105 protein-coding genes (2 of these 105 running past the window's edge) are annotated in these 113857 nt (G+C 63.5%); 41 read left to right on the top strand and 64 right to left on the bottom strand.

Annotation, left to right across the window (positions count from 1 at the left end; all coding sequences use genetic code 11):
- The 11 genes from F8197_RS26670 to F8197_RS26720 all read right to left on the bottom strand — a co-directional run.
- Window positions 1-958: the 5' portion of a tetratricopeptide repeat protein gene (locus F8197_RS26670; RefSeq protein ID WP_152884944.1), read on the bottom strand. 671 nt of this gene lie to the left of the window's left edge; the window shows 958 of its 1629 coding nt (coding positions 1-958); its start codon is at window positions 956-958; the stop codon falls past the left edge of the window.
- A gap of 10 nt (window positions 959-968) precedes the next feature.
- A complete protein-coding gene (locus F8197_RS26675; RefSeq protein WP_152884946.1) occupies window positions 969-3209 on the bottom strand; it encodes an EAL domain-containing protein in 2241 nt (746 codons plus the stop codon).
- 4 nt (window positions 3210-3213) lie between these two features.
- Window positions 3214-5415 carry an HDOD domain-containing protein gene (locus tag F8197_RS26680; RefSeq protein WP_227012435.1) on the bottom strand — a complete coding sequence of 734 codons (2202 nt, stop codon included), beginning with the start codon at window positions 5413-5415 and terminating at the stop codon, window positions 3214-3216.
- A 138-nt stretch (window positions 5416-5553) separates the two neighbouring features.
- Window positions 5554-6834, bottom strand: a complete 1281-nt coding sequence (locus tag F8197_RS26685; protein WP_152884950.1) for a multidrug effflux MFS transporter — start codon at window positions 6832-6834, stop codon at window positions 5554-5556.
- Window positions 6835-6896: 62 nt separating this feature from the next.
- Complete coding sequence (locus F8197_RS26690; protein WP_373996993.1) at window positions 6897-8099, bottom strand: class I SAM-dependent RNA methyltransferase; 1203 nt, start codon at window positions 8097-8099, stop codon at window positions 6897-6899.
- A 40-nt stretch (window positions 8100-8139) separates the two neighbouring features.
- Window positions 8140-8556, bottom strand: coding sequence for a CopD family protein (locus F8197_RS26695; protein WP_056138157.1), 417 nt, complete (start codon window positions 8554-8556; stop codon window positions 8140-8142).
- An 18-nt stretch (window positions 8557-8574) separates the two neighbouring features.
- Window positions 8575-9840: a glutamate-5-semialdehyde dehydrogenase gene (locus F8197_RS26700; RefSeq protein WP_152885127.1), complete on the bottom strand. Its 1266-nt coding sequence runs from the start codon at window positions 9838-9840 to the stop codon at window positions 8575-8577.
- A 39-nt stretch (window positions 9841-9879) separates the two neighbouring features.
- Window positions 9880-10896: a DNA polymerase III subunit delta gene (holA, locus tag F8197_RS26705; RefSeq protein WP_019923676.1), complete on the bottom strand. Its 1017-nt coding sequence runs from the start codon at window positions 10894-10896 to the stop codon at window positions 9880-9882.
- A 9-nt stretch (window positions 10897-10905) separates the two neighbouring features.
- Window positions 10906-11508, bottom strand: coding sequence for an LPS assembly lipoprotein LptE (gene lptE / locus F8197_RS26710; protein WP_152884952.1), 603 nt, complete (start codon window positions 11506-11508; stop codon window positions 10906-10908).
- Window positions 11509-11517: 9 nt separating this feature from the next.
- Window positions 11518-14136, bottom strand: a complete 2619-nt coding sequence (gene leuS / locus F8197_RS26715) for a leucine--tRNA ligase (RefSeq protein WP_152884954.1) — start codon at window positions 14134-14136, stop codon at window positions 11518-11520.
- A gap of 95 nt (window positions 14137-14231) precedes the next feature.
- Window positions 14232-14645, bottom strand: a complete 414-nt coding sequence (locus F8197_RS26720) for a helix-turn-helix domain-containing protein (protein ID WP_152884956.1) — start codon at window positions 14643-14645, stop codon at window positions 14232-14234.
- 106 nt (window positions 14646-14751) lie between these two features.
- Between F8197_RS26720 and F8197_RS26725 the strand changes: the two genes are divergently transcribed.
- From F8197_RS26725 to map, 3 genes are all read left to right on the top strand, one after another.
- Entirely contained in the window at window positions 14752-15495 is a 744-nt protein-coding gene (locus tag F8197_RS26725; RefSeq protein WP_152884957.1) for an SDR family oxidoreductase, read from the top strand.
- Window positions 15496-15574: 79 nt separating this feature from the next.
- On the top strand, window positions 15575-15946 hold the full coding sequence (locus F8197_RS26730; RefSeq protein ID WP_152884959.1) for a VOC family protein: 372 nt from the start codon (window positions 15575-15577) through the stop codon (window positions 15944-15946).
- Window positions 15947-16004: 58 nt separating this feature from the next.
- Window positions 16005-16814: a type I methionyl aminopeptidase gene (gene map / locus F8197_RS26735; protein WP_019923670.1), complete on the top strand. Its 810-nt coding sequence runs from the start codon at window positions 16005-16007 to the stop codon at window positions 16812-16814.
- An 82-nt stretch (window positions 16815-16896) separates the two neighbouring features.
- Here map and F8197_RS26740 read toward each other — a convergent pair whose 3' ends face one another.
- From F8197_RS26740 to F8197_RS26760, 5 genes are read right to left on the bottom strand one after another with little or no spacing between them, the layout of a single operon-like run.
- On the bottom strand, window positions 16897-17223 hold the full coding sequence (locus F8197_RS26740; protein ID WP_152884961.1) for a barstar family protein: 327 nt from the start codon (window positions 17221-17223) through the stop codon (window positions 16897-16899).
- Window positions 17223-17654 carry a biopolymer transporter ExbD gene (locus tag F8197_RS26745; RefSeq protein WP_152884963.1) on the bottom strand — a complete coding sequence of 144 codons (432 nt, stop codon included), beginning with the start codon at window positions 17652-17654 and terminating at the stop codon, window positions 17223-17225. Before F8197_RS26745 ends, F8197_RS26740 begins: the two co-directional genes overlap by 1 nt.
- Entirely contained in the window at window positions 17651-18310 is a 660-nt protein-coding gene (locus tag F8197_RS26750; protein ID WP_373996994.1) for a MotA/TolQ/ExbB proton channel family protein, read from the bottom strand. The genes F8197_RS26745 and F8197_RS26750 overlap by 4 nt, the downstream gene beginning before the upstream one ends.
- Window positions 18311-18324: 14 nt before the next feature.
- Complete coding sequence (gene dapB / locus F8197_RS26755; RefSeq protein ID WP_056138176.1) at window positions 18325-19134, bottom strand: 4-hydroxy-tetrahydrodipicolinate reductase; 810 nt, start codon at window positions 19132-19134, stop codon at window positions 18325-18327.
- Window positions 19135-19147: 13 nt separating this feature from the next.
- A complete protein-coding gene (locus F8197_RS26760; protein WP_152884965.1) occupies window positions 19148-19789 on the bottom strand; it encodes an outer membrane protein assembly factor BamE in 642 nt (213 codons plus the stop codon).
- A gap of 216 nt (window positions 19790-20005) precedes the next feature.
- Between F8197_RS26760 and fur the strand changes: the two genes are divergently transcribed.
- The gene (fur, locus tag F8197_RS26765; protein WP_056138182.1) at window positions 20006-20437 is read left to right on the top strand and encodes a ferric iron uptake transcriptional regulator; all 432 of its coding nucleotides are present in this window, start codon (window positions 20006-20008) and stop codon (window positions 20435-20437) included.
- Here fur and hrcA read toward each other — a convergent pair whose 3' ends face one another.
- Window positions 20438-21454 (bottom strand): heat-inducible transcriptional repressor HrcA, encoded by a 1017-nt coding sequence (gene hrcA, locus F8197_RS26770; RefSeq protein WP_019923663.1) that lies wholly within the window; start codon window positions 21452-21454, stop codon window positions 20438-20440.
- A gap of 40 nt (window positions 21455-21494) precedes the next feature.
- Entirely contained in the window at window positions 21495-22214 is a 720-nt protein-coding gene (locus F8197_RS26775) for an HAD family hydrolase (RefSeq protein WP_193333581.1), read from the bottom strand.
- Between the two features lie 217 nt (window positions 22215-22431).
- Between F8197_RS26775 and F8197_RS26780 the strand changes: the two genes are divergently transcribed.
- Together F8197_RS26780 and F8197_RS26785 are read left to right on the top strand one after the other, a co-directional pair.
- Complete coding sequence (locus F8197_RS26780; RefSeq protein ID WP_152884967.1) at window positions 22432-23049, top strand: hypothetical protein; 618 nt, start codon at window positions 22432-22434, stop codon at window positions 23047-23049.
- A 52-nt stretch (window positions 23050-23101) separates the two neighbouring features.
- Window positions 23102-23743, top strand: a complete 642-nt coding sequence (locus F8197_RS26785; RefSeq protein ID WP_152884968.1) for a hypothetical protein — start codon at window positions 23102-23104, stop codon at window positions 23741-23743.
- Window positions 23744-23910: 167 nt separating this feature from the next.
- Here F8197_RS26785 and rsmA read toward each other — a convergent pair whose 3' ends face one another.
- The 4 genes from rsmA to F8197_RS26805 all read right to left on the bottom strand — a co-directional run bounded on the left by rsmA (window position 23911) and on the right by F8197_RS26805 (window position 29719).
- A complete protein-coding gene (rsmA, locus tag F8197_RS26790; protein WP_152884970.1) occupies window positions 23911-24687 on the bottom strand; it encodes a 16S rRNA (adenine(1518)-N(6)/adenine(1519)-N(6))-dimethyltransferase RsmA in 777 nt (258 codons plus the stop codon).
- Between the two features lie 12 nt (window positions 24688-24699).
- Window positions 24700-25794, bottom strand: a complete 1095-nt coding sequence (gene pdxA / locus F8197_RS26795; RefSeq protein WP_152885132.1) for a 4-hydroxythreonine-4-phosphate dehydrogenase PdxA — start codon at window positions 25792-25794, stop codon at window positions 24700-24702.
- Window positions 25795-25856: 62 nt separating this feature from the next.
- On the bottom strand, window positions 25857-27296 hold the full coding sequence (locus F8197_RS26800) for a peptidylprolyl isomerase (protein ID WP_152884972.1): 1440 nt from the start codon (window positions 27294-27296) through the stop codon (window positions 25857-25859).
- Between the two features lie 143 nt (window positions 27297-27439).
- Window positions 27440-29719, bottom strand: coding sequence for an LPS-assembly protein LptD (locus F8197_RS26805; protein WP_227012436.1), 2280 nt, complete (start codon window positions 29717-29719; stop codon window positions 27440-27442).
- Between the two features lie 99 nt (window positions 29720-29818).
- Between F8197_RS26805 and F8197_RS26810 the strand changes: the two genes are divergently transcribed.
- The 4 genes from F8197_RS26810 to F8197_RS26825 are packed head-to-tail and all read left to right on the top strand — an operon-like array spanning window position 29819 to window position 34140.
- Window positions 29819-30862, top strand: a complete 1044-nt coding sequence (locus F8197_RS26810; RefSeq protein ID WP_152884975.1) for an aminoglycoside phosphotransferase family protein — start codon at window positions 29819-29821, stop codon at window positions 30860-30862.
- Window positions 30863-30872: 10 nt separating this feature from the next.
- Complete coding sequence (gene murU, locus F8197_RS26815; protein ID WP_152884977.1) at window positions 30873-31607, top strand: N-acetylmuramate alpha-1-phosphate uridylyltransferase MurU; 735 nt, start codon at window positions 30873-30875, stop codon at window positions 31605-31607.
- The gene (locus F8197_RS26820) at window positions 31604-32893 is read left to right on the top strand and encodes an aminopeptidase P N-terminal domain-containing protein (protein WP_373996995.1); all 1290 of its coding nucleotides are present in this window, start codon (window positions 31604-31606) and stop codon (window positions 32891-32893) included. The genes murU and F8197_RS26820 overlap by 4 nt, the downstream gene beginning before the upstream one ends.
- A complete protein-coding gene (locus tag F8197_RS26825; RefSeq protein ID WP_152884979.1) occupies window positions 32890-34140 on the top strand; it encodes an FAD-dependent monooxygenase in 1251 nt (416 codons plus the stop codon). Before F8197_RS26820 ends, F8197_RS26825 begins: the two co-directional genes overlap by 4 nt.
- Before the next feature lie 3 nt (window positions 34141-34143).
- Here F8197_RS26825 and F8197_RS26830 read toward each other — a convergent pair whose 3' ends face one another.
- From F8197_RS26830 to F8197_RS26840, 3 genes are read right to left on the bottom strand one after another with little or no spacing between them, the layout of a single operon-like run.
- Complete coding sequence (locus F8197_RS26830; protein ID WP_152884980.1) at window positions 34144-35613, bottom strand: NAD(P)(+) transhydrogenase (Re/Si-specific) subunit beta; 1470 nt, start codon at window positions 35611-35613, stop codon at window positions 34144-34146.
- Window positions 35610-35924 carry an NAD(P) transhydrogenase subunit alpha gene (locus F8197_RS26835; protein ID WP_152884982.1) on the bottom strand — a complete coding sequence of 105 codons (315 nt, stop codon included), beginning with the start codon at window positions 35922-35924 and terminating at the stop codon, window positions 35610-35612. The genes F8197_RS26830 and F8197_RS26835 overlap by 4 nt, the downstream gene beginning before the upstream one ends.
- A 13-nt stretch (window positions 35925-35937) precedes the next feature.
- Window positions 35938-37050 carry a Re/Si-specific NAD(P)(+) transhydrogenase subunit alpha gene (locus F8197_RS26840; RefSeq protein WP_152884984.1) on the bottom strand — a complete coding sequence of 371 codons (1113 nt, stop codon included), beginning with the start codon at window positions 37048-37050 and terminating at the stop codon, window positions 35938-35940.
- Between the two features lie 312 nt (window positions 37051-37362).
- Here F8197_RS26840 and F8197_RS26845 point away from each other — a divergent pair, with 312 nt between their 5' ends.
- Complete coding sequence (locus tag F8197_RS26845; protein WP_019923648.1) at window positions 37363-37860, top strand: NUDIX hydrolase; 498 nt, start codon at window positions 37363-37365, stop codon at window positions 37858-37860.
- Between the two features lie 15 nt (window positions 37861-37875).
- On the top strand, window positions 37876-38976 hold the full coding sequence (gene mnmA / locus F8197_RS26850) for a tRNA 2-thiouridine(34) synthase MnmA (protein ID WP_152884986.1): 1101 nt from the start codon (window positions 37876-37878) through the stop codon (window positions 38974-38976).
- A gap of 11 nt (window positions 38977-38987) precedes the next feature.
- Here mnmA and F8197_RS26855 read toward each other — a convergent pair whose 3' ends face one another.
- The gene (locus F8197_RS26855) at window positions 38988-39428 is read right to left on the bottom strand and encodes a response regulator (RefSeq protein ID WP_152884988.1); all 441 of its coding nucleotides are present in this window, start codon (window positions 39426-39428) and stop codon (window positions 38988-38990) included.
- Between the two features lies 1 nt (window position 39429).
- Window positions 39430-40206, bottom strand: coding sequence for a 5'-3' exonuclease H3TH domain-containing protein (locus F8197_RS26860; RefSeq protein ID WP_152884990.1), 777 nt, complete (start codon window positions 40204-40206; stop codon window positions 39430-39432).
- Window positions 40207-40324: 118 nt separating this feature from the next.
- Between F8197_RS26860 and F8197_RS26865 the strand changes: the two genes are divergently transcribed.
- Both F8197_RS26865 and F8197_RS26870 read left to right on the top strand, forming a co-directional pair.
- Window positions 40325-40549 carry a hypothetical protein gene (locus F8197_RS26865; RefSeq protein WP_152884992.1) on the top strand — a complete coding sequence of 75 codons (225 nt, stop codon included), beginning with the start codon at window positions 40325-40327 and terminating at the stop codon, window positions 40547-40549.
- The gene (locus F8197_RS26870; RefSeq protein WP_152884994.1) at window positions 40546-40941 is read left to right on the top strand and encodes a type II toxin-antitoxin system VapC family toxin; all 396 of its coding nucleotides are present in this window, start codon (window positions 40546-40548) and stop codon (window positions 40939-40941) included. The genes F8197_RS26865 and F8197_RS26870 overlap by 4 nt, the downstream gene beginning before the upstream one ends.
- Window positions 40942-40952: 11 nt before the next feature.
- Here F8197_RS26870 and F8197_RS26875 read toward each other — a convergent pair whose 3' ends face one another.
- Window positions 40953-41624, bottom strand: coding sequence for a glutathione S-transferase family protein (locus F8197_RS26875; RefSeq protein WP_152884996.1), 672 nt, complete (start codon window positions 41622-41624; stop codon window positions 40953-40955).
- Window positions 41625-41802: 178 nt separating this feature from the next.
- On the opposite strand from F8197_RS26875, the gene F8197_RS26880 reads away from it, so the two are divergent.
- Genes F8197_RS26880 through F8197_RS26890 form a run of 3 tightly spaced genes read left to right on the top strand, consistent with a single transcriptional unit; the run spans window position 41803 to window position 45110 of the window.
- The gene (locus F8197_RS26880; protein WP_152884997.1) at window positions 41803-42750 is read left to right on the top strand and encodes a protein kinase family protein; all 948 of its coding nucleotides are present in this window, start codon (window positions 41803-41805) and stop codon (window positions 42748-42750) included.
- A 12-nt stretch (window positions 42751-42762) separates the two neighbouring features.
- Entirely contained in the window at window positions 42763-43731 is a 969-nt protein-coding gene (locus tag F8197_RS26885) for a VWA domain-containing protein (protein WP_152884999.1), read from the top strand.
- 5 nt (window positions 43732-43736) lie between these two features.
- Window positions 43737-45110 (top strand): adenylosuccinate synthetase, encoded by a 1374-nt coding sequence (locus tag F8197_RS26890; RefSeq protein ID WP_152885000.1) that lies wholly within the window; start codon window positions 43737-43739, stop codon window positions 45108-45110.
- Window positions 45111-45123: 13 nt separating this feature from the next.
- Here the strand turns inward: F8197_RS26890 and F8197_RS26895 are convergent, their stop codons facing one another.
- The 3 genes from F8197_RS26895 to F8197_RS26905 are packed head-to-tail and all read right to left on the bottom strand — an operon-like array spanning window position 45124 to window position 47596.
- Window positions 45124-45411 carry a DUF6587 family protein gene (locus tag F8197_RS26895; RefSeq protein WP_152885001.1) on the bottom strand — a complete coding sequence of 96 codons (288 nt, stop codon included), beginning with the start codon at window positions 45409-45411 and terminating at the stop codon, window positions 45124-45126.
- A gap of 1 nt (window position 45412) precedes the next feature.
- On the bottom strand, window positions 45413-47323 hold the full coding sequence (feoB, locus tag F8197_RS26900) for a ferrous iron transport protein B (RefSeq protein WP_227012437.1): 1911 nt from the start codon (window positions 47321-47323) through the stop codon (window positions 45413-45415).
- Window positions 47324-47329: 6 nt separating this feature from the next.
- Entirely contained in the window at window positions 47330-47596 is a 267-nt protein-coding gene (locus F8197_RS26905) for a FeoA family protein (RefSeq protein WP_056138224.1), read from the bottom strand.
- Between the two features lie 283 nt (window positions 47597-47879).
- Between F8197_RS26905 and F8197_RS26910 the strand changes: the two genes are divergently transcribed.
- Together F8197_RS26910 and F8197_RS29305 are read left to right on the top strand one after the other, a co-directional pair.
- Entirely contained in the window at window positions 47880-48101 is a 222-nt protein-coding gene (locus F8197_RS26910) for a bacterioferritin-associated ferredoxin (RefSeq protein ID WP_026637602.1), read from the top strand.
- 2 nt (window positions 48102-48103) lie between these two features.
- Window positions 48104-48829, top strand: coding sequence for an energy transducer TonB (locus F8197_RS29305; protein WP_227012438.1), 726 nt, complete (start codon window positions 48104-48106; stop codon window positions 48827-48829).
- A gap of 7 nt (window positions 48830-48836) precedes the next feature.
- Here the strand turns inward: F8197_RS29305 and F8197_RS26920 are convergent, their stop codons facing one another.
- Window positions 48837-49367: a pyridoxamine 5'-phosphate oxidase family protein gene (locus F8197_RS26920; protein ID WP_056138228.1), complete on the bottom strand. Its 531-nt coding sequence runs from the start codon at window positions 49365-49367 to the stop codon at window positions 48837-48839.
- A 255-nt stretch (window positions 49368-49622) separates the two neighbouring features.
- Between F8197_RS26920 and bfr the strand changes: the two genes are divergently transcribed.
- The gene (gene bfr / locus F8197_RS26925; protein ID WP_152885003.1) at window positions 49623-50096 is read left to right on the top strand and encodes a bacterioferritin; all 474 of its coding nucleotides are present in this window, start codon (window positions 49623-49625) and stop codon (window positions 50094-50096) included.
- Window positions 50097-50127: 31 nt separating this feature from the next.
- On the opposite strand, the gene F8197_RS26930 is transcribed toward bfr, so the two are convergent.
- From F8197_RS26930 to F8197_RS26955, 6 genes are all read right to left on the bottom strand, one after another.
- Window positions 50128-51450: an MFS transporter gene (locus tag F8197_RS26930; RefSeq protein WP_056138232.1), complete on the bottom strand. Its 1323-nt coding sequence runs from the start codon at window positions 51448-51450 to the stop codon at window positions 50128-50130.
- Window positions 51447-52418, bottom strand: coding sequence for a PfkB family carbohydrate kinase (locus F8197_RS26935; RefSeq protein ID WP_152885005.1), 972 nt, complete (start codon window positions 52416-52418; stop codon window positions 51447-51449). Before F8197_RS26935 ends, F8197_RS26930 begins: the two co-directional genes overlap by 4 nt.
- Before the next feature lie 57 nt (window positions 52419-52475).
- Window positions 52476-54338 carry an alpha-amylase family glycosyl hydrolase gene (locus F8197_RS26940; protein ID WP_056138236.1) on the bottom strand — a complete coding sequence of 621 codons (1863 nt, stop codon included), beginning with the start codon at window positions 54336-54338 and terminating at the stop codon, window positions 52476-52478.
- 20 nt (window positions 54339-54358) lie between these two features.
- A complete protein-coding gene (locus F8197_RS26945; RefSeq protein ID WP_152885007.1) occupies window positions 54359-56677 on the bottom strand; it encodes a TonB-dependent siderophore receptor in 2319 nt (772 codons plus the stop codon).
- Between the two features lie 219 nt (window positions 56678-56896).
- On the bottom strand, window positions 56897-57958 hold the full coding sequence (locus F8197_RS26950) for a LacI family DNA-binding transcriptional regulator (protein WP_152885009.1): 1062 nt from the start codon (window positions 57956-57958) through the stop codon (window positions 56897-56899).
- A 3-nt stretch (window positions 57959-57961) separates the two neighbouring features.
- Window positions 57962-58570: a glutathione S-transferase family protein gene (locus tag F8197_RS26955; protein WP_152885011.1), complete on the bottom strand. Its 609-nt coding sequence runs from the start codon at window positions 58568-58570 to the stop codon at window positions 57962-57964.
- 130 nt (window positions 58571-58700) lie between these two features.
- Here F8197_RS26955 and purB point away from each other — a divergent pair, with 130 nt between their 5' ends.
- From purB to F8197_RS26980, 5 genes are all read left to right on the top strand, one after another.
- Window positions 58701-60077: an adenylosuccinate lyase gene (gene purB, locus F8197_RS26960; RefSeq protein ID WP_056138242.1), complete on the top strand. Its 1377-nt coding sequence runs from the start codon at window positions 58701-58703 to the stop codon at window positions 60075-60077.
- Window positions 60078-60227: 150 nt separating this feature from the next.
- Entirely contained in the window at window positions 60228-60755 is a 528-nt protein-coding gene (locus F8197_RS26965; RefSeq protein WP_056138243.1) for a cytochrome b, read from the top strand.
- A 30-nt stretch (window positions 60756-60785) separates the two neighbouring features.
- Window positions 60786-61349, top strand: coding sequence for a YceI family protein (locus tag F8197_RS26970; RefSeq protein ID WP_056138244.1), 564 nt, complete (start codon window positions 60786-60788; stop codon window positions 61347-61349).
- A 33-nt stretch (window positions 61350-61382) separates the two neighbouring features.
- Window positions 61383-61955 carry a YceI family protein gene (locus F8197_RS26975; protein ID WP_056138246.1) on the top strand — a complete coding sequence of 191 codons (573 nt, stop codon included), beginning with the start codon at window positions 61383-61385 and terminating at the stop codon, window positions 61953-61955.
- A gap of 118 nt (window positions 61956-62073) precedes the next feature.
- The gene (locus F8197_RS26980; RefSeq protein WP_152885013.1) at window positions 62074-64233 is read left to right on the top strand and encodes a S46 family peptidase; all 2160 of its coding nucleotides are present in this window, start codon (window positions 62074-62076) and stop codon (window positions 64231-64233) included.
- A gap of 72 nt (window positions 64234-64305) precedes the next feature.
- On the opposite strand, the gene F8197_RS29225 is transcribed toward F8197_RS26980, so the two are convergent.
- Complete coding sequence (locus tag F8197_RS29225) at window positions 64306-65040, bottom strand: GAF domain-containing protein (protein WP_152885015.1); 735 nt, start codon at window positions 65038-65040, stop codon at window positions 64306-64308.
- Between the two features lie 147 nt (window positions 65041-65187).
- On the opposite strand from F8197_RS29225, the gene F8197_RS29310 reads away from it, so the two are divergent.
- Together F8197_RS29310 and F8197_RS26995 are read left to right on the top strand one after the other, a co-directional pair.
- Window positions 65188-66831, top strand: coding sequence for a methyl-accepting chemotaxis protein (locus tag F8197_RS29310; RefSeq protein ID WP_152885017.1), 1644 nt, complete (start codon window positions 65188-65190; stop codon window positions 66829-66831).
- 133 nt (window positions 66832-66964) lie between these two features.
- The gene (locus F8197_RS26995) at window positions 66965-67531 is read left to right on the top strand and encodes an NADPH-dependent FMN reductase (RefSeq protein ID WP_152885019.1); all 567 of its coding nucleotides are present in this window, start codon (window positions 66965-66967) and stop codon (window positions 67529-67531) included.
- A 108-nt stretch (window positions 67532-67639) separates the two neighbouring features.
- Here F8197_RS26995 and F8197_RS27000 read toward each other — a convergent pair whose 3' ends face one another.
- Window positions 67640-68341, bottom strand: coding sequence for a hypothetical protein (locus tag F8197_RS27000; RefSeq protein ID WP_152885021.1), 702 nt, complete (start codon window positions 68339-68341; stop codon window positions 67640-67642).
- On the opposite strand from F8197_RS27000, the gene F8197_RS28695 reads away from it, so the two are divergent.
- The 4 genes from F8197_RS28695 (at window position 68331) to F8197_RS27015 (ending at window position 72912) form a co-directional block, all read left to right on the top strand.
- Window positions 68331-68477: a hypothetical protein gene (locus F8197_RS28695; protein WP_193333582.1), complete on the top strand. Its 147-nt coding sequence runs from the start codon at window positions 68331-68333 to the stop codon at window positions 68475-68477. The two genes, F8197_RS27000 and F8197_RS28695, sit on opposite strands and share 11 nt — an antisense overlap.
- An 86-nt stretch (window positions 68478-68563) precedes the next feature.
- A complete protein-coding gene (locus F8197_RS27005) occupies window positions 68564-70252 on the top strand; it encodes a M14 family zinc carboxypeptidase (protein WP_152885022.1) in 1689 nt (562 codons plus the stop codon).
- Window positions 70253-70344: 92 nt separating this feature from the next.
- Window positions 70345-72492: an FUSC family membrane protein gene (locus F8197_RS27010; protein ID WP_152885024.1), complete on the top strand. Its 2148-nt coding sequence runs from the start codon at window positions 70345-70347 to the stop codon at window positions 72490-72492.
- Between the two features lie 177 nt (window positions 72493-72669).
- On the top strand, window positions 72670-72912 hold the full coding sequence (locus F8197_RS27015) for a hypothetical protein (RefSeq protein ID WP_019923614.1): 243 nt from the start codon (window positions 72670-72672) through the stop codon (window positions 72910-72912).
- 319 nt (window positions 72913-73231) lie between these two features.
- Here F8197_RS27015 and F8197_RS27020 read toward each other — a convergent pair whose 3' ends face one another.
- Window positions 73232-74710: an APC family permease gene (locus F8197_RS27020; protein ID WP_373996996.1), complete on the bottom strand. Its 1479-nt coding sequence runs from the start codon at window positions 74708-74710 to the stop codon at window positions 73232-73234.
- Between the two features lie 237 nt (window positions 74711-74947).
- Between F8197_RS27020 and F8197_RS28700 the strand changes: the two genes are divergently transcribed.
- From F8197_RS28700 to F8197_RS27045, 6 genes are all read left to right on the top strand, one after another.
- Window positions 74948-75088, top strand: coding sequence for a hypothetical protein (locus F8197_RS28700; RefSeq protein WP_019923611.1), 141 nt, complete (start codon window positions 74948-74950; stop codon window positions 75086-75088).
- A 144-nt stretch (window positions 75089-75232) separates the two neighbouring features.
- Window positions 75233-75742, top strand: coding sequence for a sigma-70 family RNA polymerase sigma factor (locus tag F8197_RS27025; protein WP_373996997.1), 510 nt, complete (start codon window positions 75233-75235; stop codon window positions 75740-75742).
- Between the two features lie 69 nt (window positions 75743-75811).
- On the top strand, window positions 75812-76867 hold the full coding sequence (locus F8197_RS27030; RefSeq protein WP_152885026.1) for a FecR family protein: 1056 nt from the start codon (window positions 75812-75814) through the stop codon (window positions 76865-76867).
- Between the two features lie 87 nt (window positions 76868-76954).
- Complete coding sequence (locus tag F8197_RS27035; protein ID WP_152885028.1) at window positions 76955-79390, top strand: TonB-dependent receptor; 2436 nt, start codon at window positions 76955-76957, stop codon at window positions 79388-79390.
- Between the two features lie 22 nt (window positions 79391-79412).
- Window positions 79413-80969: a PepSY domain-containing protein gene (locus tag F8197_RS27040; RefSeq protein WP_152885029.1), complete on the top strand. Its 1557-nt coding sequence runs from the start codon at window positions 79413-79415 to the stop codon at window positions 80967-80969.
- Window positions 80966-81268 (top strand): iron transporter, encoded by a 303-nt coding sequence (locus F8197_RS27045; protein ID WP_152885031.1) that lies wholly within the window; start codon window positions 80966-80968, stop codon window positions 81266-81268. Before F8197_RS27040 ends, F8197_RS27045 begins: the two co-directional genes overlap by 4 nt.
- Before the next feature lie 7 nt (window positions 81269-81275).
- Here the strand turns inward: F8197_RS27045 and F8197_RS27050 are convergent, their stop codons facing one another.
- The 8 genes from F8197_RS27050 to F8197_RS27085 all read right to left on the bottom strand — a co-directional run bounded on the left by F8197_RS27050 (window position 81276) and on the right by F8197_RS27085 (window position 94789).
- A complete protein-coding gene (locus F8197_RS27050; protein WP_152885143.1) occupies window positions 81276-82313 on the bottom strand; it encodes a succinylglutamate desuccinylase in 1038 nt (345 codons plus the stop codon).
- A 61-nt stretch (window positions 82314-82374) separates the two neighbouring features.
- Window positions 82375-87099 carry an NAD-glutamate dehydrogenase domain-containing protein gene (locus F8197_RS27055; protein ID WP_152885033.1) on the bottom strand — a complete coding sequence of 1575 codons (4725 nt, stop codon included), beginning with the start codon at window positions 87097-87099 and terminating at the stop codon, window positions 82375-82377.
- 160 nt (window positions 87100-87259) lie between these two features.
- Complete coding sequence (gene astB / locus F8197_RS27060; RefSeq protein WP_152885035.1) at window positions 87260-88600, bottom strand: N-succinylarginine dihydrolase; 1341 nt, start codon at window positions 88598-88600, stop codon at window positions 87260-87262.
- Between the two features lie 9 nt (window positions 88601-88609).
- Window positions 88610-90106, bottom strand: coding sequence for a succinylglutamate-semialdehyde dehydrogenase (astD, locus tag F8197_RS27065; protein WP_152885036.1), 1497 nt, complete (start codon window positions 90104-90106; stop codon window positions 88610-88612).
- Window positions 90099-91154, bottom strand: coding sequence for an arginine N-succinyltransferase (gene astA / locus F8197_RS27070; protein ID WP_152885038.1), 1056 nt, complete (start codon window positions 91152-91154; stop codon window positions 90099-90101). Before astA ends, astD begins: the two co-directional genes overlap by 8 nt.
- A gap of 13 nt (window positions 91155-91167) precedes the next feature.
- Complete coding sequence (locus tag F8197_RS27075; RefSeq protein ID WP_152885040.1) at window positions 91168-92205, bottom strand: arginine N-succinyltransferase; 1038 nt, start codon at window positions 92203-92205, stop codon at window positions 91168-91170.
- Window positions 92206-92373: 168 nt separating this feature from the next.
- The gene (gene astC, locus F8197_RS27080; protein WP_152885041.1) at window positions 92374-93612 is read right to left on the bottom strand and encodes an acetylornithine/succinylornithine family transaminase; all 1239 of its coding nucleotides are present in this window, start codon (window positions 93610-93612) and stop codon (window positions 92374-92376) included.
- 238 nt (window positions 93613-93850) lie between these two features.
- Entirely contained in the window at window positions 93851-94789 is a 939-nt protein-coding gene (locus F8197_RS27085; RefSeq protein WP_019923597.1) for a GlxA family transcriptional regulator, read from the bottom strand.
- A gap of 125 nt (window positions 94790-94914) precedes the next feature.
- Between F8197_RS27085 and F8197_RS27090 the strand changes: the two genes are divergently transcribed.
- From F8197_RS27090 to F8197_RS27100, 3 genes are all read left to right on the top strand, one after another.
- Window positions 94915-95343, top strand: coding sequence for a MarR family winged helix-turn-helix transcriptional regulator (locus tag F8197_RS27090; RefSeq protein ID WP_152885042.1), 429 nt, complete (start codon window positions 94915-94917; stop codon window positions 95341-95343).
- Window positions 95340-95618 (top strand): hypothetical protein, encoded by a 279-nt coding sequence (locus tag F8197_RS27095; RefSeq protein ID WP_019923595.1) that lies wholly within the window; start codon window positions 95340-95342, stop codon window positions 95616-95618. The genes F8197_RS27090 and F8197_RS27095 overlap by 4 nt, the downstream gene beginning before the upstream one ends.
- A 76-nt stretch (window positions 95619-95694) precedes the next feature.
- Window positions 95695-96531, top strand: coding sequence for an HDOD domain-containing protein (locus tag F8197_RS27100; RefSeq protein WP_152885044.1), 837 nt, complete (start codon window positions 95695-95697; stop codon window positions 96529-96531).
- A 107-nt stretch (window positions 96532-96638) separates the two neighbouring features.
- On the opposite strand, the gene F8197_RS27105 is transcribed toward F8197_RS27100, so the two are convergent.
- Genes F8197_RS27105 through eat form a run of 6 tightly spaced genes read right to left on the bottom strand, consistent with a single transcriptional unit; the run spans window position 96639 to window position 102723 of the window.
- The gene (locus F8197_RS27105; RefSeq protein WP_152885046.1) at window positions 96639-97286 is read right to left on the bottom strand and encodes a glutathione S-transferase family protein; all 648 of its coding nucleotides are present in this window, start codon (window positions 97284-97286) and stop codon (window positions 96639-96641) included.
- A 60-nt stretch (window positions 97287-97346) separates the two neighbouring features.
- Window positions 97347-98042, bottom strand: coding sequence for a YafY family protein (locus F8197_RS27110; RefSeq protein ID WP_056138287.1), 696 nt, complete (start codon window positions 98040-98042; stop codon window positions 97347-97349).
- A gap of 10 nt (window positions 98043-98052) precedes the next feature.
- Window positions 98053-99132 (bottom strand): ethanolamine ammonia-lyase subunit EutC, encoded by a 1080-nt coding sequence (locus F8197_RS27115; protein WP_152885048.1) that lies wholly within the window; start codon window positions 99130-99132, stop codon window positions 98053-98055.
- Window positions 99133-99139: 7 nt separating this feature from the next.
- Window positions 99140-100531: an ethanolamine ammonia-lyase subunit EutB gene (locus F8197_RS27120; RefSeq protein ID WP_152885049.1), complete on the bottom strand. Its 1392-nt coding sequence runs from the start codon at window positions 100529-100531 to the stop codon at window positions 99140-99142.
- Complete coding sequence (locus F8197_RS27125; RefSeq protein ID WP_227012439.1) at window positions 100477-101337, bottom strand: TorF family putative porin; 861 nt, start codon at window positions 101335-101337, stop codon at window positions 100477-100479. The genes F8197_RS27120 and F8197_RS27125 overlap by 55 nt, the downstream gene beginning before the upstream one ends.
- Complete coding sequence (eat, locus tag F8197_RS27130) at window positions 101338-102723, bottom strand: ethanolamine permease (protein ID WP_152885051.1); 1386 nt, start codon at window positions 102721-102723, stop codon at window positions 101338-101340.
- Between the two features lie 185 nt (window positions 102724-102908).
- On the opposite strand from eat, the gene F8197_RS27135 reads away from it, so the two are divergent.
- The gene (locus tag F8197_RS27135) at window positions 102909-103964 is read left to right on the top strand and encodes a helix-turn-helix domain-containing protein (protein ID WP_152885053.1); all 1056 of its coding nucleotides are present in this window, start codon (window positions 102909-102911) and stop codon (window positions 103962-103964) included.
- A gap of 60 nt (window positions 103965-104024) precedes the next feature.
- Here the strand turns inward: F8197_RS27135 and F8197_RS27140 are convergent, their stop codons facing one another.
- From F8197_RS27140 to F8197_RS27180, 9 genes are all read right to left on the bottom strand, one after another.
- Window positions 104025-105398, bottom strand: coding sequence for a cytochrome c (locus F8197_RS27140; RefSeq protein WP_152885055.1), 1374 nt, complete (start codon window positions 105396-105398; stop codon window positions 104025-104027).
- Between the two features lie 8 nt (window positions 105399-105406).
- Window positions 105407-107185, bottom strand: a complete 1779-nt coding sequence (locus F8197_RS27145) for a GMC family oxidoreductase (protein ID WP_152885057.1) — start codon at window positions 107183-107185, stop codon at window positions 105407-105409.
- 9 nt (window positions 107186-107194) lie between these two features.
- On the bottom strand, window positions 107195-107887 hold the full coding sequence (locus F8197_RS27150) for a gluconate 2-dehydrogenase subunit 3 family protein (RefSeq protein WP_152885059.1): 693 nt from the start codon (window positions 107885-107887) through the stop codon (window positions 107195-107197).
- Window positions 107888-108091: 204 nt separating this feature from the next.
- Window positions 108092-109114 carry a protein translocase subunit SecF gene (gene secF / locus F8197_RS27155; RefSeq protein ID WP_152885061.1) on the bottom strand — a complete coding sequence of 341 codons (1023 nt, stop codon included), beginning with the start codon at window positions 109112-109114 and terminating at the stop codon, window positions 108092-108094.
- A gap of 15 nt (window positions 109115-109129) precedes the next feature.
- Window positions 109130-110992 carry a protein translocase subunit SecD gene (gene secD, locus F8197_RS27160; RefSeq protein ID WP_152885063.1) on the bottom strand — a complete coding sequence of 621 codons (1863 nt, stop codon included), beginning with the start codon at window positions 110990-110992 and terminating at the stop codon, window positions 109130-109132.
- An 81-nt stretch (window positions 110993-111073) separates the two neighbouring features.
- Complete coding sequence (gene yajC, locus F8197_RS27165; protein WP_019923583.1) at window positions 111074-111409, bottom strand: preprotein translocase subunit YajC; 336 nt, start codon at window positions 111407-111409, stop codon at window positions 111074-111076.
- Between the two features lie 127 nt (window positions 111410-111536).
- Window positions 111537-112676 carry a tRNA guanosine(34) transglycosylase Tgt gene (gene tgt / locus F8197_RS27170; protein WP_019923582.1) on the bottom strand — a complete coding sequence of 380 codons (1140 nt, stop codon included), beginning with the start codon at window positions 112674-112676 and terminating at the stop codon, window positions 111537-111539.
- A 29-nt stretch (window positions 112677-112705) separates the two neighbouring features.
- Window positions 112706-113302: a DUF4276 family protein gene (locus F8197_RS27175; RefSeq protein ID WP_152885066.1), complete on the bottom strand. Its 597-nt coding sequence runs from the start codon at window positions 113300-113302 to the stop codon at window positions 112706-112708.
- Window positions 113299-113857: the 3' end of an AAA family ATPase gene (locus F8197_RS27180; RefSeq protein WP_152885145.1), read on the bottom strand. Its footprint extends 626 nt past the window's final position; 559 of the gene's 1185 nt are visible here — the last part of the coding sequence; its start codon lies beyond the right edge, outside the window; its stop codon occupies window positions 113299-113301. The genes F8197_RS27175 and F8197_RS27180 overlap by 4 nt, the downstream gene beginning before the upstream one ends.

Raw genomic sequence — 113857 nt, forward strand, 5'->3', positions numbered from 1 at the left:
CGGCTGCCTTGCCGTACCACGCATGCGCTTCCACGTAGTCCTGGGCCACGCCCTGGCCGTGGTGGTAGCGCAGCCCGAGGTTGTTCTGCGCCCCTGCGTGGCCCTTGGCGGCGGCCTTGCGATACCAGTCCAGCGCCTTCTGTTCGTCGCGCGGTACGCCCTGGCCGTTATCGTAGATCAGGCCCAGGTTGAACTGCGAACTGGCGTGGTCCTGTTCGGCGGCGCGGCGATACCAGAGGATGGCCTTCTGGCTGTCCTGCGCCACGCCGTCGCCCTTGTCGAAGCGCAGCGCCAGGTTGAACTGCGCCGGCGCGTAGCCCTGCTCGGCCGCCTTGCGGTACCACGACATGGCCTGCCCCACGTCGGCCATCTCCGGGGTCAGGCCCTGGCTGTTTTCGTAGCGCAGTCCCAGCTGGTACTGGGCGCGCGCATACCCCTGCTCGGCAGCCTTGCGGTACCAGTGCAGCGCCTGCGCCGGGTCTTGCGGCACGCCCTTGCCGGTGTCGTACATCATGGCCAGGTTGTTCTGGGCGCCGGCGTCGCCCTGGGTGGCGGCCTTGCTGAACCAGTGCATGGCCTGGCGCGTGTCGGCGACCACACCCTGGCCCCTGGCGTACAGCCAGCCGAGGTTGTACTGGGCGGCGGCATAGCCCTGGCTTGCCGCCAGCTGGTACCAGGCGGCGGCCTCCTGGAAGTCCTGCGCCACGCCCTGCCCTTTCTGGAACATCACGCCCAGGTTGTACTGCGCCTGCGGCATGCCCTGTAACGCGGCCTGGCGGTACCACACCACGGCCAGCTCGTAGCTGGGCGCCACGCCCTGGCCGTTGAAATACATGAAACCCAGGCTGTGCTGGGCGCCGGCCACACCGCGTTCAGCCTGGGCCTTGGTGCGCAGGAATTCGGCCGTCGGCGCCTGCTGCGCGGCCGTGGGTGGCTTGGTAGGAGTGGTCATGCGCATCGGTCGATTTTCACGCCTGCACCGCCATCAGAAACGGCTGCGCATGCAGCATCGGCGGCACACCGGGCAGCGGCGCGGGGCCCGCCTGGTTTTCCAGCACGGCCATGAACTGCGACAGCGGAATCGGCCGGTGGTACAGGTAGCCCTGCATGGTGGTGCAGCCGTTCGCTTGCAGGTAGCGGGCCTGCACGGCGGTTTCCACGCCCTCTGCCACCAGGTGCAGCCCCAGGCCGCGCGCGATGGAAATGATCGCCAGGATCACCGGGTAGTGGCCGTTTTCGTCGTGGATCTCCTTGACGAACGACTGGTCGATCTTGATGGTGTGGATCGGGAAGCGGTGCAGGTACGACAGCGACGAGTAGCCGGTGCCGAAATCGTCGATCGCCACCGACACCCCGAGCTCGCACAGTTTGTTGAGCTGTTCGATGGCGTCCTGCGGGTTGCGGATGCAGATGTTCTCGGTGATCTCCACCTCGATCTGCGCGGGCGCGATGCCGTAGCGGGTGAGCGCGCCGCGCATCTTGTCGAAGAAGTCGCCACGATCGAGATACTGCGGCGACAGGTTGAGCGACAGCCGTATCGGCTCGCCGCCGACCGCATTCCAGCGCACCAGGTCGCGGCACAGGGCGCCCAGCATCCAGTCGGAGATCGGCAGCATCAGGCCATTGTCCTCGGCGAACGGCAGGAATTCGCCAGCCGACAGCACGCCGCGCTGCGGATGGTTCCAGCGCATCAGCCCCTCGGCGCCGACGATGCGGCCGGTGACGATGTCGATCTGCGGCTGGAAGTACATTTCCAGCTGGTTCAGTTCCAGCGCCTGGCGCAGGCTGCGCTCGAGCACGATCTTCTGGTGCGACACTTCCTGCATCGACGGGTGATAGAAGGTGTGGCCGTTCTTGCCCAGCGCCTTCACCTGGTACATGGCGATGTCCGCGTGACGCAGCAGTTCGTCGATGCCGTCGCCATCGTGCGGGTAGATGGCGATGCCGATCGAGGCCGAGATGTGGACCTGGTGGCCATCGAGGTCGAACGGCGCTGACAGGCTCTCGATGAATTTCTCGGCCACGCCCCGGGCTTCCTGGCGGTCCTGCAATTCCGGCAGCACGATGGTGAATTCGTCGCCGCCCTGGCGCGCCAGCGTATCGCCGCGCCGCAGGCAGTCCTTGAGGCGGCGCGCCACCTGTTGCAGCAGCTCGTCGCCCTTGACGTGGCCAAGCGTGTCGTTCACCAGCTTGAAGCGATCGAGGTCGATGAACATCACCGCCAGCTCGGTTTGCTTGCGCCGGGCCTGGATCACGGCCAGGCCCAGGCGGTCCTTGAACAGCATGCGGTTGGGCAGGTCGGTGAGGATGTCGTGGTAGGCCTGGTACGAAATCATCTCCTCGGCGCGCTTGCGGTCGGTGATGTCGCGCGCCACGCCATAGGTGCCGTAAAAGTCGTGCGGGCCGATGGCGTTGGGCGCCATCGAGGTGAGCGTGATGCTGAAGGTGCGCTCGATGCCGCTCTTGCACTTGAGCCGCAGCTCGGCGGTGCGACCGCCCGCATCGCTCACCCGCGCCCTGCCCTGGCCATGTCCCTGGCGTTCGCCGAAGGCGTAACGAGCACGGTCCTGGTCCTCGTCGTGCACCAGCACCGAGTAGTGGCGCCCCACCACCTCGTCGCGGTCGAAACCGAGCAGGTGCTGCACGCGATCGTTCACAAACGTGATGCGGCCATCATGGGCCAGCGTATAGATGATGTCGGGCGAGCTGTCCACCAGGTAGCGGTACATCTTTTCCGACGTTTCCAGCTGCGCGGCGATGCGCTCGTTGTCGATCGCCAGCCGGCGCTTTTGCAGCACGTTGTCCACCGTCTTGAGCAGCTCCTCGCGGCCATACGGCTTGCGCAGGTAATCGTAGGCGCCGCGCTTCAAGGCGCCGATGGCGGCGTCGATGCCCACCTCGCCGCTCATCACCACCACGTCGCCATCGATGCCGCGCGCGTTCATGAAGTCCATGATGTCGTGGCCGCTCATGTCGGGCAGGCGCAGGTCGAGCAGCACCAGGTCGAACGGTTGCTGCGCCAGGTGGGCCAGCGCCTCGGCGCCGGTGGCGGCGGTGCACAGCAGGTAGTCGTGCCCTTCGTGACTGCGCAGTAGTTCGTACAGCGACGACAGCAGGCGCGGTTCGTCGTCCACCAGCAGCAGGCGCGGCCTCGAATCATGGAGATGGACGACAGGGGTTGAGTCGTCCTGGAAGTTCAGGTTCATCATGGCCTTAAACGGAATCCATCAACCGGGGGGTTTGGCCGGCGCTGGAACTTGCGAGGGGGCTTGCGGAGGTATTGCTGCCGGCAGCCGGCAGCAGGATTTCGAACGTGGTGCCGGCCTTGCCGGAACGGCAGGCGATCAGGCCGCCCATCTTGCTCACCAGGCTGTGGACGATCGACAGTCCCAGGCCGTGGTGGGGGCCTTCCTTGGTGCTTTTCACCGGTGCGAACAGGTTGGCCAGCAGCTCGGCCGACAGGCCCGGGCCGGTGTCGGCCACCACCAGTTCCAGGTACAGCTTGCGCTCGCGATTGACCAGGCCACGGTTGGCGATCTCGATGCGCCCGCCCTCCGGCATGGCTTCCACCGCGTTCTTGACCAGGTTGACCAGCACCTGCTTGAGCAGGTCGTCGTCGCCCTCGATGGCGCCCGGGCCTTCCTGCATGCGCACCACCATCTGCACCGAAGCCGGCACGAAACCGGTGGCGCGGAACAGGCGCAGCACGTCGTCCACCACGCCGGCTACCTCGGTCACGCGCGACGCTTCCGCCGGTTGCAGGTCGGCCAGGCCGTTGAGCAACTGGCCCACGCGGTCGATTTCTTCGTTGAGGATCGACAGTTCGCCCACCACCGGCTCGCGCCGCGCCAGCTTGCTGTCGAGGATGGACAGGTAGTTCTTGATGATCGACAGCGGGTTGTTCACCTCGTGCACCACGCGGCGCGACGCGTCGCGGTATTCCTCCGCCACCTGCGCCAGCTGGCGCCGGGCGTGACCGCGCTCACTGAGCGCGGTCTCCAGCGCGCCCGCCGCCTGGGTGGCGTACGATTGCAGGAAGCGCTCGCGCTGCTGGCAACCGGCCAGTTGCCAGCCTGGTACGCCGCCGATCAGCACGCCCAGGCAGCGTTGATTCGCCACCAGCGGCAGGCACACCAGCGCCTCGCTGCCGAGGATGCGGAACAGCTGCTCTTCGGCCACCGACAGCGGCGCGCCGGCCTGCGCGTTCATGCCGGCGCGGCTGGCATACACGGGCTTGCGCGTGCGCGCCGACAGCGCCACCTGGCCGCCCTGCTCCGGGTCCAGAGACAGCATGAATTCGGCCAGGCGCCCGGGCTGGTTGCCGGTGGCGGTGCCCAGCAGCGCCTGGCCGGTGGGATTTTCCAGCATCACCAGCACGTTCTCGAAATCGAACAGGATGCGCGCCGAGCGCGTCATGGCGTCGAGCAGGCCCGTTTCGCCATCCTGGCGCGCGAACGTTTGCGCCATCTCCGACACCAGCATCATGTTGCGCACTTCTTCCGACAGGCGCTGCTGCACCGGATCGACCGGCGGTGGCGGCACGTACGCCGATGGCGCCACGATATCGTCGGCGCCGGCCAGGTCGATGCCCAGGTACCCGGCCGATTTTTCCACCTGGCGGGCGGCGTTGGCGAGGATAGGCTCGAGCGCCGCGCCATCGAGACCACACAGTTGGGCCGCGTCTTCGATGGCGTCAGGCTCGTCGCCATGGCCGCACAGCAGGTGCGCCAGGCGCACCATGCGGATCAGAGGATGGGCGGAGGCCAGGCGCGCGATCGGCTCGTGGTGATACAGCACGCTGTCGGCCAGGAAGGAGTCGAGCTGCCAGCGTTCGATCAGCCAGGCGCCCGCCTCGGCATGGGTGATTTGCAGGGTGCGCTGCTCGACCGCGCACAGGTCTTCGTCGTCGCGCGCCATGAAGTTGACGGCGTATTCGCGCGGCGCGGTGGCCAGCAGCGCCAGCCGGCCCACGTTGTGCAGCAGACCCGCCAGGTAGGCTTCTTCCACGTGCGGGTAATCCATCTTGCGGGCCAGGTCGCGCGCGATGACAGCCGTGGTGAGCGAACTTTTCCAGAAAGCGCGCAGGTCGGTGCTGGCGGAATGGGGGAAGCTGCTGAAGGTCTGGAATACCGATTCGCTGATCACCAGGGTCTTGATCATGTCGGTGCCGAGTGCAACCAGCGACTGCTCCAGCCCCACGGCACGCGCACCGCTATTGCGGTGAAAAGCCGAGCTGCTGGCGACCGAGAAAATCTTGCTGGCCATGGCCGGATCCTTGGCGATCAGCGCGGCCAGTTCCGGCATGCCGGCGTCGTCGGCCTGCAGATGCTCGATCAGTTTGATCAGGATCTGCGGCATGGCAGGCAGGCGTGCAATCAGCAGCCGGTGGCGGATATCAAGGTCAGGTTGCAGCATCGTCATATACCAATAATCAAGTCAAACCGGAAACGAATAATGCCGAGAAAGAACTTATATTAGCATAAAGTATGATAGCAACTTAGCACGTGCGAGCCAATCGTGCAGGAGGTCGCGCGCATTTCCTGATGTAAAGATTTATTGTCCCGGATGGGGTAACAGAATGCGCCGGTAATGGCGCGCGGTCAACCATAAAACCAGCGCGGAGCCTGTAAGTACCAGTTGTCCGAGGGCTAAAGACAACACCGAGTGCGACAGCGCGGGCGCCAGCACGCCGGCCACGATGGCGCCCATCATGGTGGTGGCGAACGACTGGCACGACGCCACCGTGCCGCGGATGTGCGGGAACAGGTCGAGCGCGAGCAGCGTGGCGCCCGGCGCCACGATCGACATGCCGAAGGTGTAGAACAGCATCGGCAGCACGGTCCACGGCAGCGCCGGCGGCAGGAACACGTGGTACAGCGTATTGCACACGGCGGCGGCGATCAGGAAGCAGAAGCCGATGCCGATCTGGCGCGAAAACGAGATCTTGCCGGCGATGCGGTTGGCCACCAGCGCACCGAGGAAAATTCCGCTTACCGACGGAATGAACAGCCAGCCGAACTGGCTCGCACCCAGCCCCAGCGAATTGGGCAGGAACTCGGGCGCCGCCGCGATGAACAGGAACAGGCCGCCGAAGTTGAGCGCCACCACGCCCGACTTCAGGTGGAACAGCTTGGAGCGCATGATCTCGCCGTAGTTGCGCGCCAGGTGGCGCGGGTTGAACGGCTGGCGCTTGTGGACCGGCAGGGTCTCGGGCAGGTTGCGGTAGCAGTAAATGAACAGCAGCACGCTGTAGGCCAGCAGCGACAGGAAGATCGCGCGCCAGTCGAACAGCGTGACGATCCAGCCGCCGAGGATCGGCGCAATCGCCGGGGCGATCGAAAAGATCATGGTCACCAGCGACAGCAGGCGCGCGGCCGCCGCATCGGAATACAGGTCGCGGATGATGGCGCGTCCCACCACCACGCCGGCGCCGGCCGAAATGCCCTGCATCACGCGGAACGCCCACAGGTACGGCACCGAGTGCACCGACGCGCAGCCCAGGGTACCGATCGCGAACATCACCAGCGAGACCAGGATGACGTTGCGCCGGCCGAACGCATCGGACAGCGCGCCGTGCCACAGCACCATGCCGGCAAAGGCCAGCATGTAGAAGGTGAGGCTTTGCTGCACTTCGAGCGGGGTGGCGCCCAAGGTGGCCTGGATGTTGGGGAACGCCGGTAAATAGGCGTCGATCGAGAACGGCCCCAGCATCGACAGCAGGGCCAGGATCACCGCCAGCGCCGTGGCGCTGAGCACCTTGGGGGTCGATGGCGGCGGCGGGGGAACTTCCTTGACGGGATCGGGGAGAACGTTGTCGGGCGGGGTCGGGTACATAGGTTCCTTGACTGGGGTCCGTCCCCGCCCGGTGCTGCGGGGTCCGGCGGCGCAGCAGGTGGTTAAGCTTCTTTGGGCTTGGCAGCTTCGCGGCGGTTGAAACCGGCCACCATGTCGAAGCGGAACAGGCGGCATTCCAGCGCACCGTTGAAGAACGGCGTCTTGCGCGATTCTTTCAGGCGCAGCATCTTGGGCAGGCCCAGGTCAGCCGTGAACAGGTACACGGTCCAGCCGGCAAAGCGCTGCTTGAGGGTGCCGCTGAAGTCCGAGTAAAAACTCTTGGCCAGTTCGTCCTCGCCCAGCGAGCTGTCGCCGCGCACGCCGATCCGCTCGCCGTACGGCGGGTTGGTGAGCATGATGCCCGGCTGCTCGGTCGGCGCCTTGACTTCCTGCGCTTCGATCTGCTTGAGCGGCACGTCGAACATGATGCCGGCCGCGCGCAGGTTGTGGCGCGTCATGGCCACCATGTCGCCCGAGATGTCGGAACCGAAGATGGTCGGCTCGCTCGGCAGCGGGTTCGGCTTGATGGCGTTTTTCATTTCCTGCCACGGGGCCGGATCGAAGTCGTTGAAAGCTTCGAAAGCGAAGCGGCGACGGGCGCCCGGCGGCACGCCCTGCACCATCTGCGCCGCTTCGCACAGGATGGTGCCGGAGCCGCACATCGGGTCGAACAGCGGCATGCCCGGCTTCCAGCCGGCCACACGCAACAGGCCCGCCGCCAGGTTTTCGCGCAGCGGCGCGTCGCCGGTTTCTTCACGCCAGCCGCGCTTGAACAGCGCTTCGCCCGAGGTGTCGAGGTAGATGATGAACTGGTGCGCGTCGAGGAAACCGACGATGCGCATGTCGGGCTCGCGGGTATCGACCGACGGGCGCTTGCTGTACATGTCGCGGAAGCGGTCGCAGATCGCATCCTTGATTTTCAGCGTGGTGAATTCCAGGCTTTTCAATGGCGACTTGACGGCCGTAACATCGACACGGATGGTGTGGTCGTAAGTGAACCAGTCTTCCCACGATTGCGCCAGCACCAGGTCGTAGATATCGTTCTCGGTCTTGTAGCCGGTAACGGCCATGCGCATCAGCACGCGCGAGGCGATGCGCGAGTGCAGGTTGATGCGGTACGAGTCGAGCAGCTCACCCGAGCAGTGCACGCCGCCAGGAACCTGGTTGTGCACTTTCATGGTGGTGCTTTGCTGGGCGATTTCGCCCAGCTCTTCGGCCAGCGCCGCTTCCATGCCGCGCGGGCATGGGCAAAAATATGAAGCCATCTTAGGTGTACCTTTTATCCGTTAATAGTGTTGTGCATGGTCAGAAGGGTTTGACCACCACGAGTACGATAATTGCCAGCAGCAGGAACACCGGCACTTCGTTAAACACGCGGAACCATTTATGGCTGCGGGTGTTGACGCCCTTCTCGAATTTTTTCAGGATGCTGCCGCATGCATGATGGTAGCCAACGATCAGCACCACGAACAACAGCTTGGCATGCATGAAGCCCGGCATGCGCGGACCATACAGCATGTACACCAGGATCGCGCCGAACACGATCGCCAGCACCGAAATCCACATCGAAAAACGATACAGCTTGCGCGCCATGATCAGCAGGCGTTCGGTGACGGCGGTGTTGGTCTCCATGGCCAGGTTGACGAAAATACGCGGCAGGTAAAACACGCCCGCCATCCAGGCGATGACGAAGAAGATGTGCAGCGATTTAATCCAGAGCATGGCGATCCTTTAGTGGAATTACTGGCGAATTTCGCCGTGACCGAACACGACGTACTTGAGTGAGGTGAGGCCTTCGAGGCCCACCGGGCCGCGCGCGTGCAGCTTGTCGTTGGAGATGCCGATCTCGGCGCCAAGGCCGTACTCGAAGCCGTCCGCAAAGCGGGTGGACGCGTTGATCATCACTGACGCCGAATCGACTTCGCGCAGGAAGCGCATGCCGGCGCTGTAGTCTTCGGTGATGATCGATTCAGTGTGCTTGGACGAGTACTGGTTGATGTGGTCCATCGCCTCGTCGATGCCGTCGACGATTTTCACGGCCAGGATCGCGGCCAGGTATTCGGTGGACCAGTCTTCCTCGGTCGCTGCAGTCAAATGCGGGTAGCCGGTCAGGATGGCAGCAGCTTCGGCGTCGGCGCGCAGTTCCACCTCTTTCGTCGCGTACAGTTTGGCCAGTTCCGGCAGCACCTTGGCGGCGATCGGGCGCGAGACCAGCAAGGTTTCCATGGTGTTGCAGGTGCCGTAGCGGTGGCACTTGGCATTGAAGCCGATATCGACCGCCTTTTGCAGGTCGGCCTTGTCGTCGATGTACACGTGGCAGATGCCGTCGAGGTGCTTGATCATCGGCACCGTGGCTTCTTCCATCAGGCGCGCGATCAGGCCCTTGCCGCCGCGCGGCACAATCACGTCCACGTACTCCGGCATGGTGATCAGGGCGCCGACGGCGGCACGGTCGGTGGTATCGACCACTTGCACGGCGTTTTCCGGCAGGCCGGCGCCCAGCAGTCCTTCCTTGACCAGTTGCGCCAGCGCGCGGTTGCAGTGGATCGCTTCCGAGCCGCCGCGCAGGATGGTGGCGTTGCCGCTCTTGATGCACAGGCCCGCCGCGTCCACCGTCACATTCGGGCGCGACTCGTAGATGATGCCGATCACGCCGAGCGGTACGCGCATCTGGCCTACCTGGATGCCGCTCGGGCGGAATTTCAGGCCGGAGATTTCACCGATGGGATCAGGCAGCGCGACGATCTGGCGCAGGCCTTCGACCATGGTGGCAATCGCCTTGTCGGACAGCGCCAGGCGGTCGAGCATGGCCGGCGCCAGGCCGTTGGCAGCTGCCGCATCCATGTCGAGCCGGTTGGCGGCGCGCAGGGCGTCGGCCTCGCGCTCGATGCCGTCGGCGATCAGCGTGAGCGCGCGGTTGCGGGTGGCGCTGTCGGCACGGGCCATGGCACGCGACGCCTTGCGCGCCTGCTGGCCCAGTTGTTCCATGTACTGCTTGATATCCAACTTCGTGTCCATTATCGTCTCGATTCTTTACAGGGCTGCTTACCCGCGCGCCACTTTGAGCCCCAGCTGCAGCATGGCATCCCATGCATCGCCGCTGTAGGCTTTGGCGCGCAGGCCCTTGATCATCTTGTCCACTTGCGCGGCGTCTTTCATGGCCGCCTCCAGCGTGGCCAGTGAAATACGCCGCAGCGCCGGGTCCATCATGCGCTCTTTCGGCCCCCAGATGCGGTACTCCTTGAGCAGCGCACCGAGCGGCCGGCCCTGCGCCATGCCCGCCTTGAGCTTGAGCAGCGTGCGGATTTCTTCCGACACCGCCCACAGCACCAGCGGCAGCGCTTCGCCCTCGCCTTTCAGCCCTTCGAGCATGCGCACGAGACGCGCCGGGTCGCCCATCAGCATCGCTTCGCTGAGTTTGAACACGTCGTAGCGGGCCACATTGAGTACGGCGTCGTGCACCTGCTCGTAGGTGAGCTTGCCCGGTTCGTGCAGCAGGGCGAGTTTCTGTATTTCCTGGTGCGCCGCCAGCAGATTGCCTTCCACGCGATCGGCGATGAAGTCGATGCTCTGCCGGTCCGCGCTTTGCCCTTGTGCGGCAAGGCGCTGGCCTATCCAGTTGGGCAATTGCGCCCGTTCGATTTGCGGGATGTCGATATACACCGCCGCCTGTTGCAACGCCCCCACCCACGCCGCCTTCTGGGTTTGCCAGTCGAGCTTGGGCAGCGTAATCAATGTCAGATTGTCGGGGCTCAGGTCTTTCACGTACGCTTGCAGCGCGGCGCCGCCATCCTTGCCCGGCTTGCCGGTGGGGATGCGCAATTCAATAAGCTTTTTATCGCCGAACAGCGACAGCGCCTGGTTGGCCGCCAGCAGTTCGCCCCACTTGAAGCTGCGCTCCACCGTCAGCACGTCGCGCTCGGAATACCCTTGCGCGCGCGCGGTGCGGCGGATCTTGTCGGCCGCCTCCAGCGCCAGCAAATGCTCGTCGCTGGTGATCACATACAGCTGCGACAGCGACTTGTTCAGGTGGCCGTCGAGCGCGTCCAGGCGCAATTGCATGGTGCCGCCTTACAGGATCGGCACGGCCGGCGCGGCGGACGGATCCTGCGGCGCCGGGCCCGGGCCGGGCACCGACATGCGCGTGGTTTTCACGGCTGCCATGCGGCGCATCATCTGCTGCACCAGGTCGGTTTGCATGTCCTTGTACAGCAGCGCTTCTTCCTGTTCCTTGGCCAGCAACTGGGTTTCGTTGAAGTCGATCGGACGGCTCAGCGAAATCGTCGTGGGCCCCAGCAGCTCGTTACCTTGACGGTCAAGCACGCGGAACACGATCGTGTATTGCAGCAGGTACTGGCGCACGCGGCCATTGCTGTTCAGGGACAGGATGGTCTTGGTCTTGGTGGTTTCCGGGTTGGACAGCACTTCAACAACGCCGTCGGCATCCTTGGGGCTATTTACCACGGTGGTGTTGCCGTTGACGCGGATGTTGCGCTTGAGGTCAATCGCCAGTGGCGACGACTCCGGCAGTCCGATGTACATGGTCGGGAACGGCAGCGTGTAATGGCCGCCATCGCCGCGCAGGTGGAAGCCGCAGGCGGACAGCGTTGCGGTGAGCAGCAGCGCCATGCCGGCCGTGCGGCCGCGTCGGAACAATCCGGAAGTAGTCGTCATTGCGTCCTCTTACACTACGATGTTGATCAGTTTGCCCGGGACGACGATGATCTTCTTCGGCGTGCCTTCGATGAACTTTTGCACCGCTTCGTTGGCCAGCGCCAGCGCTTCGATGCTGGCCTTGTCGGCGCCCTTGGCCACGACCACGCTGCCGCGCAGCTTGCCGTTCACCTGGATCATCATTTCGATCTCGGACTGCTCGAGCGCGGCCGGATCGACCTGCGGCCATGGCGCGTTGAGGATGTCACCTTCATAGCCGAGTTCGCTCCACAGCACGTGGGTGATGTGCGGCGCGACCGGGTTCAGCAAACGCAGGAAGATCGCGTAGCCTTCGGCCAGCACGGCCGCTTCAACGTCCTTGGCGGCTTCGATCGTGTTGAGCATCTTCATGCAGGCCGACACCACGGTGTTGTACTGGATGCGCTTGATGTCGTAGTCGGCCTGCTGCAGCAGCTTGTGCAGCTCGCGGCGCAGGGTTTTGCCGGCGTCGGTGGTAGCCGTTGCGGTCAACGGCGAACCAGCGGCGACGATGGCAGCCTGCTGCGCGTAGCCGAATGCCCACACGCGGCGCAGGAAACGGTTGGCGCCTTCCACGCCGCTGCCCGACCATTCCAGCGTCTGTTCCGGCGGCGAGGCGAACATGGTAAACAGGCGCGCGGTGTCGGCGCCGTATTGTTCGATCTGCGCTTGCGGGTCGATGCCGTTGTTCTTCGACTTCGACATTTTTTCGGTGCCGCCGATGTGGACCGGCTGGCTGTCATCGCGCAAAATCGCCGCTTGCGGGCGGCCCTTGTCGTCCACCGTCAGGTCGACGTCGGCCGGGTTGAACCAGGTCTTCTTGCCGGCGGCGTCTTCGCGGTAATAGGTTTCGTTCAGCACCATGCCTTGCGTGAGCAGGTTGGTAAATGGCTCGTCGAACTTCACCAGGCCGAAGTCGCGCATGACCTTGGTCCAGAAGCGCGCGTACAGCAGGTGCAGCACGGCGTGTTCGATGCCGCCGATGTACTGGTCCATCGGCATCCAGTAGTCGTTGCGTTCATCGACCATGGCGTTGGCGCCTGGCGAGGTATAGCGCATGTAGTACCACGACGAATCGACGAACGTGTCCATGGTGTCGGTTTCGCGGCGCGCTGGCTTGCCGCACTGCGGGCAATCGCACTTGAGGAACGCTTCGTACTTGTTGAGCGGGTTGCCGCTGCCGTCCGGTACGCAGTCTTCCGGCAGCACGACCGGCAAGTCTTTTTCCGGCACCGGTACCGAACCGCAGTCCGGGCAGTTGATCATCGGGATCGGCGTGCCCCAGTAGCGCTGGCGCGAAATGCCCCAGTCGCGCAGGCGGAACGTGATTTTTTTCTCGCCCAGGCCTTGGGCGGCCATGTCGGCAGCCACGGCTTCGACGGCATCGGCGTAGTTCAGGCCGTCGTAGTTGCCCGAGTTGGTGACGATGGAAATGCTCTTGTCGCCGTACCATTCTTGCCAGGCAGCGTCGGAGAATTCCTGGCCTTCGGCGCGGATCACCTGCTTGATGGCCAGGTTGTATTTCTTGGCGAACGCGAAGTCGCGCTCGTCGTGCGCCGGCACGCCCATCACGGCGCCGTCGCCGTAGGTCATCAGGACATAGTTACCAACCCACACTTCGACTTGCTCGCCGGTCAGCGGATGGGTGACGAACAGGCCGGTCGGCATGCCCTTCTTTTCCATCGTGGCCATGTCGGCTTCGATCACGGAACCAAGCTTGCATTCGGCGTTGAAGGCGGCCAGTTCCGGGTTGTTCTGTGCGGCGTGGACGGCCAGCGGGTGCTCGGCCGCGACGGCGCAGAAGGTCACGCCCATCACGGTGTCGGGGCGGGTGGTGAACACGTACAGCTTGCCGTCGCCGATCAGGGCGCCGTCGGCGTCCTTGATCTGGTGCGGGAAGGCGAAGCGCACGCCGGTCGATTTGCCGATCCAGTTGGCCTGCATGATGCGTACGCGCTCGGGCCAGCCCGGCAGCTTGTCATCGACGTAGCCGAGCAGTTCGTCGGCGTAGTCGGTAATGCGCGCGTAGTACATCGGGATTTCGCGTTTTTCAATCGGCGCGCCCGAGCGCCAGCCCTTGCCGTCGATAACCTGTTCGTTGGCCAGCACGGTCTGGTCGATCGGGTCCCAGTTCACGGTACCGGTCTTCTTGTAGATGATGCCTTTTTCCAGCATCTTGAGGAACATCCACTGGTTCCACTTGTAGTACTCGGGCTTGCACGCGGTCATTTCGCGCGACCAGTCGATGGCCAGACCCATCAGCTCCATCTGCGAGCGCATGTGGGCGATGTTGGAATAGGTCCACTGTGCCGGCGGCACGTTGTTGGCCATCGCCGCGTTTTCCGCCGGCATGCCGAACGCATCCCAGCCCATCGGCATCAGCACGTTGTAGCCGTTCATGCGCAGGTAGCGGTACATCACGTCGTTGATCGTATAGTTGCGCACGTGCCCCATGTGCAGCTTGCCCGAAGGGTAAGGCAGCATCGAACAGGCGTAATACTTACCCTTGGGGAAACGCGGGTCGTGCTCGACCGCCTTGTAGGCGTCGATGGCTTTCCAGTGGGATTGCGCTGCGGTTTCTACGTCGGCGTGACTATATTTATCTTGCATGATGGTGTGCGGCCAGAGTTGACTATGAACCGGACATTATACCGTTTGAAACGCCCTGATTGCCCACAATGCCCGGATTGGCGGATGGATAGCGCTCATGCACGCTGCGCAAACGCCGCCCGCGCCCGCATGATCTCGCCATGGTGGGTTTCGGCCCACACCCAGACCCCGCAAAACGCCGCGCCCAGGCTGTGACCCAGCGGCGTGAGCACGTAGTCGACGTGGGGCGGGATTACCGGGTGCACGGTGCGGTGGACCAGGCCGTCACGCTCCATCTGGCGCACGGTCTGGGTCAGCATCTTTTGGCTGATGCCGGGCACGGCCTTGCGCAACTGGGTGTAGCGCAGGGTGCCGCCTGCTTCGAGCGCTTCGAGGATCAGCATGGTCCAGCGGTCGGCCACTTGGCCGATGATGTCCTGCACCAGCGCTTCGATCACGGGGTCGAGACTGTCGGGAATCGGCTCGTGCCGGCGCATTTCAATCAGCGCATCGGGTTCGGCTTTACGCATGGGCTACCTACACTCTCTTTTGGGTATGTATAAATCTTTTGGGTGCCTACTTTATCATCGCGCCTGTCCTTTGTACACTGGTCCCACATTCACAGGAGGACTGACCATGAAATCGACTGGAAACACCATCTTGATCACCGGCGGCGGCAGCGGCATCGGCGAGGCGCTGGCCCATCGCTTGCACGACCTGGGCAATACCGTCATCATCGCCGGCCGCCGGCAGGATGTGCTGCAACAAGCGGCCGCCGGCCGCGCCAACATCGTGCCGGTGCAATTCGACGCCGACAACGCCGATGCCATCGACGCGTTCGCCCGCCAGGTCGTGGCCGACCACCCTGCCCTCAATGTCCTGATCAACAACGCCGGCATCATGCGCTTTGAGGATGCCAGCAAGCGGCGCGATCTGACCGATGCCGAGGCGACAATTACCACCAACCTGCTGGGGCCGATCCGCCTGATCAACGCGCTGACCGATCACCTGCGCCAGCAGGCCGATGCCGCCATCATCAACACCACGTCGGGCCTGGCGTTCGTGCCGCTGCTGGTCACGCCCACCTACAACGCCACCAAGGCGGCGCTGCATTCGTACACGGTGGCGCTGCGCGAGGTGCTAAAAGGTGCGGTGGAAGTGATCGAACTGGCGCCGCCGGCCGTACAAACCGACCTGACCCCGGGCCAGGCCACGCGCGAGGGCTACCTGCCGCTGGCCGACTATATCGATGAGGTGATCACCCTGCTCACAGCCAGCCCCACGCCGGCCGAAGTACTGGTGCAGCGCGTGCTGTTCCTGCGCAACGCGGAAAAGGAAAACCGCTACGAGCAGACGCTCGCTACCCTGAACAGCCACTAAAAACACGCTTCCATTTTTACAATCGCCGGTCCCTGTTTTATGCCAAGATGGTGTTTTTCATATCATTGAGGAGACAAACATGATCAAGGGACTGCGCACGGTGGTGTACCCGGTGGCCGACTTGGCCGCCGCCCGCGACTGGTACGCCAAGGCATTCGAGACGGCAGCGTATTTCGACCAGCCGTTTTATGTCGGCTTCGCCATCGGCGGTTTCGAGCTGGGCCTGATTCCGGCCGAGAAATTCACCGCCGCCCACGCGGGCAGCATGGTGTACTGGGGCGTGGACGATATCGAGGCCGAAACCGACCGCCTGGTGGCGCTCGGCGCCACCGTGCACGGCGCCATCGAGGAAGTGGGAGAAGGCATCAAGACGGTGGAATTGGCCGACCCGTTCGGTAATTTGCTGTGCCTGATTTATAACCCGCACTTCGATCCGGCCGCCGTTCGCTGAGACTGATGACCTCTGTTTGTGGCAAACTACGCCCCTTTGCCCTAAGAAAGAGGTAGTCATGTCCCGCCGCAACGCCAATCTGATCAAGTCGCCCGAACAAATCGTCCTGGCGCGCGTCGCCGCCCAACTGGCGGCCGACGTGCTGACGATGATCGGGCCGCACATCAAACCCGGCGTGACCACGGCCTACCTCGACCAGCTGTGCAACGACTACATCGTCAATGTGCAGAAAGTTACGCCGGCCAATGTCGGCTACGGCGGTTTCCCGGCCACCGTGTGCAGCTCGGTCAACCAGGTGGTGTGCCACGGCATTCCGTCCGCGACCGAGATTTTGAAAGATGGCGACATCATCAACATCGACGTGGCCGTCATCAAGGATGGCTGGCACGGCGACACCAGCCGCATGTACTACGTGGGCGAACCGTCCAAGGCTGCGCGCAAGCTGGTGGAAACGACGTACGCGGCAATGTGGGCCGGCATCCGCGCCGTCAAACCGCGCGCTACGCTCGGCGACGTCGGCTTTGCGATCCAGACCGTGGCAGAAAAAGCGGGCTTCAGCGTGGTGCTTGATTATTGCGGCCACGGCATCGGCATGACCTACCACGAAGACCCGCAAGTGACGCATTACGGTCGTCCCGGCCAGGGACTGATCCTGAAACCGGGCATGCTGTTTACCATCGAGCCGATGATCAACGCCGGTCGCGCGGCCACCAAGGAGCTTGATGACGGCTGGACCGTGGAAACGCGCGACCAGTCGCTGTCGGCGCAGTGGGAACACATGGTAACGGTGACCGAGACCGGTTTCGAAGTACTGACGCTGGCGCCGGGCGAGACTGGCGCCAAGGCCGACATTCCCATCGTCGGTTGAGGGGACCTCGAAAAACCTGCTGCGCGACCCGCTACGGTTTTTCGAGGTCCCCCAAGGCAGCCGCCGGTACGGTCGGGCTGGTTTATTTCAAGGTCAGCTTCAAGGCCGGCTTCTCGCCGTAGTCGTCATAACGGTCGTTGATGCCGGCCACGCAGTAGCTGACTTCTTCCAGCAGATCGGGCGCGGCGGCCGTCAGGGCGGCCGAGTCGGTGATGACGATTTCCAGCACTTCGTTGGGCTTGAGCTTGAATTTGCTCATGTTGTCGTCGTCGCGCAGGTAGCTCAGGCAATCGATCCAGGCATCCATGGTGTTGCCGTAGCTGTCGGGAAAACCCAGTGCTGCCTTGCAGGCCGCATGGAAGCTTGCGGCATCAAGGATTGCTGCGCCGTTCAGTTGTGCGGTTGCCATTATTTACTCTCTGTTTTTCCGGGATCGGTAACGAAACCCAATTTGGTTAATCCGTGCGTTTGCGCGGCAGCCATCACCTGCGCCACCACCTCGTAACGGGTGTCCTTGTCGGCGCGCAGTTGCAGCTCGGGCTGCACGTCCAGCTTGGCCGCCTCCACCAGGCGCTGCTCGAGCACCTTGGGCGCCACCGCCTCGTTGTTCCAGTACACCTGCCCCTTGGCGTCGATCGCCACCGTCACGGTCGTGGCCGGCGCTGGCGGCGCGCTTTGCGCCTGCGCCTTGGGCAACTCCAGTTGGACCGAACTGGTCCACACCGGCGCACCGAGGATGAAAATCACCAGCAGCACCAGCATCACGTCCACCATCGGCGTGACGTTGATGTCGGCCATGGGGCCGGGCTGGCGGTGGTGGTTGAAAGCGCCGAAGCTCATTTTTTGACCAGGTACGCGTGCAGGTCGTGGGCGAACGCGTCGAGTTCGGCCAGGGTCAGGCGGTTGACGCGGTTGAAGGCGTTATACGCCAGCACGGCGGGAATCGCCACCGTCAGGCCCACGGCCGTCATCACCAGCGCCTCGCCCACCGGGCCGGCCACCTTGTCGAGCTGCATGGCGCCGCTGGTCGAGATATTAGCCAGCGCATGGTAAATCCCCCACACCGTCCCCAACAGTCCCACAAATGGCGCGGTCGCGCCGATCGACGCCAGCAGGGTCAGGCCGCCTTCGAGGCGGTTGGTGGAATGCTGGATCGCCGCGCGCAGCACGCGCGTGATCTGTGCCGAACGGTCCATCTCGCCACCGAGGGTGGGATGGTCGGGCACGACCAGTTGCGCCGCGCCCTGCCGGGCCAGCGGCACGAAGATGCTTTCGGGGTCGGCCAGCGCCAGGGTGGCGACGCCGTCGGCCATGGTGGGTGCGTCCCAGAACGCTTGCACGGCCGGCGCGCTGCGGCGGATGCGCACCGCGCCGTACAGCTTGGCCAGGATGAAGAACCAGCTCACCAGCGACATGGCCAGCAGCACCAGCGCGACCGCGTGGCTGACCGCATCGGCTTGCGCCCAGAAGTGCGACAGCGAGAAGTTGCCGGCCACGGGTGCTTGCCCGCTTAACCGTTAAGGGACAGCACGTCGTACATGTCGAACAGGCCGGTCGGCTTGTCGGCCAGGAAGCGGCAGGCACGCAGTGCGCCGTGGGCGTAGGTGACGCGGCTGCTCGATTTATGGCTGATCTCGATACGCTCGCCGATGCCGGCAAACAGCACGGTGTGGTCACCGACGATATCGCCGCCACGGATGGTGGCAAAGCCGATCGAGGACGGGTCGCGCTCGCCGGTCACGCCTTCGCGCGCGAACACGCCGCATTCTTTCAGGTCGCGGCCCAGTGCATCGGCAATCACTTCGCCCATTTTCAGCGCGGTGCCGGACGGTGCGTCCACTTTAAAACGGTGGTGGGCTTCGACCACTTCGATGTCGTAGCCGGTGGACAGCGCCTTGGCCGCCTGCTCGAGCAGCTTCATGGTGACATTGACGCCCACGCTGAAGTTGGGCGAGAACACGATCGCGGTTTTCTTGGCCGCCTCGGCAATCGCTGCCTTGCCGGCCTCATCGAAACCGGTGGTGCCGATCACCAGCTTGATGCCGTGTTCGGCGCAGTAGGCCAGGTGGTCGAGCGTGCCTTCGGGACGGGTGAAGTCGATCAGGTATTGGGCATCGGCCAGGCCGCGCGCCAGGTCCGATTCCACGATCACGCCGGCCGGCTGGCCGAGGAAGGCGGCGGCATCTTCGCCCACACCGGGTGCACCGGCGTGGTTGAGGGCGCCGGCCAGGCGGGCATCGTCGGCCTGCTGGACGGATTCGATCAGGATGCGGCCCATGCGGCCACCGGCGCCGGCAATGGCGATATTCATCTCGGTCATGCTGTTTCCTTGCTTATTTCGTTTCTGTGCTCACACCCACGCCAACCGGCGCGGCATTGGCCTTGTCGCTGCCCGCTGGCAGTGGTGCTGTGGACGGGGCCGGCTTGTTCTCGGGCGCGTCCTGGTTCTTCTTGATCTTCGGCGCCGGGCCGGCGATGCGGGCAATGTATTCTTTTTCGGTCGGCAGGTTGCCGCCTTCCCAGCGCTCGACCTTGCCGTCCTTGTCGAAGAACACGATCACGCGGCTGGTGGTGATTTCGCCGCTGCCCTTGGCCATGCGGAACGCGTAGTCCCAGCGGTTGGCGTGGAACGGGTCGGCCAGCAGCGCGGTACCGAAGATGAAGCGGACCTGGTCGCGCGTCATGCCCACCTTGAGCTGGTTCAGCATTTCTTCCGAGACGAAGTTACCTTGCTGGATGTCGGGACGGTACGGCGAGAAGAACCACATGAAGCGTTGCAGCTTGGTGATGGTGGTGGTCTGTGCGCCCTTGCTGGCGTCCAGCGTCGGCTCGGCGTCCTTGACCTCGTTCGATCTTTCGCCCAGCGTGGTTTTGGAAGCGCAGCCACCCAGCGCTGCGGCCAGCACGACACATGCGACCACCTTGGAAGTAGAACCGTGCAACAACGACTGCGATAAAGCCTGGGTGACGCGCATAAATGTCCTCAATCTGGTCAAGCGGAATGCCAAAAAACGCCATATCATAAAGCACAATCCCTGATATGTCCTTGTTTTGCAAGGCGCAAGTGTAAAAGTTTGCAAATGCCAAAAAACCGCCAGGGCTGCAAGATGGCGGCAGATTGTGTGCGGCGCGGCGCGGAGTGCGTTAAACTACGGGCTAGCTAATCGCCAACCAGAATAAGAGTGTCCACCATGGGAAATAATCCAACCGATCTGAAGGCCAGCGGCCTGAAAGCCACGCTGCCTCGCCTTAAAATCCTGGACATCTTCCAGACCAGCGACGTCCGCCACCTGACCGCCGAGGATGTTTATAAGATCCTGCTGGCCGACAATATGGACGTGGGCCTGGCCACCGTCTATCGCGTGCTGACCCAGTTCGAGCAAGCCGGCTTGCTCAACCGCAATCATTTCGAAACGGGCAAGGCCATCTTCGAACTCAACGCCGGTTCGCACCACGACCACCTGGTGTGCCTCGACTGCGGCCGCGTGGAAGAGTTTTACGACGAAGCCATCGAAGAGCGCCAGAACGCGATTGCCAAGGAGCGCGGTTTCAGCATCGCCGAGCACGCCCTGGCCATCTATGGTAACTGCACCAAGGTCGCCTGCCCGCACAAACCAAGCTAATCAATTATGGCTGAGCGCGTTCGATAGCAGCTTGGCCGTAATATCCACAATCGGTATCACCCGCTCGTACGCCATGCGAGTGGGGCCGATCACTCCCAGCGTGCCGACGATCTTGCCGTTGGCCGTATACGGCGCCGTCACCACGCTCATCTCGTCCATCGGCACCAGGCTCGATTCGCCGCCGATATAGATTTGCACGCCACTGGCCTTGCTCGACATGTCGAGCAGTTGCAGCAAGCCGGTCTTTTGCTCGAACATGTCGAACATTTGCCGCAGCGACGACATATTGCTCGACAGGTCGCTGACCGACAGCAGGTTGCGCTCGCCCGAGATCACCATGTCGTCCTTGTCGTCGGCCATCGCTTCGCTGCCCGCCTCCACCGCCACCTGCATCAACCGGCTCATATCGTCGCGCAACTGGCGCACTTCGCCTGCCAGGCGGCGGTGCACGTCGTCGAGCGACAGGCCGCCGTAGTTCTGGTTGATGTAATTGGCCGACTGCACCAGCTGCGACGGGCTGTAATCGACATCGGTGAGCAGCATGCGATTCTGGACGTCGCCAGTGGGGCCAACGATGACCAGCAAAATGCGCTTTTCGCCCAGGCGCAGGAACTCGATCTGCTGGAACACCGATTCGCGACGCGGGCTCAGCACCACGCCGGCAAACTGCGACAGCGACGACAGCATCTGCGCAGCATTGGAAATCATTTTTTGCGGCTGCGGCGCCTGCAGGCGCATGCGCGACTCCACCGACTGCTCGTCGAACGGTTGCACCGTGAGCAAGGTATCGACAAAAATCCGGTAGCCGCGCGGCGTGGGCACGCGCCCGGCCGACGTATGCGGACTGGCCACGTAGCCGAGGTCTTCCAGGTCGGCCATGATGTTGCGGATGGTGGCCGGCGACAGGTCGAGACCGGAGATCTTGGACAAGGCGCGCGAGCCCACCGGCTGGCCGTCCGCAATATAGCGTTCTACCAGGGCTTTGAGCAGGGTTTGGGCGCGTGTGTCGAGTTGCATGGTGATTATCTTCAGTGTCCCTGGGGTTGGTCCTGCTTAGTTAGTCCTGCTTATTATGCCGCATCTGGTCCTTCACCCACACCAGCAGTTCGTCGAAACTGGCGCAGATGGCGTCAGGCACAATGCCGGCGTCGAGATGGGCGGTGCTGCCGCTGCGGTTCATCCACACCGCGCGCATGCCGACCGCCTGCGCGCCCTGCACGTCGAGCCGCAAGTCGTCGCCTACGTAGATGGCGTGCTCGGGCGCCACGCCCATCGCCGTGCAGGCGGCCAGGAAAATTTCCGGTGCGGGCTTGGCGCGGCCGAAGCTGTGCGACGCCAGCGCCACTTCAAAATGGTGGTGCAGGCCGATGACTTCAAGGTCGGCGTTGCCGTTGGTGATCACGCCAAGGCGCAACATGGTGCGCAGCTGTTCAAGTGCGGGCAACACGTCGTCGAACACGGTGACGGCGTTGCGCAAGGTGTGGAAATGGGCCATGGCGCCGTCGATATGGGCAACATCGGCGCCAGTCTCGAGAAACACGGCTTCGAGTGCGGCGCGGCGCAATTGGTACAAGTCGGCCACCATCTCCGGCTGGCGCTCGAGCAGCGTCATGCGCAGCGCGCGCAATTGCTCCACTGTATACTTGTCGGTCACCAGCGGGGCACGTTCGGCCAGCCAGGCGTGCCAGCCCAGTTCGGCCGCTGCGATCACGGGGCCGATCGGCCACAGGGTGTCGTCGAGGTCGAACAGCAAGGCTTGCGGGGTACGAGTGGTCATGATGGCATCGTTATGAGTCGGCAGAAGCCACTATTGTCGCACCGATCGCCGCCGGCCTGCCTCTGGCGCCGCATGCGGCACTAACACGCTGTTACATCCATGGCGGCGACCGCTGTTACCAAATGCACTAAAATACCGCTCAAACCCGTGTAAGATGCTGCACCCGTGCTATCCACGTGCGTGCTGCCGGCCCCTATTCGTTTTGGAGAAAGATCTGATGAAAAATATGTATCTGCGCTCAAGCGTGGCCCTGCTGTGCGGCGCCATCCTGAGCGCCTGCGGCGGCAGCGACGGCAGCCTGCAAATATCTGGCAGCATCTCGGGGCTGGATGCCGACGGGCTGGAGCTGACCAACACTGGCAATGGCGAAGTGCTACCGATTACCCAGGGTTTGACCACGAACCCGACCACGTCGTACACGTCCTTTTCGTTTCCAAAACTGGTCGCGGTAGACGATTACTTCAATGTAACGGTCACCAAGAATCCCGACTACGCCGTCTGCACACCGACAGCCAACCAAGGCAAGGCCAACGTTTACAATGCTTACTACGTTGTGATCACCTGCGTTGCCAAACAGCGCAAACTGGGCGGCTCGGTGTCCGGACTTACTACGGACGGCCTGGTGCTGGCCAATGGATCGGAAACAGTGAACGTACCGAAATCGACCACCAATCCAACGACCTTTGTATTCCCCAAAACCATAGGCCAAAAATCTAACTTCGGCATCAATATACTGCAGCAACCTACTGGTCAGCAATGCACGGTCACCAAAGGTGCCATCGGCACCATTGGCAACGCAGACATGCTTGATGCCATCGAGGTCAAGTGTGTTTAACGTCACGACGCCGCAGTTATCCGCCGCTACAGCTTAATATCCGGAGAAATACATGAAATTTTCGTACGCAGGCGCGCTAGTCGCGCTGACCCTGGCCAGTTTACTGTCGGCATGTGGCGGCAAAGCCCAATACACGGTGCAAGGTTCGGTGTCGGGACTGACCGTGGATGGTCTGCAGCTCGTCAATGGTGGCCAGACGCTGGTCGTGCCCAAGGGCGCCACGTCGTTTGCCTTCCCACAGCAAATCGACTACGGCACCGAGTACGACATCACGATCGGTCAAAATCCGGAATTCTTTACCTGTGGCGTGGCCGGCGGCAAGGGTTCGGCCGGCTACACGGTCAGCATCGGCGCGGTGGTCAGATGCGATCCGAACTCTTATACCGTGGGCGGCACGTATTCGGGCCTGGTGTCGGTGGAGACTACTCCCCCAGTCCCACCGGCAACTGAACCTACCCCGACTCCCAACATCGTCACTCTGATCAACGGCAGTGGCAGCAGAGTCGATATCAGCAGTGCTACTGCTAGCAGCGGCACCTTCACCGCAGCCACCCTGACCAACGGCGAGGTCTACAGTATCAGCATCCTGACGCAGCCGAAGAACCTGATTTGCACCCTGACGAACCAGAATGGTGTGATCCGCGCCCCGAATTCGGTCACCAACTTGACCCTTACGTGCGTCAAGCCGACATAAGCTGGTCGGTAGTGGACGAGGCGACATTCACGTTGATGATGTTGGATATGTGAAAAATAAAGTGGCGTGATATGCCGCGACGCAGCATACTGCACTCGTCTCCTCCACTTCTTGCAAAGGAATTGGATTTAGCCCGCTCCCTGAGCGGGCTTTTTTTTGCCCGTCGTTCAGACCGACTTGAGGATATTCGCCAGCGCCACGTACTGCGCCAGCCCCACCACTTCCGGGCGGTGGGTGGGATCGATGCCGGCGGCAACGATTTGTTCTTCCGTGAACATGCCGGCCAGGCAGTTGCGGATCACCTTGCGGCGTTGCGAAAACGCTTTTTGCACGACCGCTTCCAGGGTCTCGCCGTCACACGGCAGCTGATTGGCGACCGGCACCATGCGCACGATGGCCGATTCCACTTTCGGCGGTGGGTCGAACGCTTCCGGCGGCACCACGAACAGCAGCTTCATGTCGTAGCGCCATTGCAGCATCACCGACAGGCGGCCGAAGGTCTTGCTGCCCGGTTCGGCCACCATGCGCTCCACCACCTCTTTTTGCAGCATGAAGTGCTGGTCCTCGACCTGGCTGGCAAACTCCGCCAGGTGGAACAGCAAGGGGCTGGAGATGTTGTACGGCAGATTGCCGACGATGCGCAGTTTTTTGCCGGCCGGCACCGGGATTGCGCCAAAATCGAATTTCAGGGCATCGCCAGCGTGGATCGTCAGTTGTTCGCGTGAAAAATCCTTCTCCAGGCGGGCGACCAGGTCGCGGTCCAGCTCCACCACGTGCATGTGCTTGAGCGTGCGCAGCAGTCCCTTGGTCATGGCGGCCAGGCCGGGGCCGATCTCGACCATCGTGTCGTCCGGTGCGGGACCGATCGCCGAGGTGATGTCTTCCAGTACATATTTATCGTGCAGGAAATTCTGGCCAAAGCGTTTGCGGGCTACGTGTTTCATATTTTTCTATCTTTAAGTCGAAGTGTGGGGGCGGGCATTGCGGACCGCGTCGGCCATGCCGAGCGCGGCCGTGATCGCCGCGTCCATGCTGCCGCAGTCGGCGTGGCCGAGGCCGCGTGCGGCCAGGTCGAGCGCGGTGCCGTGATCGACCGACGTGCGGATCAGCGGCAGGCCCAAGGTGATGTTGATGCCGTGGCCAAAGGTGGCGAACTTGAGCACCGGCAGGCCCTGGTCATGGTACATGCACAGCACGCAGTCGGCATCGCGCAGGTATTTGGGCTGGAACAGGGTATCGGCCGGGTACGGGCCCAGGGCGTCGATGCCGCGCGTGCGCGCCGCGTCCAACGCCGGGGTGATGGTGTCGATTTCCTCGCGGCCCAGGTAGCCGCCCTCGCCCGCGTGCGGGTTCAGGCCGCACACCAGGATGCGCGGTGCGGCAATGCCGAACTTGGTCTTCAGATCATGGTCGATGATGTCGAGGATGCGGGCGAGACCATCCTGATTTACTGCGGCCGGCACATCTTTCAAGGCCAGGTGGGTGGTGGCCAGCGCCACCCGGAACTGCCGGGCCGGTTCGTCGGCGGCGTTGAACGCAGCCGGCATCGGGCCGGCCAGCATCATCACCACCTGGTCGGTCCCGGTGTGCTCGGCAAAATACTCGGTATGGCCGGAAAACGCCACGCCGGCATCGTTGATGGTGCTTTTTTGCAGTGGCGCGGTGACGACGGCTTCGAACCAGCCGGCCTGGACGCCTTCGATGGCGGCGTCGAGCGTGGCCAGCACGGCGCGGCCGTTGTCCTTGTCCAGCGTGCCCGGCACCACGTGGGCGCCGAGCGGCACGTCGATCACGCTGATACGCTCGGGACCGAAATGCGGCAAGCCGCCATTACGCACCGCCATCAGGGACAGCGCCGAGACGCGGATGGCGGGATCGATGGCGGCGGCCGTCATGGACAGGAAAGCGGCATCGCCCAGCAGCACGCAATTGACTTCGTGCCGGCGCGCCCAGGCGGCGCGCAGCGAGATTTCGGGACCGATGCCGGCGGGTTCGCCCACCGTCACGGCAATCGCCGGACGGCTGCGCCGTGGCTGGGGAGTGGACGGCAGGCCGGTGTGCGCAGTATGCGCGGTGTTCGCATGTGCGCTCACGGATGCTCCAGGTCAGTAGGTTACTTCGGCGGGGTGGCGACGGTGCCGTCTTCGTTGCGGAACTCGACGAAGGCGCGGTCGCGTACTTCGCGCTGCCAGCTTTCGGTCGCTTCTTCCAGCTTCTGGTCGCGCAGGGCCTGGCGGGCCATATTGCGTTCGCGTTCCTTGGAAGCATCGTCCGATTTACGCTCGAGCACTTCGATCAGGTGGACACCGAAACTGGTTTCCACCGGGTCGCTGATCTCGCCGATTTTCAGGCCGTTCATGGCGGACTCGAATTCCGGCGTCAGGTCGCCCGGGTAGAGCCAGCCGATGTCGCCGCCCTTGGAGGCCGAGCTGTCGTTGGAGAACAGGCGCGCCAGTTCCTCGAAGGTGGCGCCCTTGTTGACCAGGCGCTCCTTGAGTTCGGCCAGCTTGCGCTTGGCGTCGGCCGCGCTCATGGTGGGCGTGACCTTGATCAGGATGTGGCGTGCATGGGTTTGCTGTACGACGGCGGCGGCTTGCGCTTCGGCCACGCTGCGGCGATCGACGGCCTTCAGGATGTGGAACGCGCCCACGCTCTTGATGATCGGCGTGACCTGGCCGGCGCTGAGCTTGGACAGCGCTTCGGCAAACACCGGCGGCAGGCGCTCGGGCTGGCGCCAGCCGACCGCGCCGCCTTGCAGCGCATCGCTGGCGTCGGAATACGTGGCGGCGGTCTTGGCGAAATCGGCGCCGGTGCGCAGCTGGCGCATGACGTCCTCGGCACGGGCGCGGCGCTGGGCGATGATTTCGGCGGTGGCGTTGTCCGGGATGCGGATCATGATTTGCGAGATGTTGATCTCGTACTGCTCGGCAGCGGCAGCTTTCTGGGCGGCCAGGTAGCTGTCCACCTCGGCGTCCGAGATCTGGATCTTGGCATCGACCTCGTGCTCGCGCAGGCGCTGCATGATGATTTCTTCGCGAATCTCTTCGCGGAACGCGGCGAACGGCGTGCCGTCCTTTTCCATCTGGTTGCGCAAGTCCTGCACCGTGGCTTTTTGCGCCTCGGCAATCCGGGCGATGGCGCGGTCGAGCTGGTTGTCATCGACGCGCACGCCCATTTCCCTGGCCAGTTGCATTTGCGCGCGTTCGACGATCATGCGCTCGAGCAGTTGGCGCTCGAGATCGACTGCCGGCGGCATCTGCACGTTCTGCTGCTTCATGCGGGCGGTTACGGTCTTGATGCGGTTGTTGAGCTCACGGCGGGTGATGACGTCGTCGTTGACCACCACCACGATCGAATCGATCGCCACATTGCTCGACGAACCAGGCGGCACGAAGCCGGAACCGTCGGCCTTGGCCACCGGTTTGGCGGCCGGCTTGGCGACGGGCGCGGCAGCGGCTGCCGGTGCGGCAGGCGCTGCGGGTTCAGGCTTTTTCGAGAACAGGCTGCAACCGCTCAGGGCTACGCTGCACAGCAAGACGGCGAGGACTTTCATTTGGTACGCATTACGCATGGTGGAACGCTCATGAGTCAGGTAGTAAAAATCACACGGCATGAACAACGCGCACCGTGTGCCTTGCTGGAAAATATCGCAAAGCGCCAGGTAGCGGGCGCTTTGTTACATCTGCTTAATGCCGCTTAACGGCCTTCGTTCAGGCGTTGGTAGCCGGGAATACTGTTCTTCATCGCATCGAGCGGACTACCCACGCCCAGGTGCGACAGGCCGTTGAGTTCGAGCTGGAAGAAGATCGGCGTGGACGCCTTGGTCGAGGTAGTCACGAAGCGCTGCGCGCCCATGCGGAACACCCAGCAATCATGGCTGTACTCGAGGCCGATCAGGCTTTCGAGGATCTTCTTGTCCTGGGCCGAGTAGCTGACCCGGCCCACGCCGTACCAGCGCTTGAACAGCGGCCACTGGCTCGACAACTCGATATTCTTGAAGCTGTTGCGCAGGTAGCGGTAACCGAGGTTGAGCACTTTCTTTTGCGCCGGCGTCCACTGGAACGTATAGCTTTGCGACGACACCTGGCTCAGGCTCGGATTGTATTGCACCGCGCTGTCGAAGGTCCAGTGCTCGGAAATGCGGCCGCTGGCGGCCAGCAAGATATCGGAGTGGGCATCGACCACCGGCGTGGAGGAATCGAGCTGTACGCGCTGGTCGTCGAAATAAAAGCGCTGGCCGAACGACAGGCGCAACTGCTCGGCGCCGGAGCTGTCGAGGAAGCGCGACACCAGCGCGGCGGTCAGCTGGTTGGCGTCGCCGATACGGTCGGAGCCGACGAAGCGGTTTTCGCTGAAGATCTGGCTGAAGTTGAACGTGGCCGCGTCGGTATCGAAAGTGGGGAACTGGGTCTGGTCGCGGTACGGCGTGCGCACGTAGAACAGGCGCGGCTCCAGGGTCTGGGTCATTTCCTTGCCAAGGTAGTTGGCGTCGCGCTCGAACACCAGGCCCGAATCGATCGATACCGTGGGAATCGCGCGCGACAGGTTTTTCGAACCGCCGCCGGTCTGGTTGTCGAGCTGGTAACTGGCCGCGTTGAGCATCACCTTGGGGGTGATGAAGTAACTCGGTCCGATGATCGGGTAGCTGACTTGCGGGATGCCTACCAGGCGGGTGCCGTTGAGCAGGGTCGGATGGTGGAAACGCGTGAGCTCGCTGTCGAACGCCCAGTCGAAGCCGCCCAGCACATCGTACTGCGCGGCATGGAAATTAATTGCCGGCAGGCGGTCGTACGGCCGCGAAACGAACAGCGAGCCATCGGTGGCCGCCTCTGGGTCTTGCAGCACCTGGTACTTCTGCACGCGCGCGGTCAGGGTCCAGAAGTCGCCGTGGTAGTCGGTGCGCAGTTCGCGCAACAGTTGCCGCTCGGTCGAGCTCGACACCGTCTTGGAGAAATCGTTGGGATAGTTGTTATCCGACGAGGCGCGCACATTCCAGCCATACGACCAGTCTTCCGACAGCGCCTGCTTGTGTACCGACTTGACGGTCCAGCGGTCAGTCGAATCGCCTGGCGACGCTGGCACGTATTTCTTGTCGTGCGGCAGGTATTCCAGATAGGTTTCACCCGCGTACAGGCCGCCATCGGTCTCGCCCATGTAGCGGCCCTTGGCGCCCATTTGCAGGCCACGGCGCAGGATCACTTTCGGATACAGGGTCAGGTCGCGGTTCGGCGCAATGTTGACGTAGTACGGCACCAGCAGCTCGGCCTCGCCCTTGGAGCCGAAGCCCGGCGTGGGCGACAGCCAGCCCGAGCGGCGCGCGCCCGACAGCGAGAACGACAGCGCCGGCGTGCCCAGGATCGGCACATCCTTGAAATAGATGACGGTCTGGCCGGCGGTGCCCACGTCGCGACCGGAATCGAGGTTGAGCGTGTTCGAGCGCAAGTACCAGTCGGGGTCGGAACCCTGGCAGGTGCTGTAGGTGCCATTGATGACCTGGGCCTCGTCCGCGTTGATGAAGTTGATGCGCTCGGCCTTGCCCTGCGCATTGTTCGCTTCCATCTTGTAGGTCGGGTTGAGCATATAGCCCTTGCCGCTGTCCATGTTCAGCTTGAGCTGGTCGCCGGTGAAATAGTCGCCGAAGCGCCAGATCTTGACGTTGCCATCGGCTTCGACTTCATTTTCCACCTGGCGGAAGCAGGCCGAGTCCGATTGCACCCTGGTCTGGTCCTTGACGATCTCGGCGTCGCGCACCAGGTTCAGTTCACGCTCGGGGCGGCCATTGATTTCCTCGGCCTTGACGACGGTGGGCGCGTTGACGTCCTCCACCCGGGGGGCGCGCTGCTTGCCCGGCACGGGAGCCTGGGCTGGTACCAGGACCTGGGTCTGGGCGTAACTGGGCACTGCCGAAGCAGTGACGATGGCAGTCAGGGCAGTGGCCCAGCGGTGCGAGGGTGTGGGGGGCAGAAGCCAGCGCATGCAACTCATGAAAAGAAGGGTGGAAACACCGGGCGATTTGAAAATAATCCCTTATTATATGGGAATCTATCCTCAACGCCGGTTTCAACCGCTCGCTTCATGTCTTTATTACAGAATTTAACGCCAGATGTTCGCCTGGAGGCGCTGACCGCCTGGCTGGCCACCCTCAACGTCGTCGATACCGCGTCGGCACGCCCCGCGTCGAGCGATGCCAGCTTCCGCCGTTATTTCCGCGTCAACGTTTTGCCGGAACACCAGGCCAGCCTGGGCGCCACCCTGATCGTGATGGACGCCCCGCCCGAGCGCGAAAACGTACTGGGCTTCGTCAAGGTTGACGAAATGCTCATCCATGCCGGCGTTTCCGTGCCGCGCATCGTCGCCACCGACTACGAACGCGGCTTCATGCTGATGTCCGACCTCGGCAACACCACGTACTTGCAGGTGCTCGACCACGACAACGCCTCGGCCATGTACGCCGACGCACTGGAAGCGCTGGTCAAGTTCCAGCTCACCAGCGAACCGGACGTGCTGCCCGAGTACGACCGCGCCTTCATGGAACGCGAACTGGGCATCTTTACCGAGTGGTACCTGGGCCGCCACCTGAAGGCCACGCTCAACGACAAGCAGCAGCTTGAACTGAAAGCCGTGTTCGACGCCATCCTGGCCAACGTCACGGCCCAGCAGCAGGTGTATGTGCACCGCGACTTCCATTCGCGCAACCTGATGCAGCTCGACGCCGGCAACCCCGGCGTGCTGGACTTCCAGGACGCGCTGTACGGCCCGATCACCTACGACGTCGTCTCGCTGCTGCGCGACGCCTACGTGCAATGGGACGAAGAACTGGTACTGGACTGGGCCATCCGCTACTGGCAGCACGCCAAGTCGCTGGGCCTGCCGGTCAACAAGGACATCGATAGTTTCTACCAGGACTTCGAGTACATGGGCTTGCAGCGCCACCTGAAAATCCTCGGCATCTTCTGCCGCCTGCACTACCGCGACGGCAAGGACCAGTACCTGGCCGACCTGCCCACGGTAATGGACTATGTGCGCAAGACCGCCGGCCGCTACCGCGACCTGAAACCGCTGGTGCGCCTGCTCGACCTGCTGGAAGACGTGCAGCCGCAAGTCGGCTACACGTTCTGAGGCCGGGATCATGAAGGCCATGATCTTTGCCGCCGGACGCGGCGAGCGCATGCGTCCGTTGACGGACACCTGCCCCAAGCCGCTGCTCAAGGTGCGCGGCCGTCCACTGATCGTCTGGCACATTCTCGGCCTGGTGCGCGCCGGCATCACGGAAATCGTGATCAACCACGCCCACCTGGGCGACCAGATCGAAACAACGCTCGGCGACGGCAGCAAGTACGGCGCCAGGCTGCTGTACTCGCGCGAAGACACCGCGCTGGAGACGGCCGGCGGCATCGCCCACGCCCGCCACCTGCTCGGTGACGAACCGTTCGTGGCAATCTCGGGCGACATTTATTGCCCGCATTTCGACTTCGAGCAGGTCAAGGACGTGCTGCACGACGAAGACATGTGGGGCAACCCGTACCCGGCCGACCAGCGCGACATCTGCTGGCTGTACCTGGTGCCGAATCCCGACTTCCATCCCGAGGGCGACTTCGGCCTGTCGATGTACACGCTGAACAACGACGGTACGCCGAAATTCACGTTCGGCAATATCGGCGTGTACCGTCCCGAAATGTTCGACGCCATCACGCCCGGCGACCACGCCAAGCTGGGCCCGCTGCTGCGCGCCTTCATCGACAAAAAGCTCGTCGGTGGCGAAGTGTACGAGGGCGAGTGGCACAACGTGGGCACGGTGCAGCAGCTCGAGCTGTTGAACGCACCAAGAGCCGCGCTGGCGCCGGGCCCCAGGGCTGCGCAGTGACAGGGGAGGCAGCTGCTCGTCGCAACGACTGCGGCGCTGATGACGGCGCGGGCGATCAAGCCCGCGCAGCTTGTGCCAGTAGGCGCACGCGCCTGCTGGCGCAACTGCCACCGGGCGCGGTGGCCGTGCTGCACACGGCGCCCGAGGTGGTACGCAACGGCGACAGCCACTATCCTTACCGCTACGACAGCGCGTTTTATTATTTGACCGGTTTTACGGAGCCGGAAAGCGCGCTGGTGCTCGTCGCCGCACGCGGTGCTGCGCCGGCCCGAAGCCTGCTGTTCTGCCGCGAGAAAAATCCTGACCGCGAGATCTGGGATGGCTTTCGTTATGGACCGGAAGCCGCGCGTGGCGCCTTCGGTTTCGCTGAGGCATACCCGATCGAGGACCTCGACGGCGCACTGGCACAGCTGCGCGCTGGTGCGGAGGCCGAGCCGGTTGACTTGCTGCCGCTGCTGGCCGACATGCGCCTGCTGAAAGACGACAGCGAACAAGCCACCATGCAGCGTGCCGCCACTATCTCGGCCCTGGCCCACGTGCGGGCCATGCAACACGCGCACGCCGGCATGCACGAGTATGAAATCGAAGCGGAACTGTTGTACGAATTCCGCCGTCATGGCGCCCAGGGCCAGGCGTATCCGCCTATCGTCGCGGCCGGCGCTAACGCCTGCGTGCTGCACTACAGCGCCAACAACGCCCTGGCCCGCGACGGCGACCTGGTACTGATCGACGCCGGCTGCGAGCTCGATGGCTATGCCTCGGACATTACTCGCACCTGGCCCGTCAACGGCCGCTTTACCGCGCCCCAGCGCCAGCTGTACGAGCTGGTGCTGGCTGCGCAAAGCGCCGCCCTGGGCGCCGTGGCGCCGGGCCGCCCGTATGCCGGCATCCATGCCGCAGCATTGAGCGTGCTGGCGCAGGGCATGCTGGACCTGGGCCTGCTCGATAAAAACACTTGCGGCAGCGCCGCCGACGTGATTGCCGACAAACGCCACCTGCAGTTCTACATGCATGGTACCGGCCACTGGCTGGGCCTGGACGTGCACGACGTGGGGACCTACCGCGACCTGAGCGTCGCGGACCACCCTTCGCGCGCGCTGCAGGCGGGCATGGTGCTGACGGTGGAACCGGGCATCTACGTGCGCCCTGCTGCCGGCGTGCCCGAACAATTCTGGAACACGGGGATCCGCATCGAAGACGATGTGCTGGTCACCGCCACCGGCCACACGGTATTGAGCGCAGCCGCGCCCAAATCCGTCGCCGACATCGAAAAGCTGATGCCATGACCGACCACGACACCCCGCCCGTTACCCTGTCCTGCGATGTGGCCATTTGCGGCGCCGGCCCGGCCGGCATGGCGCTGGCCGCCCTGCTGGCCAAACGCGGCATCCCTGCCCACCGCATCGCCCTGATCGACGCCAAGACCCTGGCCCAGTCGAGCGCCGACCCGCGCTCGCTGGCGCTGTCGTGGGGCAGCCGCCAGATCCTGGAGGACATAGGCGCCTGGCCCGTCGCCGGCACCGCGATCAACGAAATCCACGTCTCGCGGCGCGGCCAGTTTGGCCGCAGCATGATCACCAGCACCGAGCAAGGCGTACCGGCGCTTGGCTATGTCACCCGCTACGGCGACATCGTCAAGGCGCTGGGCGCCGTGGTGGATGCGGCCGGCATCGCCACCCAGCGCCCGGCGCGGGTCGATGCACTCGACGAACTCGATGACGAAGTGATACTCACCATTACCGACCTGGCGACGGGCGCGGCGCGCTCGCTGCACGCGGGCTTGGTGGTGCAGGCCGAGGGTGGCCTGTTCAACGAACAGCAGGACCGCGCCCAGCGCCGCGACTACGGCCAGACCGCGATCATCGCCCAGGTGCGCAGCAGCCGCGCCATCGCGCACCGCGCCTACGAACGCTTCACCGACGAAGGCCCGCTGGCGCTGCTGCCGCAGGGCGAGGCACAGTTGGGTGCGCATTTGAGTGCACAGATGGGCGCGCAGGTGAGTGCGCGTTCGGGTGCGCATTCGGGTACCCAGTCAGGTGAGTATTCGCTGGTATGGTGCGTGCGACCGGCGCGCGCGGAACAATTGCTGGCACTGGACGACCAGGCGTTCCTGGCGCAACTGGGCGAGGCGTTCGGCGACCGCGTGGGGCGTTTTACGTACGCCTCGCCACGCCTCGGTTTCCCGCTCGGCCTGAATGCCGATGCAAGGACCACGGCCCGCACGGTCGCCATCGGCAATGCCGCGCAGACGCTGCACCCGGTAGCCGGCCAGGGCCTGAACCTGGGCCTGCGCGACGTGACGGTGCTGGCGCGCCTGCTGGCGCAAGGCGCCACGCCGCAGATGCTGGCGCAGTTCACTGCGGCCCGGCAACAGGACCGCAGCACCACCGTGCGCCTGACCGACACCATGGCGCGCGTGTTTGCCAACAACTCGCCGGCGCAGGCGCTGCTGGGGTTGTCGCTGGCGGCGATCGACATGGTGGGACCGGCGCGCAGCGTGCTGGCCGAATTGATGATGTACGGCCGGCGCTAGGCTTTACTCGACCGCCTTCACCATATCCTCGATCACCTTCTTGGCGTCGCCAAACACCATCATGGTATTGGCCTGGTAAAACAGCTCGTTGTCGAGCCCCGCGTAGCCGGACGCCATCGACCGCTTGTTGACGATGATGCTCTTGGCTTTATAGGCTTCCAGGATCGGCATGCCGGCAATCGGCGAACCCGGGTCCTTGGCTGCCGGATTGACCACGTCGTTGGCGCCAAGGATCAGCGCCACATCGGCCTGGCCGAATTCGCCGTTGATGTCCTCCATCTCGAACACCTGGTCGTACGGCACTTCGGCTTCGGCCAGCAGCACGTTCATGTGGCCCGGCATGCGTCCGGCCACCGGGTGGATCGCATATTTCACGGTCACGCCCTTGTGCATCAGTTTTTCCACCAGCTCTTTCAACGAGTGCTGGGCGCGCGCCACGGCCAGGCCGTAGCCGGGCACGATGATCACGCTCTCGGCATTGGCCATGATGAAGGCCGCATCATCGGCCGAGCCGGATTTGACGGGGCGCTGCTCCTTGGCCCCGCCGGCGCCGGCATCGCTTGGTGCGCCGCCAAAGCCGCCCAGGATGACGTTGAAGAACGAGCGGTTCATGGCCTTGCACATGATATACGACAGGATCGCGCCGGACGAACCGACCAGCGAGCCGGCAATGATCAGCATGGCGTTGTTGAGCGAGAAGCCGATGCCGGCCGCCGCCCAGCCGGAGTACGAGTTCAGCATCGACACCACCACCGGCATATCGGCGCCGCCGATCGGGATGATGATCAACACCCCGAGCACAAAGGCGATCGCGGTCATGACCAGGAACGGCGTCCACGCGGGCGCCACGCCGTCGGCAAAGCAGAATGCCAGTCCCAATCCCACCATGATCAGCGCCAGCACCAGGTTCAATACGTGCTGGCCGGCGAAGCTGACCGGCGCGCCCTGGAACAGCCGGAACTTGTATTTACCCGACAGCTTGCCGAACGCGATCACCGAGCCCGAGAACGTGATCGCGCCAACAAAAGTGCCGATGAACAGCTCGATGCGGTTACCGAATGGCAGCGCCTCGCCCACGGCGGCGATCCCGAACGCGTGCGGCTCCGACACGGCAGCGACCGCGATGCACACGGCGGCTAGGCCAATCAGCGAGTGCATGGCGGCGACCAGTTCCGGCATCTTGGTCATCTCGACCTTCTTGGCCAGGATGGCGCCAATCGCGCCGCCCACCACCACGCCCACCGCCACCAGCGCCAGCCCCATGCCGCCATTGAGGCCCGCTTGCATGGCTTCCTCGCGCAGCTTGAGTATCAGGGCGACGGTGGTAACAAACGCGATGGCCATGCCGGCCATGCCGAAGGCATTACCGGAACGCGCCGTGGCCGGCGACGACAGCCCTTTGAGCGCCTGGATGAAGCACACCGAGGCGATCAAATACAGCATCGTCACCAGGTTCATGGTGATGAAGCTCATGGCTGATCTCCCTTCTTCGCCTTCGGCTCTTTTTTGCGGAACATCTCGAGCATGCGCTGTGTGACCAGGAAACCGCCGAACACATTGACGGCAGCCAGCGCCACGGCGACCGTGCCAGCCACCTGGCCCACGATGCCTTCGGTGAGCGCGGCGGCCAGCATGGCGCCGACGATGATGATCGCCGAGACGGCGTTGGTGACGGCCATGAGCGGCGTATGCAGCGCCGGGGTCACGGTCCAGACCACGTGGTAGCCTACATAGATGGCCAGCACGAAGATGATCAGGTTGATGATGGTGTGGCTCACTTCCATGGCGTGTCCCCTTTTATTGTCGTAGCAGTTGGCCGTCCGCGCACAGCAGCGTGGCCTTGATGATCTCGTCCTCGCGGTCGATGACCAGTTGATCGTCCTTGTCGATGATCAGCTTGAGGAAGTCGAGCACATTGCGCGCGTACAGCGCCGAGGCGTCGGCCGCCACCAGCGTGGCCAGGTCGGGTTCGCCGACGATATGCACGCCGTGTTTGATCACGGTTTTATTGAGCTCCGACAGCGGGCAGTTGCCGCCCTGGGATACTGCCAGATCGACGATCACGGAACCGGGCTTCATCGCCTTGACCGTGTCTTCGGAAATGAGTACCGGCGCCGGGCGGCCGGGGATCAGCGCGGTGGTGATGATGATGTCGGCCAGCTTGGCCCGTTCGTGGACAAGGGCAGACTGGCGCGCCATCCAGTCGGGCGGCATCGACCGCGCATAGCCGCCCACGCCCTTGGCGATTTCGCGCTCCTCGTCGGTGAGGAATGGTACGTCGATGAACTTGGCGCCCAGCGACTCCACCTGCTCTTTCACCGGCGGACGCACGTCGGACGCCTCGATCACGGCGCCCAGGCGCTTGGCCGTGGCAATCGACTGCAAGCCGGCCACGCCCACGCCCATGATCAACACGCGCGCCGCTTTGACCGTGCCGGCGGCCGTCATCAGCATCGGCATGAAGCGCTGGTAGGTATTGGCCGCGATCATCACCGCCTTGTAGCCGGCGATGTTCGCCTGCGACGACAGCACGTCCATCGACTGTGCGCGCGTGATGCGCGGCACGGCCTCCAGTGCCAGTGCGCGCAGGCCGGCGGACGCCATGGCGGCGTTGTTGGCCGCATCGAAGGGGTTGAGCATGCCGATGACGACCGTGCCGGGCTTGATCAGTGCCCGTTCGGCATCGTCGGGCGCGCGCACCTTGAGGACGACGTCGGCGCCGAAGGCCTCGGCCGCGCCAGTGATTTGCGCACCCGCTGCCGCGTAGGCGTCGTCGGTGATGGAGGCGGCCAGGCCGGCGCCCGCCTGCACGATCAGTTGATGTTTCGCAGATAACTTCTTGACGGTTTCAGGGGTTGCTGCCACCCGGGTCTCCCCCGGTTTTGTCTCAACCGGTACGCCTATTCTCATTGTGTCTCCCCAGCAGATATCGCAAACCTACTGCGCGCCCCGCTCTCGCTTTTCCGTTGCTCAGCGTACTTCCGTACGCTTGCGCTACTCGAAGCGACAGCAGGCCGCTCGCTACGGTTTTCGAAAATCTGCAAATGATTAATAAACTGACTAGCCAATCTAACACGGTTTTTTGCGCAAAAGTCGTTATCTGGCGTTGTTTATCCCATGAAACGTTGCGTAAGTTCAAAGCAAATGCTGTTTTTAACGACAGTGGTTTCAAACCAAATCGGCGGAACAGGCTAAAATGTCGGCTCTTTTCAAGGATGACTCATGCCGCGTATCTGGAAACCCTCTGTTACTGTTGCCGCCATCGTCGAAAAAGACGGCAAGTTCCTGCTGATCGAAGAAGAGACCAGCGACGGCATCCGCATCAACCAGCCTGCCGGCCATCTCGACCCCTATGAATCGCTGGAACAGGCCGTGATCCGCGAGACGCTGGAGGAAACCGCGTACGACTTCACCCCCACCGCGCTGGTGGGCATGTATATGTCGCGCTACACCTCCAACCGCACCGGCGAGGAAGTGACGTACCTGCGCTTTACCTTCTGCGGCGTGCCGGGCGCGCAGCACGACCGCCCGCTCGACGAGGGCATCCTGCGCACCATGTGGCTCACGCGCGACGAACTGGCCGCCTGCGCCGACCGTCACCGCAGCCCTACCGTGCTGCAATGCGTGGACGAATACCTGGCCGGCATCCGCGCCCCGCTTGAATTGATACAGACCCACGCTTCCGTGTACAAAGAAGCCGTGAGTACCGCTATTGGATAGACAAGGATTGATGTAATGAGCAAGAAAAAAGTCGTGATCGGTATGTCGGGCGGGGTCGATTCCTCGGTCGCGGCGTGGATGCTCAAGGAGCAGGGCTACGACGTGGTGGGCCTGTTCATGAAGAATTGGGAAGACGACGACGATTCCGAATACTGCTCCACGCGCCAGGACTGGATCGATGCGGCCAGCGTGGCCGACGTGATCGGCGTGGACATCGAGGCCGTCAACTTCGCCGCCGAATACAAGGACCGCGTGTTCGCCGACTTCCTGCGCGAGTACCAGGCCGGCCGCACGCCGAATCCCGATGTGCTGTGCAACGCCGAAATCAAGTTCAAGGCTTTTCTCGATCACGCCATGCACCTCGGCGCGGACCTGATCGCCACCGGCCACTATGCGCGCGTGCGCCAGAACGGCGAGAAGTTCGAGTTATTGAAAGCCGTCGATCACACCAAGGACCAGAGCTACTTCCTGCATCGGCTGAACCAGTCGCAGTTGTCGCGTACCCTGTTCCCGCTCGGCGAAATCCCGAAAACCGAAGTGCGCCAGATCGCCGAAAAACTGGCCTTGCCCAACGCCGCCAAAAAGGATTCGACCGGCATCTGCTTCATCGGCGAGCGCCCGTTCCGCGAATTCCTGAACCGCTACCTGTCGTACAAACCGGGCCCGATGAAAACCCCGGACGGCAAGGTCGTGGGCGAACACGTGGGCCTGTCGTTCTACACGCTGGGCCAGCGCAAGGGCATCGGCGTGGGCGGCATGAAAGCGTACAAAAATCCCGACGGCAGCAGCGACGCCTGGTACGTGGCGCGCAAGGACGTGGCCGAGAACACGCTGTACATCGTGCAGGGCCACGACCATCCGTGGCTGCTGTCGTCCACGCTGCGCGCCGACCAGGCCAGCTGGATTGCCGGCGAGGCGCCCTCCCCGCGCGCGCTGTCGGCCAAGACCCGCTACCGCCAGGCCGACGTGGCGTGCGAAGTCGCGCCCGAGGGCGACTCGGACTTTGCGTTGCGGTTCATAGAAGCCCAGTGGGCGGTCACGCCGGGACAGTCGGCCGTGCTGTATGACGGCGATGTATGCCTCGGGGGCGGCATCATCGACAGCTCCACCACTTAAAGCGCCCTCAGTTATTCGGCAGCGGCGCTGTCATCTTCCGGTTTCGGTGCCATCGCCGCCATCGCCGCCATCGCGGCACGCTGGCGCTTGACCATCGCGATCACCACGTTGCGTATGGTATTGAGGACCGTGTCGGCTTTAAAAGGCTTGACGATGAAGCCGTTGACGCCCATCGCGTGGGCGGACTGGATGGTGGCCGCGTCGAGCTGACTCGAGACCATGAAGATCAGCGCCTTGGGCCACTTGGCCTTGATCTCGCGCATGCCGTCGAGATCGTTTTCCACCTGTTCCAGCGCGATGCACACGATGTGCGGATTGTGCTTGATCATCAGGGCCACGCCGGCCGCGCACGTGTGGGCCTGGCCCGCCACGTCGTAACCGCCATCGAGCAACACCGTATTGAGCAGGCCGCGCGCGACCGCGCTTGAATCGATAATTATCGCTTTTAACATCTTAAAACTGCTCCCAGGCCAGCATATTCCAGGTGACGCCGACCGTTACGTCAGTTTTCAGCGCCACCAACTGTCGAGAAAGATACAGCATTTCACGTTCTTTTCGTAAAGTTTCACCCAGAGAATCTTTAAGAATGCCGGCGCCGGCCATGATGGCATCCAGGGTGCCGTAAGTACGCAACAGGCGGGCAGCGGTCTTCACGCCCACCTTCGACACGCCGGGTATCGAATCGGTGACATCGCCCATCAGCGCCAGCAGGTCGGGCAATTGCTCGGGCGGCACGCCCCACTTGCGCTCGACCCAGGCATGGTCGTGCCATTCGCCCTTGAAGTGGTCCCACACGCGGGCGCCGTGGGCGATCAGGCCATGCAAGTCCTTGTCGGTGCTGGCAACGGTGGCGTCACCGCGGCTGTCGGCCAGCCAGCGCAGCACCACGGTGCCGATCACGTCGTCGGCCTCCACTTCGGGCACGCACACCACGTGCATGCCGATGGCGCGCAGCCTGTCGTAAAACGCTGGCAGCGCCGCGCGCAGCGGCTCGGGCATCGGCGCCCGGCCTGCGCGGTAGCCGGCAAACAGGTCGTGGCGCCAGGTGCGTCCGCCAAAGTCGAACGCGGGCAGCACGTGGGTGGGCTGGTGGTCGTTGATCAGGTTGCGAAGGGAAGAAAACGCGTGGCGCAGCGCGATCTCGGCCTTTTCGGGGCTGTCAGGTTCGGGGCTGGCTTCATAGACACGGCGCACGATATTGAGGCCGTCGATGGCAAGGAGTCTACCCATGTTAAACGTGGTCCGGGCTACTTGGTGAAGTCGCCATTTTAACCGAGCGAGATGCGGTGGCGCTTGCTTGAAATCGGTGACAGATAGCGTAACATCAACCTATCCTACGGAGGCGATCATGTGGCCCACCATTGCTTTGGAAGAGTTTCTGGCAGACCCGCAGAAGGCGCTAAAAAAAATCGCGGCGTCCAGCGACATCTATTTCATTACCGAAAACGGCAAGCCGATACTCGATATCCGTCCCTTCCGCTCGGTGCCAAATGAAAAGATGCGCGGCAGCGTGCTGGCCGAAGGCGACATCGTATCGCCCATTGAGGCTGACGGCTATGCGTCCTTCCGATGATACTGCTCGATACTCACGCGTTGATTTGGTGGTTTGAAGGCAGTCCCAAGCTTTCTCTCGCCGCTAAGGCGGCGATTGAAAATGCGCAGCGGCTTAGCCGGGTCACGATTTCGTCGCTATCGTGCTGGGAAATTGCGCTACTGAACGCGCACGGAAGAATCCATTTATCGACCGAATTGCACAACTGGATTACGGCGATCCAAAAGCTTCGGCGTGTTCGTTTCATCCCCGTAGACAACCACATCGCCGTGGCCTCAGTTGAACTACCAGGCCAGTTTCACAAAGATCCCGCCGACCGCATCATCGTGGCCACGGCGATCACGATGAATATCCCGGTCGTCACCGTAGACCATAAAATCCACGCCTACCCTCACGTGCGGACCATCTGGTAGCGCCATCCACGCTACTTCAGCAACGCATACTCGCCACCACGCTCGATCGCCCGCTTATAGGCAGGACGCGCATGAATGCGCTCGAGAAAGCTCATCAACCGGGGACGTCTGCTGTCGAGGCCGGCCCGGGCGGCGGCCGCTTCCAGCGGAAAGCTCATCTGGATGTCGGCGGCGGTAAATTCGGCGCCGGCGAACCACGGCGACCTGGCCAGCTCGGCTTCGAGGTAGTCGAGGTGAGAAGCGATTTGCGGTTCGATGTAGGTGCCCTTGACCTTGCGGGCGATGCCGCGCGTGATCGGTTTCACAAAAAACGGCGCCGGGCTGGTTTCCACGCGATCAAACACCAGCTTCATCAACAGCGGCGCCATCGCCGAACCTTCGGCGTAGTGCAGGAAATAAGTCCAGCGGCGGCGCTCTTCAGTGCCGGCGGGCGGCACCAGGCGGCCATTGCCGTAGGTGTCGACCAGGTATTCGACGATGGCGCCCGATTCGGCCACCACCACGCCGTTGTCGACGATCACCGGCGACTTGCCCAGCGGGTGGATGGCACGCAGTTCGGGCGGCGCCAGCATGGTCTTGGCGTCGCGCTGGTAGCGGATGATCTCATAGTCCAGCCCCAGTTCTTCGAGCAGCCAGAGCACGCGCTGCGAGCGCGAATTATTGAGGTGGTGAACGACGATCATGTGGATTCCAAAAAAAGAACGGCCGTGCCGCGATATGCCTAGCTTAGCATTACTGGCACGATTGCACTGCTGGCCGATCGGGAGAATATGCAGCGCTTCGGCTGGCGATTGGCAAACGAGCAACCCTTTCCGATAAAGCAAGGTATGATCGACCAGTGATCAAGTACCGGGTTGTCGCATGATCTTTGTCTCCCTCAATTGCCCGCAGTGCGGCGCCTCGTTGCCGTCCTCGGCACGCTGGCGCACCGTGCAATGCCTGTACTGTTCGGCCATCGTCTCGCCCCAGGTCCGCACCATCCTGGCGGCCGATTTTCGCGCCGCTTACGAGCGTTCGCTGGCGGACGACAACGCTGCCAGCCACATCGTGTGCGCCGGCCAGCGCTACCGCATCATTACTCCCCTGACGTCCAGCGCCAGCGTGCTGCTGGCACAGCGTATCGGCGGCGGCCCGGAGCGGGTCGTGATCAAACTGTCGCAGTCACCGCACACCCTGCAACACGAAGCAGCGATCCTGCACCAGCTGCAAGCTGCGGCCATTCCCGGCGCCGCGTATTTCTCACAGCGCCTGCCGCAACTGGTCGCACAAGGCGCTGCCACCGGCAACGTGGCAGCGGGCGCGCAGGCGCTGGTGCTGCGCCACCCGGTCGGATACTGGGGCAGTCTGGCCGACGTGCGGCGCCATTACCCGAGCGGCATCGACCCGCGCCATGCGGTGTGGATGTGGCGCCGCATGCTCGAAGTGCTGGGTTATGTGCACGCCGCTGGCTGGGCGCATGGCCGCCTGGCCCCGGAACACCTGCTGGTCCATCCCGCCGATCACGGCATCCTGATCATCGGCTGGGCAGGCGCACAGCGGCTAAGCGTCAACGCCACGGCAGCGCGCGACCTGATGCAAGCTGCGTGGTCGATCCGCTGCCTGCTTGACGGTAGCGGCGACGATGGCAATGAGCCGCCGATTGCCGCTGCGGTACCGGCGCCGCTGGCCACGCTGCTGCGGCGCGCCAGCGAAGACGCCGACTGGTGCGCGCGGCACGGCGCCGCCGGCATCGACCAGGCCCTCAAGACCGCCGCCGCAGCCGCGTTCGGCCCGGCGCGGTTTATCCACTTTACCCCCAACCCTCGCTGACAAGGAGCTTCCATGGGACACGGAAATTATTCGCAGACGGCCCACGCCGCCATCATCGCCGACCGCGCCAACGACGCGCACCGCGAAGTATTCACCCAGCGCCAGTGCCACCCGCTGATGAATCCGCACGGCATAGGCGTGCGCGAGGCGCGCGACAGCGCCGACCACCCGCACTCGCTCGGCATCGTGTTCGCGCTGGACGTCACCGGGTCGATGGGTGCGATTCCCAACAGCCTGGCCACCCGCGAGCTGCCCACCTTCATGGCCTTGCTCACTGCGTGCGGCGTGCGCGACCCGCAACTGCTGTTCATGGCAATCGGCGACGCCACGTCCGACGACGCCGCGCTGCAAGTGGGCCAGTTCGAATCGACCGCGCAGCTGATGGACCAATGGCTGACCTGGAGCTATCTCGAAGGCGGCGGCGGTGGCACCGGCGAAGAAAGCTACGAGCTGGCGTTCTACGTGGCGGCGCAGCACATGGAAATGGATTGCTGGACCAAGCGCCGCAAGAAAGGCTATCTGTTCCTGACCGGCGACGAGCATCCGTATCCGGCCGTGTCGCGCCACCAGATCGATACGCTCATCGGCGACAAGCTCGATGAAGACATCCCGATTGCGGAAGTGATCGCGGCAGCGGCCGAAACCTTCCACATTTTCTTCCTGGTGCCGGACCTCCAGCGCCGCAAGAACTGCGAACGGCGCTGGCGCGATCTGCTGGGCGACCGCGTGATCTGCATGGAGGCGCCGGAAGACGCCTGCGCGGTGGCCGCCTCGCTGGTGGCGCTCACCGAAAAATCGGTCGCCGGCATCGATGCCCTGGCGCCCACGCTGGCCGCCAACGGCATTGCCGGCGACCGGATTTCCGCCATCATCCGCGCAGTCCGCCCTTACGCCGCGCTGAGCGATCCGGACGCCGCTGCTCACGGCATGGGCGGCGCGGCAGTTGGCGGCAGCAGCTGGTGGCGCCGACTGTTCGGTTGAGCGCGATGGCAACCCGGCTGGTGTCAGTCCAGGGGCTGGGTTTTGGCGACTGCGGCAAGGGCCTGTTTATCGATGCGCTGTGCCGCGCCATGCAGGCGCACACCGTGGTGCGCTTCAATGGCGGCGCCCAGGCGGCGCACAACGTGGTGCTGCCCGATGGCCGCCACCACACGTTTTCGCAGTTCGGCGCAGGCAGCTTCCATCCCGGCGTGCACACGCTGCTGGCCTTCCCGGTCATCGTCCATCCCACCGCGTTGCTGATCGAGAGCAGCTACCTGCAGCGCGCCGGCGTCACCGATGCCCTGCAACGGCTGGTCATCGATGGCCGCTGCCGCCTCACCACGCCGTTTCACCAGGCGGCAGGGCGCATGCGCGAGCTGGCGCGCGGCGCCGCAGCCCATGGCAGTTGCGGCGTGGGTGTGGGCGAAACCGTCCGCCACGACCTGGCGCATCCCGAACTGACGCTGCGCTATGCCGACCTGCTCACGCCCGTCCGCGCACTCGACAAACTGGAAGCGCTCCGCACCACCCTGCTTGCAGCGGTGTCCCACGACGGCGCCCCGGACGACATGCGCGCCGGCTGGCACGAGGAGCAGGCAGTGCTGCGCGATGGCGCGCTGGCGCGCCGCTGGCTGGAGCAGGCGCAGCAACTGGTCCGGCATGCGCCGCCCGCGCCGCAGGCGGACGTGGCAGCCCGGCTGCACCTGCCCGGCACCGTGCTGTTCGAAGGTGCGCAGGGCGTCTTGCTCGATGAGTGGCGCGGGTTCCACCCGTACACCACCTGGAGCACCATCCATACGTCGGCAGTTGAAGCGGTGGCCGTTGACGCGGGCCAGCACGGCCGCATTACCCACCTGGGCGCCATGCGCAGTTACCTGACGCGCCACGGCCACGGCCCGTTTCCCAGCCACGACCCGCGCCTGGACCTGCTGCCGGAGCCGCACAATGCGGCAGGAGGCTGGCAGGGGATTTTTCGGCGCGGCCATCCCGACCTGGTACTGCTGCGCTATGCGCTGGCAGCGATCGGCCGGCTCGATGGCTTGCTGGTCAGCCATCTCGATGCGTTCGACCGGGCGCCGGCACTGCGCTGGTGCGAGGGATACGAGGTGGCGCATGGGGAGTTCGAAGCGCAGCTGTGCCAGCGCAATGCACAGGGTGCAGTCATCGGCCTGCATCAGGGCGCCAGGGGCGACCTCGAACACCAGGCAGGTTTGACGGCGCTCTTGCAGCAGGCCGCGCCAAGGCTGGCGGCGCAGCCCATCGCCAGCGCGGCGCAGTTTATCGAACAACTGGAACAGGCGACCGGTCTGCCGGTGGCGCGGGGCGCCTTTGGCCCCACGTGGCAGACGGTACGAAGCTTGAAGACTGATCGGCTCTGAGAGAGCGCGCAGATCAGCGCTGCACGTGCAGCGGAATCACGCGCTTGAGCGGCTGCGAGGTTTCGCCGGCGGAACCGGCCATCGGTGCGGCCTTGTCATCGGTACCGCACGACCCGCACGAACCACAGCCGGTGCCGCAGTCGGGCGTGGTCTTGAAGAATTTGGCGGCCTTGTCCTGGTTGACGCCACGGCGCGCCAGGAAGTACACGATCTGCCGGCGCCAGGCGGCCGGCAAATACCTGGTACTGAAGTGTGCCAGGGCTGCCGCCACGATCACTGCCACGATAAGGTTCTGCCACATATCAGCCTCCGATGATTGCCGTCGAAATGCGGAACGTGAGGAATGCCGCCACGTACGCCAGCGCAAACAGATAACCGGCCATGAACCAGGCAGCTTTGACGCTGTTGGTTTCACGGCGGACCGTACTCAGGGTGGCCAGGCACTGCGGCGCAAACACGAACCAGGCCAACAGCGACAGCGCGGTCGGCAGACCCCAGCTGGCGGCCAGCACGGGCGCCAGCGAATTGGCCAATTCGTCGCCGGTCTGCGACATCGCATACACGGTGCCCAGCGCACCCACCGCCACTTCGCGCGCGGCCATGCCGGGCACCAGCGCGATGCAGATCTGCCAGTTGAAGCCAATTGGCGCGAAGATGTATTCGAGGCCGCGGCCGATGATGCCCGCCACGCTGTAATAGATGGCCGGCTGGGTGGCGCCTTCCGGCGCGTCCGGGAACGAGCTCAGTGCCCACAAGATGATGGTGAGACTGAGGATGATGGTGCCGACGCGGGTGACGAAAATCTTGGCGCGTTCCCACAGGCCCAGCGCCAGGTTGCGCAGGTGCGGCCAGTGGTAGGCCGGCAGTTCCATCATCAACGGATGCTTGCCCTTGCCGCCCATGGTGCGCTTCATGACGTACGCCACCAGCATGGCCGAGACGATGCCGGCCACGTACAGGATGAACAGCACCAGGCCTTGCAGGTTCATGATGCCGAGCACTTCGCGGCTCGGGATGAAGGCGGCGATCACCAGTGCGTACACCGGCAGGCGCGCGGAACACGTCATCAACGGCGCGATCATGATGGTGACAAACCGGTCGCGCCGGTTTTGTATCGTGCGCGCGGCCATCACGCCGGGAATGGCGCAGGCAAAGCTCGACAGCAGCGGGATGAAGGCGCGGCCCGACAGGCCCACGCCGCCCATCAGGCGGTCGAGCAGGAAGGCGGCGCGCGGCAGGTAGCCGCAGTCCTCGAGCATCAGGATGAAGAAGAACAGGATCAGAATCTGCGGCAGGAACACCAACACGCCGCCCACGCCGCCGATGATGCCATCGACCAGCAGGCTGCGCAGGTGGCCCTCCGGCACGTACTCGCCCAGCACCGCACCGAGGTGCTCGAAGGCGCCGGTGATCATGTCCATCGGCGTGGCGGCCCAGCTGAACACGGCCTGGAACACGAAGAACATCAGTACGGCCAGGATGATCGGGCCGACCACCGGGTGCAGCACCACGCTATCGATTTTTTCGGACGTGGACGATGTTTCGTCGTCGCCGCTGACAGCGGCAGCGATGATGCGGCGTACTTCGCGCTGGGTCTCTTCCACCGACACCGCGTCGATGGCCGACAGCGGCTTGGTAACGACCTGCGGCAGCGGCAGCATGGCGTCGAGCGCGGCGACCAGCGCCTTTTCGCCGCCCGGCTGCACGGCCACGGTTTCCACCACCGGCATGCCCAGCTCCTGCGACAGGCGCGCGGTGTCGATGACGACGCCGCGCTTCTTGGCCACGTCGACCATGTTCAGCGCCAGCAGCATGGGCAGGCCCAGGCGCTGCACTTCCAGCACCAGGCGCAGGTTCAGGCGCAGGTTGGTGGCGTTGACCACGCACACCAGCACGTCCGGCGCGGCGTCGCCCCGGCGCAGGCCCGCCACCACGTCGCGCGTGATCGCTTCGTCCGGGGTGTGGGCGGTGAGGCTGTAGGCGCCCGGCAGGTCGAGCACGCGGAAGGTGTGGCCGGCTTGCGAGTTAAAGGCGCCTTCCTTGCGTTCGATGGTGACGCCCGCGTAATTGGCCACTTTCTGGCGCGCGCCGGTCAGGCGGTTGAACAGCGCGGTCTTGCCGCAATTGGGATTTCCCAGCAGGGCCACGACGGGTGGCAGGGCATTGGCCGGTGCGTTATGAACACCCGGCACCGTTTTTTCTACGACAGCCATTATTAATTATTCCGGTTGGATCGAAATCAGCGCTGCTTCAAAGCGGCGCAAGGCAAAGGTGGAGTTGCCCACCTTGATGGCCAGCGGTTCGCCGCCGGGCATGCCGCGCTTGAGCAGGCGGACTTTTTCGCCGGGCACGAAACCGAGTTCCATCAGGCGGCGCGACAGCGACACGCCGTCTTCGGCGACATCGCCGGGGGCGACCTGGGTGACGATGGCCGAGGCGCCGACAGCGAGCGCATCGAGAGTGAGAAAGGGAACAGCTTGCGTCATATGCTAAATCCAGGCTGGTGAGTCGGCACTTGTCGGCTGCGCGCAACAAACTTTTAGTGCGGCAAAGAACAGGATACTAGCATTATATTCGTTAATGCGAATGACTACTATTTAGGCTTGCATCCGCAACGGAACTGAGGCAGTATACGGCTAATGATAATGATTCGCATTAAGTTGGTAGCAATCTTAATTAATAGCAAGCTTAGTTGATTGCAATCTTATTAAAGACCAACTTTTTGCAGTCTCCAACCCGCAGTAGCGAGCCTAGCCAGAAGGTGCATCAATGATTGTATGTGTCTGCAACAACATATCTGATCGTGAAATCCGTCAAGCCATGGAGTTTGGCATCACGTCGATGGAAGAACTGCGCCGCGATCTCGGCGTTGCCACCTGCTGCGGCCAATGTTTCAGCTGCGCTGAAGACATTTTGAACGAGCATCTGGCCACCGCCCAGGCTGCCGCCATCGAAGAAACTGTGCTCAAGCGCCCAGTGTTTACCAACTAATCATGAATACAATGCTCTATGAACGGACCGCGAGCGCGATGTCCGTGGATGGCTCCGGCCTGATGTGGCGCGCCCGGCGGTTATGGCGCGTACGCGGACGCAAGGCAGCCCCACTGGCGGCAATTGTCGCAGTACATGGAGTGCTGTTCTGGATGATGAGCACCGGCATGCTCAACAAGGTGGCGCAAGCCGTCATGCCCAAGGTCGTTACGGTCAGCTTCGTGGCGTCGCCCGAGCCGCCCAAGCCCCCACCGGAACCGAAGATCGTGCCGATGGTCGTGCAAGTGCCGAAGTTTATTCCGCCGATGCCGGTCCTGCCCACGCCGCAAACGCAGCCGACCATCACGGTCGCGCCGCCTTCGCCGCGTAACGCCGAGCCGACCCCGCCCGCTACACCGGTGGCTGTCACCACGCCCACGCCGACACCGCCCGCGCCTGCACCAGCTGCACCCAAGACCATCCACGGCGCCGACTATATCCGGGCGCCGCAACCGGTGTACCCCAATATCGCCCGCCGCATGGGCGAAAGCGGCACCGTGCTGCTGCGCGTGCTGATCAACGTCAAGGGCGAGGCCGAGCAAGTGCTGATTCAGAAATCGTCAGGCTCGACCAACCTCGACGAAGCCGGCCGCCAGGCCGTGCTGCGCGCGCTGTACAAGCCGTATATCGAGGATGGCAAGGCCATCCCCGTGTATGCGCTGGTGCCGATCAATTTCCAATTGGGTTAAGACAGCCTCAAACGTCCAGGCGGCCTTCGATGGAATCATCGAGGGTCTTGCCGGTAATAGCCCCCACCAGCATCTTCACTCCTGCCACAGCACGTCCGTGCTTGGTGTCCCAGTAGTAGCCGTAGGTTGGCGCGAACTTGATCAGCGTGATGCGCGGGTCGTCCTCGCCTTCGGTGAACCACGTCTTCAGCGTAAAGTTCCACAATTCCTTTTGCTTGACCGGATCGCGCAGCACGGTGGCGATGCCCTCCAAGTGCAGGAACTCGTGCGACGCTCCCTGAAAATACAGCGTGGCCGACGGATCGGCGGCCAGTTCGCGGTTTTTCAGGCTGTCGCTGGCACTGAAGAACCAGAGGTTGCCCAGGTCATCGACCTGCATCGTATGCATTGGACGGGTGTCGCCGGGGCCGCCGGCATCGCTGGTGCAGAAGAAGCATTCGGGGGTGCTGTCGACCAGGTCGCGGATCTTCTTGATGGCGTCCTGGCCCATCAGGTCTTCGTGGTTGTGTTCCGGCTGGTTGGCGTTGATCGAATCCATGGGGCGCTCCTGTTGGGTGAAAAGTTCGAACACCCATACTAGCCTCGAGCGCGTGCGCACTAGGTTGGCTGCTTCACACACAGCTAAACCCGCGCAAACGACGTCAGATGCGCATGCTAATTGTTCTCATTATTCTCACTGGTCTCGTTACGCGCAATTAAATACGTATTTACTGCATTTAAGCGAAATTAACTTCACATCGCGGCGAAGTTCGTGGCAGAATGCGGTCATTGTAACCATTTGAGAAAGCCGCATATGAAGGGCGACGCCGACGTTATCCGCTTGCTGAACGCACAGCTGACCAATGAACTGACTGCCATCAACCAGTACTTCCTGCACGCACGCATGTACCGCCACTGGGGCCTGGAAAAAATTGCGAAGAAGGAATACGAAGAGTCGATTGGTGAAATGAAGCACGCCGACAAACTGATCGACCGCATCCTGATGCTCGACGGCCTGCCGAACCTGCAGGCCATGCACAAGATCATGATCGGCGAGAACACCGAAGAAATGATAGCCTGCGACCTGAAGCTGGAAAAAGCTGCCCACATCACGGTCAAGGAAGGCATCGCCACTGCCGAGAAAGTCGGCGACTATGTCTCGCGCGACCTGCTGTTGATGATCCTGGAAGACACCGAAGAGCACATCGAGTGGCTGGAAACCCAGCAAGACCTGATCGCCAAGGTCGGCACCCAGAACTACCTGCAAAGCCAGATGCACAGCGAATAAAAAAACTGCCCGACGTAGCGGGCAGGTTTCATCAAGCCGCAGCCGGAAGCGATTCCGCCTGCGGCTTTTTAATTTTCACGAACAGCACCGCGACCGCGCCGCACAGCATCAGCACGCCGGCCAGGCGTATCACGTTTTCCGGGTTGCCACCCAACAGGCTGCGGTAGTACAGCGGCAGCGTGAAGATCTGGATGATCATCGGCAGCACGATGAACATGTTGAAGATGCCCATATAGACGCCGGTCCGCTCGGGTGGGATGCAGCCTGCCAGCATCACGTACGGATTGCCCATGATGCTGGCCCACGCCAGGCCGATGCCGATCATCGGCACGAACAGCAGCGCCTCTGAATGAATCGACGGGATGCTCATCATGGCAAAGCCGGCCAGGGTCAGGCATACGCTGTGAGTAATCTTCGGGCCATAACGGCGCGTAAAGGGCACCAGCGCCAGCGCACCGACAAACGCGATGAAGTTATAGAACGCCCCCACCTGCCCGGCCAGCAAACCGGCATCGCGGAAGCCCTGCGAGGCCTGGTCGGTGGTGCCATACAAGGTGGTGGACAGCGACAGCATGATGTACTGCCAATAGCAGAACATCGCATACCACTGGAACAGTTTTACCCAGGCCAGCTGGCGCATGGTCTCCGGCATTTCACGGATGGCGGTGACAATATCGCCCAGCGTGTGGCGCCAGCCCACCGGGCGCGAACGGATCTCGGCCAGCTCCACCGGCGAAAGCGGATGCTCGGGCGTGGTTTTGAGGGTCCACAGCACCGACGTGATCGAGAATACGGCGCCGATCATGAAGGCGGCAATCACGATGTGCGGAATATGGCTGCCGTTGACGGCGTCCTTGTTCATGCCCATCCACACCAAGAGCGACGGTGTCAGGTAAGCGAGCGTTTGCCCCAGCCCCGTAAACGCGCTTTGGGTGAGGAAGCCCAGCGAGTGCTGCTTGGGCGCGAGCTTGTCGGAAACGAAGGCGCGGTACGGCTCCATGGTGACGTTGTTGGCGGCGTCCAGGATCCACAGCAGGCTGGCGGCCATCCACAAGGTGGGACTGAACGGCATGGCCAAGAGGCCCAGGCTGCACAGGATGGCGCCGATCAGGAAGTACGGCGTGCGCCGGCCCCAGCGCGTGACGGTGCGGTCGCTCATGGCGCCGATCAGCGGTTGCACCAGCAGGCCGGTCATCGGGCCGGCCAGCCACAGGTAAGGCAGGCTCGCCTCGTCCGCGCCCAGGTACTTGTAGATCGGGCTCATGCTGCTCTGCTGCAGGCCAAAGCTGAACTGGATCCCGAAGAACCCGATGTTCATGTTGACGATCTGCCAGAACGACAGGTGCGGCTTCATGCGGCCACTCCCAGGTCCGCTGCCGGTGGCAGCACCTGCCCCGCGTGCCAGGCAGCCAGCCACGGCGCGTAGAAACCGATATCGGTTGGCACCGCGCCGGCCACGCCGCAAATGGCGCCGGCAAACGCGTTGGCGCGCGCCAGGGTCAATGGCAGCGGCCAGCCTTGTGCCTGGCCATACAGGAACACGGCGGAAAACGCATCGCCCGCCCCCACGGTATCGACGATGTGGGCTGGCGCGTGGCACTCCTGGTTGATGGTGACGGCGCCGTCGGCCTCGAACACCATCGCGCCGCGCTCACCGAGCGTGACGATCAGGGTTTGCAGGTTAAAGGTGCGCATCAGCGCCTGGCAGGCGTCGGCCATCTCGCGGCTATCGACCGATTTGGTGCCGGGCTGCGTGTGGGTGTACCACTTGAACAGGTCCTTCAGTTCTTCCTCGTTGACCTTGACGATATCGGCCAGGTGCAGCGACTCGAACGCGCAGCGTTCGGTGACCTGGCCGTCGCGCACGTTCAGGTCCAGGTAGCGTTGCGCCTTCGAGGCCTCGAGCATGGCGCGCACGGTGGCGCGCGAGGTTTCGTGGCGCTGGGCCATGGTGCCGAAGTACAGCACCGACGGCTTTGAGGCTGCCAGCGCGGCCAGTGCCGGTGCTGCAGCGACGTAGTCGTAGGCCTGGTCGGGCAGGATGATGAAGCGATGGCCGGCGTCATTGCGCTCGACCACCACGCGGCCGGTCGCTTCCAGGGCGTCGATTTGCAGGCCAGCCTCGGTCATGCCGAAACGCTCGAACTCGCGCCGCACCAGCGCGCCGTTTTTATCTTCACCGATGCGGGTGACCATCAGGGTCGCCACGCCGAAAGCGGCCAGGTTGCGCGCCACGTTGAACGGTGCGCCGCCCACCACCTGTTCGGTGATGAAGTCGTCCACCAGCGATTCGCCGAATACGGCGATGGTTTGTTGGTTCATGCTTGTCTCCGCGCCCTTGCGGACGAGTGTATCCCAGCCCTGGGGGCCGGTTTGGAATTATTCGCGCACCAGCCAGTGCAGCGCGTACGGCGCCAGCGTCAACGTTCCGGTCAGGAGACCAGGCGTAACAACGTCGCGCCACGCGCCATCGAGCGGGTACTGCTGCGGCGTTGCCGAGAAGTTGAACAGCGTGAGGAAGCGTTCGCCGCGCGCCAGCGCCAGCACGCCGGCCGGCGCATCGGCCAGCAAGGTGCGCGGGGCGCCGGCAGCCAGGGCGTCGTGGCCACGGCGGGCGCGCAGCAACTGCGCCAGCCCTTCGTACATCGCGCCTGCGGTGGTGCCGGCGTCGTGGCGGTGTTCCCAGCGCTGCTGGTCGAACACGGGGCGGTGCAGCCAGCGGCTGTCCATCGCGTGCTCGGGGCGGGCCAGGTAGCTCTCGTCGTTCAGCATCGCCAGCTCGTCGCCCATGTACAGCACCGGCAGCGCGCCAAAGCTCAGCGCCAGGCCGTGCAGCAGCAACATGCGGCGCAGCGCCAGCGCGCGTTCTTCTTCGGTGACGGCCGTCTGCAAACCGGTCAGCGACGCGGCCATGCCGTTGCTGCCGTGCGCCGCGTTGGGATCGGTGCTCTGGAAAATCGCGCCGCGCGCATAGCTGCCCGGCATGGCGCCGGCAAAGAAGCGCGAGGCGGCTGCCAGCCGTGCTGCGCTGTTCTCGCCCGCTTCGGCGCGCAGCACGTTCCAGCCGATGTCGTCGTGGCAGCGCACATAACTGAGCCAGGTCGCCGCGCGCGGCAGGTCCGGCGTGTTGTTCACCACGGCGCGCAGTACTTCGGTATCCTGCTCGGCCAGCGCCACCCAGCCGGCCGCCATCAGGCTGCTGTGGTAGGCGATATGGCATTCGGGCGCGTCGGCACTGCCCAGGTAGGCGGGCAGTTCGCGCGTGGGCACGATCGCCTCGGCTTTCAGCAGCACACCCGGCGCGACGATATCGACGATGGCGCGCAGCGCTTGCAGCAGCTGGTGCGCCTCGGGCTGGTTCATGCTGTTGGTGCCTTCGCGCTTCCACAGGAAGGCGGTGGAGTCGAGGCGGAACGCTTCGATGCCGCGGTTGGCCAGGCGCAGCATCACGGCCGCCATCTCGGCAAATACGTCCGGGTTCGACCAGTTCAGGTCCCACTGGTACGGGTAGAACGTGGTCCAGACCCAGCCGCCGGCCGCTTCCACGTACGTGAAATTACCGGGCGCCACCTGCGGGAACACCTGGCCCAGCGTGCGCTCGTGGCGATCCGGCAGGTCGCGGTCCGGGAACACGTGGAACCGGGCGCGGGCATCCGCATCGCCGGCCTTGGCGGCCAGCGCCCACGCGTGGTCGTCGGCCACGTGGTTGAGGATCAGGTCCGAGCACAGGCTCACGCCGGCGCCGCGCAGCTGTTCCGTGAGCGCTTCGAGGTCGGCATTGCTCCCGAGTGCCGGATCGACTTCGTCGAAACTGGTGACGGCAAAGCCGCCATCGTTTTCACCAGAGCGCGGGCGCAGGAACGGCAGCAGGTGCAGATACGTCACGCCCAGCTCTTCCAGGTACGGAATGCGCCGCGCCACGCCATTCAGGTCGCCACCGAACTTTTGCACATAGGTGCAGTAGCCGAGCATGCGCTGGTCGAGGAACCAGCCTGGATCGGCCGCGCGCTGTGCGTCCTGCGCGTGCAGTGCCGGCGCGCGCTCGGCGTGCAGCCGGCCCAGCGACTCCAGCAGGTTGCCGAACCAGGCATCGAAACCGGCGTGGCCGCAGCGGTCGCCGTACAGGCCGGCCAGCAACCGGTGCAGCACCGGGCCACTGGTGGCCAGGCGCTGCGCCGCCGGCGCGCGCAGTTCGTCGGGAAGGACCGCCAGCAGGCGGTCGGCAAAAACATCAGGGGCCATGGTCGGTGTGCTTGGGCTAATTAAAAGGCGTAGGAAACGGTCGCCTTGACGGCGCGGCCGGTGACCGAGCGTGCGGCATGGCCGTCGCCTTCGATCTCGGTGTAGCCGATCTTGTTGAACAGGTTGTTGGCGCTGAGGGCAATGGTCGCCTTTTCGGTCACGCGGTAGTTCACGAACGCGTTCACGATCGCATACGACGGCATGATGATGGTGTGCGCATCGTCGCCCCACGATTTGCCGGTACCGACCACGCTGGCGCCCACGGTAGCATCGCCGAAGGTGTAGCTTGGCGCCACCTGGTAAATCCACTTGGCCTGGCGGCGCGGGGTGTTGCCGATGTTGGCCACGTCCGCCGCTGCCGTGCCGACGATCTTGGCATGGGTGTAGGTGGCGCCGCCGGTGATGCGGAAGTCGCCGATGCTGTACGCGCCTTCCAGTTCCACGCCCTTGGCGTCGTAGCGATTCGAGGTGCTGCGCTGGGTGGTCGCTTCGTAGTTGCTCTCGTCGGTCTTGGCCTGGAACAGGGTCACGAACGTGCTCACGCCGCCGCTGCGCCACTTCACGCCGCCTTCGTACTGCTTGACGGTGTTGATGTTGATCGGCGCGCTGCCGTCGAGCGGGGTGCCGAACAGGATGCGGTCGGCATTGAAGGCCACGCCATCGCTCACGCGGGCGAACGCCGCCAGGTTGCTGGTGATGCGGTAGTTACCACCAACCGAGTACGAAGTATGGTCCACCTTGTAGTTGACCATCTGTTCGGTGGCCGGGTTGTACAGCAGGCCGTTGACGGCATTGGCCGAGGTGCTGGCCGAGGCCAGGTTGGCGGTGCCGGTGGCTTTCTGGTTATCGCGGCGCACGCTGGCGTCCAGGTTCAGCGCACCTACTTCGTAACCGACGTTCAGGTACGGCGACGTGGTCTTGTATTCCATGTCCACGGCGCGCGAGCAGCAGCCGCCGAAGGCCGGGCCGACCAGGCCCGGGGTGGCGCTGGCCGTGCGTAACAGGGCCGGCTTGTCGCCGGTGGCCTGCATCAGGTATTCATTGAAGTTCCAGGTCAGCGCCAGCTTCTGGTTCGACAGGTACAGGCCCGCCGTGGTGGTCAGCTTGGCGCCGCCGCCGAGGGCAAAGGTCTTCGACAGCTTGGTGTCGTTGAGGGTGTTACCGGCGTCGTCGATCGACGTGTTGAACACCACGGCCGAAAACGCGCGGCCGTTGTAGGCCTGGCCGCGGTTCGGACCGGTGGCGATGGTGTAGTTGCCGACCGTGCCGTTGTTGCCGGCGAAGATGCCGGTGAAGCGGCCGCTGTTGTCGGCGGTGCGGAAGTTGTTCGACAGGGTCCAGCCGTCGCCGAGCTTGAACGAGCCTTCGAGGCCGAAGGTGTTGCTCTTGACGTGCAGGCCGTCGTTGACATCGGTGGAGACCGGCGTGTTGTTCTTGCTCAGGACCACGTCGCGGGTCCAGTACGGCGAGTAGAAGCTGACCGTGCGCGGGTCGATGCCCGGGATTTCGCTGATGTGCTGGTTGTTCACGCTCACCGGCACCGGCAGCGCGGTCGGGGTCTTGTCGTCGAGGTGCTTGAACGACAGGCGGATGAAGCCGTTGTCGAGTTCGTGCGTGATATTGCCGCGCACCTGGCCGCCGCTGGCGGTGCTCATGCCGGTGTCGCGCACGCCTTCGCCGGTGCGGTAGTTACCGCCGATGAAGAAGCGGGTCTTGTCCGAGATCGGCGCGCCGTAGCTGAAGTCATAGCGGGTTTCGTCGTAGCCGAGGCCGCGGCTGATGGCAATCTTGCCGCCCTGCTCTTCGCCGGTCTTGGTGATGAAGTTGATGATGCCGCCCGGGGCGTTGGTGGCCAGGGTGGAGGCCGAGCCGCCGCGCACCACTTCCAGGTGGTCGAGCGTGCCGTCGATCTTGACGAAGCTGTCGGGCGTGGTGAAGTTGAAGTCGCCGAATTGCAGCACCGGCAGGCCGTCTTCCTGGATTTGCACGTAGCGCGCGCCACCGGCCGAGACCGGCACACCGCGCACGGTGATGTTGGCGTTGCCTTCGCCACCCGACGATTCGGCGCGCACGCCCGGCACCGAGCGCAGCACTTCAGCGGCGCTGAGCGGTGCGGCGTTCTGGATGGCGTCGCCCTCGATGGTACTGATCGACACGCTTGATTTCATCTTCGACGAGCCCAGCGTGGTGCCGGTGACGATCACGCGTTCCATGTTCAGGCCGTCTGGTTGGGCTGCTGGCGCAGCGGCGGTGGTGTCTTGTGCGTGGGCGCCCAGGTGCAACATGGCGATAGCGACAGCGGCGGCGATGCCGCCCAGTTTGGGGGTGCGTTGAATCATGGTGATCTCCGGTGTTGTTGTCGTTTTGCTCTGCTGCATTATTGAGCAGATGTGCCATTATTCACCGGAATGAAAATTAATGCAATCGATTGCATACCGTGCTGCACAAAGCTATCCATGCAGAATGATCACCTGAAATCTCATAGGGAATGAATGGATGTGGATTGCTGCGCTGCGGTATAAATAGTTATGCAATCGGTTGCATAAACCCCACAATCCTCAGACTGTGCGGCTGCTGCTGCGCACGACAAGGGTGGTCGGCAGTTGTTGCGACGGCGCTTCGCGGCCCTCGATCAGTTCCAGCAGCGACGTCACCAGCGCGCGGCCCGCTTCGCGGATCGGCTGGCGGATCGTGGTCAGCGGCGGGTGGAAATAGCTCGACAATTCGATATCGTCGTAGCCGACCACGGCCACCTGTCCCGGCACGTACAGGCCGTGCTCGCGCATGGCGTTAATCGACATCATGGCCAGCAGGTCGGAGCCGGCAAAGATGGCGTCGAACGCCACGCCCCGGCGCAGCAGTTCCTCGACCGCCTGCTGTCCGCCCGACGGCAGGAACGACACCGGCACCAGCAGTTCCGGATCAATGCCGACACCCGCGCGTTGCAGGGCGCGGCAGTAGCCGGTATAGCGCAGCCCGACCTCGGGCAGGTTGATGTCGCCAAAGAAGGCGATGCGGCGCCGGCCCTGTTCCAGCAGATGGTCGACGGCCAGCTCGCCGCCGGTGACGTTGTCGCCGCCCACGGTACAGTACAGCTGCTGCGGCAGTTGCGCGCCCCACACCACGATCGGCACATGGCGCGCGGCCAGCTGGTTCAACTGGTCGTGGTGGCGCCACTGGCCGATCAGCACGATGCCGATCACGCGGCCGGTGTCGAACGGCGCGGCAGCGGCGTCGAGTTCGTCGGCGTCCACGCGCGAGACCAGCATGTCGAAACCGAGTTCGGTCAGCGCATCGGCCAGGCTGCCGAGCATGCCGAGAAAGAACGGGTCGGACAGGTGCTGGCGCGTGTTGTGGTCGTACGGGATCACCACGCCGATGGTGCGGTTCTGCTTCATGCGCAGGTTTTGCGCGCCGATATTGATGGTGTACTTGAGCGAGCGCGCCAGTTCCATGATGCGCACCCGCGTCTCTTCACTAACCAGTTTACTGCCGGCCAGCGCGCGCGACACGGTGGACGTAGACACGCCGGCCAGGCGCGCAATGTCGGCCATTTGCAGGCGCCGCTGCTGGGCGGCGGACGGGTTGCTGTCGTCGGCGGACGGCTTGGAGTCGGCCATCAGTCAGGCGGACGGGAAAGTGTCCTTGAACGACTGGCGCTCGGACAGCTTGTCGAACAGGCGCGCCAGGTTGGCGTGGTCGTCGCGCCAGCCGATGTCGGGGAAACGGAATGCCAGCCAGCCCAGCGTGCAGCCGACCGCGACGTCGGCCAGCGAATAATTCTTGCCCATGCAGTAAGGCAGGTCGCCGAGCTTGTCGGACAGCGCGGCCAGGCCCAGCTTGACCTTGCCCTGCTGGCGCGCCACCCAGTCCTCGCTTTGCAGCTCGATCGGCCGCAGGCGTTCGAGGCGCACGATGACCGCCGCGTCGATGATGCCGTCGGCCAGCGCTTCCCAGCACTTGACGTCGGCGCGGTCGCGGCTGTTGGCTGGCAGCAGCTTGCACACGGGCGTGAGCGTATCAAGGTACTCGACCATCACGCGCGAATCGATCATCACCGAGCCGTCGTCCATGACCAGGCTCGGCACCTTGCCCAGCGGGTTGAGCTTGCTGATGGCGGTATCGGGCGCCCAGACATTTTCCAGTTCGAACTGGTAGTCGAGTTTTTTCTCGGCCAGCACAACGCGCACTTTGCGGACATAAGGACTGCCGAGGGAACCGATGAGTTTCATAGCACGCTAACGTAGATGACCGAAGCACAGGCCGGGGTTGAAGATCGGTGGTGAGTATAACATCGGCAGGCACCTGCTCTGCCAATGGTAAAATCTGCCTTTGCGCATTTTTCACCCTACCCCTGCCATCATGACCACTACTCCTTACTCCACGCTGTCGGCGCTGTCCCCGCTGGACGGCCGCTACGCCGGTAAAACCGATCTGCTGCGTCCCATCCTGTCCGAGTCCGGCTTTATGCACCACCGCGTCAAGGTGGAAATCTCGTGGCTGCAAGCGCTGTCGCTGGCGGGCTTCGACGAGATCAAGCCGTTCTCGGCCGAAGGCTCGGCCCTGCTGGACAAGATCGCCTCGAACTTCACCGAGCAGGACGCCGCTCGCATCAAGGAAATCGAAGCCGTCACCAACCACGACGTCAAGGCCGTGGAGTACTGGCTCAAGGAACAAGTGAAGGATGTGCCGGAACTCGTCGCCGCCTCCGAATTCATCCACTTCGCCTGCACCTCGGAAGACATCAACAACACCTCGCACGGCATGATGCTCAAGGCCGCGCGCGACACCGTGATGCTGCCGTCGCTGCGCAACGTGATTGCCAAGCTGACCGAAATCGCCCACGCCAACGCCGAACTGCCGATGCTCTCGCGCACTCACGGCCAGACCGCCAGCCCGACCACCCTGGGCAAGGAAATGGCCAACGTCGTGGCCCGCCTGCAGCGCGCGATCAAGCGTATCGAGCAAGTGGAAATCCTGGGCAAGATGAATGGCGCCGTGGGCAACTACAACGCCCACCTGTCGGCCTACCCGTCGTTCGACTGGGCAGCGTTCTCGAAAGACGTGATCGAAACCCGCCTGGGCCTGGAATTCAATCCGTACACGATCCAGATCGAGCCGCACGACTACATGGCCGAATTGTTCGACGCCTTTGCCCGCGCCAACACCATCTTGCTGGACCTGAACCGCGACATCTGGAGCTATGTATCGCTCGGCTACTTCAAGCAAAAGCTGAAGGCTGGCGAAATCGGTTCGTCGACCATGCCGCACAAGGTCAACCCGATCGACTTCGAAAACTCCGAAGGCAACTTGGGCCTGGCCAACGCCGTGCTGAAACACCTGTCGGAAAAACTGCCGGTCTCGCGCCTGCAACGCGACCTGACCGACTCGACCGTGCTGCGCAATATCGGCGTGGGCTTCGGCTACACGCTGCTGGCCTACGACAGCTGCCTGCGCGGCCTGAACAAGCTCGAAGTGAACCCGGCCCGCCTGGCAGCCGACCTCGACGCCAACTGGGAAGTGCTGGCCGAGCCGGTGCAAACCGTGATGCGCCGCTACGGCATCGAGAACCCGTACGAGCAGTTGAAGGAACTCACGCGCGGCAAGGGCATCTCGAAAGACGCACTGCGCGACTTCATCACCGGCCTGGCAATTCCGCAGGAAGCCAAGGATGGCCTGCTGGCGATGACGCCGGCCAATTACATCGGTATCGCCGCCACTCTGGCAAAAGCCATCTGATGTTGTAAAGCAAACTCGCTTACACTAGCCCCCGCAACTGAAAAGTTCCGGGGGCTTTTTTATTCTGGTTTAATGCAAAGTTAAGCAAAAGAATTATTTGTTTGCTATAGTCCGATTTAGTCCTAACACGTACTAATTTCTGGAGCGCCTATGCAACGCTATACCAAGACAGCCATGCTCCTGCACTGGCTGATCGCCCTGATGATCATCGCAGCCTTTTTCCTCGGGCTGACCATGGTTGCCATTCCCGGCTTCTCGCCCACCAAGCTCAAATACTTTTCCTGGCATAAATGGATCGGTGTGACGGTACTGGCCCTGGTGGCGATACGCCTGCTGTGGCGCCTGTCGCACAAGCCGCCTGCGGCGCTGGCCAGCATTCCTCCGCTCCAGCACAAGCTGGCCGAAGGCATGCACTACCTGCTGTACTTCCTGATGTTTGCCGCGCCTATTTCCGGCTACCTGTACGGCAGCGCGGCCGGCGTGCCGGTGGTGTACCTGAAGCTGGTGCAACTGCCGATGATCATCGCCCCCGACCCTGAACTCAAGGCGCTGTTGAAGACGGTGCACTACGTCCTGGTCATGACCATGGCGGGCGCAGTTGTCGCCCATGCCCTGGCCGCCCTCAAGCATCACTTTTTTGACCGCGACACCACGCTCAAACGCATGCTGCCGTTCTAATTCCACGACTTTACTTACCCGGAGCCCTACATGAAAACACTGAAGAAAACCCTGAACAAACTCGCCTTCGTCTCCCTGCTGGGCGTGAGCCTGATCGCCGGCGCCGCCGTGCTCAAGGCCGATCCCGCCAAATCCACGGTCAGCGCCACCTTCAAGCAGATGAACGTGCCGATCGAATCGAAATTCAAGAAATTCACCGCCACCATCGACTACGACGCGGCCAAGCCGGACGCGTCGAAAGCAACCGTGGAAGTGGAAACGGCCAGCCTCGACATGGGCGACCCCGACTACAACAAGGAAGTGGCCAAGAAAGAATGGTTCAACGCTGCCCAGTTCCCGAAAGCGACGTTCGTCTCGAGCTCGATCAAGGCCGCCGGCGCCGGTAAATTGACCGTCACCGGCAAGCTGACCGTCAAGGGCAAGACCACCGACGTCACCTTCCCGCTGACCGTGAAAACCGAAGGCGGCAAGCAGGTATTCGACGGCGCCCTGCCGATCAAGCGCCTGGCCTACAATATCGGCGAAGGCGAATGGAAAGACACCAGCATGGTTGCCGATGAAGTGGTCCTGAAGTTCCACGTTGTCGCCGGCTAATCAATCACAACCACCACCAGGGAGATACCTCGCATGAAGCTGAAGTTACTGATCGCCACGCTGTTGACCGCCGCCACCGCTTCGTCGATGGCAGCGAGCACGACCTACAATCTCGACCCGACCCACACGTTCCCGAGCTTCGAGGCCGACCACATGGGCCTGTCCGTCTGGCGCGGCAAGTTCAACAAGAGCAGCGGCACGGTAACGCTCGATCCGGCAGCCAAGACCGGCGCGCTGAACGTCAAGATCGAGGCCGACTCGATCGACTTCGGCCTCGATGCGATGAACAAGCACGCCAAGGACGACACCATGTTCAACGTGGCCAAGTATCCCACCATGACCTACGTCGGCAAAACCTTCAAGTTCGACGGCGACAAGCTGGTGGGCGTGGACGGCGAGCTGACCATGATGGGCGTGACCAAGCCGGTGTCGCTGAAGATCGACAAGTTCAAATGCATCATGCATCCGCGCTACAAGAAGGAAGCGTGCGGCGCCGACGCCACCGCCGAGTTCAAGCGCAGCGACTTCGGCCTCAATATCGGTCTGCCCGCGTTCTCGCCGGAAGTCAAGCTGGCGATCCAGATCGAAGCCATCAAAGCCGACTGATTCCCCGGCATTGCAACAAAGCCCTGCGATCCACCGCCGTGGATGCGCAGGGCTTTTTTTTGTTGATATACTCCACCCGCTGTTCCCAATCACCACTTTGGAAAACGATATATAACAAATGCATAAGACACTGATCGCGCTCGCCATCCTGAGCACAACCGCTGCCGCCCACGCCGACGAAGGCATGTGGATGCCACAACAGCTGCCACAAGTAGCCAAACAACTGAAAGCGGCCGGCCTGTCGCTCGACCCTGCCTCGCTGACCAAGCTGACCGAGTTCCCGATGGGCGCCATCGTCAGCCTGGGCGGCTGCTCGGCGTCGTTCGTCTCGCCGCAAGGCCTGGTCGCCACCAACCACCACTGCGTGTATGGCAGCGTGGCCCACAACTCCACGCCCGAGCGCGATTTGCTGGCCAACGGCTTCCTGGCCAAGACCCTGGGCGAAGAACTGCCGGCCGCCCCTGGCAGCCGCATCTTCGTGACCAAGGCGGTCACCGATGTCAGCAAGCAGGTGATCACTGCCGACGTGGCCAAGTTGAACGGCAAGGCCCGCCTCGACGCGATCGAGAAAAACACCAAGACCATCCAGGCCGAGTGCGAAAAAGACGCCGGCCACCGCTGCACCGTGTCGTCGTTCTACGGCGGCCTCGAGTTTTACCTGATCAAGCAACTGGAAATCCGCGACGTGCGCCTGGTGCACGCGCCGCCTGCCGGCGTCGGCAAATTCGGTGGCGACACCGACAACTGGATGTGGCCGCGCCACACCGGCGACTACGGTTTTTACCGTGCATATGTCAGCAAGGACGGCAAGGCTGCCGACTTCAGCAAGGATAACGTGCCGTACGTGCCGCAGCACTTCCTGAAACTGGCCAAGCAAGGCGTGAAGGAAGGCGACTTCGTCATGGTGCTGGGCTACCCGGGCCGCACCAACCGCCACCGCCTGCCATCGGAAGTGGCTTACACGTTCGACTGGAGCTACCCGGCCTTCGTGAAATCGTCGGGCGAGAACCTGGCGATCATTGCCGAGACCACCAAGGACAACAAGGACACCGCGCTCAAGTACGCATCGCAAGTGGCCAGCATCAACAACTACTACAAGAACCGCCAGGGCATGCTGGACTCGTACGCCGGCAGCGACATGCTGGCCCGCAAGACCGCCGAGCATGAAGCGCTGAAACAGTGGATCAACGCCAACGCCGCCCGCAAGCAGGAATTCGGCGCCGACATCGCGGCCGTGGAACAGCTGATTGCCGAGCGCGACGCCGACACCAAGCGCGACTACTTCCTGTCGTCGTCGAAACCGCGCCTGCTCAACACCGCGCGCATGTTGTACCGCCTGGCCAACGAAAACGCCAAGCCGGACACCGAGCGCAAGTCCGGCTACCAGGTCCGCGACGTGCCACGCATCAAGTCGAGCGTGGCCGCACTGGTGCGCAACTACGACGAAACCGTCGACAAGGCACTGGTGATGAACAGCCTGGTGAAGTACGCCGCCCAACCGGCCGCCCAGCGCAACGCCGCCTTCGACCAGGTTGTCGGCATCAAGGACGGCATGAGCCGCGCCGACCTGCAAGCGGCACTCGACAAGCTGTACGCCGGCAGCAAGCTCGGCGACGCGGCCGTGCGCACCGCCTGGATCGACAAGCAGCCGGCCGACTTCAAGGCCAGCGACGACAGCTTCATCAAGGCTGCCGTGGCACTGTACGGCCCGGACCTGAAAGAGGAAGAGCAGGAAGAAGACCTGGGCGGCAAGCTGCAGCAAGCCTATGCCAACTACATGAAGGCAAAAATCGCCTACATGAACAGCAAGGGCCAGGCCGTGTACCCGGACGCCAACAGCACCCTGCGCGTGACCTTCGGCAAGATCGCCGGTCGCAAGCCCGGTTCCGACGGCACCGACTGGAAAGCGTTCACCACCGTCGCCGGCGTGGTCGCCAAGGCCACCGGCACCGGCGAGTTCAACGCGCCGAAAGCGCAACTGGACGCAATCAAGGCCAAGGACTTTGGCAAGTACGTCGATCCGGCGCTGAAAACCGTGCCGGTCAACTACCTGGCCACGCTGGACATCACCGGCGGCAACTCCGGTTCGGCAGCGCTCAACAGCAAAGGTGAATTCATCGGCCTGGCCTTCGACGGCACGCTCGATTCGATCATCTCGGACTGGGACTTCAACAAGGCCATGACGCGCTCGATCCAGGTCGACCTGCGCTACATGCTTTGGAACATGAAACACGTGGACCACGCCGACAATCTGCTCAAGGAAATGAACGCCGAATAAGCGTTTATCCCGGCAAATCTAAACCACGCCCCGGCAACGCGGCGTGGTTTTTTTATGTGGGCTGATGTGGCCTTAACGCTGCTGGCGGACGCCGAGCTCACGGCGCGCGATGTCGCCAAGCTCGCGCAAGGCGCGCGCCTGCTGGCCGGTCAGGCGACGCGGCTCGGTATCGATCACGCACAGCGAACCGAGCTTGAAACCGTCGGCGTCAATCAGCGGCACACCAGCGTAAAAGCGAATATGCGGAGCGCCGGTCACCAGCGCGTTGTCGCGAAACCGCGCGTCGTCGAGCGTATCGGTGACAAAGAAAATGTCGTCCTGGGCAATCGTGTAGTTGCAGAAGGCCCAGTCACGCGGGGTGTCTTTCATCGTCACGCCCTGGCGCGATAAAAACAGTTGCTGCGATTGCGTCAGCAACGTCAGCAAGGCAATTGGCGCCGTGGTGACGGTGGCCGCCAGCCAGGTCAACGGGTCGAATATCGGTCCGGTCTCGCGTTCTCGTAATCCCGAGCGCTCCACCGCCGCCAGCCGCTGCACTTCGGCGGGGCTCAGCACATCGCCGTTCAGTGGTGCGACGTCGGCCAGGCCCGCATCATGTGCGAGGCGCTGTTGCAAGCGCTGCACCGACGACAGGTGCACGCGGCGATGCCCGCCCGGTGTTTTCCACGACGGCAGATTGCCGTTTTCCATCCACAACTGTGCTGTCGAGATTGAAATGCCCAACAGGGCCGCCACGCCCTTGCTGGTCAGGATGGATTGCGGATCGCTATCGGCCGCTGTTTCGGGAGAAGGAAGTCTGTTGACCATGCCGGACTGTAACGCAATCGATGTGGCTGAACAAGGACCAGACTTCCGTCAAAATGCTAAATTCAATAGAAAAATACGATGAATTCAAATTATGATGCTATAGTGCAACTCTAATTAACCTAGTACCATGAATTCTTGAGGCAATCGATGCTGTCAAATATCAAAATTAAACATCTGGTCATCGCCGCACTGGCAGCACTCATGGCCGTCATCGTGCTCATCGGCAGCTACGGCATTTATGCCGCCGACCGCTCGGTCGCCCTGATCAACGATGTCACGCTGGCCGACCAGGCCCGGTCCGGCGAACGCAATGCCATCCGGCTCGACATGGAAACCAACCGCAGCCAGATCCTGCAGGCGCTGCAACACAACACCGAATTCGAATGGGCCAAGCTGCACGACCACGAGCTGGGCGTGCACTGGGGCGTGATCGACGCGGCCAGCCAGCGCATCAATGACCGCTGGCAGCGTTATATCGGCAGCATCGACAACGCCGAACAGAAACGCCTGGCGCAGGAGTGGTACCGCGCCAGCGACGGCCTGGGCGTGGCCCACATTGCCGCTGCCGTCGCCGCCATCCGGAATGGCGACTGGGACGATGCCGAGCTGGTACTCATCAAGAAGATCAATCCCACTTACCGCATCGGCGACGTGGCATTGGCCGCGCTGGAGAAGTTCAGCGGCGCGCACGCCGACGCCAATCACGCTCTCGTCCAGGACAGCCTGGCCACCATGCGCTACAGCACCATTGCTGCATTGGTCCTCGGTGCTGCGCTGGCGCTGGCTGTCGGCTACTTGCTGATCAAGTCCATCGCCCAGCCCCTGCAACAGGCGATGGCGATTGCCGGGCGGGTCGCGGCCGGCGACCTGCGTGGCAGCGCCACCGCACATAGCACCAACGAAATCGGCACCTTGCTGACCGCGCTCGACACGATGAAAGGCAACCTGGCCAGCATCGTGGCCGAAGTACGCGGCAGCACCACCCACATGGCCAGCGCGTCCGCGCAGATTGCGGCCGGCAACCAGGACCTGTCGCAGCGCTCGGCTGAACAGGCGGCGTCGCTGGAAGAAACCTCGTCGTCGATGGAAGAAATGACGGCCACCGTCAAACAGAATGCCGACAGTGCGCGCCAGGCCAATACGTTGGCGCTCTCGGCCTCCGAAATCGCCGTCAAGGGCGGCGTGCTGGTGGCGCAGGTGGTTGAAACCATGGGATCGATCAGCGCGTCGTCGAACAAGATTGCCGACATTATCAGCGTCATCAACGGCATCGCGTTCCAGACCAATATCCTGGCGCTCAATGCGGCAGTGGAAGCGGCGCGCGCCGGCGAACAGGGCCGGGGCTTTGCGGTGGTGGCGTCCGAAGTGCGCAACCTGGCACAACGCTCGGCAGCCGCAGCGCAAGAAATCAAGGCGCTGATCGAGGACTCAGTGCAAAAAGTGGGCAGCGGCGCCAAGCTGGTGGACCAAACTGGTGCAACCATGCAGGAAATCGTGGGCAGCGTGCAACGCGTCACCGGCATCATGGGCGAGATCACCGACGCCAGTCAGGAACAGGCCATCGGCCTCGACCAGATCCGCGCGGCCATCGTGCAAATGGACGGCCTCACCCAGCAGAACATGGCCCTGGTCGAGGAAGCAAGCGCCGCTGCCGACTCCCTGCATGAACAGGCGCAAGGGCTGGACACTGTGGTCAGCGTGTTTCAACTCGACAACGTGAAGCAGGCGCCTGCAGCCGCTCGTCAGAGCGTACCACGGCTCTCATCAGGGCTGCAATTGCGGTATGCCTGAGAGGGTTACGAACGCCACCTGAGGGCACGCCAGCGGTCCCTCCCAAAAGGCTGGCGCGCGCCCTGTGGCGGCGGGGATCGGTTACAGTAAGTAGTCGTTTATTCCCCCATTGTCCAACCCCACAGGAGATTCCATGTCCGCCAAGAAAATCGCTGTCATCATCGGCAGTCTGCGTAAAGAGTCGATCAACCGCAAGTTTGCCCACGAGGTCATCGCGCTGGCGCCCGAGTCGCTGAGCCTGGAGATCGTCGAGATTGGCGAACTGGCCATTTATAACCAGGACCTCGAAGAAAACGGTGCAGTGGCTCCGCAGGCGTGGACCCAGTTCCGCGACCGCGTCAAGGAATACGATGGCGTGCTGTTCTTTACTCCGGAATACAACCGCTCCACCACCGCCGCGCTGAAAAATGCGCTCGACGTCGGTTCGCGCCCTTATGGCAGCAGCGTATGGAGCGGCAAGCCGGCCGGCGTGGTCAGCGTCACCCCGGGGGCGCCCGGCGGCTTCGGCGCCAACCACAGCGTACGGCAGTCGCTGGTGTTCCTCGACATGCCGGTGCTGCAACAACCGGAAATGTACATCGGCAACGCCACCAAGCTGCTCGGCGACGACGGCAAGGTCAGCAACGAAGATACCAGGAAATTCCTGAAGAAATTCATCGACACGTATGCGGCATGGGTCGAGACCAACGCCAAAAAATAAATCGCACTGCGCTCGCAGCGATACGCGTCCCTGACCGCCTGGGGCCGCCACTCGTAGACGGTGCAACCGGAAAGCTGGCGCCCCCGGTTGGCGCTGCGGGGGTGACAGCTAGCGGCGCACGGCAGTAAAGGCGTAACCGCCGGGGGGCAATGCCGCTGGAACCAGACTGGAGCGCAGGGGCAGCAATTGCAGCCCCTGCTGCGCCGGCAACAGCGCCAGGTCGGCGCCCGGCAGGCGGTCGGGCAAGGCGCGTAATTCTTCGTCCGCCAGCGGCGTGCAACCGAGATACACGCGGTACGACGCCCTGCCATGGCCCAGTTCCAGCATGAAACCGGCCACGTGCGCCGTCCCCGGCTGACCGGGCATGGCGGTGACGCGCAGCGATGTTTTGCCCTTGCGCAGGTACAGCGCATCCCAGGTGTGCAGCGGATACCAGCGCGGCCCCTGCCCGTCTGGCGGCGGCACGGCCAGATGGCCGCCCACCTCCGGCAACACCACGCCCAGTCCGTGCAGCGGCGCCAGCGGCGCCAGGCCGCCGTAGCGCCCGTGGCTGGCCGGCGTCAGCACCAGCAAATCGGCGGCCGGCCAGTGCCTTACCGCCTCAGCGCTGTAGGCGTCGGCATCGGCGCTCACCGCCAGGATCGTCAGCCCCTGGTACCGGATCAGCGCCAGCCCGTTGCCGGCCAGCGCCACCCGGCCCTGCTGCGACGGCGTGTACTGGCCGGCCTTGAGCTGCACCGAGTAGCGCGGTCCGATTTGCGCCAGCACCGCCCGGCATGCCAGCGCCAGCAACACCACGATGACCAGCATCGTCACCCCAGACCTGTTCCGCATAGCCGCCTCCCGCGTCGATGAGCATGGCGCCAGTACATCATCGACGGCCGATATTTTCCTTGCAGCAACGCAACTGCAGCGCCGCAACCGCTCAAAAAACGGGCAGCAATGATACAATTGCTGCCCTTGAAACGTGCCGGCAAGCTCACAAGGCACACCGCACGCACCTCCACCATGCACCCTGAGAACCAGACCGCCATGCACCCAGAAATGCCGACACCCTACGAACAGGGCAATCAGAACCAGACCACCTTGCACAGCGAATGCATCGCCTTCTACGAGCAGCTGGCGCAGCGCTTTCCGCAAGTGCTGCGTTTTGAACAGATCGGCACGTCCGATGGCGGCATCCCGATCCACGCCGGCGTGGTCAGCGCCGACGGCGTGTTCGACCGTCACCTGATCAAGGCGCAAGGCCGCCCGGTCTTCTTCAACAACAACGGCATCCACCCCGGCGAACCCGAAGGTGTCGACGCCTGCATGGCCATCGTGCGCGACCTGTGTTTCGATGACGACAAGCTGGCGGCACTGGGCACCACCGTGCTGCTGTTCGTGCCGCTGTACAACGTCGATGGCGCGCTGAACCGCGCCAATACCTCGCGCGTGAACCAGGACGGCCCGGAGCAGTTCGGCTTCCGTGGCAACAGCCGCCACCTGGACCTGAACCGCGACTTCATCAAGTGCGACACCCTCAACGCCCAGCTGTTCAACCAGCTGGTCAGCACCTGGGATCCGGACGTGATGGTCGATACCCACACGTCCAACGGCGCCGACTACCCGTACACGATGACTCTGATCCACACCCAGGCCGACAAGCTCGGCTACGGTCTGGGTCCGTTCCTGCGCCAGACCATGCTGCCGCACATCTACGAGCAGATGGCAGCGAAGGGCTGGCCCACCTGCCCGTACGTGAACCCGGTGCAGGACACGCCCGACGATGGCATCGCCGAATTCCTCGAAGTGCCGCGTTTTTCCACCGGCTTCGCGGCCCTGCACCACGTGATCGGCTTCATGCCGGAAACGCACATGCTCAAGCCATTCAAGGACCGCTACGAATCGATGCGCGCGCTGCTCGACGTGACCATGGCTTTTACGACCACCCACGGCAAGCAGATCATCGAATTGCGCGCCGACGCCCGCGAGCAAGCCGCCAACGCCACTGAATTTACCGTGAACTGGAAGATGGACGAGTCCAATCCAACGACCTTCCGCTTCCAGGGCTATGCCGCCAAGCGCAGCCCCAGCCTGCTGGGTGACTATCAGCGCCTGTCGTACGACCGCACCCAGCCGTGGGAAAAGGACATCGCCTACTACAACAGCTTTGTGCCGGCCGCCACCGTGCGTGCGCCCAAGGGCTACATCGTGCCGCAAGCGTGGCGCGAAGCGATCGAGCGCCTGAAGTGGAACGGCGTGGAAATGGCGCCATTCGACGAGGCTGCCACCATCGAGGCGCAGTACTATCACATCGTCTCGGTCACCTCGCGCCCGAACGCCTACGAAGGACATATGTACCACGACGCGGTCGAGCTCGAAGCGCGCACGGGCAGCTTCACGGTGCAGGCCGGTGACTGGTTCATTCCGCTCAAGCAGCACAACGCGCGCTACGCGGTGGAAACGCTCGAACCCCTGGGCCACGATTCCTTCTTCCGCTGGGGCTTTTTCAACAGCGTGCTCGAGAAGAAAGAGGCATACTCGGACTATGTGTTCGAAGACCTGGCGCTGGAGATGCTGGGCGCTGAGCCTGAACTGAAAGCGAAGTTCGACGCGTGGAAAGCGGCCAACCCGGCGCTGCTGTCGCAACAGGATGCGGTACTGGGCTTTATCTTCGAACACGGCCAGCGCCACGCCGAGCCGGAATGGCGCCGTTACCCGGTGTTATCGGTCTTCTAAGGTTTTAGACAATCTGAGTTCTTCGGATGCACGCAGCGGCGATCCCGCCGCGTGCATCTTGTCGCTTGTTTCGCTGCCCACAAGGTCACCGCATGCACTACGCACTCAACCTGCGCACGTTTTTCTACAGCCACTATTTTTACCTGGGGCTGCGTTTTGCCGCCGGCCTGGTCGGCGTCACCCTGATCTCGCTGCAATTTACCGACCTGCACACGGCAATGACCGTGTGTATCGGCGCGCTGTGCACGGCGCTGATGGACATGCCCAGCCCGCTGCGCCACAAGTTCAACGAGATGAGCGCGTCGGTGCTGCTGTGCAGCTTCGTGACGTTGTTGATCAGCCTGTGCGCGCCGCTGCACTGGCTCCTGATGACCATGCTGGTCCTGATCAGCTTTTTCGCCTGCATGATGGTGGTGTACGGCAAAAAGTCGATGCCGCTGCAACTGGCCACGCTGTTCATCATGACCATGTCGATGGAACACTCGATGACGGCCACCCAGTCCTTCATCCACACCGCCTGGTTTACCTCGGGCGCGGTGGCTTACCTGGCGTATGCGATGGGGATTTCGTGGATCTTGCGCCACCGCATCAAGCAGCAGGTGCTGGCCGAAGCGCTGTTCGAGTTGGCCCATTACATCGACATCAAGGCCGATTTCTATGACACCCGCTTCAACCTCAACGAGCAGTTCAACAAGCTGGTGCGCCAGCAAAGCGTGCTGGCCGACCGCCAGCAGGCCTCGCGCGACCTGATCCTGCGCGCCCACCTGAACGCCAAGGACGCCATCGTGGTGCAAACCCACGTGTGCATGCTCGACCTGTACGAACTGGTGCTGTCCACCCACACCGATTACGCCCAGCTGCGCCTGCACCTGGCCGACTCGCCGGTCATGAAAACCCTGCACGACCTGGCCTGGAAGTGCGCACGCGATATCGAATCGGTGGCCTACGACGTCACCCGCAAGAAAGCCTCTTACCCCGAAATTACCTACGGCCCGGAACTCGACGCCATCGAAGCGGAACTGGCGGCCCTGCAGGCGCGCATCGCCGCCGGCAAACCGGAGCAGGAAGCGCTGGCGGTGCTGCGCGCGCAGCGCAACAAAATCCGCGCCATCATCAAGATGATCGGCGAACTGCACCAGGCCAGCCAGAAGGCCTACGCGACCACGCCGTTCTGGGTCGATGCCGACATGGGCCCATTCCTGTCGCAGCAGAAATACGAACTGCGCATGATCCTGTCGCACCTGCGGCTCGACTCGCCGATCTTCCGCTTCTCGCTGCGCGTGGCCATGGCGATCTCGGTAGGGCTGGCCGTGGCGGCGCTGCTGCCGTACGCGGCGCACAGTTACTGGATCGTGCTGACCATCGTCATCATCCTGAAACCGAGCTTCAGCATGACCAAGCAGCGCAGAACTGACCGCATCATCGGCACCATCATCGGCTGCGTGATCACGGCAGTGGTGCTGCACCTGATTAACAGCATGGCGGTGATCCTCGGCATGCTGGTACTGGCCACGGTGGCCACGCCCACGTTTATTTACCTGCGCTACCGGTATGCGGCAGTGGCGGTGTCGATCATGATCCTGCTGCAAATGCATTTGATTGCACCCGGGAATAACGACCTGATCATGGAGCGGCTGGTCGATACCTTTATTGGCGCGGCCGTGGCCACCGCCTTCAGCTTTGTGCTGGCCAACTGGGAATACCAGAGCGTGCCCCGGCTGGTGCGCGGCGTGCTGGAAGTCAACCTGCGCTATATGCAGGCCAGCTTCGACCTGCTGCAGGGTAAAGGCAAGGACGATTTTGCCTACCGCATCGAGCGCAAGCGCCTGATGGACAGCCTGGCGGCGCTCAGCTCGGCGCTGGTACGCATGTTGGACGAGCCGGCCAGCAAGCGCCGCGCGGTTGAAGATATCAATTTGTTCATCGTGCAGAATTACCTGCTGGTGGCGCATGTGGCTGCCCTGCGCGCCATCCTGCGCCGCCACGTGGTCGAGTTGCCAACCGAACCGGTCAACGCCATGCTCGGCATCAGCCACGAGCAGGTGATGCGCACCCTGAGCCAGGCGCTCGATCCGCAAGCTGCTTATATCCAGGCGCAACCAGCGCTGGAAACAGCGCCCTCGGCGGACGCCGTGCCGTGGTCGGGCTGGCCGCTGGTACAGCGCCGTATCCGCCTGCTGCAGGCCGATGCCGTGAAAATTATCGGCTACAGCCAGACAGTCCTGCGCAATATTGCCTGACTAATAAAGTTGCAGTTCCAAGGCCAGGCTTATCAGCTTTCTGAATACCATACCGTGTGGCAACACCATAGTGTTATATGGTTTGCGTATCGCATGCATCACAAAATGAAAGTATATTTATTTCTCGGAGAGGCGCATACTGCACTGCATCAAACAGACATTCTCAAGGAGCAGCACATGACTACCACCGTTTTCAACTACCACACCAACGTTACCGACTTCGCCAGCGACGTTACCAACGCAGTGCGCAAGTTGTTCGTCGCGGTGTTCGTCAAGAAGCCAGTTGCCGTTGCCGAGCAAATCGCTGCTGAACAAAGCACCGAAGAAACCATCTGGTGGCTGAGCAGCACCGCCAACGAAGTAGCCGCGCACTCGCCTAGCCTGGCGTCGGAACTGCGTTACGCCGCAGCCCGCGCTTAAGTTGTCCTGATCCCTGTTTGAATCACTGAATTCTAGGAGAAATAACATGCTGACCATCATCGAAAACCTGCCAGTTGCCGTTGCCTTGACCGCCGTTGCCCTGCGTCTTTACCTCGGCTCCAAGCCAAACGACGCAAAATAAGAGCGCATAACAACACCTCCATGGCTTCGTTGCAGCTCCTCGCCGTACATTCGTACTGTCTTCGTCGCTGCGCCTTGCCCTGAAGGTGTTGTTAAGCGCTCCGGCGTCACAAACAAAATGGCAAAAGCCCCGGCCGCGTGAGCGGACCGGGGCTTTTTAACGTCCGGGTTTGGCTGTCTATGCCTTGTTCAACTTTGAATTGCGCATGCCGTACAAGAAATAAGTAATGACAGCCGCCGACATCCAGATCGCAAAGATCGTGTACGTGGTCAGCGACAGGCCGAACATCAGATACAAGCAGGCGCTGATGCTCAGTCCCGGCACCAGGTAAGGGCCGAACGGCACGCGGAAACCGGCGGTCGGGTTGGCGCGCTGCTTGTAGCGCAGTACCGGCACCGCCAGCGACACCACGATGAACGCGGTCAAAGTGCCCATGCTGACCATGTCCCACAGGAAGGTCGCATCGACAAAGCCAGCCACCAGTCCCACCACCAGGCTGACGATCAGGGTGTTTTGCACCGGCGATGCCGTGCGCGGATTCACTTTCTGGAACGTCTTGGAAATCAGACCGTCCTTGGAAATCGCGTACAGGATGCGGGTCTGGCCGTAAATCGTTACCAGGGTCACGCTGAAGACCGAAATCACCGCGCCGGCCGCCAGCACCAGCGCTGGCCACTTCTGGCCGGTGACGTTCTGCAAAATCACCGCCAGGCCCGCTTCCTGGCCGGCAAACATCGACGCCGGCTGCGCGCCCATGGCCGCAAACGCCACCAACATATAAAACACGGTAACGATTGCCAGCGCCGACAAGATGCCGATCGGCACGTTGCGGGTGGGATTGCGCACTTCTTCGCCGGCGGTGGCCACCGTGTCGAGGCCGATAAACGAGAAGAACACGGTGGCGGCAGCGGCAGTCACCCCGGCCATGCCGGTGTAGTGGACGCCATTGTCCGGGCTGAAGAACGGGTGGAAGTTATTGATATCGAAACCCGAGAACGCGATCACGATAAAGAACACCAGAATCGCCAGCTTGATCAGCACCATGATGGCATTGGTGGTGGCCGATTCCTTGGTGCCACGGATCAGCAACACGCAGCATAAGATCACCAGCAGGATCGGCGGCAGGTTGATATGACCGGGACGCAACTCGATGCCATGGCTGGCCGTGGCCACGATCATGGGTGAGCGCAGCATTTCCGGGATATGCCAACCGAACGCATTATTAAGGAAGTTGTTCAGGTAGTCGGACCAGCCAATCGCCGTGGCGCTGGCCGCCAATCCATACTCGAGCAGCAGGCAGGCGGCCATAATAAAGGCCAAAAACTCTCCCACCGTGGCATACGCGAACGAATACGACGAGCCCGACGCGGGAATGCGGAACGACAATTCGGCATAGCACAGCGCCGTCAGGCCGGCGGTAATGGCCGCGATCAGGAACGACAACACTACCGACGGGCCTGCCTTGGGCACGGCCTCGACCATCGTGAAGAAAATGCCGGTGCCGATGGTGGCGCCGACGCCGATCATGGTCAGCGGAAACAATCCCATTGAGCGATGCAGGCGGTTGCCGGAAGGCGCTTGATCGGCGCTGACATGCTCGACAGGTGGAGCGACCGGCTTGGTACGGGTCAGCTTCTGGACCAGCGTTTGATTCACAGTGATTCCTTGTGGGAGATATGTTCGGGCAAAAAAACTAAGCGATTATAGGCCTTTACGCCTTCCCTAAAGAAAGTTCTTGTGTGTGATCTATACAACTTAAATAAAGTGCTAACAATGCTAATGTCGTTACAGTTACTTACTTTTGATACAGCCAGGATGTAGATCGGGATCGATACGCGCGCTACTCTTGGTACAAGTTTGATACTTATATAAGACATCCAGGAGATTCGTGTTATGCCGGTTAAAAAAATTCATTCCCATATTCCTACCGTCTCGCGCCGCGTCCACCCTGCCGTCGGCGTTGCTGCCGCTCTGCTGGGCTTTGTCGCCACGCTTGCCGCCGTCCTCATCGTGCGCGGCCAGGGAAGCAACTAACAAGTTACTGCTGACCAGCCGGAAGCCAGGCTGTAAAATTGGGCCGGTCGGGATAAGAAGGGGTATCCCGGACACCCAGGGTCAGCCAAAGCAGTCCAAGCCAGCCTGTGACGGGAGCCGTCGTCCCCTTGGCTTTGGACCTATGTGGTAACACGCTACTACCGAGAACTGCTCAATTTCCTGTCGCGCGCGGTGAACAACCGCGAGGCTGCCGCCGACCTGGCGCAGGAGAGCTATGCGCGCGTGCTCGCCATGCAGCAGGACGGTGTGACCATTGCCGAACCGCGCGCCCTGCTCTACCGCACCGCGCGCAACCTCATGATCGACCAGCACCGGCGCGACACGGTGCGCGGCGTCTCCGCTGAACCAGATCACTACGCCAACGACTTCGAGGTGCTCGATACGCTGGCGGCCCCCGCCGCCCTCGAACCCGAAACTGCCGCCATGTCCGCCCAGGGCGTGCAGGCGATGCTGGCCGTGATCGGCGAGCTGCCGCTGCGCTGCCGCGAAGCCTTCATCCTGCACAAATTCGACGGCCTGTCGCAAGCGGCCGTGGCGCAGCAGATGGGGATTTCGGTGACGATGGTCGAGCGCCACATCAAGCACGCCATGCAGGCGTGCCGCCGCTGCGCGGAAAGTCCACCGCATGAATAAATTGTTCGCCGCCCGGGGTTGGGCTGGCGCCGACTCGCGCGTCTACATCCATATCCCCATGACACCGCCATGAACCCAAGCCCGTCATACCCCGCTCACGCAAGCGACGTCGATCAACAGGCGCTGGACTGGTTCGCCCGCCGCCAGCGCGCGTTCACGGCCGCCGAGGAAGCCGCGTTTCACGCCTGGCTGCAAGCCGATCCGGCCCACCGCGCGGCCTTGGACCGCTGGCACGGCGACTGGCGCCAGCTCGACGAGTTGCCCGCCGATGGCGTGGCCCAGCTGCGGCGGCAGCTGGCGGCGGACCTGGCGGCGGAGCAGCGCAGCAGTGTTCCGGTATCAAAAGGCCGGCGCGACTGGCTGGCCGGCCTGGCGGCGATGGCGCCGCGTGCTGCGCTGGCGACAGTTGCCCTGTCGGCAACTGGCGGCGGCTTCCTGGCCTGGAACCGCTGGCAACAGCAACCGCTTTACGCGGGCAACTTCCGCACCCAGCGCGGCCAGCAGCAGGACGTGACCCTGCCCGACGGCAGCATGCTGCGGCTCGATACCGACACCCGCATCGCCGTGGCCCTGTACCGCGAGCGGCGCGAGGTGCGCCTGCTGGGCGGCCAGGCCGTGTTCCACGTCCAGGGCGACCCGGCGCGCCCGTTCGAGGTGCTGGCGGGCGCCGTGCGCGTCACCGTGGTGGGCACGCGGTTCTCGGTGCGCCACACGCCGGAAATTCCCGGCGCCGAGGAGATCCGGGTGCAGGTCGAGGAAGGCCGCGTGCGCGTGACCGGCGGCGCCGGCTCGCCAGTGATGGAACTGCGCGCCGGCCAGCGTATCGCTGCCGATGCCGATGGCCAGTTGGGCTTGATCGGCCGGGTGGCGGAAGCGGGCATCGCGCCGTGGCGGGACGGGCGCATCACGTTCGATAATACGCCGCTGGCGCAGGTACTGGCGGAATTTGGCCGTTACGGCAGCACCGGCCTGCAGGTGCGCGATGCCGAAGTCGCCGCCTTGCGCGTGACCGGCACGTTCGATCCGCAACGGCTGGAGAACTTCCGCCGCGTGCTGCCGCGCGTGCTGCCGGTGGCGCTGCGGCGCGACGGCGCGGTGACCGAAATCGTCGCCAATGACAAATAACTGAAAAATATTTTGCTGCGGGGGTTGGGGTTCCGTTACACCATGCGTCTACATGAGAAGGATTCTTATTCAACCTCTGGAGATCGCATGTCCCGTTTCAGCTTTCAACCTGCGCCGCTGGCGTTAGCCATTGCCCTGGCATTTGCCACCACCGGCGCTTACGCCCAATCTGCGCCGTCGCCAGCGGCGGCAGTCGCGGTCGAGATCCGTATCGGCGCCCAGCCGCTGGCGCCCGCGCTCGACGCCCTGGCGCGCCAGACCCGGCTCGAGCTGATGGTGCAGCCGACGCTGGTGGCCGGCAAAACCGCGCCGGCCGTCAACGGCCGCATGACCGCGCGCGACGCATTGCACATCCTGCTCACCGGCAGCGGGCTGGCAGCCGATATCGACGGCACCGTGGTCACCATTCGTCCCCAGCGCCGCGACGACGCGGCCGTGCAAACGCTGGGAGCGGTGTCGGTCACCGCCCAGGCCAGCCCCACCACCGAGGGCACCGGCTCGTACACCACGCGCGCGGTCAGCATCGGCAAGGGCGAGCAGGCGCTGAAGGACATTCCGCAATCGATCAGCGTGGTCACGCGCCAGCTGCTCGACGAGCAGGCGCTGACTACCGTGTACGACACCCTGGCCAGCACCACCGGCGTCACCATCCAGCAAAGCCCGCAAGGCGGCAAATACATCTACTCGCGCGGGTTCGATTTGACCACCGTGCAGTACGACGGCGTGCCGCTCAATCGCGGCATGTACGGACGCGCCAGCAATCTCAATGCCGGCACCGCCGTCTATGACCGGGTGGAAGTGCTGCGCGGCGCGGCCGGCCTGCTGCAAGGCGCCGGCAATCCCGGTGGCGCGGTAAACCTGGTACGCAAGCGCCCCCTGGCCACCGACGCCACCAGCGTGGTGGCCAAGGCCGGCTCGTGGGACAACTACGGCGTCCAGCTTGACGCCAGCCGCGTACTGAGCGACGACGGCAAGGTGCGCGCGCGCGTGGTGGCCGATTACGAAGACAAAAAATCGTTCATCGACTACGCCGACCGCCGCAGCCCCACCCTGTTTGCCACGCTCGAAGCCGATCTGTCGCCGCAAACCACGGTGAACTTCGCGCTCAGTTCCGAGGAAGTGAAAGGCCGCCCGTTCCTCAACGGCCTGCCGCGCTACAACAATGGCCGCGACCTCGAGCTGCCACGCTCCACTTTTCTTGGCGCCACCTGGAACCGCCAGGACAACAGCAACCGCGGCGCGTTCGCCGACCTGACCCACTATTTCAACGACGACTGGACGCTGAAAGTCAGCACCGCCTATGTCGAGGAAAAGAACGACATGAAGTACGCCGGCTCTGGCGTGGCGATCAACCCGACCACCAATCGCGGTGCGCTGCGCGCCTCGAACACCATCGCCAAGAACAAGCTCTCGGGCGTGGATGCCAACATCACCGGCAAGTTCGACGCGCTGGGCCGTCGTCACGAAGTGGTGGCCGGCGTGACGTACTCGTACGCCGAAGCGCGCACCATCTACGGCGTGAGCAGCAACTACTACACCTACGACATCAACAACTTCAATCCCGATTTCCCGGAACCGTCCGACGATTTCATTTATCAAACCACGCGCGAGGCGCGGGTAGGCAAGTCGCGTGACATCGGCGCTTACACCGCCGTGCGCCTGCAACTGGCCGGCCCGCTCAAGCTGGTCATCGGCGGCCGGGTGGGCTGGTCGCGCACTGTGTGGGACACGGTCACCACCGGTCGCGCGCCGTCGGTATCGACCACCAACCAGGGCGAACACGCCAAGCTGGCGCCGTACGCTGGCCTGATCTATGCAATCAGCCCGACCTGGAACGCCTACGCCAGCTACGCCGACATCTTCTCGCCGCAATACGAGCAAAAGGAATCGGGCGAAGCCTTGAAACCGCTGGTAGGCGCCAACTACGAGGCAGGCGTGAAGGGCGAGCTGCTGGGCGGCCGTTTGAACACGTCGCTGGCGCTGTTCCGCGTGGTGCAGAAAAACCGCGCGCAGGAAGACTTCAGCACCAGCCCCACCTGCCGCAGCGACTACTACTGCTACACCGACACCGGCAAGGTGCGCAGCCAGGGCATCGATGCGGAAGCGAGCGGCGAACTGCTGAAAAACTGGAACATCTTCGCCGGCTACACCTTCAACCGCACCAAGTACCTGGAAGACGTCAACAGCGGCGGCCTGGCCTTCAACAGCTTCACGCCCAAGCACATGCTGCGCCTGTGGACCACGTACCAGCCTGACGGCGCGCTGCGCGACGTCACCGTGGGCGGCGGCGTCAATACCCAGAGCATGAGCTACCGCACCATCGGCGCGCAGTCGGCAGTGGTCAGCGGCCGCGCGGTGTGGAACTCGATGATCAAGTACCAGATCAACCCGCGCTGGTCGGCCACCGTCAACTTCAACAATATGTTCGACAAGCGCTATTACAGCACCCTGTCGAGCTTTGTGAACGCCAACTACTACGGCGATCCGCGCAACGTGATGCTGACCCTGCGCGGCAGCTTCTGATCGTCGCGGAGTTCAGTGCGTGATGAAAGACGGTTTCCGTCAACAGATGTCATGGCTGCACACCTGGTGCGGCCTGACGGCGGGCTGGGTGCTGTGCGCGATTTTCCTCACCGGGACGCTGGCGGTCTTCCGCCAGCCGATCACGCAGTGGATGGAAGCACGGCCGGTGGTGCAGGACGCTGCGGCCGGCGACCGCGCGGCCGTGCTGCGCGCGGCCACCACGCACCTGGCGGCCAACGCCGGCAAGGCGCGCTTCTGGCGCATCGAACTGCCGGGAGAGAACGGCGGCCCGGTCCTGCTGGTGTGGCAAGGCGGCGGCCCGGTCGCGCTGAACCCGGTCACCGGCGCGCCCCTCACGGGTGAACAAGCAGCGAGCCGCAAGACCGAGGGTGGACGCCACTTCATGTCGTTCCACTACATGCTGCAGGCCGATACGCCCGGCTACTGGCTGGTGGGCTGGGCCTCGATGTGCATGCTGGTGGCGCTGGTCACCGGCGTGGTCGTCCACAAGCGCATCTTCAAGGACTTCTTCACGTTCCGGCCCGGCAAAGGCCAGAGATCATGGCTCGACGCCCACAACGCCACGGCGGTACTGGCGCTGCCATTCCTGTTCATGATCGTCTATACCGGGCTGACGTTTTTCTACACCAGCTACATGCTCTGGCCGCTGCAAGCGGTGTACGGCCAGGATGGCTACCAGCGTTACCAGCTTGAGCTCGATGGCAAGCAAGCCTCTGTACGCCGGCCACGCGGCGGCGCGCCGGCGGCGATGCAGGACCTGGCGCTGCTGGTGCCGCAGGCGGAAAGCCTGATGGCCCGTCCCGCGCGGCGCGTGCTGGTCGAGCAGCCGGGCCGCGCCGGCATGGTGGTGCGCGTATTTGGCCCCGCCGACGACCACCGCGCCGCGACCATTGCCAATACCTTGTCGAGCGTGGCATTCGACGGCGTGACTGGCGCCGTGATCGAAGTGAAGGCGCCGAAGGTGGATCAGCCGACCACCAGCGCCGACGTCCACGAAGTTTTAAAGGCACTGCACCTGGTGCGCTTTGGCGGCTGGAGCATGAAGTGGTTGTACTTCATCAGCGGCCTGCTCGGAACGGCGATGATGGCGACCGGCACCATCCTGTTTTGCGTCAAGCGCCGCAAGAAGAGCGAACAGGAATTCGGCCGCGCCACCGCCGGCGTGTATCGCGTGATCGAAGCGCTCAACGTGGCGGCGATTGCCGGCATCGCGCTGGCCTGCATCGGCTACTTCTACGCCAACCGCTTGCTGCCGGTCGAATGGAGCGACCGCGCGTTGTGGGAAATCCGCGCCTTCCTGTGGCTGTGGCTGGCGACCTTGCTGCACGCGCTGGTGCGCCCCTTCATGCGCGCCTGGGTCGAGCAACTGGCGGCCGGCGCGGTGCTGTGCTTGCTGCTGCCGCTGTTGAACTATCTGACCACCGGCCAGCACCTGTTGGCGTATGCAACGGCTGGCGACTGGCAGCGCGCTGGCGTGGAGCTGGTGGCGCTGGGGTTCGGCGTGATGCTGGCGGTGATGGCGCGGCGCGTGCAGCAGGTTCGGAAAGGGAAACCATGAGCGCGAAAACGACTGGCGTAAGTGCACGCTATCGCTGGCAAGTGGCAGGAAGGTTCGTGCTGGCGGGGGTGGGAGGCTACGGGCTGACGGCACTGCTGTCGACGGTGCTGGCCTTGGCGCTGCCATGGCTACCGGACGTATCGCGCGCCGAGGGCGTATTGATCGCCAGCCTGCTCAGTTTTACGTTTTACACGCTGTATGTGTTGTGGGTGTTTGCTACCCGCAGTGCATGGCGGGTGTGGTGGGCGACTGTGCTGGCCTGCGCGCTGTTGTACGGCGCGCAGGTGCTGCTCAGTTAAACCTGCATCAGGCTACTCGCACCACCATCAACCCTGCCCGTAACCCCACCCGCACATCGGGATTGGGAAACACCACAAGCTCTTCCGGATGCTGCACCGTGTAGACAGTGTCGCCGTCGCGGGCAATCTCTTCGCCCTGTTTCATGGCCGTAAAGTTGTGGGTTTCCTTGCCGAAGGCCATGCGGAAGTTGTCGCTGAGCTTGATGATCTGGCGCGCCGTATTGAAGATGTGCGGTTGGCGTCCTTCGCCCGACGTGGACGCGCCGCGCAGCAGGTCGTCCAATGCCTGCGACGCGTCGGCAAATTGCGCCAGATCGTTCTGGCCCAGCGTGCCGATGCGACCCAGTTCCACCGTGGTGCCGGCAGCGCCGTGGTGCTCGGCCGAGTAGTAGCTGTACGTGCCCACCGACGCCGGATTCATGATCACCGCGCCAATGCCGGCCGCACCGAGCCAGTCGAGCAGCGCGCGGCGCGGTTGCTCGGCGATGATCTCGGGGACGATGGCAAAGGTCGGATAGACCGATGGGCGGATCGCCGTGTGCAGGTCCAGGTGCCAGCGCACTGGTCCCGCGTCTCCGAAGAAATCGGTGGTGGCGGCGATCAGCTGGTCGGCGCGCGCTGCTTCGGCGGTGCCGGCCAGCGTACCGCGCTCGGCGCGGAACATGCGATTGAGATCAGCGTCGATGAAGCGCTTGCCGGGCCGGATGGCGCCGATATTGCCCACGCAAAGCATCAGGTTCACTGCCAGCTTGTCCGCCTCGCGCGACAGGGCGTCGAGCAGGTACGCGACCATTTCGATCGGTCCTGTCTCGTCGCCGTGCACGCCGACTGAAATCAGCAGCGCTGGCCGTTCCCCGGAGTTACCCTCCGTCTTGATGGTCAGGATGCCGTCGGCCGGCTGCGCCACCGCGAAGCCGGCGGCGCCGAAGCGCTGCGCAACCGCGCTGAAATCGGCTTGCGCCAGCGCGCGTACCGGCTCTGGCAAGGCAGCTGGCACGGCCGCTGCTGTGCTAGCTGCCGCCAATGCCGGCGAAGTTGCCGGCATTGCGCCAGGGCTGGTGCCTGGTTGCGCCGCCGGCGCTGGCGTGTTATCGCCAGCCATGCGCTTACGCCGCCAGCAGGGTGGTCCCTGCCGTGGTGCCTGCGTTGACCGCCTCGGACAATGCCCACACATCGAGCATCGCCTGTTCCAGGTCGGCCGGCTGCGCGTAGCCCGACAGGCCCATCGTGTTGGCCACCAGTTCCACCGCTTCGGTGGCCGAATGGCCGCCGGTCGCGTGTTGCAGGACCTTGGACAGCAGACGTTGCTGGGTGCGGCGCAGCGCGTTTTGCGCGTAGTTGCGCAACTGCTCCTGCGAGCGGTTGGCTGCCGGCAGTTTCAGGCCGCGTTCGAGCACGTCGATACCCACTTGCGTGCGCAGCGCCAGGCCGATTTGCAGGAAGGCCGGCAAGTCCATGCCCGCCGGACGCTGCACCGACAGGGCGGCAAACACGAACGCCGCCACCGCTTCGATGGCATCGACCGCGTTCCACGCCTGCACGAACTGCGGCTGCAAGCCGGCCGTCAGTTCGGCATCGGACTGGCCATCGGCTGGCGTCAGTTGCGACAACAGTTCCGGCTGGTCGAACAGGCGCGTGAGTTCTTCCACGCCGCCCCGCAGCTGGTCGGCTGGCACGGTCAACGCGCCTTCAATCACGGCGCGTTGCAGCACGCGGGTGCGGGCATCGACCTTGATCGAGACGGCGCGCGGAATTTTGAGCGCGTCCGCGTCGAGCGTGGCGAATACCGGCGCCAGGTTCAATGCCGACCAGGCCTGGCCCCAGGCCTGGATCACGTCGGTTTCATCGACGCCATGTTCGCCGGCCAGCTGGCGCAGCATCAGCGGACCGCAGCGGTTGACCGCTTCGTTGGCCAGCACGGTGGCCAGGATGGCGTTGGCCAGCGGGTGCGCCAGCGCCGGGCGGGTAGCGACCATCAGCTCGGGGAAGTACGGCTTGAGCATCGACTCGGCCCAGCTGTGTTCCGTCAGCGGCAGCGCCGACAGGATGCGCTTGTAGCGGTTTTTCACGTTGGCGATCACCACCGCCAGTTCCGGCGTGGTCAAACCACGGCCGTCGGATTTACGGCGCGCCAGTTCGGCCACCGTTGGCAGCTGCTCCAGGTCGCGCGAGAGCGCGCCCTCTTCTTCCAGGAACGCGATCAGGTCGGCGTAGCCGTCCTGCACGGCCGGCTCCACCTGCGCCTGCGCTTCGCGCACCAGCAAATGGGTTTGCAGCGTGTTGTCGCGCAGGACCAAGCGTTCGATGTCGGCGGTCATCAGGTTGAGCGTGTGGTTGCGGTCTGCTTCGCTCAGCTGGCCGGCGTTCATTTCCACGTCCAGCCACATCTTGACGTTTACTTCGTGGTCGGAGCAATCGACGCCGGCCGAGTTGTCGATGGCGTCGGTGAAGATGCGGCCACCGGCCAGCGCAAATTCGATCCGGCCCGCCTGCGTGGCGCCCAGGTTGCCGCCTTCGGTAACGACCTTGCAGCGCAGCTGGTTGCCATCGACGCGGATATTGTCGTTGGCGCGGTCCTTGACTTGCGCGTGGGTTTCGGTGGACGCCTTGATGTAGGTGCCGATACCACCGTTGTAGAACAGGTCCACCGGCGCTTTCAGGATGCGGTGCATCAGCTCTTCCGGCGGCAGCGAGGTCTCTTCGATGTCGAGCACTTCACGGATTTGCGGCGAGAGCGCGATGGTGCGCGCGGTGCGCGGGTACACGCCGCCGCCGGCCGAAATCAATTCCTTGTTGTAGTCGTCCCACGAGGAACGCGGCAGCGCGAACATGCGCTCGCGCTCGACGAACGACTGCTCCAGGTCCGGGTTCGGATCGAGGAAGATATGGCGGTGGTCGAACGCTGCGACGATTTTCAGCTTGCGCGACAACAGCGCACCGTTGCCGAACACGTCGCCCGACATGTCGCCCACACCGACCATGGTGGTTGGCGTGGCGTGGATGTCGTGGTCCATTTCGTAGAAGTGGCGCTGCACCGCTTCGAACGCGCCCTTGGCGGTGATGCCCATTTTTTTATGGTCGTAGCCATTGGAGCCGCCCGAGGCAAACGCGTCCCCCAGCCAGAAGCCGCGCTGCACGGCGATGCTGTTGGCGATGTCGGAGAAGGTCGCGGTGCCCTTGTCGGCGGCCACTACCAGGTACGGGTCGGCGCTGTCGTAGCAAACCGTGTCCGCTGGCGGCACGATGTTACCGAGCACGCGGTTGTCGGTCACTTCCAGCAGGCTGGAAATGAACAGGCGATACACTGCTTCGCCTTCGGCCGCGATGGTTTCGCGCACGGCGTCTTTCGGCATCTGCTTGCAGACGAAACCGCCCTTGGCGCCAGCCGGCACGATCACGGCGTTTTTCACCATCTGGGCCTTGACCAGGCCGAGGACTTCGGTGCGGTAGTCCTCCATGCGGTCGGACCAGCGCAGGCCGCCGCGCGCGACCGGGCCGCCGCGCAGGTGCAGGCCCTCGAAACGGCGCGAGAACACGTAGATCTCGCGGTACGGTTTAGGTTCCGGCACCAGCGACAGGTTGCTGGTGTCGAATTTGAAGATGATCTTGTCGCCCTTCTGGTCGTTCTGGAAATAGTTGGTGCGCAGGGTGGCGGCGATCAGATTGGCCAGCGCGCCCAGTACTTCTTCGCTGTCGGCGTGGTTGATGCCCGGCAGGCGCGCCTTGATGTCGGCCAGCTTGTCGAGCGCTTCGGCGCGGGTAGCCTCGGCCAGCGACGGGTCGAACCGGCGCAGGAACACGTCCACCAGCTCTTTCACGAACGCCGGCTGCTTGCGCAGGGTTTCGGCGATGTAGCGCACCGAGAACTGGGTGCCGGTCTGGCGCCAGTAGCTCATGTACGCGCGCACCAGCTGCACTTCGCGCACGCTCAAGCCGCCTTCGATGACCAGGCCATTGAGGCGGCCGTCTTCGGCTTCGTTGTTGAACAGTGCCGAGAACAGCTCTTCGGCCACCATCACCACGCCAGGCTTGGACAGGCTGGCCGCGCTGGCCGGATCAACCGACAGGCTGGTGACGTAGCGGCGCTGGCCGTCAAGGCGCAGCGAGTGCGATTGTTCGCGGTCGATGGTCACGCCGGCGTTATGCAGCGCCGGCAGGATGATCGACAGCGATGGTACCTGGTCCACCGAGTACAGGCGGATCGAGGTGCCACCGTTGGAATTCTCCACCCGTACATCGACGCGCGACGGGTCGGTGTTGTGCAGGATGGTTTGCAGGTCCTGGAAGGCGGCGACCGGCGTGGTGGACGCCACGTAATCGACCGGCAGCGTGGCGCACATCTTGCGCAGGTGGGCGCGTACCGGCTCGTTCGGCACGGTGTCGGCCAGTTGCGAGAAGCTGTCGTGCCAGCCGTCGAGTACTGCGGTGAGCGGCTGCTGGATATCGGTTTCCAGGTCGAGCGGATAGCGCGCGCCATGGGCGATCAGGTACACGCGGGCCAGCGGGCCATCGGCCACCAGTGTTTGCAGGCTGACGTGGTTGGCGCCGGACGTGCTTTGCAGCGTGCGCGCCAGCGACGAGGCGACGCTGTTGCTGTAACGTTCGCGCGGCAGGTACACCAGCACATTCAGGTGGCGTGCATACACGTCGCGGCGCGCGAACACCTTGGTGCGCGGCTGCTTGTACAGCGAGACCACGGCGCCGCATACTTCGGCCAGCCATTGCGGATCGGCTTCCAGCGCTTCGGTGCGCGGCAGCGATTCGAGGATCTCGATGAATTTCTCGGCGCGGAAGCCTTCCTGGCGCACGCCGGCGATCGACAGCACCTTGGCCACGCGGCCGCGCGCGAACGGCAGACGGTTCAGCGGGGTGGACGTGGCGGCGCGGGTGAACAAACCGACGAAGCAGTATTCGCCGAGGATCGCGCCTTGCGCGTCGGTGTGGCGGATGCCGATGAAGTCGAGCTGCTGGTCGCGGTGCAAGGTGCCTTCCACGTCGGCCTTGACGATGGACAGCGTGTGGGCGCGCTTGGACAGCGTGTCAAAGTCGCCGGGGATGTTGGCCAGGCAGGTGCCATAGACCGGGTGCGCCGTATCTTGCAGCACGCCGATGCGGCTCGGGATGTCGCGTTCGAGTTCGCGCACGCCCGGTTTTACCTGGTAGTAGGCGTAGCCGAACGGCTCGAAGCCTTCGGTGCGCGCCCATTCCAGGAAGGCGGCGACTTCCTGGCCTTCTTCGCCGATGGCGGCAGCTTCGGTGCCGATGCGGCCCAGGTGCGCCAGCATGGCAGCCTTGTCGCGGCGGACCACGGCAGCGTCGCGCGAGACCATCTGGATGCGCTCCACCAGTGCGCCCAGTTCGGCGGCAGGCAAGTCTTCGGCCAGCAGGCACAGTACGTACGATTCGAGCTTGTCGCCGGCCTGACCGACGTTGGTGACCACGCCGTCGGCGTTGCGCGCGACCGGCAGCACGGCGTTCATCACGCCGTTGGCGGCGATGTGCAGCTTGCGCATGGCCATCACGATGGAGTCCACCAGGTACGGCATGTCGTCGTTGAGGATGAGCAGCGCGGTGGCTTTGCCGCCCCGGCCATCGTCGTAAGGGAGCGTCACCACTTGCGCGCCGGTGCCGGTGCGCTGGGCCGCTTTGCTGAAACCTTCCATCAAGACCGGCGCCAGGCTGGCGGGCAAGGTGCCGGCCAGGTCTTCGTCGTCAAGGGCTGCGAGCCAGGCGCCGATCAGGGCCGGGACCTGGGCGTTGCTGCTGGCAGGCTGGCTGGCGTTGATCGATGCGAGCGTTTGGGCGCGCAGGTCTTGTGGTGTTTGTTTCATTGTTTCTTCTCCAATACGTAACGGGTATTTTAGTATTTAGTTAGTTCTCGCAGACCCACGCCGTGCCGCTTGTGGCGGCGCGGCGTGGGTCTGTTGCTGCTGGTGATGCGGTATTAGACCAGCTTTTAAAACTTCGCGCCCATACCAGAAGGATTGCCGGTCAACTCAGGTCGTACAGGTCGGGCAGGTTCAGGATGCGGCTCAAATCTTCCAGCGCCGTGCGCACCTCGATTGCCAGTTGCGGATCGGCCAGGTCGTCCGGCGACAGGCTGTCGCGGTAGTGCTTTTCCACCCACGCCACCAGCGTCTGGTACAGCGTCTCGGTCATCACCACGCCCTGGTGCATGGCTGCGGCTTCCGCGCCGGTGAGCGCCACGCGCAGGCGCAGGCACGCGGGGCCGCCGCCGTTGCGCATCGACTGGCGCAGGTCGAACGTGATCAATTCATCGATCGCGCCTTGCTCGGCCAGCAGGCCTTCGAGGTAGCGCGCCACTGCGGCGTTTTCCTGGCATTCCTGCGGCACTACCAGCGCCATCTTGCCGCTGTCCTTGGTCAGCAGCTGGCTGTTGAACAGGTAGCTGGCCACCGTGTCGGCCACCGCCACCTGCGCCGTCGCCACGCGTATCGGATTGAACTCTGCGCCCACGTCGCCCACCGCGCGGCGCAGCCGCTCGATGGCGTCCGCTTCGTCGGCAAACGCCTGCTCGTGGTAGAACAGCACATTGCCGTTACCGACCGCGATCACGTCGTTGTGGAACACGCCCTGGTCGATCACGTCGGGATTCTGCTGCACGTACACGGTACGCTCGTGCGACAAGCCATGCAGGCGCGCCACGGCTTGCGAGGCTTCCAGCGTTTGCCGCGCCGGGAAGCGCTTCGGCGCTGGCGCGGCCGCATCGAACTCGGTGCGGCCATACACGAACAGCTCCACGCCGGCGCTGCCATGATCCTTCGCAAAGCGCGTGTGGTTGGCCGCGCCCTCGTCGCCGAAAGCCGGGGTGCCGGGCAACGCATCGTGCACGGCAAAATGTTTTTGATCGGCGAAGATGGCGCGCAGGCTGCGCGCCGACTGCGTGTGCTCGAAGGCGCGGTGCAGCTTGTTGTTCAGGTTGGCGGCGGTGAAGTGCGCGCGCCCGTCCGCGCTGTCGGCCGACGGACTGACGGTCGCCGCATTCGCGGTCCACATGGGCGAGGCCGAATACGCGCTGGCCAGAATTACCGGCGCTTGTTTCGCAGCCTTGGCCAGCACCTCGGCGTCGGTGCCGGTAAAACCCACGCTGCGCAGCAGGCGGAAGTTGGGGCGCACCTGCGGCGGCATCACGGCCTGGCCGAAGCCGCGGGCGGCCAGTGCGCGCATCTTGGCCAGTCCCTGCAAGGCAGCGAGCTTGGGGTTGCTCGCGCTCTTGACGTTGTTGAACGAGGCGACGTTACCGAACGACAGGCCGGCATAGTTGTGCGACGGCCCGACCAGGCCGTCGAAGTTGAATTCGCGTGCGCTCATGCCAGCCTCTTAAAAATGCATGCCGGGCGACAGCTTGGCCGGCAGTTCCAGTGCGGGGTTTTCAATCGAGGCGACCGGGTACGCGCAGTAGTCGGCCGCGTAGTAGGCGCTTGGGCGATGGTTGCCCGACTTGCCCACGCCGCCAAACGGCGCGGTGCTGGCGGCGCCCGTAGTCGGACGGTTCCAGTTGACGATGCCGGCGCGCGCGCGTACCTGGAAAATCTTCCACAGGTTTTCGTCGTTCGAGATCAGCGCCGAGGCCAGGCCGAATTCGGTGGCGTTGGCGGTGCGGATGGCCGCGTCGAAGTCTGCCACGCGAATCACCTGCAGCAGCGGACCGAACCACTCTTCGTCGGGGATATCCTCGGCATCGGTCACATCGACGATGCCGGCCGTGACGAAGCCGGTGTTTTCATCGAGATGGCGCATGGCAAGCAGGCTAACGCCGCCCTTGGCGACCATGTCGTCCTGCGCCTGCACCAGCCGTCTGGCAATCGCAGACGAAACGACGGGGCCCATGAACGGCGCCGGTTCCGCGTTCGACGCGCCGACCGTCAGGCGGCTGGCCACGTCCACCAGGCGGGCAATCAATGCGTCGCCAGCAGGACCCTGCTGGACGATCAGGCGGCGCGCGCAGGTGCAGCGCTGGCCGGCCGAAATGAACGCCGACGACACGGCCATGAACACGGCTGCGTCGATATCTTTGGCATCCCAGATCACCAGCGGATTGTTGCCGCCCATTTCCAGCGCCAGCATCTTGCCCGGCTGACCGCCGAACTGCTTGTGCAGCGCGGTGCCGGTGGGGCAACTGCCGGTAAACAGCACGCCGTCGAGCTGCGGATTCTGGCCCAGCGCAATGCCGGTTTCGCGGCCGCCGTTGACCAGGTTGATCACACCGGCCGGCACGCCGGCCTGCTCCCACAATTGCACGGTCTTGATCGCCGTGCGCGGCGCGTATTCGCTCGGCTTGAACACCACCGTGTTACCGGCGATCAGGGCCGGCACGATATGGCCGTTGGGCAGGTGGCCGGGGAAGTTATATGGACCGAACACGCCGAACACGCCGTGCGGGCGGTGACGCAGCACCGCTTCGCCATCGGCCACCTTGTTTTGCGTGAGGCCGGTGCGGGCGTTGTAGGCTTGCACCGAGATGTCGATCTTGTTGGCCATGGTGGTCACTTCGGTGCGCGCTTCCCACAATGGTTTGCCCACTTCCTCGGCTATCAAGAGCGCCAGTTCTTCCGCGTCCTGTTTTAACAGGTCACGGAAGCGCAGGCACACGGCGATGCGTTCTTCGAGTGGCGTCAATGCCCACGCTTCGAATGCGGCTTGCGCAGCGGTGCAGGCGGCATCCACATCGTGCGGCGTCGATTCGCGGCTGGCCCAGGTTTGCTGGCCGTTCGATGGATCGACGGTCACCAGCTCGGCGCCGCCGCCAACCGACCATTGGCCGCCAACGAAATTGCTCAGGACATTGCTCAGGGGGTTGTTCACGGTATTAAACATGGGGATTTTTCCTCGAGTTGAGCGACAGGGTGCGCACGGCGTCGCCGTCAGCGCAGCGCAGGGCGTCCTGCTCCGCTGCCGACAGCGCCACGGCGCCATTCACTGGCGCGGTCTGCGACAGGATCATGCGGAAATCGTGGAGCGTGGTGTTCGACACCAGCAGCGGCTCCGGTTCGGGCACGGTGGCGCACGCGCCGTCCGGCACGGCGGCACTGCCCACCTGCGCCAGCACGCTGTCGCGCATCGCGCGCAGTTCGGACACGCGCGCCTGCAGCACCGGGCCGGCGTCGAAAATATCGACGTAGCCCTCGAAATACAGGCCCTCCTGTTCCAGCAGCCGACGTGCCGGCGCGGTGGACGTGTGGACCTTGCCGATCACCTCTTGCGCATCGTCGGGCAGGTAGGCCACGTACAACGGCTGGCGCGGCATCAGCTCGGCGATGAACGATTTTTTGCCGACGGCGGTGAGCGCATCGACATGGTCGAAGTCCATCTTGAAGAAGTGGCGGCCCAGTCCTTCGTAGAACGGCGAGCGGCCGTTTTCTTCCTGGTAGCCGCGCATTTCGGCGATCAGCTTTTCGGTAAACAGGTGCGGGAACTGGGCGATGAACAGGAAGCGGCTTTTCGACAGCAGCTTGCCGTTGTTGCCGCTGCGGTAGTCGGGATGCAGGAACAGCGAGCACAGTTCGGTGCTGCCGGTGAGATCGTTCGACAGGTACAGCGTTTCCATGCGCGTGAACACGTCGATCTCGCGACTCGAGTGCACCAGGGTGCCGATGCGGTAGTTATAAAACGGCTCGTTCAGGCCTACCGCGCCCTTGATCGCGCACACGCCGGCCAGGCGGCCCGTGTCGGTATCTTCCATCACGAACATGTAGTCGCGCTTTTCGGGCGCGATGGTTTCGGCAAACGAGGCGACCGCGATCGCCAGTCGGTCGCCCATCATCTTCATGTCGGGCTTCAGGGTGGTCATGCCGCTGCCGACCTGCGTGGCCATCACGTACAGGGCGTCGAGGTCGTCGGCTTGGATGGCGCGTACTACTAGCATAGGTGGTCCAGTCTCAGATTCGAACGCAGATGACGGTGTCGCCGTCCGCGATGTTCAGCGTGTCCAGCACCTCTGCCGGCAAGGCCACGGTTACCTGCGCTTCAAGCGCGGCGCAGTCGGCGATGACGGCGCGGAAGTTGTGTTCGGCGCCGGACGAAATGGCGTAGCGCACCTGCGGTTCGCGGCCGCGATCGCGCAATTCCGGCGCCATGGTGGCGCGGCGTTGCAGCGCGCCGGTGAAGGTGCGCAGCGAATTTTTATGGGCCTGCAAAATCGGGCCGCCATCGAAAATGTCGATGTAGTCGTCGGCCTCGAAACCTTCGGCCGTGAGCAGATTGAACGCCAGTTCGCCCGATGGATGAATCTGGCCCATGGCGGCCTGGGCATCGCCCGGCAGCAGTGGCACGTACACCGGGTAGTGCGGCATCAGTTCCACGATCAGGGTGCGGTTGCGGGCGCCGCCGATCACGCGTTCGGCATCGAGAAAATCCATCTGGAAGAACTTGCGGCCCAGCGCATCCCAGAACGGCGAACCGCCATTGGTGTCGGTAACGCCGGCCAGCGGCACGAAGAAGCGGTCGGAAAAACGGTGCGGCGCCAACACGGCAAACATCAGCCGCGCACGTGAGAGCAGCGCTGCTTCGGCCGTGCCCTGTTCGCGGTCGCCCACGTAAAAGCTCGACAGCTGCGAGTAGCCGGTGAGCTCGGAGCACAGCGTGAGCGCGTGCACGCTGTGGCTGATATTGAGGTCGCGCGAGACTTGCTGGATGACGTCGTTGCGGAACGAAAAATAGGTGCCATTGGAGCCAGCGGCGGCAAAGATGGCGGCGGTGCCGGCAATGGCGCCGTCGGCCAGGTTTTCCAGTACCAGCAGGTACGATTCCTCGCTGGCGATATCGACCTGCGCGGCAAAAGAGGCGATCGAACCCTCGATCATGGCGAGGATTTTCTCGCGCGTCTTGGGCAGGGTATGCACTCCCGGCATGGGCACTGCGGCCAGCGCCTCGAGGGCGTCGATATCCGCTAGTTCGACCGGACGGACTACATACATGGGAACTCCTTCGGTAGGGGGCTCGAAAACCTGCTGCGCGGGGCGCTATTGCCTCTGCGCCGCTCGCTACGGTTTTCGAGGCCCCCGTTAGGGTACAGGCAAGGCGCCCACCCGGAAACGTCGCGCCGCCCTGCCCGCGCAGGCGGAAAGGGCGGCGCGCGGCGAAATTTACGCCTTCAGCAAGCCATCGATCGACAAGCGCAGGATGCGGTCGGCTTCGGCGATCTGTTCGTCGGTGACGATCAGCGCAGGCGCCAGGCGCAGCACGTCCATGCCGGCGATCAGCACCATCAGGCCGTTCGCTTCAGCGGCTTTCTGGATGTCTTTCGAGCGGCCTTTCCAGGCGTCGGTGACCACCATGCCCAGCAGCAGGCCGGCGCCGCGTACCAACGTGAACACTTGCGGGTAATCGGCGATCAGCTGCTCCATGGTCGCGCGCAGCTTGTCGCCGGCCTGCTTCACGCGCGCCAGGAACTCGGGCTGGTTGATGGTTTCCAGCACGGTCAGCGCCACGGTGGCGGCCAGCGGGTTGCCACCGTAGGTGGTGCCGTGGCTGCCGACGTTCAGGGTGGCGGCCAGTTCGTGGGTGGTCAGCATGGCAGCAACCGGGTAGCCGTTGCCCAGCGCCTTGGCGGACGTGAGCACGTCCGGGGTGATGCCGTAGGTCATGTAGTGGAACAGGTCGCCGGTACGGCCCATGCCGCATTGCACTTCGTCGAAGATCAGCACGGCGCCGGTCTGGTCGCACAGGTCGCGCAGCGCTTGCAGGTAGGCTTGGTCGCCCGGCACCACGCCGCCCTCGCCTTGCAGCGGCTCGACGATCACCGCGCACACGTCATCGGTAATCGCCGCGCGCGCCGCTTCGATATCGTTGTAGACGATGTGGTCGATCGACGGTGGCAGCGGCTCGAAGCCTTCGGTGTACTTCGACTGGCCGCCGACGGAAACCGTGAACAGCGTGCGGCCGTGGAACGATTGCAGGCACGAGACGATGCGCGACTTGTGCGGGCCGAACTTGGCGTGCGCGTATTTGCGGGCCAGCTTCAGCGCGGCTTCGTTGGCTTCGGCGCCGGAGTTGCAGAAGAAGGCGCGATCGGCAAACGTGGCTTCGGTCAGGGCCAGGCCCAGGCGCAGCACCGGCTCGTTGGTGTAGCCGTTACCGAGGTGCCACAGGGTGTTGGCCTGGCGCGTCAGCGCCTCGACCACGATCGGATTGCAGTGGCCGAGCGAGTTGACGGCGATGCCGGACGTGAAGTCCAGGTAGTGCTTGCCATTCTGGTCCCACAGGTCCAGGCCAGAGCCTCGGACCGGAACCATCGCTGCCGGTGCGTAAGTAGGCACCAGGACTTCGTCATACGTCTGACGAGTCACAGGACGGGTGGTAGCGGTCGTATCTTTGGCGTTCATGGCATTCCCTTATTCATGTTGGAGAGTACTTGGGTTGCGCGCGGCAACGTGCCGCGAGACCCATTATAAAAAACGGCATGCTAAAACTCTTTTCTAATGGCGACAAGGTTTTTCACTTTTGGCCGCCAGGAAAGTCGAGAGCGCGTGACAAAGCCTTCAGAGCAAGGCGCAGCGACGAAGACAGTACGCCAGTACGGCGAGGCGCTGCAACGCAGCTCTGGAGGTTTTGTCAGGCGCTCTAGTTGGCCAGTTTGCGTTGGCGTTCTTCGCGTGGAGTATTACCGAATAGCGCTCCAAACGCCGTGGAAAAATGCGAGCCCGATGAGAAGCCGCACATCAGCCCCACCTGCACGATCGAGTGGTTGGTTTCGAGCAGCAACTGGCGCGCACGTTGCAGGCGCAACTCCAGGTAGTAGCGCGACGGCAGGCTGTCGAGGTATTGCTTGAACAGCCGCTCCAGTTGCCGACGCGACAGGCCCACCAGGTTGGCGATGTCGTCGGTGGACAGCGGTTCTTCGATATTGGTTTCCATCAGGGTCACCGCTTCCGACAGGCGCGGCTGCAAGGCGCCGAAGCGGGCCTGCAGGGCAATGCGCTGGCGCTCGTCGTGGCTGCGCACGCGCTCGATGCACAGGTTTTCCTTGATCGCCGCCTGCACCGTGGCGCCGCACAGGTGCTCGACCAGGGTCAGCGCGAAGTCGATACTGGCGGCGCCGCCGCAGCAACTGAGGTGGCGGCCGTCGAGCTCGAACAAATGCTGGCTCAGGATGGCGCGGTCGGTGATGCTCTCGGTATCGCCGTACAGCGCCCACGGCAGCGCCACGCGCACGCCGGCCATCACGCCCGCCAGCGCCAGCCACAGCACGCCGGCGCCCACGCCGCCCCAGTATTCGGCGCTGCGGATGCGCTCGATCACGGCGCGCGCCAGCTCCGGCGCCATGGTGCGGTCGGCGTCGTCCGCCACCAGCAGTGCAATCTGCCAGCCAGGCTGTGCCAGCACCACTTGCGCGGGGGTCATGGTTTCAAGCTGGAAGGCGTCGCGGCCCAACATGGCGGCGGCCATGCGCAGCGGTTGCACCAGGCCGGCCCAGGTGAGCGCGTCGGCCTCGCCCGCATTGACCAGCAGCACGCGCAGCGGCCGTTGGCGGGCCAGGCCGGACAGGTTAGCAAAGGACATCGATACGCTAGGGCATGAATGGAAGTTCACTATAGTACCCGCCCCGGCTGCAAATTGCGAACCAGCTATAATCACGCCCCATGGGCGAACGATATTTGAAAAGTGTCCGGCTGCTGGCCGAGTGCATGCAAAGCTTTGAGCGCAGCTCGGCGGAACACGCGCGCGCCTGCGGCCTGACCCATGCGCAGTTCGACATCATCGCCACGCTGGGCAATACACCGGGCATGTCGTACAAGGAGCTGGGCGAAAAAACCCTGATCACCAAGGGCACCATGACCGGCGTGATCGAGCGCCTGGAACAGAAAGGCCTGGTCGAGCGCGAGCGCAACGACTGCGACAAGCGTTCGTTTTTTGTCCGGCTCACGGCCGCCGGCGAGGCCACGTTCCACACGGCGTTTCCGGCAATGGTAGCGATGGGCCGGCAAATGTTTGCCGATTACAGCGACGAAGACTACGCGGCCCTTGAAAAAAATCTCGCCAGGCTTAAGAATGCCGTCATGGCTGGCGCCAATCACTGTGCGCCCATCACCGACCCAACCAAGGAAATCATTTGAAAACTGCTCTGATCGACGGCGTCAAGCCGGCAAAATTCGACAAACACATCATCGGCAACCTGCTGCTCAACGTCGCCCACGAGGACGAAGTGCGCCTGGAAAAGCTGCTGATCGGCGTGCGCAATGAAGAAGGCGAAATCTTCCGCCTGATCGGCGCAACCAAGCCGAACAGCTATATGAACGCGGTGGAAGAGCTGGAAGACCTGGGCCTGGTGGACGAGCTCAAGGGCATGGACAATACCGACGGCTACGACGCGATCTTCAGCGAAGAGTAAGACAGTTTAAAAAGTCTTTACATAAAAGTTCCACCGAAAAGTTCTACGGAGCAATATTCCGCGTATAATTTTTCGGATGGACAGACTCGACGCATTCAAGGCCATCGCTGAACAGGCTGGCCGCGGGGAATTGACCTTCCCCGCCAACGTCAACGCTTCGCTGCGCTTGCAGCAGGCATTGAACGATCCCGACTGCCACGTGGAAGCGGCAGCCAAACTCATCCAGGCTAACCCCTTGCTGGCTGCGCGCAGCGTGGCGATTGCCAACTCGGCGGCCTACAACCGCTCCGGCATCGACATCACCAGCGTCAAAACCGCCGTGCAACGGCTCGGCGTGCGCACCCTGCAATCGCTGGTGGCGGCCCTGATCGTGCGCCAGATCGGCAGCGAAGTCACCAATCCCGCCCTCAAGCAGCAAATCAACCAGTTGTGGGAGCACACGGCGCACGTGGCCGCGCTTGCGCAGGTGATCGCGCGCCGCGTTACCCGGGTCGATCCGGAAACCGCGCTGTTCGCCGGCATCATGCACGAGGTGGCAGGCTTTTACATGCTGTCGTGCGCCGGCGACTACCCGGAGATCATCGACGGCGAACCCGAAGACTGGGTGGACCATGGCGAGATCGAGATCGGCCGTGGCGTGTTGACGCGGTTGGGCGTGCCTGACGGCGTGTTCCAGGCCATTGAGGCGATGTGGGCAGGCCTGCGCGCGATTCCGCCGGAAACCCTTGGCGATACCCTGTTGCTGGCCAACGACCTGTCGCCCGTGCCGTCGCCGCTGTACCAGCCGCGCGCCAACATCAGCGAACAGGGCGCGCGCACCATCGACTTCCTGATCGGCGACGGTTCGCTGCATGGCATCATGCTCGAATCGGCCGAAGAAGTGCGGTCGCTGTACTCCGTGCTGATGATGTAGGCAAAAAAAAGCCCGCTGGGTAGCGGGCGAAGTCCAAAACTAGGGATCTCCTCCAGAGGAGATGACTGAACAATATCAGCTCTGCGTGACTCGCTCCGTGCGCCACTTCACACAAGCGCACCATTCGTTTCTAATTCCAAATGTTTTTCGGTCTGGCGCCATGCGGGCAGCTGGCGGATGCGCGCGTGCCAGGCCGCCAGGTGGATGTAGCCGTCCAGCGGCAGACGGGCCTGCTGCGTATACATCAGCGGCGCGGCCAGCGCGAAGTCGGCCAGGCTGAGGGCGTCGCCCGCCACCCAGGCATGGGCGCGCAGGTGCCGGTCCAGCACGGCCGCGTGACGGGTCAGGTCGTACGTGCCGCGCGCCACTTCGAGCGGATCGCGGGCGCCGCCACCGGTCATGCCCTTCCAGATATTTTCCCAGGTGAGCACGCTGATGGCCGGCGCGAAGTGCTGGCACGCCCACAGCATCCAGCGGTTGACATCGGCGCGCTGCGCCGGGTCACGCGGATACAGCGTCGCGCCGCCCGCCGTGGTGTCGGCCAGGTACTGCATGATGGCGCACGATTCCCACAGGATGAATTCGCCATCCTGCAGCACCGGCAGCATGCCGTTCGGATTGAGCTCCGCCAAGCGGCGGCGGTCGCCCGCGTCCATCAGGCTGATTTCGGTCAGATCGAGCTGCACGTCTAATTGGATGGCGGCCATCATCACGCGGCGGGAATTGGACGAGATCGGGTGGTGGTACAAGCGCATGCGGGGCTCCGTGTGGTATAGAAGAGCCTCGATGGTAGCGGCGCGGCGCGCCAGTTTCTGTCAGGAGTCGGGCCGGATATTGTGTTCGCGGCGCCAGGTGGCCAGCAGTTCGTGGCGGCGGGTGGGGTAGCGCTCGCGCGTGGTCTCGACGGTAGCGATGCGGTCGATACGGAAATGGCGGAAACCGGCGCGCAGCTCGCACCACGCGGCCAGCAGGCGCTTGCCCTCGAAAAACGCCAGTGCGAACGGCCACACCATGCGCTCGGACGGCTGGCCGTGCTCGTCGCAGTAGCCGATGCGCAGCCGGTGCTGGTAGCGGATGGCCTCGCGCACCGGGCCCACGTGCTGCTCGTTCACCGGCTGCCGTTCCATGCCGAGCGGCACCCATAAACTGGTTTCGGCCATGTCGTCACGCAGGTCTTTTGGCGTGGCGGCGGCGATGCGGGCCAGGGCGGTCTGGGCGGCAGCGGCGAGCGCGGCGTCGCCCTGGCCGCGCACCCAGCGCGCACCGAGCACCAGCGCTTCGAGCTCGTCCATGTTGAACATCAGCGGCGGCAGAAAGAAGCCGGTCTTCAGGCGGTAACCGACACCGGCCGCGCCTTCGAGCGGCGCGCCGAGGCTGCACAGGGTCTGGATGTCGCGGTAAATGGTGCGTTCGGAGACGCCCAGCTGTTCGGCCAGGCGGGCGGCGGTGACGGGACGGCGGTAGCCGCGCAAGGCGTCCATCAGCTGGAAAAGTCGGGTGGTGCGGCTCATGTTGTAGGTGTTAGTCGAGCAGGAAATTACGCCGCGAAGACGCCAGCGCCGGATCGTCGTCCGAGGTTTCATCCTTGAGCGCCACACCCGATAACTGGCGGCGGCGCGCTTCGGACAGCAAGTAGTGCAGCTTGAATGCTGCCGCCTCCCAGGTCAACCCCGCCGGCCGCACATTCGAGATGCAGTTGCGACTGGCGTCAGTCAACCCCACGCGCGGCGCCCAGGTCAGGTACAAGCCCATGCTGTCAGGTGAGCTCAGGCCCGGACGTTCGCCCACCAGCACCAGCACCGCGCGCGCACCGAGCAATTCGCCCACTTCGTCACCCACGGCGACGCGACCCTGCAGCACGACGGCCGGCGGGGCAATCGTCCATTCATCGAGGGCGAGGCGCGCTGTCAGGCAGCGCAGGAATGGCAGCACGTTTTGCTCGATGGCCAGCGCTGACAGGCCATCGGCGATAACGAACGCCAGGTCGTAGCTGCCGGCTGCGGAAGGTGGCTGTGGCTGTGGCTGTGGCTGTGGCTGTTGCGGTTGCGGTTGCGGTTGCGGTTGCGGTTGCGGTTGCGACTGTGCCGCTAGCGACTGTGGCTGCGTTTGCGTTTGCGGTTGTGGCTGTGCCGCTGACGGCTGCGGCTGCGCGTATTGTTGCAACAACTGGCGCGAGGCGTCATCGAGCCGGCGCCCCAGGTCGGGCCGTTGCAGGTAAATGTCGCGGCTGGCGGCGCCGCTGTGCAGCGCCAGCGCGGGTTGACCGCTCAGTTCCTGCAAACCTTCGAGCAGCGGCGCCACGTCAAGCGCCTGGTGCACGGCGTCACGCGCGCGCGCATGGGCCAGCTGGAACGCCAGTTGCGGCGCGGTCGGTTGGCTAACGCCAGCGCGTCCAAGCGCGATGCGCGCGGCGGTGAAACGGCGCAGCGCGGCCCAGGGGTTGACCACTACCAGCGCGTCTTCAACGTTGACGTTGGCTGCGGCGCTGTCGGTGTCGGTGTCGGTGTCGGCGTTGACGTTGACGTTGACGTTGACGTTGGCGTTGGCGTTGGCGTTGGCGTTGGCGTTGGCGTCAGTCTGCCGGTATTCGAGCTCGTTCATGGCGCCCTCACGTCAGTTGCGCCAGCGCGCGCTGGAACGATGGCGGCATGGTGCGGCCCAGCGTGGCGCGCTCGTCGCCGGTGAAGATTTCCATCTGCTTCAGCCATATTTCAAATTCCGGTGCAGGTTTGAGGCCCAGCGCGCGGCGCGCATACAGCGCGTCGTGGAACGACGTGGTCTGGTAGTTGAGCATGATGTCGTCCGAACCCGGAATGCCCATCACGAACGTGCAGCCAGCCGCGCCCAGCATGGTGAGCAGGATGTCCATGTCGTCCTGGTCGGCCTCGGCATGGTTGGTGTAGCAGACGTCGCAGCCCATCGGCAGGCCCAGCAACTTGGCACAAAAATGGTCTTCCAGCCCGGCGCGCACGATCTGCTTGCCGTCGTACAGGTACTCGGGGCCGATGAAGCCGACCACCGAATTGACCAGCAGTGGCTTGAACTTGCGCGCCACCGCGTAAGCGCGCGCTTCGCACGTTTGCTGATCGACGCCGTGGTGGGCATTGGCCGACAGCGCACTGCCCTGTCCCGTTTCGAAATACATGACGTTGTCGCCCACGGTGCCGCGCCCCAGCGACAGCGCGGCCTCGCGCGCCTCGCCCAGCAGCGCCAGGTTGAGGCCGAAGCTGGTGTTGGCCGCCTCGGTGCCGGCAATCGACTGGAACACCAGGTCGATCGGCGCGCCGCGTTCGATGGCCGCAATGGTGTTGGTGACGTGGGTCAGTACGCACGACTGGGTGGGAATGCCGTAGCGGTCGATGATTTCGTCAAGCATGGTAACGATCTTGATCACTTGCGGGACGTTGTCGGTGGCCGGGTTGATGCCAATGACGGCGTCGCCGCTGCCGTACAGCAGGCCGTCGAGCAGACTGGCGGCAATCCCGGTGGCGTCATCGGTCGGGTGGTTCGGTTGCAGCCGGGTGGCCATGCGTCCGTCCAACCCGATGGTGTTACGAAAGCGCGTGACCACGCGGCACTTGCGAGCGACGAGCACCAGGTCCTGGATGCGCATGATCTTGGACACCGCTGCCGCCATCTCGGGCGTGATGCCGGAGGCGACGGCCGCCAGCGCGGCACTGTCGGCGGCGTCACCGAGCAGCCAGTTTCGCAGGTCGCCCACGGTGAGGTGGGCAATGGGCGCGAACGCGGCGGAATCGTGGTCGTCGATGATCAGGCGCGTGACCTCGTCGTCCTCATACGGCACCACCAGCTCGTTCAGGAACAGCCGCAGCGGCAGGTCGGCCAGCGCCATTTGCGCCGCCACGCGCTCTTCGGCACTGGCGGCCGCCAGCCCCGCCAGCGCGTCGCCAGAGCGGGCCGGCGTGGCCTTGGCCATCAAGTCCTTCAGATCGCGGAACTGGTAGGTCCTGCTGCCTGCCATGTGCGAAAAGCTGCCCATTTCCCCTCCGGTGATGCGGACGTTTTAAAAATTGCGCGTGGCGGTGACCAGCAAGCGCTTTTGCACCACGTTCTTGCTGCTGCCGTCGGCGTTAAAGAAGGTCCACAACGGCGCGCCGTTCTTGCTGGCATCGCCGCTGTTGTAGACGCCTGCCGCCGCGAACGCGCGTCGTAGAAATTAAAGTCGTCCATGTGGCGCACTTGCTGGCGGCCCGCGTGCAAATTCAATATAAGGCCCGGGACCAGTTCCGGATTCCAGTTCAGTTCGCCGTACACGGTGCCACGCGTATCGACCAGGTCACCGCTACCCGGTTGCACCGTGAAGCCGAACCAGTAACGGCTCAGCGACACCCAGGCGGTAGCATTGAAACTGCCGATATTTACGCCGAACTTGGCCTCCTGCGTATGGTACTTGATGTCCTTGCCGCCTGTCGCGTAGTGCGCGCCGGGGAACCAGTACGTGACCAGGCCGGCGTCGACGGTGGTGTCGGCATTGAGGGCGTGGCGGTAGCCGCCATAAACGTCGAGCTCGGAACCGGCGCCGTTGTTATAGGCCGCGTGCGACACGCCCGAGCCGAACAGCCCCAGGTACACGCCGCTGCTGTGGGTGAAGTCGAGCGTGGCCTGGGCGGTGGGCTTGGCCTGGGTTTGCGAAATGCCGCGGAACAGGTAGTCGGAGACGGCCGTGATGTTGCCGGTTTCGGTCCAGGCCGACGGTGCCGGCTCGGCGGCGCAAGCCGTGGTGGCCAAGGTGGCCAGGCAGCCGGCGGCGGCCAGGCGGTGCAGTGTGCGGGACGGGGAAAACATTCAGACTCCTTTGATGGGGGTGGCGGCGTGCAGTGCGCGGCTGCCCTTGGTGGCGCGGAAGTACCCATAACCGGCAGCAAGGAAAGCAGCGAACAGGCAGAACACCAGCGGGTTGTAGTAAATCATCGTGACCAGGCAGACCACGGCGCCGGTCAGGGCAATCGCCGGGAACACCGGGTAGAACGGCGCGCGGAACGGCCGCACCATGGCCGGCTCGTCGCGACGCAGCTTGAACAGGCTCAGCATGCTGAGGATGTACATGGTGATGGCGCCGAACACCGACATGGTGACGATGTTGGCGGTCAGGGTCTGGCCGCCGATCTTGATCAGCTCGTCGCTGAAGATGGCCGCGATACCGACCGCGCCGCCGGCCAGGATGGCGCGGTGCGGCGTCTTGAAGCGCGGGTGGATCTTGGCCAGCGCTGGCGGCAGATAAGCTTCGCGGGCCAGCGCATAGATCTGGCGCGAGTAGCCGAGGATGATGCCGTGGAACGAAGCGATCAGGCCGAACAAACCGAGCCACACCAACATGTGCAGCCAGCCGCTGTTCTCGCCGACGATCATTTTCATGGCCTGCGGCAGCGGGTCGTTGATGTTGGCGAGCTTGGTCCAGTCGCCAGCGCCGCCGGCAAACGCCATCACGCCGATGGCCAGCAGCACCAGGGTGATGATGCCGGTGATGTAGGCGATCGGGATCGAGCGCTTGGGGTCCTTGGCTTCTTCGGCCGCCATGGCCACCCCTTCGATCGCCAGGAAGAACCAGATGGCAAAAGGGATCGCGGCAAACATGCCCGGAATTGCGGCAGCGCTGAACACGTCCTGTCCCGACCAGCCGCCCTTGGTGAAGTTGGCGACCGAGAAGCCCGGCGCCACCACGCCCATGAAGACCAGCAGCTCGAAAATCGCCAGCAAGGCCATCAGCAGCTCGAAGGTGGCCGCTACCTGCACGCCGACGATGTTGAGCGTCATGAACACCACGTAGGCGCCCACGGCCGCCAGCTTGGGATTGATCTCGGGGAACTGCACGTTCAGGTAGGCGCCGATGGCCAGCGCGATGGCGGGCGGCGCGAACACGAATTCGATCAGGGTGGCGGCGCCGGCCAGGTAGCCGCCCGTGGGGCCGAACGCGCGCTTGCTGTAGGCAAACGGACCGCCCGCGTGCGGGATCGACGTGGTCAGCTCGGTAAAGCTGAAAATGAAGGTGGTGTACATGGCCGCGATGAACAATGCGGTAATAGTGAAGCCCAAGGTGCCTGCCGAGGCCCAGCCGTAACTCCAGCCGAAATACTCCCCGGAGATCACCAGGCCGACGGCGATGCCCCAGAGCTGGAACGTGCTCAGCGTCTGTTGCAGGGCCGGCTGACCGGCCGGCGGTTTTGCGTTCATGTGGTTCCCCTTAAAGATAAGCCGTCACCGGCGCCCCTGCCCGTGCAGGGGGCGGGTATGAAAGTTGCTCAATGTGTTGAGTCGGATTTCAGTATAGGAGCGCGCTTGGCAAGGGCGTTATCGCAAATCGGCAAACCTGCGGCGGGCCTGCCGCGTGACTGCAACACCACCACCGTGGAGCAAATATGCACCAGACTGCGACACCACCATCGCACCACGCACCGTCATTACGCACGGTGCTGGCGCACGATGCCGACGAACTGGCCAGCAAGCTGACCAACTGGCAGCAACGCTATGACCAGGTCAGCGCCGGCCGCTTTTCGGGCGCGCTGACCGAGCGGCAATTGCCGCAGCTGCAAGTATTCAGGGAAAGCCTGAGCCAGGCGGTACGGCAGTCATGCCGGGTGTGGCCCGACGCCATCTGGTTCGGCCTTCCCGACCACGACACTGCCACCCGTATCAACGGTCGCCAGGCGGCAGACAACACCTTGATGGTGCGCCCGGGCGACGTCGAGTTCGAACTGGTCACGCCCAGCGCCTACAGCATTTACGGTATCGTTGCGAGCCGGCAATTGCTGGAAGATGCCGCGCAGCGGCACGGTTGCCGGATCGACTGGCAGCAGGTGCAGGCGGCCGAGGTGTTGCAGGTGGATGCAAGCGCACGCGCGGCTTGCTTGCGGACCCTGTCGGCGGCGCTGCCGCCTGGCGCGGCGTACGCAGTCGATGGTGCAGCGGCAGCCGACGCCAGGGTAGTTGCGCCGGGTGCGGGCAGGCTGCCAGCTGGCGCAGGGGCGTCCGGGGACGCTGGCGATGCCTGGCAGGATGGCGTGCTGTCGTCGCTGCTGGACCTGCTCGACCGCAGTTGCGGCGAGCCGGTCGCCAGCCCCAGCCTGCAACGCCGGCGCCGCGTCGTCGAGCACGTGCGCGCCTATATCGATGCACACATGGCCGACCATGCGGCGCTGACGGTGCCGCTGCTGTGCCAGCAGGTACACGTCAGCCGCCGCACTTTGCAGTATTGTTTCGAGGATGTGTTGGGGATGAGTCCGCTGCTCTATATGCGCATGATGCGCCTGAACGGCGCCCGCCGCGAGCTGCTCGACCAGGGCGCGGGGCGCGCCGCCATCGGCGACGTCGCCGACGCCTGGGGCATGAGCAATTTCAGCCAGTTCTCCAGCGATTACCGCAAGCTGTTCGGCGAGTGTCCGTCGGCCGCGATGCGGGCGCGACGGACACAGTAGGGAACCGCGAAAAACCTGTTGCGCCGCTCGTGACAGTTTTCCGAAGTTCCTGCTTGGTCGTTACTTGTTGTCGAGCTTATCGACACTGCTCGGCCGCGATACCGGCTGCGGCACCGTGCCCTCGCGTCCCGCCGCAAACGCCGCTGCCGTCAACGGCTTGACGGGAATGGCGATCTTGCGCACCTTGGCCACGTCCTTGGCCACCACCGTACCGCCCTGGTTGCCCCAGCTGGTCTGGATGAAGTTGACCACGTCGGCCACCTGCTGGTCGTTGAGCTCTTTGGCATACGGCGCCATGGTCAGCGCCGACGGCGCCGTGTGGGTCGATGGCACTGCGCCGCCCGACAGGATGATGTTGATCGCCGAGGTCGCATCCTTGCCCTGCAATACCGCGTTGCCCGCGAGTGCCGGGAACGCCGTGCCATAACCCTTGCCGTCCGAACGGTGGCATCCCGCGCACTTGTTCAGGTAGAGCAGCGCGCCTGCCGTGGCGGGCTGGCCGTTGAACAGCTGCGTGGCCACCTTGGCGTCGGCCACGAACGGCTTGGCCTGGTTGTTAGCCGGCAGCGATTTCAGATACACGGCCATGCTGGTCAGGTCCTCGTTGCTCAGGTACTGGGTCGAGTGCGCGACCACGTCGTTCATGGCGCCGAACGAGGCCGTGTGACCGTTGCGTCCGGCTTTGAGGAAATCGACGATATCAGCCGTGCTCCAGCGTGCCAGGCCGCCGCCGTGTTCGTTGCGCAGCGACGGCACGTTCCAGCCATCGATCACCTGGCCGCCGGCCAGGAAGTCGGTGTTGCCGTTGCTGGTGTACGCCTTTTCCTGCATCGTCACGCCGCGCGCCGTATGGCAGGCGCCGCAGTGGCCCAGGCCTTCGACCAGGTAGGCGCCGCGCAGGATCTGGGAGTTGGCCGTGTTGGTGGCGGGCGGCTGGTACGGCTCGGGCTTGGGTGCGAACACCCAGCGCCAGATCGTCAGCGGAAAGCGCATCGACAGCGGCCACACGATGTCGGAATCGCGGCTCGGGGTCGGATCGGCTTTGACGCCGTGCATGAAGTACGCGTACAGCGCCTGCATGTCGGCCTGGCTCAGGCGCGAGTACGATGGGTATGGCATGGCTGGATAGACGGTGTAGCCGGCCTTGGTCACGCCGGTGCGCATCAGCTTGTCGAAGTCCTCGAAACTCCAGGTGCCAATGCCGGCCTTCTTGTCAGGCGTGATGTTGGACGAATAGATCTTGCCGATCGGCGTCTCCATGCCGAGGCCACCGGCAAACGGCTTGCCGCCGGTCACGCTGTGGCAGGCGAAGCAGTCGCCGGCACGGGCCAGGTATTCGCCCTGCTTGATCAGTTTGGCATCGGGCGCGGCCCAGGCCGAGGTCGCCAGCGCCAGGCCCAGCAGGGCCAGTGATTTGGTGAGGTAATGGGTCATGGACGGTCTCATACGGCAACAAGGGGACGGGGATCTTTGAGGTACTGCTCGCGGATCGCCTTGGCCGACCAGTACGTCAGGGCGGCAGCCAGGCCGGTCGGGTTGTAGCCGATCCCGATCGGGAACACGCTCGAACCCACCGCAAACACGTTGTAGACGTCCCAGCTTTGCAGGTAGCGGTTCAGTACGCTGATCTTGGGATCGGCGCCCATCGCGGTGCCGCCGGCCCAGTGCGTGGTCTGGTAGTTGCGCAGGTCCAGGTGGTCGCCGAAGTTTTTTACCGACACGTGGATCGATTTCGGATTCATGGCCTTGGCGACCGCGAGCATCTTGTCGGTGACATAGCGGCTCATCTTGATGTCGTTGTCGTGCCAGTCGAACGTGAAGCGCAACAGCTTCTGGCCGAACTGGTCGGTGTAAGTCGGGTCGAGATCGACATAGCAGTCGCGGTACACCATGTTGGCGCCGTGCACGTCGAACGACACGGTGTTGGTGTAGTTGTCCTTGACCGCGCGCTTCCAGCCCGCGCCCCAGGCCGGCGTGCCGTCCGGCACCGGGATGCCGGCAATCGGTTTGACGCCGGCCGGGTTACACCAGGCGGGCGAGCCGCCGACAAAACCAAGCGGACCGTGGTCGAAATGGTCGCCGTTGTAATCATCGACCGCCACGCCGTTGCCGCCGGAACCGATGAAGGGATTGGTGTTCTTGTTCGGATCGAAAAACATCTGCACGGTGGACATGGTCTGATAGGCGATATTGCGCCCCACCACGCCCTCGTTTTTCACCGGGTCGTACGGTTTGCCGACGCCCGACACCAGGAACAGGTGGGCATTGTTGTACGCAAAGGTGCTGGCGATCACCAGGTCGGCCGGCTGCTCGACAGTCTTGCCATCCTTGTTCACGTACGTGACGCCGGTAGCCTTTTTCTTGCTGCTGTCGAGGTTGATGCGCAGCACATTGCAGTGCGGGCGCAGCTCGAAATTGGCGGCCTTGCGCAGCGCGGGCATGATGTTTACCTGCGGCGACGCCTTGGAATAGTTGTAGCAGGCAAAACCGGAGCAGAAGCCGCAGAAGTTACACGGCCCCATCTGGCAGCCATACGGATTCACGTACGGTTGCGACGCATTCGACGACGGCGCCACGAACGGGTGCAGGCCCACTTCGGCAGCGGCCTTGTGGAACAGGTGCGCCGTGTACGGCACTTTTTGCGGCGGCAGCGCGTAGTGGTCGGAACGGCTTGGTTCGAAGAAGTTTCCTTCTCCCACCACCTTGCCATCGACACGGTAGGCCACGCCCGACGTGCCAAAGACTTTTTCGACGAAGTCGAAGTGCGGCTCCAGCTCCTCGAAAGACACGCCGAAGTCCTGGGTGGTCATGCCTTCGGGGATGAATTTTTTGCCGTAGCGCTCGTTGTAATGCGTGCGCAGTTTCAGTTCTTCCGGCAGCACGCGCCAGTGCTGGCCCGACCAGTGCAAGCCGGCGCCGCCAACGCCGGTGCCCGGCTTGAACGCGCCGATCTGGCGGTACGGAACCGCCACGCCACCGACGTCGTGGCGGAACGTGAACGAGCCTTTCGACAAATCCTGGAACAGCTTGGAGCGCTGGATATAGGTCAGCTCGTCCAGCGTTTTCGGGTAGGCGCCGTCCGGGTACGTGTCCTGGAACGCGCCGCGCTCGAGCGCCAGCACCTCCATGCCCGCTTCCGTCAATTCCTTGGCCATGATGGCGCCGGTCCAGCCGAAGCCGACAATGACGACCTCGACTTTTTTGAGTGTGATATCTGCCATGCTGTTTCCTTACGCGATCGAGGCGGGTGGCAGCGGATAGTGCTTGCCGTATTGCTCGACCCAGTCCATGTAGTCGGCGCGGGCGCCGGGGAAGTTGATCATTTTCCAGGCGGCCATGTCCTTGTTGCCGCCGTGGACGGGGTCGCTGAAATACCCCTCGCGCGTGTTTTGCAGCAACTGGCCGAAGAAGGTCTTCGGCGGCACGGCGCCGATGGCCAGCGTGCCCTGTTCCAGTTCGCCGATCACGGCATCTTTCTGCGCTGCATCGAGCGTAGTAAAAGCCTTGCCCAGCTTGGCCTGGACCGCGTGCTCGAGGCCTGCGAGGGCGCTGCGGTACAGGTCGCGCGGCGCCATGTGGAACTGGTAGCCGAACTCGGGCGGGGACTCGGGCACGAACGGCGCCTGCATGAACCACAGCTTGCCGTATGCATACGGCGTGTTCATCTGCAGGTCGATGAACTCGTGCACGCCCGCTTCAAGCGCGCCGGGGCCGTCGCTGTTGGCCGGGATCAGGCGATCGACCAGCGCTTGCAGCGTGGCCCACTCGGCTGCAGTGAAGTAGGCGGGGCGATAGGCGGAGGGGGTGTTGCTGCTGGCCGCCACGCCCACGCCGGCGGCAGCGACCAGGGCGACGGCTGGCCCGACGGTGACTGCCTTGCGCAGGAAGCTGCGGCGGTGCGGAGAAATACCAATGGTTTTCATGAGAACCCTTTTATTCGACTTGTAGTACCAAAAGTACATAAATAAAGTAAGTGACGAATTGACATCCTACGCCTACATCAATCGGGCTCGCGCACGATACGGTTTTTACTACGCGTTGTTACTGATGCCGGATGTACGCCGGGTACAGGCGAAAAAAAGCCGCGCTCCGAAGAACGCGGCTTTTCAGAAGATCCAGCTCAGCGCTTACACCACCGCGCCGTCGGTCTCGTCTTTTTCCTTGACCGGCTTGATCAGGTCTTCACGCTTGACGCCGAGCCACATGGCAATCGCTGCCGCCACGAACACCGACGAATAAATACCGAAGCAGATGCCGATGGTCAGCGCCATGGCAAAGTAGTGCAGCGTCGGGCCGCCGAAGAACAGCATCGCCAGGACCATCATCTGGGTGCTGCCGTGGGTGATGATGGTACGCGAGATGGTGGACGTAATCGCGTTGTCGATCACTTCATGCACGGTGGCCTTGCGGGACTTGCGGAAGTTTTCGCGGATCCGGTCGAAAATCACGACCGATTCGTTGACCGAGTAACCGAGCACGGCCAGGATACCAGCCAGCACCGTCAGCGAGAACTCCCACTGGAAGAAGGCGAAGAAGCCGAGAATGATGACCACGTCGTGCAGGTTGGCGATGATTGCCGAGACGGCGTATTTCCACTCGAAGCGGATGGCCAGGTAAATCATCACGCCCACCACCACCATCACCAGCGCGTTCAGGCCATTCTGGGTCAGTTCTTCACCGACCTGCGGGCCGACGAACTCCACCTTGCGCAGTTCGACCGCCTCGGCGCCGGAGGCGCTCATGCAGGCCTGCTTGACCACGTGTTCGCCCTTGGCGTTGACGTTGTCGATCTGGGTCAGCGCGCCTTTTTCAGCCTTGCAAAGGGTCTCGTAGACCAGTTGCGAAGCATCCTTGGCACTGATGTTCTTCACCACCGGCAGGCGCAGCAACACGTCGTGCGCAGTGCCGAAGCCGGCCGCTTCCGGGTGCTCGTAGCCGATGCCGCGCAGCGAGTCTCGTATCCCTTCGAGGTTGGCCGGTTGCTGGTACTTCAGCTCCATCACGGTGCCGCCGGTGAATTCCACCGACAGGTGCAAGCCGCGGTGGAACAGGAAGAACACGGCCGCCACGAAGGTCAACGCCGAGATGACGTTGAACACCAGGGCATGCCGCATGAACGGTATGTCTTTCTTGATGCGGAAAAATTCCATTTGCTATGCCTCGAATTATTTGGTGTCCGGACGCCAGATGGTGCCGATGGCGATCGATTGCAGCTTTTTCTTGCGGCCGTACCAGAGGTTGACCACACCGCGCATGATGAACACCGCAGAGAACATCGACGTCAGGATGCCCAGCGTGTGCACCACGGCAAAGCCGCGGATCGGACCGGAACCGAATACCAGCAGCGCCAGGCCGACGATCAGGGTGGTGACGTTGGAGTCGATAATCGTGGCCCAGGCGCGGTCGAAACCGGCCGTAATGGCCGACTGCGGCGACGCCCCGGCCCGCAACTCCTCGCGCACCCGTTCATTGATCAGCACGTTCGAGTCGATCGCCATGCCGAGCGCCAGCGCGATAGCAGCCATACCCGGCAGGGTCAGGGTAATGCCCAGCAGCGACAGCAAGGCCACCAGCAGCAACAGGTTGCACGCCAGCGCAAACACGCTGAACAGGCCAAACATCATGTAGTAGGCAATCATGAAGATCGCCACGGCAGCGAAGCCGTACATGGTCGAGTGCATACCCTTGGTCACGTTCTCGGCGCCCAGTTGCGGGCCGATCGTGCGTTCTTCGATCACTTCCATCGGTGCGGCCAGCGCGCCCGAGCGCAGCAGCAGCGCCAGTTCGGCCGAATTCTCGGCATTGCCCATGCCGGTGATCTGGAAGCGGCTGCCCAGTTCACTCTGGATGGTGGCAACCGACAGCACTTCCGGCTTGCCCTTCTCGAACAGCACGATGGCCATTTTCTTGCCCACGCGGGTGCTGGTGGCGTCGCGCATGCGGCGGCCGCCATCGCCGTTGAGGTCGATGCCGACGGCCGGTTGTTGGTTCTGGTCGAAGCTGGCGGTGGCGCTGGAGATGTAGTCGCCGGTCAGCACCACGTCCTTGGTCAGCACGACCGGTACGCCTTTACCGACGGTAAACAGTTCCGAGTTCAGCGGAACTGCCGACGTCAGCTCGGTACCCGGGGTGATCGATTCGTCGACCATGCGGATTTCCAGGGTAGCAGTGCGGCCGATGACGGAACGCGCGCGCGCCACGTCCTGCACGCCTGGCAGTTGCACGATGATGCGGTCGGGACCTTGCTGCTGGATGATCGGTTCGGCCACGCCCAGCTCATTGACACGCTTGGACAGGGTCGAGATGTTCTGTTTGACGGCTTCGTCAGTGGTCTGCTTGAGTGCGGCAGCTTTCAGGCTGATCACGGTTTTCAGGTCGGTGTCGCTGCCGGAGTCGGCAAACGTCACGTCCGGCATCTGCTCGCCCAGCACCGACTTGGCCTTCTGGCGGGTTTCATTGTCGCGGAAGTTGATGACGATGGTGTCGCCCGAGCGCTCGATACCGGCGTGGCGCACATTCTTGTCGCGCAGCTGGCTGCGGGCGGAAGCCTGCATACCCTGCAAACGCTTGGCCAGCACGGCCTTGGTATCGACTTGCATCAGGAAGTGGACGCCGCCGCGCAGGTCGAGGCCGAGGTACATCGGCGCCGCGTGCAGGGTTTGCATCCATTTCGGGGTATCCGGTTGCAGATTCAGCGCCACCAGGTACGATGGATCTTCAATATCGGCGTTCAGGCCTTTTTCCAGCACGGCCTTGGCGCGGAACTGGGTGTCGGGATCGGGAAAGCGCACGCGCACGGAAGCGTAGGTGCCGGTGCCATCGAAGGAGAGTTCGCTGTGCGGGATTTTTTCGCGGGTGAGCACGTCATCGACCTTGGCGACCATGTCGGACGTCAGCTTGAGCGTCGATTTACCGCTCGTCACCTGCACTGCCGGCGATTCGCCGAAGTAGTTGGGCGCGGAGTAAAGCGCACCCAGCAGGATGGTGACGGCAATGAGTATGTATTTCCAGACGGGATAGCGATTCATATTGTTCAACGTTCAGGGTTAGGCGTCGGATGCAATACGGCCCGCCTGTCGTGCGACAAAGCGGGCCGGGGCCTGGGCCGGTTACAGCGCCTTGAGCGTGCCTTTCGGCAGGACCATGGTCACCGAGCTTTTTTGCACGGTCATTTCCACGCCGTTCGAGATTTCGATGGTCAGGTACAGGTCCGAAATCTTCGAGATACGGCCCAGAACGCCACCAGCGGTCACGACTTCATCGCCCTTGGCCAGCGCTTCCATCATGGTCTTCTGTTCCTTGGCGCGCTTCATCTGGGGACGGATCATCAGGAAGTACATTGCCACGAACATCAGAATCAGGAAGCCGTATTGGCCCAGGAAGCCGCCGGCGCCGCCGAGCGACTCGAGAGGGTTGGATTGGGCGTAAGCGTTGGATATAAACACAGTGACTCCGATAATAGTTTGAAAAAACAGCGCTGTATTCTAGCACTGGCCGGAAGGCGCTAGGACTTCCGGTTATGTTGGTGGCTTAATTTCTTTTACAAGACTTACAAGCCTGTCAGCTAAAAATTTAAACCCCGCGCGCGCGGTCGGCGTGGAATTGCTGCACCCATGCCGGGAAACGGTCGGCATCGAGGGCATCGCGCATTTGCTGCATGATGTCGAGGTAATAATGCAGGTTGTGGATGGTATTGAGGCGCGCACCGAGGATTTCCTGGGTGCGGTTCAGGTGGTGGTGATAGGCGCGCGAGAAGTTCTTGCAGGCATAGCAGGAGCAGGTGCTGTCGAACGGCTCCTTGTCTTCCTTGTAACGCGCGTTCTTGATCTTGATGTCGCCATAGCGGGTGAAGATCCAGCCGTTGCGGGCATTGCGGGTCGGCATTACGCAGTCGAACATGTCGACACCGTGCGACACGCCGGCCACCAGGTCTTCCGGCGTGCCCACGCCCATCAGGTAGTGCGGCTTGTTGGCCGGCAGTTTCGGGCCGACGTGCTGCAGGATGCGCATCATGTCTTCCTTCGGCTCGCCCACCGACAGGCCGCCGATGGCCAGGCCCGGGAAGTCGATGGCTTCGAGGCCCGCCAGCGATTCGTCGCGCAGGTTCTCGAACATGCCGCCCTGGACGATGCCGAACAGCGCGTTCGGGTTCTCGCCACGGTGGAATTCGTCGTGCGAGCGCTGGGCCCAGCGCAGCGACATGCGCATCGACTTGGCCGCTTCCTCGATGGTGGCCGGGCGCTTGTCGATCTCGTACGGCGTGCATTCGTCGAACTGCATGACGATGTCGGAGTTCAGCACGCGCTGGATCTGCATCGACACTTCGGGCGACAGGAACAGCTTGTCACCGTTGATCGGCGAATTGAAGTGCACGCCCTCTTCCGTGATCTTGCGCATCGCACCGAGCGAAAACACCTGGAAGCCGCCCGAGTCGGTCAGGATCGGCTTGTCCCAGCCCATGAAGTCGTGCAGGCCGCCAAACTTGGCCATCACGTCGTTACCGGGGCGCAGCCACAGGTGGAAGGTGTTGCCGAGGATGATCTGGGCGTTGATTTCTTTCAGTTCCAGCGGCGACATGGCTTTGACCGAGCCGTAAGTGCCAACCGGCATGAAGATCGGGGTCTGCACCACCCCGTGGTTGAGTTTGACTTCACCGCGACGGGCGTGGGTGAGACCGGTGGTATCGGTTTTGTGTAACTTGAATTCCAACATTAAATACTTTCGTAAAATTATTTCAGAGACTAGTTCGATGCCGAAGGCCGCACGTTTCTGTCCCATTCGCTGACCAGTTTTCTAAACGATCGGCTGTTGGTGTAAGCCATATCCAGATCGAAGACCGCTGAAAATGCTGCCTGATCAACTACTTCGTGATACTTCTTCCCGTGCGGCAGACATTTGGACATCCATTGCTTGGCCCCTCGGACCGATTCAGCGTCGGGCACCACCGCCGGCGGCACGAAATCCCGCCGGCCCTTCAAAGTCGGCGCAGCCGCAATAAACCACGCCTCATATTCATACTTCGCCAGCACCACTGAAATCCTTGCGCCAGGCGCCAGTTTTTCCGCGCGCCGCAACACTTCCAGTGCTTTGGTGCGAGGACAGTCATCGTCGGCATCGAGCAGAATCAAGATCCAGCCAGACGGCTGGCATTTTAAATTTGCCAACAAAATCTGCTTGCGGAACTCATCCGCGTTGTTCAGGAAACGATCCCGGCGAACTCTGATCGGCTGTCCGATGGTCGGAAACACCGAGGATTCCCGCCAAGTCGAAAAACGTCGCAGCAACGTCGGTAGCGCCTTGACCTCGCCATCACCTTCGACGATGCAAACGATGTTCATGGCACCATATTCCCCCACAATGGCGCAGGTAACTGTTGCGTAGCGGCGGCAACCTGATCGGCCGATAACTGTCCCAAGCGCAGCAACTCGCCTAGCGACCAAAGCTTGGTTTCAACCGCGTCGCGCGAACCTTTATCAAGCGCGGTAATCAAGGTGGCGCCAGCCACGCTCGTTACGGCAAGGACAGCTTCCGGTTGCAAATCCACGTCGTCCAGCAAGTCGGGACTATGGCTCACCACGATCACCTGGCGCTGCTCCGAGGCGCGGACTATTGCTTCTCGCACGGCAGCGAATGCGCCTGGATGGAGCGCGGTTTCAGGCTCTTCCAACCCAACCAGCTGTGGCGTGGAGGCATCGTTACGCTGAAACAAGGCAGTTAGCACTGCTAATGCGCGCAAGGTTCCATCGGACATATTGTTCGCATAGAACAGAGCGGATATTTGCCCCTCGATATTTTGCCTGAATAAAACCGTTTCCATAGGACCAACAGCGGTTCGTTCCACCATCTGCACGCCGGGAACGATCAGCCGTAAATAATCCTCGATCAGGTTCAGC

It is taken from the genome of Duganella sp. FT27W, assembly GCF_009295655.1.
GTDB lineage: Bacteria > Pseudomonadota > Gammaproteobacteria > Burkholderiales > Burkholderiaceae_D > Rugamonas > Rugamonas zoogloeoides.

Bases quoted from the DNA above. Each gene is read 5' to 3' on its own strand.
- F8197_RS26680 (WP_227012435.1), bottom strand. From the start codon at position 5,415: ATGCTGCAACCTGACCTTGATATCCGCCACCGGCTGCTGATTGCACGC.
- F8197_RS27115 (WP_152885048.1), bottom strand. From the start codon at position 99,132: ATGAACGAGCTCGAATACCGGCAGACTGACGCCAACGCCAACGCCAAC.
- F8197_RS27145 (WP_152885057.1), bottom strand. From the start codon at position 107,185: ATGGCAGATATCACACTCAAAAAAGTCGAGGTCGTCATTGTCGGCTTC.
- F8197_RS26845 (WP_019923648.1), top strand. From the start codon at position 37,363: ATGCCGCGTATCTGGAAACCCTCTGTTACTGTTGCCGCCATCGTCGAA.
- F8197_RS27000 (WP_152885021.1), bottom strand. From the start codon at position 68,341: ATGCTGGTCATCGTGGTGTTGCTGGCGCTGGCATGCCGGGCGGTGCTG.
- F8197_RS26905 (WP_056138224.1), bottom strand. From the start codon at position 47,596: ATGACGCAAGCTGTTCCCTTTCTCACTCTCGATGCGCTCGCTGTCGGC.
- F8197_RS26885 (WP_152884999.1), top strand. From the start codon at position 42,763: ATGGGACACGGAAATTATTCGCAGACGGCCCACGCCGCCATCATCGCC.
- F8197_RS26840 (WP_152884984.1), bottom strand. From the start codon at position 37,050: ATGAGAATAGGCGTACCGGTTGAGACAAAACCGGGGGAGACCCGGGTG.
- secD (WP_152885063.1), bottom strand. From the start codon at position 110,992: ATGAATCGCTATCCCGTCTGGAAATACATACTCATTGCCGTCACCATC.
- F8197_RS26685 (WP_152884950.1), bottom strand. From the start codon at position 6,834: ATGTACCCGACCCCGCCCGACAACGTTCTCCCCGATCCCGTCAAGGAA.
- F8197_RS26890 (WP_152885000.1), top strand. From the start codon at position 43,737: ATGGCAACCCGGCTGGTGTCAGTCCAGGGGCTGGGTTTTGGCGACTGC.
- F8197_RS26870 (WP_152884994.1), top strand. From the start codon at position 40,546: ATGATACTGCTCGATACTCACGCGTTGATTTGGTGGTTTGAAGGCAGT.
- bfr (WP_152885003.1), top strand. From the start codon at position 49,623: ATGAAGGGCGACGCCGACGTTATCCGCTTGCTGAACGCACAGCTGACC.
- tgt (WP_019923582.1), bottom strand. From the start codon at position 112,676: ATGTTGGAATTCAAGTTACACAAAACCGATACCACCGGTCTCACCCAC.
- murU (WP_152884977.1), top strand. From the start codon at position 30,873: ATGAAGGCCATGATCTTTGCCGCCGGACGCGGCGAGCGCATGCGTCCG.
- F8197_RS26835 (WP_152884982.1), bottom strand. From the start codon at position 35,924: ATGGAAGTGAGCCACACCATCATCAACCTGATCATCTTCGTGCTGGCC.
- F8197_RS27175 (WP_152885066.1), bottom strand. From the start codon at position 113,302: ATGAACATCGTTTGCATCGTCGAAGGTGATGGCGAGGTCAAGGCGCTA.
- F8197_RS27050 (WP_152885143.1), bottom strand. From the start codon at position 82,313: ATGCCGGCAACTTCGCCGGCATTGGCGGCAGCTAGCACAGCAGCGGCC.
- astD (WP_152885036.1), bottom strand. From the start codon at position 90,106: ATGTTTAATACCGTGAACAACCCCCTGAGCAATGTCCTGAGCAATTTC.
- fur (WP_056138182.1), top strand. From the start codon at position 20,006: ATGGGAAATAATCCAACCGATCTGAAGGCCAGCGGCCTGAAAGCCACG.
- F8197_RS26825 (WP_152884979.1), top strand. From the start codon at position 32,890: ATGACCGACCACGACACCCCGCCCGTTACCCTGTCCTGCGATGTGGCC.
- astA (WP_152885038.1), bottom strand. From the start codon at position 91,154: ATGCTAGTAGTACGCGCCATCCAAGCCGACGACCTCGACGCCCTGTAC.
- holA (WP_019923676.1), bottom strand. From the start codon at position 10,896: ATGCAATTGCGCCTGGACGCGCTCGACGGCCACCTGAACAAGTCGCTG.
- mnmA (WP_152884986.1), top strand. From the start codon at position 37,876: ATGAGCAAGAAAAAAGTCGTGATCGGTATGTCGGGCGGGGTCGATTCC.
- F8197_RS26880 (WP_152884997.1), top strand. From the start codon at position 41,803: ATGATCTTTGTCTCCCTCAATTGCCCGCAGTGCGGCGCCTCGTTGCCG.
- F8197_RS28695 (WP_193333582.1), top strand. From the start codon at position 68,331: ATGACCAGCATCGTCACCCCAGACCTGTTCCGCATAGCCGCCTCCCGC.
- F8197_RS26910 (WP_026637602.1), top strand. From the start codon at position 47,880: ATGATTGTATGTGTCTGCAACAACATATCTGATCGTGAAATCCGTCAA.
- F8197_RS27150 (WP_152885059.1), bottom strand. From the start codon at position 107,887: ATGAAAACCATTGGTATTTCTCCGCACCGCCGCAGCTTCCTGCGCAAG.
- F8197_RS26725 (WP_152884957.1), top strand. From the start codon at position 14,752: ATGAAATCGACTGGAAACACCATCTTGATCACCGGCGGCGGCAGCGGC.
- F8197_RS27015 (WP_019923614.1), top strand. From the start codon at position 72,670: ATGACTACCACCGTTTTCAACTACCACACCAACGTTACCGACTTCGCC.
- F8197_RS26855 (WP_152884988.1), bottom strand. From the start codon at position 39,428: ATGTTAAAAGCGATAATTATCGATTCAAGCGCGGTCGCGCGCGGCCTG.
- leuS (WP_152884954.1), bottom strand. From the start codon at position 14,136: ATGCAAGATAAATATAGTCACGCCGACGTAGAAACCGCAGCGCAATCC.
- F8197_RS26930 (WP_056138232.1), bottom strand. From the start codon at position 51,450: ATGAAGCCGCACCTGTCGTTCTGGCAGATCGTCAACATGAACATCGGG.
- astB (WP_152885035.1), bottom strand. From the start codon at position 88,600: ATGAGCGCACGCGAATTCAACTTCGACGGCCTGGTCGGGCCGTCGCAC.
- F8197_RS27075 (WP_152885040.1), bottom strand. From the start codon at position 92,205: ATGTATGTAGTCCGTCCGGTCGAACTAGCGGATATCGACGCCCTCGAG.
- F8197_RS26805 (WP_227012436.1), bottom strand. From the start codon at position 29,719: ATGCGCTGGCTTCTGCCCCCCACACCCTCGCACCGCTGGGCCACTGCC.
- F8197_RS26760 (WP_152884965.1), bottom strand. From the start codon at position 19,789: ATGCGCGTCACCCAGGCTTTATCGCAGTCGTTGTTGCACGGTTCTACT.
- F8197_RS27120 (WP_152885049.1), bottom strand. From the start codon at position 100,531: ATGGGCAGCTTTTCGCACATGGCAGGCAGCAGGACCTACCAGTTCCGC.
- F8197_RS26995 (WP_152885019.1), top strand. From the start codon at position 66,965: ATGTCCGCCAAGAAAATCGCTGTCATCATCGGCAGTCTGCGTAAAGAG.
- astC (WP_152885041.1), bottom strand. From the start codon at position 93,612: ATGAACGCCAAAGATACGACCGCTACCACCCGTCCTGTGACTCGTCAG.
- F8197_RS26740 (WP_152884961.1), bottom strand. From the start codon at position 17,223: ATGGCAACCGCACAACTGAACGGCGCAGCAATCCTTGATGCCGCAAGC.
- F8197_RS26955 (WP_152885011.1), bottom strand. From the start codon at position 58,570: ATGAAACTCATCGGTTCCCTCGGCAGTCCTTATGTCCGCAAAGTGCGC.
- F8197_RS26950 (WP_152885009.1), bottom strand. From the start codon at position 57,958: ATGGCCGACTCCAAGCCGTCCGCCGACGACAGCAACCCGTCCGCCGCC.
- F8197_RS27140 (WP_152885055.1), bottom strand. From the start codon at position 105,398: ATGACCCATTACCTCACCAAATCACTGGCCCTGCTGGGCCTGGCGCTG.
- F8197_RS26780 (WP_152884967.1), top strand. From the start codon at position 22,432: ATGAAAAATATGTATCTGCGCTCAAGCGTGGCCCTGCTGTGCGGCGCC.
- secF (WP_152885061.1), bottom strand. From the start codon at position 109,114: ATGGAATTTTTCCGCATCAAGAAAGACATACCGTTCATGCGGCATGCC.
- F8197_RS26865 (WP_152884992.1), top strand. From the start codon at position 40,325: ATGTGGCCCACCATTGCTTTGGAAGAGTTTCTGGCAGACCCGCAGAAG.
- F8197_RS26965 (WP_056138243.1), top strand. From the start codon at position 60,228: ATGCAACGCTATACCAAGACAGCCATGCTCCTGCACTGGCTGATCGCC.
- F8197_RS28700 (WP_019923611.1), top strand. From the start codon at position 74,948: ATGCCGGTTAAAAAAATTCATTCCCATATTCCTACCGTCTCGCGCCGC.
- purB (WP_056138242.1), top strand. From the start codon at position 58,701: ATGACCACTACTCCTTACTCCACGCTGTCGGCGCTGTCCCCGCTGGAC.
- F8197_RS27135 (WP_152885053.1), top strand. From the start codon at position 102,909: ATGCACCAGACTGCGACACCACCATCGCACCACGCACCGTCATTACGC.
- F8197_RS26970 (WP_056138244.1), top strand. From the start codon at position 60,786: ATGAAAACACTGAAGAAAACCCTGAACAAACTCGCCTTCGTCTCCCTG.
- F8197_RS26980 (WP_152885013.1), top strand. From the start codon at position 62,074: ATGCATAAGACACTGATCGCGCTCGCCATCCTGAGCACAACCGCTGCC.
- F8197_RS26785 (WP_152884968.1), top strand. From the start codon at position 23,102: ATGAAATTTTCGTACGCAGGCGCGCTAGTCGCGCTGACCCTGGCCAGT.
- F8197_RS29225 (WP_152885015.1), bottom strand. From the start codon at position 65,040: ATGGTCAACAGACTTCCTTCTCCCGAAACAGCGGCCGATAGCGATCCG.
- lptE (WP_152884952.1), bottom strand. From the start codon at position 11,508: ATGACGACTACTTCCGGATTGTTCCGACGCGGCCGCACGGCCGGCATG.
- F8197_RS26695 (WP_056138157.1), bottom strand. From the start codon at position 8,556: ATGCTCTGGATTAAATCGCTGCACATCTTCTTCGTCATCGCCTGGATG.
- hrcA (WP_019923663.1), bottom strand. From the start codon at position 21,454: ATGCAACTCGACACACGCGCCCAAACCCTGCTCAAAGCCCTGGTAGAA.
- feoB (WP_227012437.1), bottom strand. From the start codon at position 47,323: ATGGCTGTCGTAGAAAAAACGGTGCCGGGTGTTCATAACGCACCGGCC.
- F8197_RS26800 (WP_152884972.1), bottom strand. From the start codon at position 27,296: ATGAAAGTCCTCGCCGTCTTGCTGTGCAGCGTAGCCCTGAGCGGTTGC.
- F8197_RS27040 (WP_152885029.1), top strand. From the start codon at position 79,413: ATGAAAGACGGTTTCCGTCAACAGATGTCATGGCTGCACACCTGGTGC.
- F8197_RS26920 (WP_056138228.1), bottom strand. From the start codon at position 49,367: ATGGATTCGATCAACGCCAACCAGCCGGAACACAACCACGAAGACCTG.
- F8197_RS26830 (WP_152884980.1), bottom strand. From the start codon at position 35,613: ATGAGCTTCATCACCATGAACCTGGTGACGATGCTGTATTTGATCGCC.
- F8197_RS26720 (WP_152884956.1), bottom strand. From the start codon at position 14,645: ATGCGTAAAGCCGAACCCGATGCGCTGATTGAAATGCGCCGGCACGAG.
- F8197_RS26775 (WP_193333581.1), bottom strand. From the start codon at position 22,214: ATGACCACTCGTACCCCGCAAGCCTTGCTGTTCGACCTCGACGACACC.
- F8197_RS26690 (WP_373996993.1), bottom strand. From the start codon at position 8,099: ATGGCTTCATATTTTTGCCCATGCCCGCGCGGCATGGAAGCGGCGCTG.
- F8197_RS27010 (WP_152885024.1), top strand. From the start codon at position 70,345: ATGCACTACGCACTCAACCTGCGCACGTTTTTCTACAGCCACTATTTT.
- F8197_RS26745 (WP_152884963.1), bottom strand. From the start codon at position 17,654: ATGAGCTTCGGCGCTTTCAACCACCACCGCCAGCCCGGCCCCATGGCC.
- F8197_RS27005 (WP_152885022.1), top strand. From the start codon at position 68,564: ATGCACCCAGAAATGCCGACACCCTACGAACAGGGCAATCAGAACCAG.
- rsmA (WP_152884970.1), bottom strand. From the start codon at position 24,687: ATGAAACACGTAGCCCGCAAACGCTTTGGCCAGAATTTCCTGCACGAT.
- F8197_RS26875 (WP_152884996.1), bottom strand. From the start codon at position 41,624: ATGATCGTCGTTCACCACCTCAATAATTCGCGCTCGCAGCGCGTGCTC.
- F8197_RS26975 (WP_056138246.1), top strand. From the start codon at position 61,383: ATGAAGCTGAAGTTACTGATCGCCACGCTGTTGACCGCCGCCACCGCT.
- F8197_RS27055 (WP_152885033.1), bottom strand. From the start codon at position 87,099: ATGAAACAAACACCACAAGACCTGCGCGCCCAAACGCTCGCATCGATC.
- F8197_RS26940 (WP_056138236.1), bottom strand. From the start codon at position 54,338: ATGGCCCCTGATGTTTTTGCCGACCGCCTGCTGGCGGTCCTTCCCGAC.
- F8197_RS29305 (WP_227012438.1), top strand. From the start codon at position 48,104: ATGAATACAATGCTCTATGAACGGACCGCGAGCGCGATGTCCGTGGAT.
- F8197_RS26945 (WP_152885007.1), bottom strand. From the start codon at position 56,677: ATGATTCAACGCACCCCCAAACTGGGCGGCATCGCCGCCGCTGTCGCT.
- F8197_RS27105 (WP_152885046.1), bottom strand. From the start codon at position 97,286: ATGCGCTTGTACCACCACCCGATCTCGTCCAATTCCCGCCGCGTGATG.
- F8197_RS26810 (WP_152884975.1), top strand. From the start codon at position 29,819: ATGTCTTTATTACAGAATTTAACGCCAGATGTTCGCCTGGAGGCGCTG.
- F8197_RS27125 (WP_227012439.1), bottom strand. From the start codon at position 101,337: ATGTTTTCCCCGTCCCGCACACTGCACCGCCTGGCCGCCGCCGGCTGC.
- F8197_RS27100 (WP_152885044.1), top strand. From the start codon at position 95,695: ATGGACAGACTCGACGCATTCAAGGCCATCGCTGAACAGGCTGGCCGC.
- F8197_RS27085 (WP_019923597.1), bottom strand. From the start codon at position 94,789: ATGTCCTTTGCTAACCTGTCCGGCCTGGCCCGCCAACGGCCGCTGCGC.
- F8197_RS26935 (WP_152885005.1), bottom strand. From the start codon at position 52,418: ATGAACCAACAAACCATCGCCGTATTCGGCGAATCGCTGGTGGACGAC.
- F8197_RS27110 (WP_056138287.1), bottom strand. From the start codon at position 98,042: ATGAGCCGCACCACCCGACTTTTCCAGCTGATGGACGCCTTGCGCGGC.
- eat (WP_152885051.1), bottom strand. From the start codon at position 102,723: ATGAACGCAAAACCGCCGGCCGGTCAGCCGGCCCTGCAACAGACGCTG.
- F8197_RS26860 (WP_152884990.1), bottom strand. From the start codon at position 40,206: ATGGGTAGACTCCTTGCCATCGACGGCCTCAATATCGTGCGCCGTGTC.
- map (WP_019923670.1), top strand. From the start codon at position 16,005: ATGTCCCGCCGCAACGCCAATCTGATCAAGTCGCCCGAACAAATCGTC.
- F8197_RS27090 (WP_152885042.1), top strand. From the start codon at position 94,915: ATGCAAAGCTTTGAGCGCAGCTCGGCGGAACACGCGCGCGCCTGCGGC.
- F8197_RS27030 (WP_152885026.1), top strand. From the start codon at position 75,812: ATGAACCCAAGCCCGTCATACCCCGCTCACGCAAGCGACGTCGATCAA.
- F8197_RS27045 (WP_152885031.1), top strand. From the start codon at position 80,966: ATGAGCGCGAAAACGACTGGCGTAAGTGCACGCTATCGCTGGCAAGTG.
- F8197_RS26895 (WP_152885001.1), bottom strand. From the start codon at position 45,411: ATGTGGCAGAACCTTATCGTGGCAGTGATCGTGGCGGCAGCCCTGGCA.
- dapB (WP_056138176.1), bottom strand. From the start codon at position 19,134: ATGACCGAGATGAATATCGCCATTGCCGGCGCCGGTGGCCGCATGGGC.
- F8197_RS26730 (WP_152884959.1), top strand. From the start codon at position 15,575: ATGATCAAGGGACTGCGCACGGTGGTGTACCCGGTGGCCGACTTGGCC.
- F8197_RS26675 (WP_152884946.1), bottom strand. From the start codon at position 3,209: ATGATGAACCTGAACTTCCAGGACGACTCAACCCCTGTCGTCCATCTC.
- F8197_RS29310 (WP_152885017.1), top strand. From the start codon at position 65,188: ATGCTGTCAAATATCAAAATTAAACATCTGGTCATCGCCGCACTGGCA.
- F8197_RS27035 (WP_152885028.1), top strand. From the start codon at position 76,955: ATGTCCCGTTTCAGCTTTCAACCTGCGCCGCTGGCGTTAGCCATTGCC.